The organism is Tunturiibacter gelidiferens, assembly GCF_051013345.1.
Classification (GTDB): domain Bacteria; phylum Acidobacteriota; class Terriglobia; order Terriglobales; family Acidobacteriaceae; genus Edaphobacter; species Edaphobacter gelidiferens_A.
The window spans coordinates 4,408,571-4,523,913 of sequence record NZ_CP132939.1 but is presented as its reverse complement, the minus strand read 5'-3'; the positions used below and the strand labels follow the sequence as shown (position 1 = coordinate 4,523,913).

Annotated in this window: 94 protein-coding genes, 1 tRNA gene and 12 pseudogenes (2 of these 107 running past the window's edge); 37 read left to right on the top strand and 70 right to left on the bottom strand. The window is 55.8% G+C overall.

Annotation, left to right across the window (positions count from 1 at the left end; all coding sequences use genetic code 11):
* Positions 1-27, top strand: partial view of a hypothetical protein gene (locus RBB80_RS22600; RefSeq protein WP_433964601.1) — the 3' portion only. 198 nt of this gene lie to the left of the window's left edge; the window shows 27 of its 225 coding nt (coding positions 199-225); its start codon lies beyond the left edge, outside the window; the stop codon is at positions 25-27.
* Positions 28-673: 646 nt separating this feature from the next.
* Here RBB80_RS22600 and RBB80_RS22595 read toward each other — a convergent pair.
* A complete protein-coding gene (locus tag RBB80_RS22595; protein WP_433964600.1) occupies positions 674-1,198 on the bottom strand; it encodes a hypothetical protein in 525 nt (174 codons plus the stop codon).
* Between the two features lie 373 nt (positions 1,199-1,571).
* Positions 1,572-1,679 (bottom strand): annotated as a pseudogene (locus RBB80_RS22590) (helix-turn-helix domain-containing protein); the annotation flags it as partial.
* A 277-nt stretch (positions 1,680-1,956) separates the two neighbouring features.
* On the opposite strand from RBB80_RS22590, the gene RBB80_RS22585 reads away from it, so the two are divergent.
* Positions 1,957-2,940 carry a transposase gene (locus RBB80_RS22585; protein WP_433964555.1) on the top strand — a complete coding sequence of 328 codons (984 nt, stop codon included), beginning with the start codon at positions 1,957-1,959 and terminating at the stop codon, positions 2,938-2,940.
* Between the two features lie 630 nt (positions 2,941-3,570).
* Here the strand turns inward: RBB80_RS22585 and RBB80_RS22580 are convergent.
* From RBB80_RS22580 to RBB80_RS22570, 3 genes are read right to left on the bottom strand one after another with little or no spacing between them, the layout of a single operon-like run.
* Positions 3,571-5,019, bottom strand: coding sequence for a pyridoxal phosphate-dependent decarboxylase family protein (locus RBB80_RS22580; protein WP_433964599.1), 1,449 nt, complete (start codon positions 5,017-5,019; stop codon positions 3,571-3,573).
* The gene (locus tag RBB80_RS22575) at positions 5,012-5,491 is read right to left on the bottom strand and encodes an N-acetyltransferase family protein (protein WP_433964598.1); all 480 of its coding nucleotides are present in this window, start codon (positions 5,489-5,491) and stop codon (positions 5,012-5,014) included. The genes RBB80_RS22580 and RBB80_RS22575 overlap by 8 nt, the downstream gene beginning before the upstream one ends.
* Positions 5,478-5,942, bottom strand: a complete 465-nt coding sequence (locus tag RBB80_RS22570; RefSeq protein ID WP_433964597.1) for a rhodanese-like domain-containing protein — start codon at positions 5,940-5,942, stop codon at positions 5,478-5,480. Before RBB80_RS22570 ends, RBB80_RS22575 begins: the two co-directional genes overlap by 14 nt.
* Positions 5,943-6,089: 147 nt before the next feature.
* On the opposite strand from RBB80_RS22570, the gene ftrA reads away from it, so the two are divergent.
* Positions 6,090-7,043, top strand: coding sequence for a transcriptional regulator FtrA (gene ftrA, locus RBB80_RS22565; RefSeq protein ID WP_433964596.1), 954 nt, complete (start codon positions 6,090-6,092; stop codon positions 7,041-7,043).
* A 152-nt stretch (positions 7,044-7,195) separates the two neighbouring features.
* On the opposite strand, the gene RBB80_RS22560 is transcribed toward ftrA, so the two are convergent.
* Both RBB80_RS22560 and RBB80_RS22555 read right to left on the bottom strand, forming a co-directional pair.
* Positions 7,196-8,185, bottom strand: coding sequence for a GlxA family transcriptional regulator (locus RBB80_RS22560; protein WP_433964595.1), 990 nt, complete (start codon positions 8,183-8,185; stop codon positions 7,196-7,198).
* A 15-nt stretch (positions 8,186-8,200) separates the two neighbouring features.
* Positions 8,201-8,767, bottom strand: a complete 567-nt coding sequence (locus RBB80_RS22555) for an isochorismatase family protein (RefSeq protein ID WP_433964594.1) — start codon at positions 8,765-8,767, stop codon at positions 8,201-8,203.
* Positions 8,768-9,246: 479 nt separating this feature from the next.
* Here RBB80_RS22555 and ltrA point away from each other — a divergent pair, with 479 nt between their 5' ends.
* Entirely contained in the window at positions 9,247-10,683 is a 1,437-nt protein-coding gene (ltrA, locus tag RBB80_RS22550) for a group II intron reverse transcriptase/maturase (RefSeq protein ID WP_433964593.1), read from the top strand.
* A gap of 467 nt (positions 10,684-11,150) precedes the next feature.
* Here ltrA and fumC read toward each other — a convergent pair whose 3' ends face one another.
* The 10 genes and pseudogenes from fumC to RBB80_RS22500 all read right to left on the bottom strand — a co-directional run bounded on the left by fumC (position 11,151) and on the right by RBB80_RS22500 (position 20,550).
* Complete coding sequence (gene fumC, locus RBB80_RS22545) at positions 11,151-12,569, bottom strand: class II fumarate hydratase (RefSeq protein ID WP_433964592.1); 1,419 nt, start codon at positions 12,567-12,569, stop codon at positions 11,151-11,153.
* Positions 12,570-12,653: 84 nt separating this feature from the next.
* A pseudogene (locus tag RBB80_RS22540) lies at positions 12,654-14,377 on the bottom strand (NAD-dependent malic enzyme).
* 677 nt (positions 14,378-15,054) lie between these two features.
* Complete coding sequence (locus tag RBB80_RS22535; protein ID WP_433969819.1) at positions 15,055-15,582, bottom strand: AAA family ATPase; 528 nt, start codon at positions 15,580-15,582, stop codon at positions 15,055-15,057.
* Between the two features lie 99 nt (positions 15,583-15,681).
* A pseudogene (locus RBB80_RS22530) lies at positions 15,682-15,879 on the bottom strand (TOPRIM nucleotidyl transferase/hydrolase domain-containing protein); the annotation flags it as partial.
* A 92-nt stretch (positions 15,880-15,971) separates the two neighbouring features.
* Entirely contained in the window at positions 15,972-16,403 is a 432-nt protein-coding gene (locus tag RBB80_RS22525; RefSeq protein ID WP_433964591.1) for an AAA family ATPase, read from the bottom strand.
* The gene (locus RBB80_RS22520) at positions 16,384-16,761 is read right to left on the bottom strand and encodes a hypothetical protein (protein WP_433964590.1); all 378 of its coding nucleotides are present in this window, start codon (positions 16,759-16,761) and stop codon (positions 16,384-16,386) included. Before RBB80_RS22520 ends, RBB80_RS22525 begins: the two co-directional genes overlap by 20 nt.
* Positions 16,762-16,978: 217 nt before the next feature.
* Positions 16,979-17,937, bottom strand: a protein-coding gene (locus RBB80_RS22515; protein ID WP_433964472.1) for an IS5 family transposase whose coding sequence is annotated in 2 segments (ribosomal slippage) — positions 16,979-17,382 and positions 17,382-17,937 — 960 coding nt in all. Because the reading frame shifts where the segments join, the coding sequence is not laid out codon by codon here.
* Between the two features lie 181 nt (positions 17,938-18,118).
* Positions 18,119-18,931 (bottom strand): hypothetical protein, encoded by an 813-nt coding sequence (locus tag RBB80_RS22510; RefSeq protein WP_433964589.1) that lies wholly within the window; start codon positions 18,929-18,931, stop codon positions 18,119-18,121.
* 228 nt (positions 18,932-19,159) lie between these two features.
* A complete protein-coding gene (locus RBB80_RS22505; protein WP_433964588.1) occupies positions 19,160-19,780 on the bottom strand; it encodes a 3'-5' exonuclease in 621 nt (206 codons plus the stop codon).
* Positions 19,771-20,550: a UvrD-helicase domain-containing protein gene (locus tag RBB80_RS22500; RefSeq protein WP_433964587.1), complete on the bottom strand. Its 780-nt coding sequence runs from the start codon at positions 20,548-20,550 to the stop codon at positions 19,771-19,773. The genes RBB80_RS22505 and RBB80_RS22500 overlap by 10 nt, the downstream gene beginning before the upstream one ends.
* 429 nt (positions 20,551-20,979) lie before the next feature.
* Between RBB80_RS22500 and RBB80_RS22495 the strand changes: the two genes are divergently transcribed.
* Positions 20,980-21,153: a hypothetical protein gene (locus RBB80_RS22495; protein WP_433964586.1), complete on the top strand. Its 174-nt coding sequence runs from the start codon at positions 20,980-20,982 to the stop codon at positions 21,151-21,153.
* Between the two features lie 73 nt (positions 21,154-21,226).
* Entirely contained in the window at positions 21,227-21,571 is a 345-nt protein-coding gene (locus tag RBB80_RS22490; protein ID WP_433964585.1) for a hypothetical protein, read from the top strand.
* Positions 21,572-22,190: 619 nt separating this feature from the next.
* Here RBB80_RS22490 and RBB80_RS22485 read toward each other — a convergent pair.
* Both RBB80_RS22485 and RBB80_RS22480 read right to left on the bottom strand, forming a co-directional pair.
* Positions 22,191-23,426, bottom strand: a complete 1,236-nt coding sequence (locus tag RBB80_RS22485; RefSeq protein ID WP_433964584.1) for a DUF1624 domain-containing protein — start codon at positions 23,424-23,426, stop codon at positions 22,191-22,193.
* An 80-nt stretch (positions 23,427-23,506) separates the two neighbouring features.
* The gene (locus tag RBB80_RS22480; RefSeq protein WP_433964583.1) at positions 23,507-24,412 is read right to left on the bottom strand and encodes a DMT family transporter; all 906 of its coding nucleotides are present in this window, start codon (positions 24,410-24,412) and stop codon (positions 23,507-23,509) included.
* Between the two features lie 71 nt (positions 24,413-24,483).
* Between RBB80_RS22480 and RBB80_RS22475 the strand changes: the two genes are divergently transcribed.
* A complete protein-coding gene (locus RBB80_RS22475; protein WP_433964582.1) occupies positions 24,484-25,386 on the top strand; it encodes a LysR family transcriptional regulator in 903 nt (300 codons plus the stop codon).
* Between the two features lie 913 nt (positions 25,387-26,299).
* Here the strand turns inward: RBB80_RS22475 and RBB80_RS22470 are convergent.
* The 8 genes from RBB80_RS22470 to RBB80_RS22435 form a co-directional block, all read right to left on the bottom strand.
* Complete coding sequence (locus RBB80_RS22470) at positions 26,300-27,700, bottom strand: efflux transporter outer membrane subunit (protein WP_433964581.1); 1,401 nt, start codon at positions 27,698-27,700, stop codon at positions 26,300-26,302.
* A gap of 40 nt (positions 27,701-27,740) precedes the next feature.
* Complete coding sequence (locus tag RBB80_RS22465; protein ID WP_433964580.1) at positions 27,741-30,944, bottom strand: efflux RND transporter permease subunit; 3,204 nt, start codon at positions 30,942-30,944, stop codon at positions 27,741-27,743.
* 5 nt (positions 30,945-30,949) lie between these two features.
* Positions 30,950-31,315 (bottom strand): efflux RND transporter periplasmic adaptor subunit, encoded by a 366-nt coding sequence (locus RBB80_RS22460; RefSeq protein ID WP_433964579.1) that lies wholly within the window; start codon positions 31,313-31,315, stop codon positions 30,950-30,952.
* On the bottom strand, positions 31,312-32,163 hold the full coding sequence (locus RBB80_RS22455; RefSeq protein WP_433964578.1) for an efflux RND transporter periplasmic adaptor subunit: 852 nt from the start codon (positions 32,161-32,163) through the stop codon (positions 31,312-31,314). The genes RBB80_RS22460 and RBB80_RS22455 overlap by 4 nt, the downstream gene beginning before the upstream one ends.
* A 1,032-nt stretch (positions 32,164-33,195) precedes the next feature.
* Positions 33,196-34,230 carry an FUSC family protein gene (locus tag RBB80_RS22450; protein ID WP_433964577.1) on the bottom strand — a complete coding sequence of 345 codons (1,035 nt, stop codon included), beginning with the start codon at positions 34,228-34,230 and terminating at the stop codon, positions 33,196-33,198.
* The gene (locus RBB80_RS22445; RefSeq protein ID WP_433964576.1) at positions 34,227-34,802 is read right to left on the bottom strand and encodes a cysteine hydrolase family protein; all 576 of its coding nucleotides are present in this window, start codon (positions 34,800-34,802) and stop codon (positions 34,227-34,229) included. The genes RBB80_RS22450 and RBB80_RS22445 overlap by 4 nt, the downstream gene beginning before the upstream one ends.
* 146 nt (positions 34,803-34,948) lie before the next feature.
* Positions 34,949-35,179, bottom strand: a complete 231-nt coding sequence (locus tag RBB80_RS22440; RefSeq protein ID WP_433969818.1) for a nuclear transport factor 2 family protein — start codon at positions 35,177-35,179, stop codon at positions 34,949-34,951.
* Positions 35,131-35,367 carry a hypothetical protein gene (locus RBB80_RS22435; protein WP_433964575.1) on the bottom strand — a complete coding sequence of 79 codons (237 nt, stop codon included), beginning with the start codon at positions 35,365-35,367 and terminating at the stop codon, positions 35,131-35,133. Before RBB80_RS22435 ends, RBB80_RS22440 begins: the two co-directional genes overlap by 49 nt.
* A 156-nt stretch (positions 35,368-35,523) precedes the next feature.
* Between RBB80_RS22435 and RBB80_RS22430 the strand changes: the two genes are divergently transcribed.
* Positions 35,524-36,330 carry a LysR substrate-binding domain-containing protein gene (locus RBB80_RS22430; protein WP_433964574.1) on the top strand — a complete coding sequence of 269 codons (807 nt, stop codon included), beginning with the start codon at positions 35,524-35,526 and terminating at the stop codon, positions 36,328-36,330.
* A gap of 559 nt (positions 36,331-36,889) precedes the next feature.
* Entirely contained in the window at positions 36,890-37,063 is a 174-nt protein-coding gene (locus tag RBB80_RS22425) for a hypothetical protein (protein WP_433964573.1), read from the top strand.
* A gap of 131 nt (positions 37,064-37,194) precedes the next feature.
* Here the strand turns inward: RBB80_RS22425 and RBB80_RS22420 are convergent, their stop codons facing one another.
* From RBB80_RS22420 to RBB80_RS22355, 14 genes and pseudogenes are all read right to left on the bottom strand, one after another.
* Complete coding sequence (locus RBB80_RS22420) at positions 37,195-38,238, bottom strand: PP2C family protein-serine/threonine phosphatase (protein WP_433964572.1); 1,044 nt, start codon at positions 38,236-38,238, stop codon at positions 37,195-37,197.
* Between the two features lie 378 nt (positions 38,239-38,616).
* Complete coding sequence (locus RBB80_RS22415; RefSeq protein WP_433964571.1) at positions 38,617-38,997, bottom strand: hypothetical protein; 381 nt, start codon at positions 38,995-38,997, stop codon at positions 38,617-38,619.
* Positions 38,990-39,298 (bottom strand): nuclear transport factor 2 family protein, encoded by a 309-nt coding sequence (locus tag RBB80_RS22410; RefSeq protein WP_433964570.1) that lies wholly within the window; start codon positions 39,296-39,298, stop codon positions 38,990-38,992. Before RBB80_RS22410 ends, RBB80_RS22415 begins: the two co-directional genes overlap by 8 nt.
* A 234-nt stretch (positions 39,299-39,532) precedes the next feature.
* Positions 39,533-40,954, bottom strand: a complete 1,422-nt coding sequence (locus tag RBB80_RS22405) for an MmgE/PrpD family protein (RefSeq protein ID WP_433964569.1) — start codon at positions 40,952-40,954, stop codon at positions 39,533-39,535.
* 37 nt (positions 40,955-40,991) lie between these two features.
* Positions 40,992-41,981 (bottom strand): AEC family transporter, encoded by a 990-nt coding sequence (locus tag RBB80_RS22400; RefSeq protein ID WP_433964568.1) that lies wholly within the window; start codon positions 41,979-41,981, stop codon positions 40,992-40,994.
* Positions 41,982-42,034: 53 nt separating this feature from the next.
* Positions 42,035-42,631 carry a YbhB/YbcL family Raf kinase inhibitor-like protein gene (locus RBB80_RS22395; protein WP_433964567.1) on the bottom strand — a complete coding sequence of 199 codons (597 nt, stop codon included), beginning with the start codon at positions 42,629-42,631 and terminating at the stop codon, positions 42,035-42,037.
* A complete protein-coding gene (locus RBB80_RS22390) occupies positions 42,628-43,254 on the bottom strand; it encodes an acetyl-CoA hydrolase/transferase C-terminal domain-containing protein (protein ID WP_433964566.1) in 627 nt (208 codons plus the stop codon). Before RBB80_RS22390 ends, RBB80_RS22395 begins: the two co-directional genes overlap by 4 nt.
* A complete protein-coding gene (locus tag RBB80_RS22385; RefSeq protein WP_433964565.1) occupies positions 43,251-43,769 on the bottom strand; it encodes a hypothetical protein in 519 nt (172 codons plus the stop codon). Before RBB80_RS22385 ends, RBB80_RS22390 begins: the two co-directional genes overlap by 4 nt.
* Positions 43,655-44,014, bottom strand: a complete 360-nt coding sequence (locus RBB80_RS22380; protein ID WP_433964564.1) for a hypothetical protein — start codon at positions 44,012-44,014, stop codon at positions 43,655-43,657. Before RBB80_RS22380 ends, RBB80_RS22385 begins: the two co-directional genes overlap by 115 nt.
* 60 nt (positions 44,015-44,074) lie before the next feature.
* The gene (gene ripB, locus RBB80_RS22375; RefSeq protein ID WP_433964563.1) at positions 44,075-44,602 is read right to left on the bottom strand and encodes a (R)-specific enoyl-CoA hydratase RipB/Ich; all 528 of its coding nucleotides are present in this window, start codon (positions 44,600-44,602) and stop codon (positions 44,075-44,077) included.
* Positions 44,603-44,693: 91 nt separating this feature from the next.
* A complete protein-coding gene (gene ripC / locus RBB80_RS22370; protein ID WP_433964562.1) occupies positions 44,694-45,494 on the bottom strand; it encodes an itaconate degradation C-C-lyase RipC in 801 nt (266 codons plus the stop codon).
* A 115-nt stretch (positions 45,495-45,609) separates the two neighbouring features.
* Positions 45,610-45,804: a hypothetical protein gene (locus RBB80_RS22365; protein WP_433964561.1), complete on the bottom strand. Its 195-nt coding sequence runs from the start codon at positions 45,802-45,804 to the stop codon at positions 45,610-45,612.
* A 30-nt stretch (positions 45,805-45,834) separates the two neighbouring features.
* Positions 45,835-47,558: pseudogene (poxB, locus tag RBB80_RS22360) on the bottom strand (ubiquinone-dependent pyruvate dehydrogenase).
* Between the two features lie 1,096 nt (positions 47,559-48,654).
* A complete protein-coding gene (locus RBB80_RS22355) occupies positions 48,655-49,101 on the bottom strand; it encodes a hypothetical protein (protein WP_433964560.1) in 447 nt (148 codons plus the stop codon).
* A 106-nt stretch (positions 49,102-49,207) separates the two neighbouring features.
* Here RBB80_RS22355 and RBB80_RS22350 point away from each other — a divergent pair, with 106 nt between their 5' ends.
* Positions 49,208-50,191: a transposase gene (locus RBB80_RS22350; protein ID WP_433964555.1), complete on the top strand. Its 984-nt coding sequence runs from the start codon at positions 49,208-49,210 to the stop codon at positions 50,189-50,191.
* A gap of 906 nt (positions 50,192-51,097) precedes the next feature.
* Here RBB80_RS22350 and RBB80_RS22345 read toward each other — a convergent pair.
* A complete protein-coding gene (locus tag RBB80_RS22345) occupies positions 51,098-51,670 on the bottom strand; it encodes a TetR/AcrR family transcriptional regulator (RefSeq protein WP_433964559.1) in 573 nt (190 codons plus the stop codon).
* Positions 51,671-51,983: 313 nt separating this feature from the next.
* Between RBB80_RS22345 and RBB80_RS22340 the strand changes: the two genes are divergently transcribed.
* The 4 genes and pseudogenes from RBB80_RS22340 to RBB80_RS22325 all read left to right on the top strand — a co-directional run bounded on the left by RBB80_RS22340 (position 51,984) and on the right by RBB80_RS22325 (position 59,292).
* Complete coding sequence (locus RBB80_RS22340) at positions 51,984-53,129, top strand: efflux RND transporter periplasmic adaptor subunit (protein ID WP_433969817.1); 1,146 nt, start codon at positions 51,984-51,986, stop codon at positions 53,127-53,129.
* A gap of 14 nt (positions 53,130-53,143) precedes the next feature.
* Positions 53,144-56,319, top strand: a pseudogene (locus tag RBB80_RS22335) (efflux RND transporter permease subunit).
* Entirely contained in the window at positions 56,312-57,751 is a 1,440-nt protein-coding gene (locus RBB80_RS22330) for an efflux transporter outer membrane subunit (protein WP_433964558.1), read from the top strand. The pseudogene RBB80_RS22335 and the gene RBB80_RS22330 overlap by 8 nt, the downstream one beginning before the upstream one ends.
* Positions 57,752-57,975: 224 nt before the next feature.
* A complete protein-coding gene (locus RBB80_RS22325; protein ID WP_433964557.1) occupies positions 57,976-59,292 on the top strand; it encodes a zinc-dependent alcohol dehydrogenase family protein in 1,317 nt (438 codons plus the stop codon).
* 333 nt (positions 59,293-59,625) lie between these two features.
* Here the strand turns inward: RBB80_RS22325 and RBB80_RS22320 are convergent.
* A pseudogene (locus RBB80_RS22320) lies at positions 59,626-59,823 on the bottom strand (transposase); the annotation flags it as partial.
* A gap of 153 nt (positions 59,824-59,976) precedes the next feature.
* On the opposite strand from RBB80_RS22320, the gene RBB80_RS22315 reads away from it, so the two are divergent.
* A protein-coding gene (locus RBB80_RS22315) for an IS3 family transposase (RefSeq protein WP_433964538.1) occupies positions 59,977-61,105 on the top strand; the annotation gives its coding sequence in 2 pieces (ribosomal slippage) (positions 59,977-60,224 and positions 60,223-61,105; 1,131 coding nt in all).
* A gap of 529 nt (positions 61,106-61,634) precedes the next feature.
* Positions 61,635-62,729, top strand: coding sequence for a hypothetical protein (locus RBB80_RS22310; RefSeq protein ID WP_433964556.1), 1,095 nt, complete (start codon positions 61,635-61,637; stop codon positions 62,727-62,729).
* 236 nt (positions 62,730-62,965) lie between these two features.
* Here RBB80_RS22310 and RBB80_RS22305 read toward each other — a convergent pair whose 3' ends face one another.
* Entirely contained in the window at positions 62,966-63,949 is a 984-nt protein-coding gene (locus tag RBB80_RS22305; protein WP_433964555.1) for a transposase, read from the bottom strand.
* Between the two features lie 254 nt (positions 63,950-64,203).
* Here RBB80_RS22305 and RBB80_RS22300 point away from each other — a divergent pair, with 254 nt between their 5' ends.
* From RBB80_RS22300 to RBB80_RS22285, 4 genes are all read left to right on the top strand, one after another.
* Complete coding sequence (locus RBB80_RS22300; protein WP_433964554.1) at positions 64,204-64,692, top strand: transposase; 489 nt, start codon at positions 64,204-64,206, stop codon at positions 64,690-64,692.
* Entirely contained in the window at positions 64,625-65,599 is a 975-nt protein-coding gene (locus RBB80_RS22295) for a transposase (protein WP_433964553.1), read from the top strand. The genes RBB80_RS22300 and RBB80_RS22295 overlap by 68 nt, the downstream gene beginning before the upstream one ends.
* 524 nt (positions 65,600-66,123) lie before the next feature.
* A complete protein-coding gene (locus tag RBB80_RS22290) occupies positions 66,124-67,038 on the top strand; it encodes a hypothetical protein (RefSeq protein ID WP_433964552.1) in 915 nt (304 codons plus the stop codon).
* A gap of 281 nt (positions 67,039-67,319) precedes the next feature.
* Positions 67,320-68,840 (top strand): hypothetical protein, encoded by a 1,521-nt coding sequence (locus RBB80_RS22285; protein WP_433964551.1) that lies wholly within the window; start codon positions 67,320-67,322, stop codon positions 68,838-68,840.
* A 130-nt stretch (positions 68,841-68,970) separates the two neighbouring features.
* Here the strand turns inward: RBB80_RS22285 and RBB80_RS22280 are convergent.
* A pseudogene (locus RBB80_RS22280) lies at positions 68,971-69,681 on the bottom strand (IS6 family transposase).
* Between the two features lie 52 nt (positions 69,682-69,733).
* Between RBB80_RS22280 and RBB80_RS22275 the strand changes: the two are divergent.
* Positions 69,734-70,199: pseudogene (locus tag RBB80_RS22275) on the top strand (IS30 family transposase); the annotation flags it as partial.
* On the opposite strand, the gene RBB80_RS22270 reads toward RBB80_RS22275, so the two are convergent.
* Together RBB80_RS22270 and RBB80_RS22265 are read right to left on the bottom strand one after the other, a co-directional pair.
* The gene (locus RBB80_RS22270) at positions 70,165-71,091 is read right to left on the bottom strand and encodes a glycosyl hydrolase (RefSeq protein WP_433969815.1); all 927 of its coding nucleotides are present in this window, start codon (positions 71,089-71,091) and stop codon (positions 70,165-70,167) included. The pseudogene RBB80_RS22275 and the gene RBB80_RS22270 overlap by 35 nt on opposite strands.
* Positions 71,092-72,036: 945 nt before the next feature.
* Positions 72,037-72,192, bottom strand: a pseudogene (locus RBB80_RS22265) (IS110 family transposase); the annotation flags it as partial.
* Positions 72,193-72,208: 16 nt separating this feature from the next.
* Here RBB80_RS22265 and RBB80_RS22260 point away from each other — a divergent pair.
* Entirely contained in the window at positions 72,209-72,424 is a 216-nt protein-coding gene (locus RBB80_RS22260; protein WP_433970088.1) for a hypothetical protein, read from the top strand.
* A gap of 23 nt (positions 72,425-72,447) precedes the next feature.
* Here the strand turns inward: RBB80_RS22260 and RBB80_RS22255 are convergent, their stop codons facing one another.
* The 6 genes and pseudogenes from RBB80_RS22255 to RBB80_RS22230 all read right to left on the bottom strand — a co-directional run bounded on the left by RBB80_RS22255 (position 72,448) and on the right by RBB80_RS22230 (position 79,173).
* A complete protein-coding gene (locus tag RBB80_RS22255; protein ID WP_433964550.1) occupies positions 72,448-73,077 on the bottom strand; it encodes an ERAP1-like C-terminal domain-containing protein in 630 nt (209 codons plus the stop codon).
* Positions 72,984-74,663 (bottom strand): M1 family metallopeptidase, encoded by a 1,680-nt coding sequence (locus RBB80_RS22250; protein WP_433969814.1) that lies wholly within the window; start codon positions 74,661-74,663, stop codon positions 72,984-72,986. Before RBB80_RS22250 ends, RBB80_RS22255 begins: the two co-directional genes overlap by 94 nt.
* A 167-nt stretch (positions 74,664-74,830) precedes the next feature.
* Complete coding sequence (locus tag RBB80_RS22245; RefSeq protein WP_433964549.1) at positions 74,831-76,492, bottom strand: hydantoinase B/oxoprolinase family protein; 1,662 nt, start codon at positions 76,490-76,492, stop codon at positions 74,831-74,833.
* A gap of 3 nt (positions 76,493-76,495) precedes the next feature.
* A pseudogene (locus RBB80_RS22240) lies at positions 76,496-76,933 on the bottom strand (hydantoinase/oxoprolinase family protein); the annotation flags it as partial.
* Positions 76,927-78,462 carry a hydantoinase/oxoprolinase family protein gene (locus RBB80_RS22235; RefSeq protein ID WP_433964548.1) on the bottom strand — a complete coding sequence of 512 codons (1,536 nt, stop codon included), beginning with the start codon at positions 78,460-78,462 and terminating at the stop codon, positions 76,927-76,929. The gene RBB80_RS22235 and the pseudogene RBB80_RS22240, both read right to left, overlap by 7 nt.
* Positions 78,463-78,555: 93 nt before the next feature.
* Positions 78,556-79,173: a GntR family transcriptional regulator gene (locus RBB80_RS22230; protein WP_433964547.1), complete on the bottom strand. Its 618-nt coding sequence runs from the start codon at positions 79,171-79,173 to the stop codon at positions 78,556-78,558.
* Between the two features lie 253 nt (positions 79,174-79,426).
* Between RBB80_RS22230 and RBB80_RS22225 the strand changes: the two genes are divergently transcribed.
* The 6 genes from RBB80_RS22225 to RBB80_RS22200 all read left to right on the top strand — a co-directional run bounded on the left by RBB80_RS22225 (position 79,427) and on the right by RBB80_RS22200 (position 89,300).
* Entirely contained in the window at positions 79,427-80,815 is a 1,389-nt protein-coding gene (locus RBB80_RS22225; RefSeq protein WP_433964546.1) for a carboxypeptidase regulatory-like domain-containing protein, read from the top strand.
* Positions 80,722-82,296, top strand: a complete 1,575-nt coding sequence (locus tag RBB80_RS22220; protein ID WP_433964545.1) for a TonB-dependent receptor domain-containing protein — start codon at positions 80,722-80,724, stop codon at positions 82,294-82,296. Before RBB80_RS22225 ends, RBB80_RS22220 begins: the two co-directional genes overlap by 94 nt.
* A 184-nt stretch (positions 82,297-82,480) precedes the next feature.
* On the top strand, positions 82,481-83,572 hold the full coding sequence (locus tag RBB80_RS22215; RefSeq protein WP_433964544.1) for a DUF2891 family protein: 1,092 nt from the start codon (positions 82,481-82,483) through the stop codon (positions 83,570-83,572).
* A 48-nt stretch (positions 83,573-83,620) separates the two neighbouring features.
* The gene (locus tag RBB80_RS22210) at positions 83,621-85,408 is read left to right on the top strand and encodes a hypothetical protein (protein ID WP_433964543.1); all 1,788 of its coding nucleotides are present in this window, start codon (positions 83,621-83,623) and stop codon (positions 85,406-85,408) included.
* Positions 85,405-88,029: a M14 family metallopeptidase gene (locus tag RBB80_RS22205; RefSeq protein WP_433964542.1), complete on the top strand. Its 2,625-nt coding sequence runs from the start codon at positions 85,405-85,407 to the stop codon at positions 88,027-88,029. Before RBB80_RS22210 ends, RBB80_RS22205 begins: the two co-directional genes overlap by 4 nt.
* Before the next feature lie 23 nt (positions 88,030-88,052).
* Positions 88,053-89,300, top strand: coding sequence for an MFS transporter (locus RBB80_RS22200; RefSeq protein ID WP_433964541.1), 1,248 nt, complete (start codon positions 88,053-88,055; stop codon positions 89,298-89,300).
* A 172-nt stretch (positions 89,301-89,472) separates the two neighbouring features.
* On the opposite strand, the pseudogene RBB80_RS22195 reads toward RBB80_RS22200, so the two are convergent.
* Positions 89,473-89,990 (bottom strand): annotated as a pseudogene (locus RBB80_RS22195) (IS6 family transposase).
* Positions 89,991-90,024: 34 nt separating this feature from the next.
* Here RBB80_RS22195 and RBB80_RS22190 point away from each other — a divergent pair.
* Entirely contained in the window at positions 90,025-90,177 is a 153-nt protein-coding gene (locus RBB80_RS22190; protein ID WP_433969813.1) for a tyrosine-type recombinase/integrase, read from the top strand.
* Positions 90,178-90,988: 811 nt separating this feature from the next.
* Here the strand turns inward: RBB80_RS22190 and RBB80_RS22185 are convergent.
* The 3 genes and pseudogenes from RBB80_RS22185 to RBB80_RS22175 all read right to left on the bottom strand — a co-directional run.
* Positions 90,989-91,354 (bottom strand): hypothetical protein, encoded by a 366-nt coding sequence (locus RBB80_RS22185; RefSeq protein ID WP_433964540.1) that lies wholly within the window; start codon positions 91,352-91,354, stop codon positions 90,989-90,991.
* Between the two features lie 82 nt (positions 91,355-91,436).
* Entirely contained in the window at positions 91,437-91,613 is a 177-nt protein-coding gene (locus RBB80_RS22180; protein ID WP_433964539.1) for a PEP-CTERM sorting domain-containing protein, read from the bottom strand.
* Between the two features lie 196 nt (positions 91,614-91,809).
* Positions 91,810-92,055 (bottom strand): annotated as a pseudogene (locus RBB80_RS22175) (transposase); the annotation flags it as partial.
* A gap of 99 nt (positions 92,056-92,154) precedes the next feature.
* Between RBB80_RS22175 and RBB80_RS22170 the strand changes: the two are divergent.
* Positions 92,155-93,283, top strand: a protein-coding gene (locus RBB80_RS22170; protein WP_433964538.1) for an IS3 family transposase whose coding sequence is annotated in 2 segments (ribosomal slippage) — positions 92,155-92,402 and positions 92,401-93,283 — 1,131 coding nt in all. Because the reading frame shifts where the segments join, the coding sequence is not laid out codon by codon here.
* Positions 93,284-93,631: 348 nt separating this feature from the next.
* On the top strand, positions 93,632-93,823 hold the full coding sequence (locus RBB80_RS22165; protein ID WP_433964537.1) for a hypothetical protein: 192 nt from the start codon (positions 93,632-93,634) through the stop codon (positions 93,821-93,823).
* A gap of 77 nt (positions 93,824-93,900) precedes the next feature.
* On the opposite strand, the gene RBB80_RS22160 is transcribed toward RBB80_RS22165, so the two are convergent.
* Together RBB80_RS22160 and RBB80_RS22155 are read right to left on the bottom strand one after the other, a co-directional pair.
* Positions 93,901-94,200: a class II aldolase/adducin family protein gene (locus RBB80_RS22160; protein WP_433964536.1), complete on the bottom strand. Its 300-nt coding sequence runs from the start codon at positions 94,198-94,200 to the stop codon at positions 93,901-93,903.
* 269 nt (positions 94,201-94,469) lie between these two features.
* On the bottom strand, positions 94,470-95,273 hold the full coding sequence (locus RBB80_RS22155) for a radical SAM protein (protein WP_433964535.1): 804 nt from the start codon (positions 95,271-95,273) through the stop codon (positions 94,470-94,472).
* A gap of 1,154 nt (positions 95,274-96,427) precedes the next feature.
* On the opposite strand from RBB80_RS22155, the gene RBB80_RS22150 reads away from it, so the two are divergent.
* The 4 genes from RBB80_RS22150 to RBB80_RS22135 all read left to right on the top strand — a co-directional run bounded on the left by RBB80_RS22150 (position 96,428) and on the right by RBB80_RS22135 (position 101,404).
* Positions 96,428-97,117 carry a DeoR/GlpR family DNA-binding transcription regulator gene (locus tag RBB80_RS22150; protein ID WP_433964534.1) on the top strand — a complete coding sequence of 230 codons (690 nt, stop codon included), beginning with the start codon at positions 96,428-96,430 and terminating at the stop codon, positions 97,115-97,117.
* A 75-nt stretch (positions 97,118-97,192) separates the two neighbouring features.
* A complete protein-coding gene (locus RBB80_RS22145) occupies positions 97,193-98,329 on the top strand; it encodes an MFS transporter (protein ID WP_433964533.1) in 1,137 nt (378 codons plus the stop codon).
* A complete protein-coding gene (locus tag RBB80_RS22140) occupies positions 98,319-99,050 on the top strand; it encodes an HAD family hydrolase (protein WP_433964532.1) in 732 nt (243 codons plus the stop codon). The genes RBB80_RS22145 and RBB80_RS22140 overlap by 11 nt, the downstream gene beginning before the upstream one ends.
* A 182-nt stretch (positions 99,051-99,232) precedes the next feature.
* Entirely contained in the window at positions 99,233-101,404 is a 2,172-nt protein-coding gene (locus tag RBB80_RS22135; protein WP_433964531.1) for a beta-glucosidase family protein, read from the top strand.
* Positions 101,405-101,559: 155 nt separating this feature from the next.
* Here the strand turns inward: RBB80_RS22135 and RBB80_RS22130 are convergent, their stop codons facing one another.
* The 7 genes from RBB80_RS22130 to RBB80_RS22100 all read right to left on the bottom strand — a co-directional run bounded on the left by RBB80_RS22130 (position 101,560) and on the right by RBB80_RS22100 (position 110,125).
* A complete protein-coding gene (locus RBB80_RS22130; protein WP_433964530.1) occupies positions 101,560-102,450 on the bottom strand; it encodes a PhzF family phenazine biosynthesis protein in 891 nt (296 codons plus the stop codon).
* Between the two features lie 293 nt (positions 102,451-102,743).
* Positions 102,744-105,044 (bottom strand): beta-glucosidase BglX, encoded by a 2,301-nt coding sequence (gene bglX / locus RBB80_RS22125; RefSeq protein ID WP_433964529.1) that lies wholly within the window; start codon positions 105,042-105,044, stop codon positions 102,744-102,746.
* A 59-nt stretch (positions 105,045-105,103) separates the two neighbouring features.
* Positions 105,104-106,252: an acyltransferase family protein gene (locus RBB80_RS22120; RefSeq protein WP_433964528.1), complete on the bottom strand. Its 1,149-nt coding sequence runs from the start codon at positions 106,250-106,252 to the stop codon at positions 105,104-105,106.
* Positions 106,253-106,364: 112 nt separating this feature from the next.
* On the bottom strand, positions 106,365-107,270 hold the full coding sequence (locus RBB80_RS22115; RefSeq protein WP_433964527.1) for a glycoside hydrolase family 3 C-terminal domain-containing protein: 906 nt from the start codon (positions 107,268-107,270) through the stop codon (positions 106,365-106,367).
* Positions 107,198-108,226: a glycoside hydrolase family 3 N-terminal domain-containing protein gene (locus tag RBB80_RS22110; RefSeq protein ID WP_433964526.1), complete on the bottom strand. Its 1,029-nt coding sequence runs from the start codon at positions 108,224-108,226 to the stop codon at positions 107,198-107,200. The genes RBB80_RS22115 and RBB80_RS22110 overlap by 73 nt, the downstream gene beginning before the upstream one ends.
* 62 nt (positions 108,227-108,288) lie before the next feature.
* Positions 108,289-108,576 carry a hypothetical protein gene (locus tag RBB80_RS22105; RefSeq protein ID WP_433964525.1) on the bottom strand — a complete coding sequence of 96 codons (288 nt, stop codon included), beginning with the start codon at positions 108,574-108,576 and terminating at the stop codon, positions 108,289-108,291.
* Positions 108,577-108,874: 298 nt separating this feature from the next.
* Entirely contained in the window at positions 108,875-110,125 is a 1,251-nt protein-coding gene (locus RBB80_RS22100) for a hypothetical protein (RefSeq protein WP_433964524.1), read from the bottom strand.
* A 405-nt stretch (positions 110,126-110,530) separates the two neighbouring features.
* Between RBB80_RS22100 and RBB80_RS22095 the strand changes: the two genes are divergently transcribed.
* The gene (locus RBB80_RS22095) at positions 110,531-110,806 is read left to right on the top strand and encodes a carboxypeptidase-like regulatory domain-containing protein (RefSeq protein ID WP_433964523.1); all 276 of its coding nucleotides are present in this window, start codon (positions 110,531-110,533) and stop codon (positions 110,804-110,806) included.
* Between the two features lie 38 nt (positions 110,807-110,844).
* Entirely contained in the window at positions 110,845-112,584 is a 1,740-nt protein-coding gene (locus RBB80_RS22090) for a TonB-dependent receptor domain-containing protein (RefSeq protein WP_433964522.1), read from the top strand.
* Between the two features lie 92 nt (positions 112,585-112,676).
* On the opposite strand, the gene RBB80_RS22085 is transcribed toward RBB80_RS22090, so the two are convergent.
* The 4 genes from RBB80_RS22085 to RBB80_RS22070 all read right to left on the bottom strand — a co-directional run.
* Positions 112,677-114,083, bottom strand: coding sequence for a tyrosine-type recombinase/integrase (locus tag RBB80_RS22085; RefSeq protein WP_433964521.1), 1,407 nt, complete (start codon positions 114,081-114,083; stop codon positions 112,677-112,679).
* A gap of 133 nt (positions 114,084-114,216) precedes the next feature.
* Positions 114,217-114,304 (bottom strand) — tRNA-Ser (locus RBB80_RS22080).
* Between the two features lie 184 nt (positions 114,305-114,488).
* The gene (locus RBB80_RS22075) at positions 114,489-115,160 is read right to left on the bottom strand and encodes a hypothetical protein (protein WP_433964520.1); all 672 of its coding nucleotides are present in this window, start codon (positions 115,158-115,160) and stop codon (positions 114,489-114,491) included.
* Positions 115,157-115,343 carry the 3' portion of a carboxypeptidase-like regulatory domain-containing protein gene (locus RBB80_RS22070; RefSeq protein WP_433964519.1) on the bottom strand. 506 nt of this gene lie beyond the right edge of the window, so only the last 187 of its 693 coding nucleotides appear in the window; its start codon lies off the right edge, out of view; the stop codon is at positions 115,157-115,159. The genes RBB80_RS22075 and RBB80_RS22070 overlap by 4 nt, the downstream gene beginning before the upstream one ends.

Genomic DNA, 115,343 nt, shown 5'->3' with positions numbered 1-115,343 from the left:
GAATTCGTGGATGGACAGAAGTCTTAGCCCAATCTGACGACGCATCAATCGACTTACCACACCTCCCTGATAGCGGAGGATTCCTTGCTCAATGGCCTGGGAATCCTTCACTTTCACATGCATGTATTTTTTGATTTATCGGTAGGTATGTCGGTGAGATCCGAGAGTTTCGGAGGGGAGTTGAATAACCATAACGATTGGCGGGTCTGATCCTGATCGATGCCTCTCGCGGCAGCCTTATCGCTCGCCTGGATGAAGCTCGGGGTAGTGCATGAGCGCATTTGTGACAAACTCTGGATCAATTTCCGTCGAATAGCTACTCACTCATAAAAGTTGGAGTGGGCCTCTCAACTGAGGCCGAGTCAAGCCGTTGTTGTTAATCGACTACGCAATGAATCCAAGCTGTATTCAAGGACTACAAGGCGGAGCATGCCTAACTTCGAGTTGGGCTGTAGCTCGTCAAAGATTTCCCAAGCTACGGTCGGCAAGCCGTTTGGGTTTGCGCGGAGCAAGAAAATCGGTAATGGTAGTCGGCTTTTCGTCAGGTAGCCCAGTACGTTTTGCTTCGTGGAGTGCGGCCACCTGTCACGAGGGTCGAGGACTGGATCATGCGGCAATTGGTACGCGTCGGCATGCGGCACCGTTTCGTTCCGATTACCATTACAAGAAGCGGCTAAACCTCTCTCGGATCGGCCCAGCGCTTCTTCGCGATGAGCTCCTGCACAATTTCGACCTGATGCCCTTGGGCGGAGAGTGCGTTGGCGACTTCCTGCACGTGCATATCGCCTAAGAGTACGAGCGTGATCCGGTCGGGCGTGGCCGCGGTCTCGATGCGTTGCACGAAGTAGGCTTCGCGAATCGTATCTTCCGGAATGCGGTATTCGATGCTGCAGCTCATGTCGTCCCAATCCGGAGAGCTGGGGCGATTCTGGAGTGCATCGAAGATACCGGCTGCGACTCGTTCTTCTGTGGACATGCAGATGTTGTGCCAAGGGATTCCGCTGGCTTCGGCGAGTGCCTGGGCTATCGACGGCTTGGCCGGGGAACACTCTTCAAAGATAGCGCTCAACGCTCCTTCGCTGAACCGCTGCAAAAGAATGGCTCGTAAACGCGCCTTGGAGGTACGCAGGGCCTCGCTGTCGGTCTCCGCTTCTACATACTGGAGGTAGTGATCGATTGAAATAATGCAGACGGTCATCGTGTGTTTATTGTCCTGGCACAGGTTTCTTCACTTTCCGAATCGGGTTTCCCAAAGTGAAGTAATCGTAGTATTCGTCGTCGGCCTGCGTCATGGCAATTAAGATGCGATGGAAGAGGACACGCAGCAATTTGAGATCGCGAATCCACTCGATATCGACCTCATCATCCTTGCCGTGAGCGGACTCGTGGCGAGCATCGTGTGCCCGCTTCTCTCGGCTACTCAGCACCAACCCCAACTCATCCATCAAATCCTTGCTAGTCGAATGCTGAGAGCGCGAGTTCAGGTTCCTCACCTTGTTCTTAAAAATCTCGAGGGTCTTGGAAGGCAGTTCCAGAGGCGCGAGCGAGGTCTCAAGCGCAGACCTGACCTTTTTGCCAAAGGCGCGCCCAATCTCACGCAACGACTCTCCCGCCTTCCAGCGGCGCCATATCTCGGTCCTCTGCTCCGCGGAAAGCCTAACCCGTCTTCCTTCTGTCATAAACACCACCTATAAAAAGAAATGATTTATCAGATGGTGTTGCATCGACCGGTTGAGCTCGCACGGCTTTCCGGCAAAGTGATTGCCACGGCCTTCTCAATGAGCGCTATCGCGTTAACACGCAATATAAAAGGCGCCCACTTTGCTGTAGGTTGTGGTTATTCGTATCACCACCTACCGAAAGGAGCGGCGTTATGAGCCAAGAGAAATATATCGGCATGGACGTCCACCAAGCAACGATCTCGGCTGCAGTCACAGATTCCCGGGGAAGTTGATCATGGAAAGTATTCTGGAGACGAAAGCGGCCACGATCCTTGAGTTCCTCCAAGGGCTACACGGAAGTTTATCGGTGACCTTCGAAGAAGGAGTCTCTGCGGCCTGGTTACATGACCTGCTGAAACCTCACGTCACCCATCTCGTGGTCTGCGATCCGCGCAAGAACGCCCTGTTGAAAGACGGCAGCAAGAGTGACCGAATCGATGCGCGAAAGCTGGCGGAGCTGCTGCGTGGCAACCAGCTCACGTCGGTTTACCATGGCGAGCACGGGATGCGCACCATAAAAGAATTAGGTCGCAGCTACCTAACCATTACGAAGGATCTCACACGAGTCATGAATCGGATCAAAGCCCTCTACCGAAGCTGGGCCATTCCCTGTAGCGGTACCAGCGTCTATGCACCGCGGCATCGCACAGAATGGTTAGACAAGATCCCGGAACCCGGAGTTCGTCTCCGGGCCGAACGGCTCTATCAGCAACTGGATCTGCTGCAACCAGTGCGTCAGCAAGCGCGACGCGACTTGCTGACCGAGAGCCGCAAGCATCATGCCGTGAAATTGCTTCGCCAGATTCCTTCGATCGGTCCGATTCGTGCAGCCTTGCTGGTTGCGCAGCTGCAGACGCCCCACCGTTTCCGTAGCAAGCGCCAGCTGTGGGCTTACAGTGGTTTCGCGCTGGAGACCCACGACAGCGGCGAGTATCGCTACGTCCGAGGGAAACTGCAACGAAACCGGGAGCGCATGACCGTGCGTGGCCTGAGTAACAACCATAATCCCGATGTGAAGAATCTCTTCAAAGGGGCTGCGATCTCCGCTAGCACTCACCCTGGCCCCCTGTACGATTTCTATGTTGCTCTTCTTGAAAAAGGAATGCGACCGACGATGGCGCGTCTCACCCTGGCACGCAAGATTGCCAGCATCACTCTAACGATTTGGAAGAAAGGAGTGGATTTCGACGCCACACAATTGCATCGGCAAGAAGCTTGAGCGTCTCTGATAAGGAGGCCTTTCCATCTCCGGCCATTCTCTTAGGTGGTGGTCGGTCGGGTTCTCGAGACGCTCGGTTCGAGGTGAGTATCAGTCAATGAGTTCGGCCTTGTGTGCTTCGGCACCGAGTCACTAATGCACGCTATGCCTCCTCGGATAACCAGAAATAGCGATAGGCCACGAGCCTCAAATAGAACCATGGTTGACATTCAAATACCAGGTCCGCTTGCCCAAGTCTAAGACTCGATTGGCGTCGTCACCACCGGAAGATGCAAGCCACGGAATGGCAAACAAGCCAAGACAAACCTCTCGAGCGAATCGAGGGGCACGTTCACAGGCAGTGGGCTGGATCTCGAGACAAAAATCTTCTCGGCGTCCGGTCGAGGGAGAAACTTTTTCTTGACATCCCTTTTATAGAACTCATTGATGATCAAGTCCGACGTTTGAAATTGCATAAAGAGCAAGCCCGTGGTGGTGGCGTCAGTACGCATACAAATTGCATTGGAGCCAAAGGGAGCTTTCGCCCGTATCACTTTGACCGTTCCTTAACGAGCCTCTGTGGCAATCACCGACACCCTCCGACGTGCATGTGCCTCCTTCGTGTAAACGTCCTTCTAGTCGTCAACTGCTTTACCGTTTAGGTCGGCGTACGTGGTTTAGAACATCGAGCAGAGCATCGATGTGATGCGGTTTGGTTTGGTAGTTGGTGATGCAAGCACGAAGTGCGGGTTGCTTCTGTTTACCGAGCTGAATTGTAGAAATCCATGCTTGACCGGACGCAACCACTGCATTAGCAATCCTCTGGCAGGTATTCGTGTCCCACTCGGTCTCTCCATCAGTGAAGCAGACAAGCGGCAGAGGTGTTCGGTTAACAATCTTCCATTTATCTTTGATCAATCTATTACGTAGCAGTTCACCCATCTCCGTCTGGTGCCTGATTGCAGCGGCATAGCCATCCCATCCGGCCACGGCAAGGCTTAAGAAAAGTTTGAGACCGATAAAACGGCGCGACCATTGCAGCGAATGCGCAAACGGATCCGCGACCTGCATCCCTTCGCTTTCTTTGGGCATGTATGCAGTCTGTGTTGCGAAGCAACGGCTGAGGATATCCGGATGCCGCGTCAGAAACATGCCTGCGCCCATCGATACAGAAAGCCATTTATGAGCGTCAAATGTGATGGAATCTGCCAGCTCGATACCATCGAGGACGGAATGGAGTTCGGGAACCAAGGCTGCCGCTCCGCCCCATGCTGCATCGACGTGAAACCATAAGCCATGTTCTCGTGCGAGAGAGGCAAGATTGGGAAGCGGATCGATGGCGCCAGCCCCGGTGGTGCCCGCCGTGGCGACAAGCAGGAATGGCGCGTGCCCGTTAGCGTGGTCTCGGTGTATGGCAGCGCGAAGCGAATCCAGATCAATACACAAATCATCTGTGACCTCGATTTCTCGCAAAGAACTGGCCCCAAGTCCCGCGGCTCGAGCGGCCTTCAGGAACGAATGATGCCCTTCTGCCGAAACATAGAAGACCGGTTCTTCTTTCAAGCCACGTAAACCGCATAAAGTTACCTCCGGCCAGCGCTGTGCGAGGGCTGTCAGCAGGGCAGTCTGATTGGCCTCAGCTCCGCCGCTAGTCAATACACCGTCAACCTGACCGCGGGGCAGGCCAAATTTATCTGCAATCGAGATCACCAGATGCCGTTCCATTTCGGCGGCGAGTGGGCTGTGGCTCCACGCCGCAAGCTGTGGGTTGAGCGTTGCAACCAGTGCATCCGCTGCAATACTCATTGCTGTTGGCGCTGGATTGAAGAGTCCGAAGTACTGAGGGTGAGGCGTGTGAACCTGAGACTGAATGAGTTCTGCGGCGATCAGGCGAAATGCCTCTTCGGGCGCAAACGATTGCTCAAATGTGAACGATTCGGCGAAGCTACGTACCCTGGTGACATCGAGGGTGGGCGAGACGGGCAGCTCGTCGACGGTTCGCAGGTAAGTTTCGATTGTAGCGGCAACGAGCTTCCATAATGAAGCTCGGGTCTCGCTGTCGAGCGCAAGTGAGGTGCTACTATTTTGAGAATCATTCATTGGCTTCGATCCTGTAGAGACACCACTCCATTTTCTCCCTGAATCCGAGGTGTCGATAGAAGGCGCGAGCTCCTGCGTTATCACGAACAACGAAGACGTCGATTCGTTCGCCCTCGTGCCTGGAGAGAAGATGGCGAAGCAGCGCGGATGCTACGCCGTGGCCGCGAAACTTCGGGCAGACCCATAGGTCCCCGATGTGGACCCCGGCCCTGCCCTCCCAGCTCGAATAGTTCTCGAACCAGGAGACGAACCCGGCAGATTGCATGAATCCACTCTCGGCTGCTTGTTCTGCAAGAGCGATATGCAATCGCGGCACAGAACCGAAGACATCTCTTTCTAATGAGGTGACATCCAGGCGCGGATGATGGTCCGCGCCTTCGAAGGATGCCAAATCTGCAAGCATGTCAAGGATCGCAGGGCCATCCATCGGCGTGGCGGCGCGGATGGAAATTCGCTCTCTATGCTCTGTCATTCCTGGACAGGGTGAATCCCTCATCAACCCAGCCGATGATGCCTCCGATCATTTCTTTTACCGGCCGACCCATCTGAGCGAGCCGGATGGCAGCCTTGTTCGCCCCATTGCAGTGCGGGCCTGCGCAGTAGACGACGAATACAGTCTCCTGGACATACTCTTTCATACGGTCTTCCGTGATCGTGAGCAGAGGAATGTTGATCGCACCGCCAATGTGGCCTTTGCTGTAGCCCTGACGTCCGCGAACATCGACGAGAACGAAATCAACCCTGTCGGAAGCGAAGGAGGAATAGACATCCGCGCAATCCGTCTCGAAGGTGAGCCGCTTTGTGAAGTGTTCGAATGCATTTGGCGATGGTGCAGGAGCAACCTCCCGAACTCGGCTGATCTCTTTAAAGACGGGATTAGCTGCCTGAACCAATTCTGGCTGTGCGATATCGATGAAGGACATGGCGATCTACCTTTCGCTTGTGAAGAATAGTTACATCTGCAGCATGAATGCCGAGTCGCATTCTTGCCAGTGGCCCAAATGCCAATTATCGTAAAGAACGTGCCAACACGTTCTAAGACGGCAAGTCGGCCTCTTCCGCTCCACAGAGTGGCAACGCTCGCGTACGAGGGGCTCTGCACCTTCGAGTTTGGGATTGTGGTCGAGCTGTTCGGATTGCCGCGTCCTGAACTTGACCACTGGTATGCCTTCGAGGTCTGCGGGCTGGAAAAGGGCCCATTGCACGCGACCGGAGGCATCAGCGTATTACCGAAAAAGGGACTCGAAGGATTGCTGGATGCCGATACCATCCTCATCCCTGGGTGGCGTGATCCGAATGAGCTACCGCCACAGCGGCTCATCCGCACTCTTATCGCAGCACATCAAAAGGGAGCGCGACTCGTTTCCATCTGCTCGGGTATTTTCGTGCTTGCTGCCACGGGGCTGCTAAATGGGAGGCGTGCGACGACCCACTGGAAATATGTCGATAAGCTTCGCTGCGCTTTTCCTTTGATCCAGCTTCAGCCGGATGTCCTTTACGTCGATGATGGCGACATCCTTACCTCCGCAGGAAGCGCAGCCGGAATCGATCTTTGTCTGCACATCATTCGGAATGATTTTGGCACACTCATCGCCAACAATGTCGCCCGAAGATTAGTAGTCTCTCCGCATCGGGAAGGTGGGCAGGCACAGTTCATCGACAAGCCTATTGGCGATCAGACGAGCCCCTGGCTTGCGTACCTCCTGGAATGGGTCCAGGTCAGGCTGCACAATTCAATTACAGTGGAGCAGCTTGCGAGCCAGGCTCGTATGAGCAAACGCACGTTGAGCCGCCGGTTTGCCGAGACCACTGGTAATAGCCCACTGGACTGGATTACGTCGTTGCGAGTCAGAAGGGCCAAAGATCTACTCGAGACATCAGCACTTTCAGTAGAAGAAGTCGCGGACCGCTGTGGATTTGGATCTGCCCCCACACTGCGCCATCACTTTCGCACACGGGTCAAACTCACCCCAAATAGTTATCGTGCGCGTTTTCAAAGATCTGCAATAGAGCCTGATCATTGAAAGCCATGACTTGTCCCGCCAAACGCGCTTCTTCATCAACCAGACCGAATGACTACTGAGATTCTGGATGAGTGCATTGGCCTGTTCTCGCAACTGAGGTTAAGTGCCCGAGTGGCCCCCCATCCAGCGAGCCCCAACATAAAACCACCCGATCACCCCATCGCATGATTGCGCGCCTCGCTGGGTGCGGTCTCATACAACCGTCCCCAGGCCCGCCTCAATTGCCGCGTCGATCCAAACCCCGCTCGCTGTGCCACCTGCTCCATGTCCAGACACGTCTGAGTAATCAGTTCACGAGCCAACGCCACCCGCAGACCGTTTTTATAGTCCGTAATGCTCATTCCCGCATACTCCTGAAATAGTCGCGTGATATGCCTGCTGCTTGCGCCCCCAATCCTCGCCAGCGCGCGTAATGTCCAGTCCTTGGTTGGGTCGGCCGTAATTGCGTCCTGTACCTGGTGAACCGCCGGGTGAATATGGTTGCGCCCCTCCAGCCACGGCGAAAGCTGCGGATCCGATCCACTGCGGCGCAGATACACCACCATGTACCGTGCAATGAATACTGCCAGCGCGAGATCCGTAAGCTGCGCCACAATATGCAGCATTAGGTCCACTCCTGCCGTCACACCCGCGCTCGAGTAGCGCTCTCTATCCTCCACAAACAGCCGGTTCTCCAGCACTTTTGCCTTCGGAGCGATTGCCGCAAGCTCCGCGCAGGAGCTGTGATGCGTCGTGCAGGTATACCCGTCCAAGAGCCCTGCCTTACCCGCCAACAACGCACCAGAACAAATCGATACCACCTTGTGCCCCGGCCGGACCACCGTCCGCAGCCACTTCACAACGGCTGCATCCCGGTCCCCAACTTGCCTGGGAGCGACCTGAATGCCCGGCATCATCATGTAGTCCACGTCGCCGGAAAGCACTACCATAGCGCCGTCCGGCAGAGTCTTCGGCAAAGGTTCAATCTCCGCGAGAGTGATCCCGATTGAGCTGACTATAGAGGCCTCCGGACCGACGTAGCGCACCTCGAACCGAATCTTTTGTTGCTCCCTGTTCGCCACGCGCAGCACCTCCAACGGACCCGCCGCATCAAGCAGCAGCGTCCGCTGAAGAAGCAGGACATATACGGTAATAGGCTTCATCTTCTTATCTGAACCTCAAGCAGCCAGCTCTCGCTTCGCACCCTCCAGAGCCTCTTCCACCGTAACGATGCGTGCGAATCGATCCTCCAACACCAGTTCCGTGCGTTCCTTGATCTCCTGCGGACTCCACACACGCCCACGCCGGTCCGTCATGGCAAATGTCAAGGTGGCCTCCGTTACATAGTCCACGTTATAACCGATGTCAGAAGCATGCCGTGTCGTCGTCTCGCAACACTGTTCCGTGCGGACACCGGACACAATCAGCCTACGAATGCCATTCTGCACCAGCCATACATCCAGTCCGCTACCAACGAGAGCGCTGTGGCGATGCTTGTAGAAGATTGCGTCGGGTGCAATCGATAGGCCGGTAATGGCCTTGACATGTCCCGAGGACAGGGAGAAGACCCCTTCCTCTTCAACGTGGAAGATCTGAACTACTGGAATTCCTTGAGCCCTTGCGCCGTCGATCAATTGCTGAAGTCGCCCGATCGACCTCTCCGCTTCGTTACTGTCCCAATCGGGCCGGTGACGAAAGGATTCCTGCGCATCAATGACAAGTATTACGGTATTGGAATCAAACATCGAAGCTCCCTTTTTGAGACGATTGTTTCGTCGTCAATGAGTCAATCCTAGACGGCATCCTCATGCACTGAAAGACATCATAAAGCTTAAGACAGGACTAAAAAGGACATCGCTATGCTGATCGGACCATGCAAACAAGCTATCCTCTACACTCGCGCCAGCGGAGATCCTGCACGTTACTCAACTATTGAATAATCGCCAAGTCAGTGCGCCGGGCTAAACCGGCATGAAGCAGGGAATGCAAGAGTCCTACGAGAAAGGAGTAGCGAACCACTCGGCCCCGAGTTTTGCGTTGGGCACCGCGAGGTGTAAGGCGAAGCGTAAACAGGGGTACTGGCGGGCTGGGTATTGAGCTCCGAAAAGATGCAATCAGGACGCCGACGTTTTTGACTTGGTGGAAGGCAACACGGCGGGGGCGATATCGCGAGTCCCTTGTCGGTCCTGCGTAGTCGAAGACCCCAGACACGTCCGGAAGCTTGATGCACGAGAACCGGGAGACCTCGAATGCTCCTGCTGGCAACAGCGGCAGGACGGTGGGTGAAGGCTCAGGCCGCAATGCCCGCGTGTACGCATCCGAGGAGTCGGACAGCGGCGTATTACCGATGAATCATTCGAACAAAGTCGAGCAGTCGATGGCGGAGAGTGAGGAGGGAAGGCCGCTGATCAAGGAGAACACTCATCAGGCCAGCACGCTCCCGACACAGAGCGGGGCACGCGTGTCACAAGGACTGGCGGGTGTGCGGAAAGCAGCAAGGGAACACAAGGAGATGAAGTTCACCGCCCTGCTCCACCATGTCACGGTCGATCTACTCAGGGACAGTTTTGGCTCTCTGAAGCGCAAAGCCGCCCCTGGAGTGGACGGGGTGACATGGCAGGAGTATGAGGCCGGGCTGGAGGATCGAGTCGTTGATCTGCACAGCCGGTTGCATCACGGAGCATACCGTGCGCTGCCATCGAGAAGGGTATTCATCGAGAAAGGCGACGGACGGAAACGTCCGCTCGGGATCGCCGCCCTGGAGGACAAGATCGTCCAGCACGCGGTGAGCACCATCCTCAACCAGATTTATGAGGAGGACTTCCTCGGCTTCTCGTATGGATTTCGCCCGAGGCGCAGCCAGCATCAAGCGCTGGATGCGCTGTCCTATGCGCTCGTGAAGAGAAAGGTGAACTATGTGCTTGATGCCGATATCCAGGGCTTCTTCGATAATCTCGACAAAGCATGGATGATCAAGTTCGTTGAGCATCGCGTCGCCGACCGCCGCATCCTGCGCCTGATCCAGAAATGGCTCAAGGCCGGGGTGATGGAGGAAGGCAAATGGTCGGACACGGAGACGGGTACTCCGCAGGGTTCGGTGATCTCGCCGCTCCTTGCCAACATCTATCTCCACTATGTGTTCGATCTCTGGGTGGATGTCTGGCGCAAGAAGTATGCGCGAGGTGAGGTGATCGTCATCCGGTATGCGGACGATATCGTCCTCGGCTTCCAGTGGGGAACCGACGCAGACCGTTTTCGCAGAAGCGTGGGAGAACGGCTGGGGAAGTTCGGACTGGAACTGCACCCGGACAAGACGCGCCGGATCGAGTTCGGGCGGTATGCCGAGCCGAACCGGAAACGAAGAGGGGAAGGCAAGCCGGAGACCTTCGACTTCCTTGGCTTCACGCATATCAGCGGGAAGAACGGAAACGGGTCTTTTGCTGTGCGGCGCATGACAATCCGCAAGCGGATGCGAAAGAAGCTGCAGGATATCAAGCAGCAACTACGCATACGGATGCGGCCGCCACCGCGCGAGGCACTTATGTTGACTCCGGTGGTTTGCAGATTCGAGCGCAGGTCTTTCCTCACGGATACGAGGGCCGGGGCGAGGCCGAAGAGAAGAGTGACCAGCAGCGAGAGGGTAACGGCGAAGAGAGCGTGAACAACCAAGTGGGTGCCGGCGGCGCTTGTGAGATATCGCTGATCACCCTTCTCGCGGCAGCCGGTGCAAGTCGACCGCCTCCGAGGTCCTCAATTGTCCGCATCGCGGAAGCGACGCGACCCATGGCCACGCCGGTGGGATCGGCCGCTACTGCGGAGATTAGTCTCGAGTCGCTGTCCTGGGCTTCAAGTTGCAGTTCTCCCCAACGCGGCATGATCTTAGCGTGTAGTCCGAGGGTGTGGCCGAAGCTCTCGGCCGAAGCCAAAGTCTGGTCCGTAGACTGACCGTTGACATATAGAACTCGGGCAACGGCGAGGACAAGGTCGGCACGCTCCTCCAAGGTCATATGAGTCCCCTACGGTCCGAATTACATCACGCCTAGATTTTCTCTACAACGTAGATCCCGAGAGCTTTAGTCGGCGGAGACCAAACGTTTAGAATTCTTAGCAAACGATTCTTAAGTTGTTCTACTTTCCGGCGGCAGCGGCTACATACGGCTTGACCATCTTTGTCGGATCGACCACGCGATCGAACTCTTCCTCGGTGACAAAGCCGAGCTTCAGCGCCGCGGCCTTCAGCGTGAGGTCGTTGTCCATCGCATAATGCGCAATTTTGGATGCCTTGTCGTAACCGATGACCGGCGAGAGCGCGGTGACCAGCATCAAGGAGCGGTCCACGTATTCCTTGATCTTCTTCAGGTTGGGCTTTGTGCCTTCGATGAGGAATTTTCGGAAGTTGGTGCAACCATCTGTCAGGATCGTGATTGAATGGGTGATATTGAAGATGATCAGCGGCTTGTAAACGTTCATTTCCAAATAGCCGCCTGCACCACCGAATCCTGCGGCAACGTCATTGGCCATCACCTGTACGGCAATCATCGTGAGCGCTTCAGCCTGTGTTGGGTTCACTTTGCCGGGCATAATCGAGGGGCCGGGTTCGTTTTCCGGGATCAACAGTTCAGCAAAGCCTGCGCGTGGGCCGCAGGACATGAGCCGGATGTCGTTTGCGATCTTGTAGAGCGACACCGCCAGGGTACGTAGACAGCCAGAAAGTTGCACCAGCGCATCATGGGCGCCTTGCACCGCAAACTTGTTCGGCGCGGTGACGAAAGGTAGACCGGTCAGCTGGGCGATTTCCGCCGCAACCGCCTCCGCGAATCCGGGGGCTGAATTGATCCCGGTGCCGACCGCCGTGCCTCCCAGCGCGAGGCGATACACACTCTTCAACGCATCCTCGATCCGTTCGACATTGTCGACGAGCATGCCTGCATAACCCGACCACTCCTGACCGAGCGTCAGTGGTGTGGCATCCTGCATGTGCGTGCGACCAATCTTGATGATATCTTTCCACTCCTCAGCCTTCGCGTTGAGCGCATCGTGCAATTGCTGAATTGCGGGAAGCAGCCGCTGCTTGACATTGACGGCCGCCGCAATGTGCATGGCTGATGGAAACGAATCGTTGGACGATTGCGACATGTTCACGTGGTCGTTGGGATGAACCGGAATCTTGCTCCCCAGCGGCGTGCCCTCCAATTGGCAGCAGCGGTTCGATATAACCTCGTTCACGTTCATATTGAATTGCGTGCCGCTGCCCGTCATCCAAACATGGAGCGGAAACATATCCTGATGTTGGCCGGCAAGAATTTCGTCACACACGCGGACGATCAACGAGTGGCGTTCATTATCCAGGTGCTGGCCGGCATGATTCGCATTGGCCGCGCCTTTTTTCAGGGCGGCGTATGCGGCGATCATCTCCCTTGGAATGAGGTCCGTTCCGATGCTGAAGTGCTCAAGCGAGCGTTGCGTCTGCGCTCCCCAGAGCTTTGTGGCGGGGACTGACACGTCGCCCATGGAGTCCTTCTCTACTCTCATGTCTGCCTTGTTCATAGCCATTCCTCCTTGCCTATTCTGTCGATTTTGGTTTCTCCGTTAACTGGCTACTGTCCCGATGCTCTTCAGACAATCTGTCCGCTAGACGCTCCCTCGATGGGTGTCTTGTTTGAGTTCGTACGGAACGTAAACTGGTTCCCAGATATTCGTATCGAGTTCACGGTCTAGCTCTTCTTCGTTGGCGACCTGTGCTTGTCCATCCTGAATCGCCTGTCTTCCCACGGCATCCCCAATTAGGCGACCGAGCCTCCGCGCATCAGAAATTGGTGGAAGAAGGCTTGCGTGTTTATCCTTCTGGGTAGGGAGTTGGCGAACCAGCTCCTCGGCTGCGGCCTTGACCATCGTGTCGGTCACACGTTTGGCTTTGGAGGCAATGATTCCAAGAGCGAGTCCGGGGAAGATATACGAATTATTGGTCTGGGTAACAGCAATCTTTTTCCGCCAACGTTGACCGGCTGGAATGGACTGCCCGTTCCGACCAATGCTCTTCCTTCCGTCCAATCCATCAAGTCCTGAGCAGTCGCTTCGCTGCGCGAGGTGGGGTTGGAAAGCGGGAAGATGACTGGACGGTCCGAATACTTGGCCATCTCCCGAACTACCTGTTCGGTGAAGGCTCCGGGTTGGCCAGAGACCCCGATGAGGACAGAGGGCTTTGCATGGCGGATAACGTCGAGCAGAGTAATCTCTCCATTCGGTTGCTTCCAGCCTTGCACCTCTTGTTCTTTGCGCGCATAGGGGAGTTGCTCAGGCCGTACATCTTTGCCATTTTCCGTGATTAGACCATAGCGATCGATCGCATAAAAGTGACCGCGCGCTTGCTCTTCCGTGAGACCGCTGTCCTGTATGAACTGCGCCAGCAGATTGGTAATACCGATACCCGCACTTCCGAAGCCGACCATCGCGATCTTTTGTTGCTCGAGTGGCACGCCGGTTACTTTGATTGCAGAGATCAAGGTTGCGGCCGCCACAGCCGCCGTGCCCTGAATGTCATCGTTGAACGTGCATAACTGGTCTCTATAGCGGGCCAGGAGTCGGGCGGCGTTGGAGCCGGCAAAATCCTCCCATTGCAAAAGGACATGCGGCCAGCGCTTCTTCACGCTGTTCACAAAAACATCTACGAAATCGTCATAGTCTTTGCCGCGAACCCGCTTCTGCCGCCATCCGATGTAGAGCGGGTTCTTCAGCCGGTCTTCATTATCCGTTCCAACATCGAGCAGTATTGGAAGACAGTTCTCCGGATGAATTCCGCCGAGTGCAGTGTAAAGAGCCATCTTTCCAATTGGGATGCCCATGCCTCCCGCACCTTGATCGCCGAGTCCCAGGATTCGCTCCCCATCGCTGACAACGATGCATTTCACATCGTCATAGCGTGAATGACTCAGTATCTGATCGATGCGCTCCTTATTCGGATAACTGAGGAACAAGCCGCGCGGCTTTCTCCATATCTCGCTGAAGCGCTGGCAGCCCTCACCCACTGTCGGCGTGTAAACCAGAGGGAGCATCTCCTCGATATTGCGAGCCAGGAGCGAATAAAATACCGTTTCGTTCGTGTCCTGCAAGCCGCGGAGAAAGCTATATTTACTGAAGGAGTTAGGTTGATCTCGCAGAGCTTCGAGCCGGCGTTCGATCTGCTCATCAAGACTTCCTACATGTGGTGGCAATAAGCCGTGCAGGTCAAATACGTCGCGCTCGTGATCGGTGAAGGCCGTTCCCTTATTGAGACGTGGCGAATTGACCAAGTCAAATCCAGAAAGAGAGATCCGAAGGCTCTTTCCGTCAGCTGTCGGTTGCAATTGCTCATTCATTTTCATACCTCCGAGATTCGCTTTGAATTGTCAGCGCATAAGACTCGTTTTGGCAAGATTCGATCGCTTCATCACTGCCTCCGCTCAACACAGCGTGAAGATTACCGCTTCCTAGAAAGAACCTTAGCGCCGGCGACAAATGCAGCCCCTTCACATCTCACGTCTAGGCATTCGATCTATTTAGATTTCCGAATGACTTCGGTTAGCCCACTAGGGAAGTCGCCCGCTACCCGCATATCGTTCCTCCCTGTTCATCACGTTTGCACATAACTCCCGGATGGTCGGCTATACGGAAGTAACGCGGTAATTTCCGGTTTGCCCGTCATCCGACCTCAAACCCACAAACTTGAAGTCTTTCACAACGTTCAATGAGTTCTATAAAAAGGGATGTCAAGAAAAAAGTTTCTCCCTCGACCGGACGCCGAGAAGATTTTTGTCTCGAGATCCAGCCCACTGCCTGTGAGTGTGCCCCTCGATTCACTCGAGAGGGTTCGTCGGGGCTTGTTTGCCATTTCCGCGGCTTTCATCTTCCGGTGGTGACGACGCCAATCGGGTCTTAAAACTTGGCAAGCGGACATGGTATTTGGAATGTCAACCATGGTTCTATTAGAGGCTCGTGGCTGTAGTTTTGAAAGTTATCTGTCGTAGTCGTTCAGAATTATTTGTCGTATTCGGCGTTAGCCAGGGCCGATGACGAGGCTGTCACGGGCGGCTTCAACGACCGCAGTCGAGATGACATGAAGGTCATTCACGCTGAGAACTCGCTCGATCTGGGTGAGGAGTCGCGTCAAGAGCCTGAAGTTTCCTCCGGTCATCCGAAGGAGACTTGCTATTACTTCCGGAACGAGTTGCTCGTTCGGGAGGACAACGCCGGCAGGCGTCCATCGTTTTTCAAGCAATTCTTGGACTTGAGACGCATCGAGCGGGCGGAACTCATGTACGAACCCGATGCGCGAGTAGAACTGCGGAAAACGAGCGACCCGTTTCTCGATGCCCGGCATGCCTATGAACACCATGCCAGCCGTGCCCTCGTCAAAGATGGACCTCATCTGTTCGAGACTGTTCATCTGAAGGCGATCCGCCTCATCCACCAGGATCAGGGTCGTGGGATCCGCCACTGCCCGCTCTTTCGCTCGATATTCCTTGTAGGTATCAAAGTAGGTTGGATCCACTGATGGCCAGTCGCGTGGGGAGAGGAGCCGCATGATCCGTTGGTTTTCGATAGGGTTAGGCTTCTTGTCCAATGCCTTTCTGCATGTTGGGCAATTACCTTGCGTCGGTCCTAGATGCGCGTCACCATCCCAGACGCAGTAAGTTGGCAAATTGAAGGCTTGGAAGATCGCCGCGGAGGTAAATAGTTTAGATTTCGAATCGCACGGTAATACAGCGATTCCCAAGCTATCGAAGTCGTAACCGAGCATTTCTGCCACACCTATCAACGCGGCGCGGTCTGTAGGACCTTCAACTAGCACTACGACGTCGGCGAAGAAGCCTTCGCTCAACCATGGAGTGAGAATCGTAGCCAATCGCGCTTGGACCGATGCAGCGGTGAAATTGCCAGGAGCAGCGCCCTCGATCGTACACAGGACGCCCGCTAGTTATCTGCGAGGCCCTTCGCCGTCCCTTTCGATAGCGATAGAAGCAGCCGCGCCAAATGACGCTGACGGGTCGGGTGCTGATAAAGCTCTGGCTCTTCAATGGCCAAAATAATATTTGGTATTGAGACAGGGCTGTCTCCAGGTGTAGCAGCTTCAGCGTCAGCCCGCTTCCGTTGCGCGACCGCCAAATGTTGTAAGAGCGTCACAACGAAAGCCCGCTGCAGACCGTGGCCCGTGCCGGCGATCGAGAAGGGTTGCCCATCATCACTTAGCTGCACATCCACCTTCGGCATAGGAAACTGAACGGGCGACGTGGGCAGCCACTTCAGATGAACGCCTGCTTCCGGCGCAATCGTCTGTAGTGTGCTCGAAAGCTCTTTGGCCAGTTCGGAAAGATCTTTATCCTGGCTAGGCGCTATGCCACGCATGATGTGCGACTTCTTCAAGGACAATGGGAGAAACTAAAATATGACCGCCTACTTTTAACCATCCTCTCAATAGATCTGAGGAAGTTCTGTGGTCTCTTTCCGCTTTACATAAAAAATCCAGAATGATGTCGGAATCCAGGATGATTCTTTGAGATGTTAGCGATTGGCGGAGAGCTTCTCCCGAAGTGTTTTCCAATCCTAAACTGCAGATGATGATGAACCGTTCTGCAACCCGTGCGAGCCAGTCGAATGCTTTTCCCTCGCGCTCCGTAAAGAGATCAAGAAGCCCGCGGTACACCACGTCTCGTAGGTCGTCCGTCTTGATGATCGATGCAACTTTTCTGAGACCTGTCGTCATGAGTCTTTTTAGGTCAGGAATGTCTTCTGGCGGAGCCTTCTCATTGCAAAGCGTGATTTCTACCGCTTTGATTACATCTAGGGAACCTCTGCGTAGGCGTCTGACTTTCTGGGGTCAGGGAGTGGGCATGGAAGATGCGCGGGTTTTGGTTGGTTTGATGCTGTTGGAGGGCTAATTGGAACGCGCATCCGCCCGTTTTCCGGGGCTTCCAGGCGCACTACTGCCCAAGGACTGCCAGACGTTTGCGGTGCAGGTACAGGTTCACCAGCGCGAAGTTCGCGCACAGGCGGTGATGGTTCTTCGCGATGCCTCTGTATCTCACTTTGTCGAAGCCGAAGATGCGCTTCAGGATCCGGAACGGATGTTCTACCTTGGCCCGCACCCTCGACTTACTCCGGTTCTTCTTTTTCTGTAACTCGTCGACATAGTTTTTGAACTTCGTCCGCTTGCAGGTCATGTCCTGTGCCTTCGGAGCGGCCTCTTGGATGGCGTCGGTCTGGCCCTGATAGCCGCCGTCGCCCCACACCTTACGCTCTTGGCCGTGCAGCAGTTCCGGTAACATGTGGCAGTCCGCCACGCTGGCTGCGCTCGTCGCCACAGAGTGGACGATGCCCTCCTCGCGTCCACGCCGATATGCGCCTTCAGGCCGAAGTACCACTGGTTGCCCTTCCTGGTCTGGTGCATCGCCGGGTCGCGCTCGCCACTCGCGTTCTGGGTCGACGAAGGCGCATGCAGGATGGTCGCATCGACAATCGTGCCCGTCGCGATCCGGATGCCCCTGGCATCCAGATGCACGTTCACCGCATCCAGCATCAACCCGCCCAGCTCGTGCCTCTCCAGCAGATGACGGAACCGCAGGATGGTCGTCTCATCCGGCGCAGGCGCAATCCCAAGGTCCACGCCAACGAACCGCCGCAGCGCCGCAGACTCGTACAACGCCTCTTCCACCCCAGGGTCCGACAGATTGAACCACTGCTGCACAAAGTAAGTCCGCAGCATGATCGCCAACCCTACCGGCTGCCGTCCCTTGCCCGCCTTCGCATAGTGCGGTCGTACCAGGGCTTCCAGCGCAGACCATGGAACCACCTGCTCCATCTCGTCCAGAAACAACTCCCGCCGACTCTTCCGCCCGTACTTCTCAAACACACCCTGACTCGACAGACTCTGCTGCTTCATCGCAATCTCCTCGCAGCTATCAGATTAATCAATCAGGCAAGCGATGCAGAACTTGTGCAGACTCTCCCTAGACCGTTTGCATAGAAGAGCCCACTTAGACAATCAGTCAAGGCTGCCCAAATTGATCCATATTGCTTGTCAGCCAGCTTTGTACCTATTAACACTTCGAGCTGTTCTCGTATTAGCGTTCTTCCTTCAAGTAGGTGGGCGGCTGCTTCCAATGGAAGGGCGTTCTTTTTGTAGAGCCTTGACTCGTTAACCTCCAACCTTTATCGACAAACAGAATGTCGCCCCGCAATTGAGCATCGGAGGTGATGCCGTCAATGAAGGATTGTGGAAGCGATTTTGGGAGACCTAGATCTAAAGAAAAAGACGCAGCTATACTTTCTGAGCCCGCAGATACATTTGAGTCAAGTCGGTCAAGAAGAGTCGCATACAAAACTTCGTGACGAAGATCCGCTCCTTCGTTTGACCCGAAACCTATCAATGCCAACCTAAGACCCTTGCTTGCTGCGCCGGTAGGTTGTTCAGTGAAAACTGTGTTTTTTAGGTCGAGAATCTCTGGATTATAAAATTTCTCTAATACCGGGTAATGTTTTGCACTGAGCGCCGCTAATAGCGTAGCGCCGAGAACCACGATGCTACCGTTTGGAACATGCCGTCGGATAGCTGAACTAATGATATCTATTGCGTGTTCAGATAATTTTTGGGAAGAGCAATAAACAACTCTATCTGGGGTTGCAATCGCTGTGAGACGAAGAAGGTCAGCTTCAACTTTCGCATCTAGCATTTGATTCAACGTAACGCAGAGGATATTTGCGTGCGAACCTCGGGATCTCCCCAGCGTGCGCCCGTCCCGCCCCATGTCCCAACTTTGAGATGTTGGGACATAAGTGACACCTTCTTCCAAACTTAATACGCCTTGACAGAATTGTTCAAATCTAAAGTCGTTCTTTTCGTTCTGAAGAATAAGCTCAGCTATTGCATCGATCATAGGGCTCCTCGAAGCGAGGTTACATCATAAGGACACAGCATTGAGCAATTAAGTGTCACTGCAGAAGCGTGCCTTCTTCGGGTAGGGTTGTGGCTTCTTCTGGGGATGGCGAAAGCGACGGACCCGAACCCCGGAGAAACACTTCCCACACTCATACATACTCCAGGACCCATTGCGCCACGATGCTTCCGGGCTTCGCTCCCAAAGGATGTGCCGCGGTGCGGAACACTAGGTTCGCATGTCTCGCAAGAACTCCGAGGATGTAGTCGCACTCGAAATCAGGAGCCGATCTCTTGCTCTTGTGCAAGCGACGTATAGGATCTGTCGCTCGGAATTATATACGTCCTCTATCTCTGACGTGTCGCCCGCAAGCCGGATCCGCTCCGCGTCAGGCAAGACATCCTCGTCGCAGGCCATCACGGCGACAGCGCGAAATTCCAGACCCTTGGCCAAGTGCATCGTGCACACCGGCAGTAGATCTGGAGTGAGACTCATTTCCTCCGAAAGGCGTATGAAGCCTACATTTGCGGCCTCCGCAGCCTTTTCCCCGCGATCAAGCTGCGCTGGAGACCGCACAAAGATCGCCATCTCCTCGGGCCGCATTCCTTCCGCTCGTCGGGCATTCAGCCATTCGCCCACGAAGCGTTCTTCGTCGAACTCATCGTTCAGTCGGACGATTTCAGGAGCCGGTCCATTGAAAACGGATACGGTTCCCTTGCGATCCTCTATGGAACCATCTCGGTCGGTTACCTCTGTCGCCAGGAGCAGATCGGCAGCCTGCCGAATCTGGTGGGAAGTTCGATAGTTCACCTTCAGGTTGCTCGAACGGCCACGGACATCTACCCCCATAGACTTCCACGAGAAGGGCTGCTGGAAGATGCGTTGCCCAGTGTCGCCAGCAAAGAAGAGCGCGTTCGGTCGTCCGCCCCCAAGCGCGCCAAGACAGCGCAGTTCGGCCATGCCGATGTCTTGCGCCTCGTCCACCACGGCGAAGTCGAACGGGGAGCCGCGCCTTCTACATAATGCCCTGCCACGCGCGTGAACATCGCCGCTGTCGTCATCTCCCGCTTGACGGCGAGCGTCTGAAGCACCTTGGCGAAGACGACCCACAACATTTGTCGTTGCGGCTCGCGCAGTCTCGACCGTCGCCCAAGCCGGTTGTAATCTCGGTAAGCCTCCCAAGTGCGTAATTGCGCTGCATCAACCACTTGAGTCCATTCGGAGACGATGAACCGTTTAGGGAAGGGCATTGCAGTCTCTGTGGCGAGTGCGGCTCGGATGTACGAGAGGATTGAGTCGCTTGTCCCCACCTTCACCTCGCCGTACCGAGCGGCTAGATTGCTCGCGTAAAGACGACGTGCGACTGCTTCAAAGGGGAGAACCTCGATCTGTTCTGCAAGCCGCGGACGATTCGCAATCAGCACGCGCAGCCGGTTCTCCAAGGCATGTGCGAGCACCTCGGAGAACGTCGTCAGCAGGACACGCGCAGATGGATTGCTTTGCGCCAGGTAGACCGCCCGATGCAGCGCCACAATAGTCTTTCCGGTTCCTGCAGAGCCCGTGACGCGAGCCGGCCCGCTGAACTCTCGTTTGACAAGCGCTCTTTGTGCAGGATGCAAGAAGACGGTCCAGCTGTCACGCTGCACTCAAATGCCGGAATAGCCTATACGAGGCTATTTTCCGGCACTTAAATCCCGGAAATCGCCCGCCTGTTTGTACTTAAATCCCGGAACGAGACCGGTGCATATAAAGGGTATAACGGAATATATGCACTTAAATCCCGGACAAACTTCATCAGGAACTTTGTCCGGGTTTTATGTGCTGTAATCCGGGATTTTAGTGCAATGATAATGCACTTAAATCGCGGAAAAAGATTGAAAACAAACAGGCGTCATTCCGGGATTTGAGTGCAGTGCGACACTATGAAGAGACAGATCTGCTCCTACGATATGGTCGCTGTTCCTTCGAGCTCCTACACGGTTACGGATGGGGAAGGAGACATATACCTGTGCAACTCGCGATGTCTATGCATCTGGGCGGTGATGCTCGTGACAAAACATAATTTGCCGGAAAGCGAGCGAGACCGCTCATTTGTGGTGACTAATCCCGTTGGCAAAACGCGCAGCTTCGACAAATTGATGGATCTTGCTCAATGGGCCGCTGCCAACGCATTGGGCAAACCTGAAAGCGAGTGGTTGATGAACGGGCGCGATGTTGAATAACTGGATTTGGTGGGAGTATAGAAGCCGCGGTAAGGGTTTATCTTTATCTAACTAGAGCAAGTGGAGAGTGTGCATGATTCATCCAGGACTCGCGGCTTTAGAAAAGTGGGACACCATCGAATACGCAGCCGGCTATCGGGCACGTCTAGCTGCGATACCGGATTCAGAGGTCGCACATCACTGTTGGCGTTGTGGCTGGGAAGACGCCGATACGGAGGCTCTCGAATTGGATCGGCACAACCGTGTCCTGGCCGATGGCGGGGAAGATGATTACGCAGAGACAGGAGGCCTGCTGTTCGATGCCGGCGGCGATGCACGGGCGAATGGAGTTCCGTTCGATGAGGGCCGTACGCAACCCTGGAAAGAAGGCTGGATCGCCGCGGACATCAACGTTGGGCTGGCAGGCATTGAAGACTAACCCTTCGAAGACCGGAGTACAGCGGGCGCTGCATTGCCGATGCGGACGCGAGAAAATCCTTGCGCTCGGTCTTTGTGCAACCTGCTACACCTTGAAACGGCAGGACGACGAATATTTTGGTGGGCTGCGAGAGCAGGTCCTAGAGCGAGATGGCTATTGCTGCCGTGTTTGCGGAGCTTCGGGGCGACGCAAACGCTCCATCGTTGTTCATCATCGCGTACCAGGAAAATCCTTACTCCATCTTATGATTTCGCTTTGCCCTGGGTGTCATGCCAAAGTGGGTCGCACAAAGATCGTTCTTTCACAGATGCCACCGCTTCTGCTCGAATTGTGGCGCGAACAACACCCGCTCGGTCATGAGCAAACTGCATTAGACTTCAAAGCCAATTTCCCCATAGCTAAGAGCGCGCCTCTGTTCAGAGAAACTGCCCACGGGAACCACTTGTACGAGTAGGCGACTACACGTCCAGGTGGCAATTTTTCCAATTCTCCGCTTGCTAACAAAGTGACGACGTCCGCCGCCTCGCGCCGGACGTCGACTTCATGCTTGTAGATGAAGCGGTAGCCGAGTCTTTTCATCGCGAGTGGCGACCCCTCGATGACGAAGAATGCGAGCAGCCTAAAGGTAGCTTAGCCACCAATCTCGGCGGCGGTCTTTCAAGTGGCTAAACCATGCGCATGCTGGATATAGGACCAGAACCACGGCGATGCATACGACATAGACTATCGGCAGCGAGTAACCCCACCCGGTGAGATGACTCGTGAACACGACATCAGGGGTGATCCAAAAGCGCCAAGGGGCTTTGGTAGCGGCTGCGACGACAAGCGCCAGAGTGTGGATCAGGAAGATGTGCAGGATGTAGAAGAAGAACGGTACACGACCATACACATCAAAAAAGGCTCGAAGGCGAGGCGTCCGGGCATCCTCGGCGGCACGATCGAAAATTGAAAACAGCAGGAACACGATTCCAAGTGTGGCGAGTAGATAGTGGAGCGAGGGCGGATACTTCTGGACAGAGAAAAGGGACATCATGGTGTGAGCGGGCGTGTCTAGATGCTCGAAGTCTGGGCCGGGGTCACCGTAACTGTGGGTGAGACGCAGCAGGGCAAACGCGCCAAGGCTGACTGCACCGAGCAGGGCCGAAATGCGCTGACGTCGCTCTGGAGCTAGTGTGACAACTGCGCCGAAGCAGTAGCCGAGAGCCATAACCCCGATCCATGGGATCACCGGATAGCCATACAACGCGATGGGATGCGCATGGAAGGTGAGCCATCCGCGTTCGTGGAGGATGTACCAGGCGTCCGACCAATTCCCCAGTGCGCTGGCATGGATAGGATCGAGGAGGTTGTGGCCCAAGATCACGATGGCGCCAAAGAGACCGACAGCCGGCATGGGCAGCCATTGCAGCCCGGCCAGGGCGATCATGCAGACGCCGATGACCCAGATAACCTGGAGGATAGGCTTTCCGAAGCCGAACGACCAGCCGAAGCTTACCACGGTGATTTCGAGAAAGATGAGCCACAGTCCGCGAAGAATCAGAGAACGAGTGAGCATGGCTGCGCTTTTGCGCTGACGCTGTAGGTAGACGCTGGCACCAGCCAGCAGAATGAAGCCCGGGGCGCAGATGTGCGTCACCCACCGAGTGATGAAGAGTGCAGGCCAGGAATGGGCTGGATCAGTTGGATCGATCGCCGCACTTGAGAAATAGTCGCGCGCATGATCTAGTGCCATGAGGATCATGAGAAGACCGCGAAGGACATCGACGGATTCGACGCGATAGCTGCGGCCGGAGTATCGCGGCCGTGGTTCTGTCGCCTCTGCTGGCTTGGGATCGCGTTGTATCGCTGTTGTCATCTCAGTCGGCTCCTTTCAAAGACGTATTGTTGCGACTAGACAAAATGGGCCTGCTCTAAGCGCATGCATGATTGGCGACGCTAATCCGCGCACGCTTCTATGAGTTTGGGCGCGGGAGTGACGGACCGGTTCATAAGGACGAGCCCTGCAATAACGATGGCTACGCCAACGTATGCCAGTGGCGCTATCGGTTCATGCGCTACGAGCCCCCAGAAGATTCCCCAGACCGGCAGCAGATAGGTGACCGCAACAACATGTGTGGCGGGGATGTGAGCGAGCAGGCTGTAGTAGAGGAAGTATGCGATGCCGCTGCCTGCGAATCCGAGAACGAGGATCGCCAGAATCGGTGCGAGGTGGAAGGCTGTTGGATGAGGGCCAAGAGCGGCTATCGGCACAAGCATGAGGGCCGCGAGTGTGAGTTGCGTTACCGCGAGGCCTATAGGGTCGAGGCCTTGCAGCTTAGCTTTGGCAATAACAGTGGCGACTGCGTAGCCGAGTGCCGCCAGTACGATCACAATGATGCCGAGAACCGGGTTGCCGCGCTGTGTGGTTTCCCCTGTGGTTGACGCACGACTATAGACAACGATCGCTACGCCAGCAAAGCCGACGATGACGCCGAGGATGGTGTAGAGCGAGGCGCGTGTGCGATGCACTGCCAGCGAGAGAAGTAGTGTCCAGATAGGCGTGGTGGCGTTGAGAACGGCGGCAGTGCTGCTGGGCACGGTCTGTTCTCCCCAGGCGAAGAAGCTGAACGGGATGGCATTGTTGGTAAGCGCCACAAGAAATAACCAAAGAAACAGCTTGCGCGGTGGGAGCTTATATCCACCAATAAGCAGGATTGCCCAGAGGAGCAGTGCACCGAATGAGGCGCGGAGCATCCCGACCCAGATGGGTGGAAATGCCGATGCCGCGACGCGGATCATGAGGAAGGAGATCCCCCATACGGCGGACAACAGGAGAAGCTGCAATGCGTAGCGCGTCTTCATATCTTCCACGATGGCAGCAGACATCCATCGCGTCTAATGAATTGTTATAATAGGATGCATCGGAATATTCGATGGGACAACTTCTGGATTTACGACAAGTACGGACATTTGCCGAGGTCGCGCGGGCGCGCAGTTTTACGAAGGCCGCGGTACAGCTTCACTATGCGCAGTCAAGTGTGACGGCACAGGTGCATGCCCTGGAAACAGACCTCGGACTGCCGCTCTTTAACCGGTTGGGACGGCAGGTGGAGTTGACTGAGGCTGGGCGACAGTTTCTGGTTTATGCCGAAAAAATGATATGCCTAGCGGAAGAGGCGCGACTTTCGATACAGAAGATTGGTGACGTTGCGGGGCCGCTCGTAGTAAGCGCATCGGAGAGTTTGCTTACATACAGACTGCCGGAGTTGCTGCAGATGTTTCAATCGACGTACCCCGATGTGCAGCTGATGCTACACACTGGGGCTAGCGCTTCGACAGCGCCGCTCGAACCGGGCGTTGATCTTGCGATCACGATCGACGAGCCCGTGGAGGTGCCGCAGCTTTTGGTGCAGAAGATCCGCAAAGAACGCATGGTGGCAGTCGCCTCTGCCGAACACGGAATGAGCGAACTGAAGAAAATTTCTGCGGCAGAGATTTCAGAACAGCAGCTTCTGTTGACCGAGGGAACCTGTAGCTATCGCGCGCTGTTTGAACGTACGCTGGTGCAGAACGGTGGTCGCGTAAACAAGCTGCTGGAGTTTGCTAGCGTAGAGGCGCTGAAGCAGTGTGCTGTTGCGCGCATGGGTGTGGCCGTTCTGCCCGAATTTGTGGTGGCAAATGAGTTAAAGCAGGGCACGCTGATTGCCTTACCCTGGCCACAGACGCGAATGCACGTTTATACCCAGCTCATTCGGCACAGAGACAAGTGGTTATCTCCTGCCATGGATGCGTTCTGCACAATGGCGATAAAGCTGTTGCGCGAAACATCGAAGTAAAGTCTTGATCTAAGCTGAAGCTACCGAGTTTACTTCCCAGGAAGGTTCGTAGCTTTAGGTAGGTAATTCAGTTACCCAACGACCCAACACTGACGCAGTTGGCGGTATAACCGGCTATTCGGACAGCCGCACTCGTCTACGGCAAATGGACGAGTAGCCGACTATACAGACAAGTGGCTTTGAAGTGGGTGTTTCCCCCGGGCCGCCTCGATCCGCCGACTGGGTTCTACGGAGTGCCAACTGAGAGTTGCCGAAAACACCGTTTCTAGGGAGCTACCCCCTTGTTAACAACTTAACAACCAGCTTCGTGCAGCCTCACTGCGGACCAGACGACTTGTCCCTATTGAACCTGCCGCTTGCTGTCTACAACCCGGACGATGTTGAACGTTTGGAGTCGTCTCACGTTGAACAAATCAGACGTTCCGGCCGCCTCGGGAGAGGTTGCTGCGTGGGCGGGGTATGTGTGGGGGCGAATCGAGATCAGAGGTGCAGAGCGGCCAGCTTCCTGTGCAGCATCGCAATCCAGTCAGCTTCGGCGCTGGGTTCCATACGCAGTGCAATGGAGGCATTCCGGGAGCGACGGTACAGAAAACTCGCTTAAGGTTCGCGATTGGCCAGGCTGGGCTGTCATTCGGGCGAAGATTTGGCATAGGGAAGAGCCCGTTTGCGGCAAGTTCAAGGTCGAAGTTTCTCATAACCCGTTTTCAGGGAACTTCGGGACTCCACTTGTCCGATAAGCCAACTACTCGGCCAAGTGGACACTTTCGATGGTTCGATGGGTGACTCGGCGATTTGGCATCAACTGAGGTTTGTTGCGCGGTCGGATGGTCGGCCTTTCAGAAGTTGCCACTAGGATGTGTAGTCGGCATTGCCGCTATGAACCGGCTTTTACAGCGGGCGCAATGTTCACGGACTATTGCTGCCAGCCTCCGCCGAGTGCCCTATAAAGTTGCACGAGGTTCTGGTATTCGGTGCCGCGCGCCTGGGCAAGAGTGAGTTCAGCGTCAAAGAGTGACCGTTGCCCGTCCAAGACTTCGAGATAGGTGGTGGTGCCGCCTCGGTAACGCATGATGGAGAGGCGGACCGACTCCGCCAAGTCTCCTACGGTCTGCTCCTGGCGAACTCGCACCTGATGAGATTTCTGATATCCGATCAGGGCATCGGACACATCTCCGAAGGCGTGCTGGATGGCCTCCTTGTAAGCAATCAAAGCCTGTTGGTGCTGCGATTCGGCCAGATGCAGGTTTCCCCGCAGTGCACCCCCTGTGAAAATGGGCTGGCTCACCTGGGCGCCGTAGGACCAAATTCCGAGTTGCGAGCTCATCAGGCCTGAGAATGCGCTGCTCCGTCCGAAGGCGCCGCCGCCGGAACCTGTCAGCGAGATTTGTGGAAAGAACTCAGCCTTGGCGACGCCAATTTCGGCATTCGCAGCAACGAGCGTTTGCTCGGCTTCCCGAATATCGGGTCGTCGCTCGAGCAGCGAGGAAGGCACCCCTGGGGGCACCTCGGGAGGAAGCGCCTGTCCTTCGAGTGGCCGTCCACGCGGCACGCCTTGCGGATAATTGCCGAGGAGTATGCTGATGGCATCTTCCTCCTGGCCAATCTGTCTCTCTATATCCGGGATCGTCGCATTTGCGGTGTCGAGCACTTGTTGGGACTGAAGCACATCTAGCTTTGTGGCGACGCCGTGGTCAAGTCTGAACGAAGTCAGCTTGACGGAATCTTGCTGTGTCGTAACCGTATCTCGCGTGATTTGGAGTTCGAGATCAAGCTGCAGAAGCGTGAAGTAGTCACTCGCCACGTCGCTTACCAGCGTTAATATCACCGTCTGCCGCGCATCCTCTGTTGCAAGGAGTTCGGCGCGTGACGCCTCGGTCGCGCGGCGCAGCTTTCCGAAGAAGTCCAACTGGAACGCTGCGTCGGCCGAGAGAGTCAGAAAATTGTAGTTGGTTTGGAAGGTACCTTCTTTTCCACCAATGAAATTCCCGTTGCCCTGGACCTGCGGGAATAGACTGGAACGCGTGACGGCAAGCTGCGCGCGCGCGGCAATGATACGCTCCGTCGCAAGTTGCAAGTCGTAGTTTTGCTTCAGCGCCGTACGAACGAGCTCTTGCAGTTGCGGATCCTGGAAGACTTGCCACCAGCGAAGATCGGCGTAGGAGGCTGCCTGTGCTTGGGCCTGCGCGTTTTCGCTCAGGTCGCGGTACACAGTGGGGGTTTGGACAACGGGCCTATGGTAGTTCGGGCCGACCATGCACCCGCTGATCAGACTCGATGCCAGCATCACTGTAACTAATACCCGCGACCTTTTCATAAAATCGCTCCGGCGTTCGTTCATGAGTTGGTAGCGCATCTCAGTCTCCCGGCGACGGCTCTGGCGAGGCCGGCACTGGAGCAGGGGCATGCTCCTTGCCAGCACCTGACCATTTCTCGACGAGATAAAAGATCGCTGGGATAAGAAAAATTCCAATCGCGCTCGCAGCGAGCATGCCGCCGATCACAGCAGTCCCCATAATTTGGCGAGCCACCGAACCGGCACCGGTCGCAATCCATAGCGGCACGCAGCCGAGAATAAACGCGAACGAGGTCATTAAGATCGGCCGCAGACGAAGCCGGGCGCCTTCCAGGGCCGCATCCGCCAGAGGCTTACCCTGTTCGTACTGTTCCTTGGCGAACTCGACGATCAGAATCGCGTTCTTGGCGGCCAGACCGATGAGCATCACTAACCCAATTTGCGAGTACACATCGGTCTCGATCTGAACCGTGTAAGTCGGATAGAAGGCGCTGAGCACAACGCGGCGCAGCCACAACACCGCAAAGGCACCGAATACCGCGACCGGCGTACTCAACAACACGCTGAAAGGTAATGACCAGCTTTCATAGAGGGCCGCCAGGATTAGAAACACGAACAACAGCGAGAAGCCGAATATCACCGACGCCGGAACTCCTTGCCGTGCCTTCTGCTCTTGATAAGACATGCCCATATAATCAAAGCCCATTTCGCCAGGCATCGTCTGCTTGAAGACATCCTCCAGGGCCGCTGTCGCCTGATCTGAGCTATAGCCCGGCGCAGCGCCGCCGTTGATTTGCGCTGAGCGATACTCGTTGTAGCGCATTGTGAATTCCGGGCCGGAACGCGACTCAAACTTCGTCAGCGCGGTGAGCGGCACCATTTCCCCTGTATTGTTGCGCACGTAGAACTGGCCTACGTTGGTCAGATCGGACCGGTAAGGAGCTTCCGATTCCACATACACCTGCCAGGTACGGCCGAAATTGTTGTAGTAGTTGATGAACAGCCCGCCCATGAAAGCCTGAATGGTCTGGTAAACATCGGTGAGGGCCACGCCCTGCTTCAGAACCTTGTCCCGATCCACCTGCACGAATTGTTGCGGCGCGCTTGGTATGAACGTCGTGCTGAGCGCGCCAATTTCGGGGCGTTTACGAGCCGCCGCCATGAACTTCTGCAGGTTTTCTGTCAGAAACTGGACGTCCCGTCCGGCACGGTCTTCCAGCACGAACTGAAATCCGCCGGAAGTGCCGACTCCGGGGATGGCTGGCGGGGAGAAGCTGAAAACGGTCCCTTGCGGAAGCTTGCTCAACTGCTGGTTCACGCGCGCCTTGATTTCCTGATACTGTTCCGCTCTGGTTTCGCGATCACTCCATGGCTTCAGAGTGACGAAAAAGAAGGCGTTGTAACTTGTCTGGACAAAGCTCAGCAAGCTGAAGCCAATAACGCTGGTCGTGTATTGGACGCCTGGGGTATTGGCGAGGATCTGCTCAACCTGTCTTCCCGCTTCGCTGGTGCGCTCCAGCGAAGCCGCATCCGGAAGCTGCATGTTGATGTAGAAATAGCCCTGGTCCTCATCGGGCAGGAAGCTGGATGGCAGCCGGCTGCCCAAGAAAAGTCCGGCAAGCCCGAAGGCCGCAAGCAACACCAGCACCACGGCGCTTTTTCGAATAAGCACGCCGGATAGACGGACGTAGCCGTGCGTGACGCGTTCGAAGATGCGATTGAACCCGTCAAAGAACTTTCGCAGCGGCCCATGGCTCTCCTGCTTTGGCCGAAGCATAAGTGAGGCCAGCGCGGGGCTCAGCGTGAGCGCGTTAAACGCCGAGAGGATTACGGAGATCGCGATGGTCACGGCGAACTGCTGGTAGAGCCGCCCCGTGATGCCGGGGATAAAGGCTGTAGGTACGAATACCGCAGACAGCACCAGGGCGATACCGACGACCGGGCCCGAGAGCTCGTCCATCGCTTTTCGCGCTGCATCCTTGGGAGCAAGACCCTCCTCAATGTGGCGTTGTACGCCTTCGACGACGACAATGGCATCGTCCACCACCAGGCCGACGGCCAGCACCAACCCGAACATCGAAAGAGTATTGAGGGAGAAGCCGAAGGCCGGGTAGAGTAAAAAGGTGCCCACCAGCGAGACGGGCACGGCCACCATGGGGATCAGCGTAGCGCGCCAGTCTTGCAGGAACAGGAAGACGACAAGGATGACCAGCGCGATCGCGATTAGAAGAGTTTCGACGATCTCCTTCATGCCTTCTGTAACTGCTTTTGTCTGGTCAAGCGATATGGAGTAATCCATGTCCTGCGGGAAGTGCTGCTTCATCTGGGCCATCAGCTTTTGGACGCCTGCGGCCGTTTCTACCGCATTGGAACCGGGCAACTGGTAAACCGCGAGTACCGCGGCGGGCTTACCATTCAAGCGGCCTTCAAGGTTGTAAGCCTGCGCGCCCAGTTCGATCCGGGCGATGTCTTTCACTCGGACGATTCCGCCATCCGGAGTTTCACGGACGACGACGTTTCCAAATTGTTCCGGCGACGTCAACCGCCCTTGAGCGAGAACGGCGTACGTGAATTGCTGGTTTGCAGGAGCCGGCTCGCCGCCCACCTGACCAGCCGGATTCACCGTGTTCTGCGCCTGGATGGCGTTGACGATGTCCGTGACGGTGATGCCCAGCTTCGCCAATTGGTCCGGCTTTACCCACAGCCTCATGGCATATTGCCCCGCGCCGAAAATCTGCGTCTGGCCGACACCGTACAAGCGTGCGACGGGATCATTGAGGTTGATGTAGGCATAGTTGGCCAGGAACGTCGCATCGTAAGTGCCGTGCGGCGAGGATACGGCGATCAGCATAAGCGGCGCGGTCGTCGACTTTTTGAGGGCGATCCCATAGGCGTTAACTTCGGGCGGAAGCTGACCGGTGGCCAGTTGCTCGCGTGATTGGGTGAGAAGCAGGTCTGAGTTTGGGTCCGTTTTGAGATCAAAATCAACAAATATAGTCGTCTGCGTATTGGCCGTGGCGTTTAGCGAATACATATAGGTCATGTTGTCCACGCCGTTGATCTGCTCCTCGATCGGCGTGTCCACGGCTTGCTCGAGGGCCAGCGCGTCCGCACCCGTGTACGTGGCCTGCAATCGGATCTCCGGCGGGGCGATGTTAGGGAACTGCGCTACGGGCAGGCTCGCAATGGTGACCGCGCCGACTATCACCATAAGAATCGCGATCACAATCGCCACGATCGGACGGTTAATGAAGAATTTTGACATATGTGTTACCTACCCTTCGCCTCGGAGGCCTGATCGACGAACGGCTTGGGATTCACTTTCATATCGGCACGCACATGTTGTATGCCCTCGGCCACGACACGGTCGCCGGGTTTCAGTCCTTTTTGAATGATCCACAGGGAGCCGAAGCGTTCGCCGACTTCCACCGGCTGAATGCTCACTTTGTTCTCGCTGTCGAGGAGGGCTACTTGATAGCTGCCTTGAAGTTCTGTAACCGCACGTTGCGGGATTAGGATGGCGTCTTTTTGGATTCGCGTCTGCGCACGCACTTTGCCGTATCCGCCGGGGCGCAGGATATTCCCCGGGTTAGGAAACAGCCCCGCGATCCGGATCGCGCCGGTGCTCTGATTCACTTCGCGGTCTGCGAAGTAGATTTCCCCGGCTTTGGATAGGTCGTACCGTCAGCCAGGATCAGCGTGAGCGGCATCAGCCTCCTCTGCGCCTCCCGGCTGGCTAGGCTCGGGTATTGCCTGTTGAACGCAAGGTACTCCGGCTCGCTGACGGTAAAAAAGACCTTGATGGGTTCAACCGTCGAGACGGTGGTTACCGGAGGGCTGCTCGCGTCTACCAGGGCGCCGACTTGTAGCTGGGCTTGTCCGGCAATTCCACTTATCGGGGCGATAAGCCGAGTAAAACCGAGGTTAACTTTCGCCGTTTCGACGGCAGCCCCTGCCGTTTTGATTTGAGCCTTGGCAGTCTCCACGGTGGCTATCGCCGCCAAGTTGTTCTGAGTGGCATTGTCGAGATCCTGCTGGCTCGCTGCCTGCTCCTTCGCCAGCGGAGTGTACCGCTCCACATCGAGCCGGGTGCGGACTTGAACAGCTTCGGCATTAGCAAGCTGCGCGGTGGCCTGTGCTAGCTGTCCTTGGGCTTGGTCGAGAGCTGCCTGAAAGGGCCGCGGATCGATCTCGAAGAGGAGTTGACCTTTCTGGACAAACGCGCCTTCTTGGTAGCCTTGCCGAAGCAAGTAACCTGTGACTTGCGCCTTGACGGCGGCGTTCTCGAATCCGTCCAACGTACCGATCCATTCGCTATAAAGGGTCACATCCTTCTGTTCGACCGGCGCCACCATCACATCCGGAGTCGCTCCCGTTCCGGTGCCTAACACATGTTTCGGACGAAGGGCGCCAACGATTAGAGCGATAACGGCCAAGCAAAATGCTCCGCCTATCCAAAGGTAGCGTTTCGCAATTGTGTTCATCGGAATCTCCGTTTTTGCTCCCCATGGCCACAAACTATATACCGATGAGGAGCGTCCGGGTAAGCGATCTACAGGGCCGCGTAATGCGAGTCAGATGCCCCGACGTGAGGAATGGATGCGAGAAAGTGCAGCAGGAATTGGGCGCAGAGTTGAGGCTCTCAACTGTTTTGGGCAGGTACAGAAGTAGAGTTAGCCGTACTAGGCAAAATCGCCTACTGTCGAGATCGATCTGTGTCTTCGGCAGGTTGCTGTAAAACCGGCAATCCAGAAGTAATGCAAGTGGCCGTAAAACCGACTTCTCGGACATCCATGATAAGTAAAGTCAAGGGAAAAGCGAGAATCTTCGTGCCGCGCTCGGAGGGCGCGGGATGGTGTATGTTTTTGCAGTTCCTTTCATAGCGCTTTGTTTTTGGTTCCTGCGGTGGAACGCAGAACCAGACATCCATTTGCTGTCTCAGGCCGGAGCCGTCACAGATGTTTGAGTTGAGGTTCTCTGCCAGTCTCGAAACAAGTCCGGTTGTCAGTAACTACAATTCTCGATTCGTGCTAACAGGCCGAAGCACTCATGGAGCGGGCGTTTCAGGATTTCGAACGGTTGGTCGGCAAATCGCACTTTACTCTCCAGCTCCTGACTCCGACCACGTCCTGGGACCGGGAATCGCCTGAACTGTAGGCGATCATAATTGCCGAAATCGCCGAGGTTGACTCTGCGAGAGTTAGCCGGCAATCCGTAAAGCTCAAGGGGACGGTTTTCTCAAAAATAGTGCTGGGAACCTACATGGATCGTAAGCCATTGCGAATGGCATACTTACGGAAGCTTCCCCAGATCGTCGGCAACGCTTGAGGCTCGACAAACGCACACTGAGCCACGACGGTCGATGGTCGGGGCCTTCTTGAATGACTCGACGATTTCGCGCCATTCGAAAAAGTAGCCGCGATTTTCGCCAAGGTTCCTAATATTCTCCAGCGCAGCGATCGCCTCTAGGTAATGACCTGATTTGCTTTCTTCAAGGGTTGCCGCGACGCACGCGCTTACACCTCAAAACCCCGTGCCGCTCGCCTTATTTGCACTGCCACAACCCGCACTGCGTACATGACAGTAAATCCGACCAGTCCCCCGAGGATGACGTGCGAAGCCCGCTCTGCGGCCATCCCGGAGGAGTGGCCTGCAAACATCAGGGCAAGCGCGACGCACGTACAACGCAGACCGAAGGCGAACACATACGGGCGCACCGCGACCAATGTCAGCACGGCGACCAACAAGGCGAGGTCGTATGCAAAGGTGCTGTGCGGAAGGAAAATCCCTGTCCCAATTCCGGCCGGAACACCCACGAGCGCACCGACCGTCCGGTCCCGCAGCTTTTGGCGTCCGCTGGTGAGGTCGCCGGTAATCACACTCGCGGTTGACCAGATCATCCATTGCCCTTGATCCAGCCGCCACACCATCACCGTGTGCGCGACCAGGCCAACCGCCAGCGCCGTCGCCACCAGCGCCTCGATATACGGTATGGACTCATTCCGCTCAGCCCAGCACAACACCGCTCTGAAATGTCGAAGCCGGCTGACATGCAACGGACGAGTGTTCCGGTGCTCCAATGCTGACATCACCAGAACCGGAAGGATGGCCAACACCATGACGGGAAGAAAGTGAATGCCGCGATGCAGTTGATTGCCCGGCCCTCGCCACTCTTCAGTCTCGCACGCAAGGTAGAGAGCCGGAATAAAGGTGAAATTGCCAAGCGATCGCAACCTCGCATCCCATCCGCTAAAGAGGATGGAGGCCGCCGCAAGCATAGCGCAGCCCGCGACGAACAAGGGCTCGGCGGTCTGCGTTGCCAGCAGCGCCAGATAGGAGACGATGATCGCTGCTCCATGCAGCAGCGTTCCGAGCGGCGCCAGCCCGGAGCGCTCCATGGCGATAAAGGTCGAGATGGTGACCAGAGCCGCGCGCAACCAGATGCCATCCCCCGAGATCATGGCCAGCAGAACGAGTGGCATGAGTACAATCACGGCACGTGTCGCTGCGACGTGATCGAGATCGATCGCGTCACCCCAGGCAGAGATCACGAAATCCCCACCAGATCCTCCACCCGGATCACCCTGGCGATCGAGCCCAGCAACTCCATGGAGGATTGATGCACCGGTTCCGTCGCAGCGGCGCAGGCGTCTTCCAACACATATACCTCGTAATCGCGGTCGTGCGCGTCGCGCACCGTGCTCTGCACCGCCCATGCCGTGCTCACTCCCGCGATAATCAGCCGGTTAACCTTGCGCGCCCGTAGAGCTGCATCCAGTTGTGTGCCGTAAAAGGCGCTGATGCGCGGTTTGACAATCACCAGATCCGCAAGCTCTGCCTTGAGCTCCGGGTGAAAGTCCATACCTGAAGATTCCGCCTCGAGCGCTCCAATCTCGTGGAGACGTCCAAAGAACGGCGATTGCTTTGGCTGATCTGTATAGCCTTTGGCAAAGCCAACTTTCACCAGAATTGTTAACCATCCCTTTTCACGCGCAGTTGCCAGAGCGTGATTCACCTTCTCGATGACGCCACGCTTGGCGGCAAGGTCAGCAGTGTGCGAGATCTTGCCCTCCGGATGAACGATGTCATTGATGAAATCTAGACCAATAAATGCTGTTGCCATCTCTGTTCCTTTCAGATTGTTTGACCACGGACTTTTGGGTCAGATTGTTTGATCGCAAGCTGCGCTTGAAAAACAGGTGACGATCCGGTCAACACAACGTCGTACACAGTGGTACCGGAACGCCGTAGAGCGAAAATTCTCGCCGCTTATGCAATCGGATTCTCCTCGAACAGCCGGGCAACCATGGTCGAATCGAGATAGGCGCGCACGCGAACGATCAATCCATCCTGAAAATAGACCACCCAGCAGTAGCGGTTATCGAATCGCATGCCATTCCTGGCTGTCGCCAGCGAATGAAGCTCGACCACAGCCTGATCGCCTTCGACGATCACATTCTCGGTATGCAGCTGAGCGCCATTGGGAAGAACCTGTCGCAGCTTTGCGAAGGTGCCTTCGATGAAAGCCTTCTTGCTGAGGTAGTGACCGGCCAGGGGTGCGTTCCCATGACCGTCCAGTCGACGTTGTCGGCGACATGTTGGAAGAAAGCAGAGCCATCGCCGTTCTCCAGTCCTTTGAAGAGTTCGCGAACGCTTTCGTGTGTAATTGCCATCTGTGTAATTGCCATCTGAGTTTCTCCTTGGTTTTGGGATTTTCGCTTGCGACCCGAATCCGTTGCGGCAGCCTCAAGCGGAGCTTACAAATAGATAGAGTAGGATTTTGTCCATTCGAAGCACGCTTTGTTTCGAACGCAGCGTTCGCTTTTCTCGATAGGAGTCAGGATATGGAACTGCGGCATCTCCGCTACTTCTGTGCCGTAGCAGACTGGAATGGATTTAATCGCGCCGCCCGCGCGCTCCATACTTCACAATCCTCTATCAGTGCGCAGATTCGTGATCTGGAGCAAGAGATCGGCGTGAAGCTGCTCAATCGCACGCAGTCGCAAGTATCTCTGACGAGCGCGGGTGAGAGGTTTCTGGAGGAATCGCGCAAGGTGGTCGCAGCTGCGGATCGCGCGGTCGACATCGCGCAACGGACGGCACGAGGCGAGATCGGATCGCTCACGATTGGCTTTCTGATTTGGGGAACCGGCGCATTCTTTCCGGGAATCATCCGCGGCTTTCGTCAACTCCACCCGGGTGTGCAGCTCTCGCTGATGGAAATGCTCTCGCGAGCGCAGCCGGAGGCTTTGCTCAACGGTTCGATTGACATCGGCTTCACGCGGCCGCTTGAGCCTCCTTACGATTCCCAGCTCCGCTCCGAACTGTTGTATACGGACCCGGTGGTGGCCGTACTTCCCGCAGATCACCGGTTGGCGGGCGGACCGCTCCGGCTTCATGATCTGGCCAACGAACGCTTCGTGGTATGCGACAGAAACATCGCGCCCACCTTCTTCGATAAGATCACTTCACTCTGTGCACAGGCGGGTTTTTCGCCGAACATTGTTCAAACGTCGAATCTCGTTTCCAGCGTGCTTACCTTGGTGGAGGCAGGCGAAGGCATAACGCTGCTGCCTTCCGGTCTCCAACATAGCCGGTTCAGCGATCTCTCCTTCTGCCCGCTCATCGATCCGGGGGCGGCATCGATTTAGTCATGGCGTGGTCTCCGAATCGCGAAGGAGAAACGCACAAATCCTTTCTTGATTTCATGCGCAGCAAGAAGAAATTCATCCGAAGCTCACTCAAAATCGGATAGTGTGTTCATGGTTCTTGTTCGCCAAACTGCTTGAGACAATATGCAGCATATGCCTGATTTTGTTCTGGCATGAGAATGAAGTAATGGTTGCAGAGTAGACAGGCCAACTGCCTTCAGAAGTAGATCGCAATACATAAAGAGGAAAACACGCCGAAAGTAGCTCCTCCTTACCCAGTGTTGTGGGCCTCCACGGAGTCACGCCGGGCGCCATTCGGTCAGGTGATTTCAATGGAAGCGGCTTAGTACCGCTTCCGTTACTTTTAGATCATCAGCTACCGCCAGCCACGGAACGGTGGTGGGTCAGCGTTGGCTTCGCTGGTTTGTCGGACAAGTTGGATGAAGCGTCTGAGTTCTTGTTCTTTTCGTCAGCTTCGACGTCGTTGATGAGCAACTCGGTATTAGCCTTTATGTGTTGGAGGCCTTCCGCACCGGACCTCGCTACCTGCCGATGAGACTTGCTTTCATCCAACGTCTTCGCGCACGTCGTGATCGCGCCACAGGTGATGGGCGGCGAGCTGACCGCAATGCTGCTTTCCGGCGAGCAGATCACCCCGGAATTCGTGATGCAGCAGGTCTTTCAACAGACCACCACCGAACCTCCCAGTGCCCCTCGCGGTAAAAAGTCTTAAGGCTAGCGCTTTCTTCAAGTGAAGCGCATTCCCACGCCCGCCCCGCAAAAGGAGCTTCACGTGGTAATCGTGATCGAAGTTCTGATCGCCCCGAACTTCGAAGAGCCAGCATTAACCGCTTGGAAATTTCCTCAAGTAGTTGCGGGGTGATGAAAGTCGATAACCATAATTGTGATATCGTCTTCCTGCCGCTCCCGGGTCCCATCGCCCGACCATGCAAGCACTTTTTTTAGCAGGAGATCGACGAATTGCTCGGCCCCCAAGTCCTGCTTTTCCTTAATAAAAGTGGGAAGCGCCGCGTCGCCAAATGACTCTCCAGCGGCATTCTCTGCTTCCAGGAGGCCATCCGTGTAAAGTAACAGCCGGTCTCCAACATCAAAGGTAAACTTGCTGTCGTCATATGCTTCATTCGGTCGCACTCCGAGGAGAAGCCCAACTGCTCCCAGCACTTCCAAGGCTTGCTTGCCGCGTCGCCACAATAGCGGTGGCGGATGTGCTGCAGTCGAATATCGCCCGACTCTATTGACTGCATCCAGGCATAGATACACTGCTGTCGCATACTGCATGCGAGCTTCATTGCAGAGTACGGCGTTTAGTCCAGCGATAATACGTGCCGGCTCGCCATCATTCCCGCGCTGCGTCGATACTGCTACCTTGACCATGGATGCAACAAGGGCTGCCGGCACTCCATGCCCCATGACGTCAGCCACGAACACAGCTATGCAATTTGACGGAGCCGCCGGAAAGTCATACAGATCGCCAGCAACAGCCGTCATGGGTGCGTATCGCACGGCGATCTGGACGTTCTCGAGAGACGGAGGGCTGGAAGGAAGAATAGCCTCTTGAATCTTTGTGGCCGCGCGCATCTCATCGCTCAACGAAACGAGACGTCTTTCATCTGCAATCACTCGTCGGGCAGTGACATACCATAGGCAGATTACGAGTGCCAGAAATCCGTATGGTTCCACCGACTGCCAATCACCGAACTTCGTATGGCGCACGCGATCGACGGCGAATCCACAGAAAAATGCAAGCAACCCGGCAAATAGGGCACGACTGTTCGCCAACGGCGGTGGCCTATATCCCGCGATACGCCCCAGAGTCAGGACAACGGGAACCAGGATAACCAATGTTGTTCCGGGAAACTGCAGCAACTCGAAGGTGCTCTCACTCACCGCACCGCTCATCGCGATTGCGACCAGGGCGCAATAAATCCCGCTTACCCATCGAATTGATGACCGCCATCCGCGACCATAAAATTCCTCAAAAGCAAAAGTCCGGGGACGATCATTGATAGAGTTAAGAACCGCTCAACAGAAAGTCCGACATTCCGCGGTTGTCCGAAGCCTAAACGAAAAGCGGAATTCCTCACGACAAGGGCGATTCCGTAGAGAATTGAGAATAGACCGAACGAGAGCAAGAATCTCTCCCGAACCCTTCGCCGAAAAGCATAGAGGGCGACCGCGGCTAAGCCGAGGGTCGCAATTACAGTGCCGACGATGAGGAGAGTTACAGCACCACGCACAAAGGGCTCCTCGGGATATTCAATGCAACTAATGATCAGCCTTTCCTTCCGTTGAGACGCGATCCACCATGGCGCCGGATTTCCCCACGCAGTTTGTCGGATCGAGCAACCTTGCGAGAGCTTGACGGTCAAAGATCTTGCGGATTTCAGACTCCTCGGTCAACAGGTCGATAAGCCGCCCTTTCCCTTGAGAAACGCAATACAGATCGCTGAGATCTTGTCGTGCGCCTTCTCTCGACCCATCTGTGGCCCTAGAGCCATCATGACGGCCTCCGCATTCAAAAGCCCCATCGGTAAGACGGACGTTCCTCATCATATTGTCAGGATGCACCACCGACCCGCCCAGCATGTATTTCACCGGCGCCAATGCCAAGAGGATCTCGTGGCGCTCGAACAGGCGATCATGCAATCGGATTCTCCTTAAACAATCTGGCGACCATGGCCGAGTCGAGATAGGCACGAACACGTACGATCAATTCATCCCGGAAGTAGACTACCCAGCAGTATCGATTGTCGAAGCGCAGGCCGTTCTTGGCCGTGGCCAAAGAATGAAGCTCGACCACGGCCTGATCGTCCTTGACGATCAGATGCTCCGCATGGAGCTCCGCACCCTGTGGAAGAACCTGCGCGAGCTTGGCAAACGTACCTTCTATGAAGGCCTTTTTGCTAAGGTAGTGACCTGCCAGGGGTGGGTGCCCATCACTGTCCAATCAACGTCGTCGACTACGTGCTCGAAGAAAGCAGCGCCGTCGCCGTTTTCAAGTCCCTTGAAGATTTCGCGAACGCTATCGGGTGTAATAGCCATAGGGTTGTCCCCTCTTGTTTTGCGGTCCATCTCTTGCGGGTAGTCTCCGATAACGCAATCGAACCCACCCTGCAACCTATGCCGCTGCAGTATTTCAAGCGGCTCTTGCCTGCAGGTACCGGCTAGGTTCTTGCCCGGCTTACCTACCCGCAGCATACTCCTCGGTGGACTGATGACGTTGCACGGCCGGCTGTACCTCCACCTTGATCTGGCCAAGCAGTTTCATAAGGTCCTTAACCTGGATGTTTTCGAGCGATCGAACGGCATCCTTAATCTCACGGAACAGTCCATCATCCGCGCAGCCGGTCACGAGGTTGTCAAACTTCTCGACAGACTCCTCCCACGTGAATGGATGGGAGGCAAGGCCAGGGTAGTCATGAACCTCGTGCTCGATCACTTTCCCATCCTTTAGACGGACGGTGATCTTGGCGGGCATTTTCGCGGGGTACTGGTCTGTGTATTCATGGTTTGGCCGAACACACACCTTCTTCAGGAGTTGCTGTACATCGGCTCTCGTGATCCGATCGGGCTTGAATTGGGCCGGCATCACGTTGCCGTCAAGGAGAGCCACCGCAAGAAGATACGGCAGGCTGTGATCCGCTTGTTCCTTGGTCTGGATGACTTTGTCCATGCCGTAGAGGCCTCCACCGGCAAAGTCGTAGGCCAGTTGGAACACCTCCGCCTCAATCGAGATAACGTTATTGGCGTCGATCCTCTGCTTCTTGACAAGCTCAACCATGCAGTGGACCGCGGACTGGGTGTGGATCATAGCGTTGTACTTCTTAATGGTGCTCTCCACGATACCTTCGTACCCCTGCTTGTCCCAGTCAATGTCGATCTTTATCCCAAGGAGGTGGTCAATGCCCAACGGACCCTCGATCACGCGCAGCGGGCCTTCCACGCCGCGGCGGGCGAGGAATAGCGCGTTCATGGAGCCGAGCGCCGACTGGGACGAGGCGAGGCCCTTCCACTGCGACAGCGGTTTGGCCCGAACAACGGCGAAGGACGCATCGCTGACCGCGGCCATCGCGATGGCATGGCCAATCTGCTGCGCGCTTAGGCCCAGAAGCCGGCCGGCGGCGGCGTTGTGCGAGAAGGCGAGTTGCGTCGTGTGGTCTAAGCCGCGGGTCATGAAGTTGGCGTGATCAACGAACCGCGACTGAACCGTGTAGCCCAGTGCGACCCCGAGCATTAGATCGCGGCCGCTACCTCCCACGTAGTCGGCGATGGTCAGCGCGACGCCGAAGTTGTCTGCCGTATGGCAGGTCTCCGTTTGTGCAAGGAAGTTGTCCATGAAATCGACATAGCGCACCAGGGCGGTGTGCCAGAACGCAGCGTAGATTGGGTTCGCCGTTCCGCCGCCGATCAGCGCGTTCGGACCGGTGCCCCCGAATTCTGCGACCTGCTCGCGACAGGCCTGGACAGGGCCGGAACCCAGTGCGGCGATGCTGCAGCCCAGTGAGTCCAGGATGTGGATTGGCAACTGCCTGCGGGATTCGGCCGAGAGGTCGGCAAAGGAAGCGCGGGCGGCATACTTGGCGAGAGCTTCGACTTGGGTCATGGTAGTATCCTCCGTTTTCTATTGAGTGAGTTAATTTCTAGCTTGTCAGGGCGATGAAAATCCCCATCGTGATGACCGAGCCGATCACGCTGAGGAACACAGCGGAGGCAGCTTCGGCCTCTGCGATGCGGTACTGGAGAGCGAACATCACCACAATCGGCATGGTCGGAATAGCCGCTGTCAGCACCGTCTCGCTCACAATTGGGTTGTGATAGCCGAGCCATCGCAGACTAACTAGAAGCAGAGCGGGCTGCACGATGTTTTTCAGGCATACGAAGAACAAGACATACCAGCCGACTTTGATTTTGCGGGATGCAAGCACAATTCCGGAGGCGAACAGGGAGACGCCCCCGGACGCATTTCCGAGCATGGAAAGCGGATGGACGATGAGCTGAGAAATGTGGGCGCCGCTCAGCACGATCGCGAAAGCGAGAATGGGCACCCAAACGATCGGCTCTTTGACCGTCTCTGCGAGTGTTGCCGCGAAAACTGAGCGGCGTGCCCCGGACGACGATATCGAATGCTTGCCATCCTGCACGGCCGGGCTCTTTCCCTGTGAATCTCCTCCGGTCGTATCCAATGTGAGAAGGAGAATAGTGACGGGCACGACTGTGAGGTTGATGACGAGACCGGCGATCGCGATCGGGATGGCGCTACGCGTTCCGAACAGATCCCCGAGAACGGCCGGACCTACAAAAGGTACCGCCGGCGCGGAGGCCACCAGCGCGTTCAGTGCACTGGTGCCCACCTGGAAGTGAAAAACGAAACGGCATAGCAAAAATACCAAGCCGTACAGGCCGATGATGGCGATGCAAAGCGCGATGAACAGCGGGATATCGTGACTGAGCTGGGCGCGCGGCGTGTTAACCGTTCCGACAAAGAGCACCAGCGGCACGGCGTAACGGAGCACCATCCGATTTAGGATCAGGGCGTCCGTTGGCCCAAAATCGTGGTGCCAGGCCGCCACGAAACCAAGCAGGAACGTTACGACCATTGGGAGGAGTGCGCTCAAAATCGTATTCAGCATGGCTCAGTCTCCTCGACCGGCCAGAACGCGATCGACCGCGTTGCCGGCTCTAGTCAGGCCGTAAATGTAGGGCGGATGGCCGCGCGCGCGAGTGTGTGAAACGTGAGGTTGAAGCCGACGATCGCGGGGGTGGCGTCTTCCGTCACGTCGAGCCGCTGGACGTCTAGCGCGTGCACTGCGAAGACGTAGCGGTGCGCACGATCCCCCTTCGGCGGAGCCGCGCCGCCGTACGCTCGCTCACCGAAATCATTTCGGACGTGAAACGCTCCCTCGGGGAGACCGCTGGCGCCGCCGGCGCCGCGCGGCAACTCGGTGATGTTCGGCGGCAACCCGACAACCACCCAGTGCCAGAAGCCACTACCGGTCGGGGCATCCGGGTCGAAGCAGGTGACTGCGAAACTCTTGGTCTCTACCGGGAAGCCCGACCAGTGCAGCTCCGGCGAGATGTCCGGTTCGCCGTGGCGCGAACGGGCGAATTCGGGATTCAAAGGCTCTCCGTCTTTGACGTCGTTGCTCTCGAGGGTAAACGAGGGCACCCTCGGCAGCAGGTCATAAGGGTGTGGGGCGACGGCTCGCTCGAGCGACGTCGCGAAACCTTCGGCGCCCTTCATTCCCTCTTTGGCAGTGATGTTGGTTTTCTCCTCAGTCATGGGTTTGTTCGCTCCTGAGTCACATTTGGGGATGGGTCGTGACTTGGCCCACGGACACGCGGCCTCAGATCAGATGGAGTTCCTTGGCCGCCGCCGTGAGCCCGTCTTGGAACTCGGGGTGCGCCAGGGCGATTAACGCCTTGGCGCGCTCCGTCGATGACTTCCCCTTGAGGTTGGTCCAGCCGAATTCCGTGACAACGATGTGCGTGTCGATGCGCGGCGTGGTCACTGGACCATCCAGGCGGGGGACGATGCGCGACACCCTGCCTTTGGCTGCGGTAGAGTGGCAGGCGATGATCGACTTGCCGCCGCGGGAGGCATAGGCACCCCGCACGAAGTCGAGTTGCCCCCGTGGCGCTGTATTGGTGGCCGAGCATGTGCTCGGCGTTGACGGCACCGGTCAAGTCGATCTGCAAAGCGGCGTTGATGGAGATGACGTTATCGTTCTGGGAGATGATGTATGGGTCGTTGACATAATCCACGGGGTGGCTCTCGACGGACGGGTTGTCGTCGAGGAAGTCGTACATGGCCTTTTGCCCCATTGCGAAAGTGAATACGGTCTTCCCGGGATTGAGCCGCTTGCGCCGGTTGGTCACCACACCGCCTTCGATCAGCTCAATCATCCCGGGACAGAGTGCCTCGGTGTGGATGCCGAGATCCTTCCGGCCGCGGAGATAGGAGCAAACCAGATCAGGCAGCGCACCGACCCCATCTGCAGGCATGCGCCATCCGGCACCATCTCGGCGACTATCTTGCCGATGGCGGCGTCCTCCGGTCCCGAGGCACGGACCGGCAGCTCCAGCAGCGGAACGTTATTCTCGACGATGGTCTCGACTTCTGAGACATGCAGTTGTGCCAGCGAGCCATAGACGCGTGGCATCTGATCGTTCACCTCCACGATCAGGTGTTTGGCCGCCCGAGCCACCTTGCTGGAATAATCGTTGCCGGTGCCCAGAGTGAAATACCCGTGTCGGTCCATGGGCGACACGGTTACAAGGAAGGTGTCGATGCCGATGTGCTCAGTCAGCAGCCGGGGGACTGATGGAAGTTGCTTGGAACATAGGTGAGCACTTTGCGTCCGCCATCCTGCTCTCCCCTCTTGATCAGGGCGCGCTCGACCTCGGTGACGAACATGCAATAGGGGTGAATGCGGTCGGACAGTTCGTAGCGCAGGATCGTCTCGCCGGCGATACGCGTGGATTCAAAATAGTAGACCTTCAGATCGTCGACTTTGCCGGCGGCGGCACGGTCCGCCAGTGACTTGAGCAGCGCCGGGGGCTCGTTCATGGCCATGCCCATCGATAGGGTGGCACCCGAAGCGATGCGAGCGACCGCGTCTGCGGGCGTAGTGAGCTTCGATTGGTAAAGCGATGTGAATTCCATATCATTCCTCTCCGGGTCCCTGCGGGTGTCGACGATGTGTTGGCTCCGAGTTGTGTGAGACTAGTAGTTCGCGACAGCTTCCGGGGATTGGCCTCGTTTGTAAATCAGCATCGTACGTTCGAAGCTCATCACTTCCACGCCATTCTGATTCAAACCCCGAGTGGAGACGGTCACGATCCCCTGTGTGGGGCGGCTCTTTGATTCCCGCTTGAACAAAACCGTCGATTCCGCGTAGAGCGTGTCTCCCGCGAAGACGGGATGCGTCGCTTTCACCTTGTCCCAACCGAGGTTGGCAACAACTTTGGCACTGACAGTGCGGACGCTCATGCCCGTCAGCAGGGCAAGAGTGAATGTGCTGTCCACTAGCATCTTCTTCCACTCTGTTTTCGCAGCGTAGGCGGCGTCAAAGTGGACTTGCTGCACGTTCAACGTGAGCAGCGTCATCCAGATGTTGTCGACATCGGTAATCGTTCGTCCCGGACGATGTTCGAATGTATCACCCGGTTCAAAATCCTCGTAGTAAAGGCCCGATGTTTCCCGATAACGTCGTGGAGCAATTTCTCTGTAAGCAGATAGTGGCGTGTTCATCGTTGTTCTCCTGTTCCATCCCAAATTCGGGTTGAACGTTATATCTCGGCGGAAAGGCCGGCACGCTCAAGAACCATCCTTGCTCTACGTGCTACTGCCTCATCCACCATCTGGTGATCGAGAGAGCCCACCCCTGCTTATTCACGGCGAGAATCTGTCGTGCTTTTGCGATCTCTTCTTCGCCAGGTGTGAGAATCTTGTTGATCTCTGCAACTTGTGCGGGATGAATTGCGCACTTCGCGTGATATCCAAGATGCGCTGCGGCTTCAGTTTCTTGCTTGAGACCATCGACATTGGACAGATCAAAGTAAGGAGAATCGAGGATCGGCAGGCTGGCGAGAGCTGCAGCCTGTGCAATGCGCGACCTAACCCACACCAGCCCTTCCCAACTCGGTTTGGCTCCGAGGTCTGCTGCCATGTCCGCCGCACCGAACAATAATGCTGCCGGCCTAACATCGCTTTTCACGATGTCAGGGAGGGCTTCAACTCCGCTCGCCGATTCAATAAGAGCGATAATCTCTGTCTTCTTTGCAACCTGGTCGAGCAGCGATCGCACCATGCGGACGAATGCCGAGGAATCGCATTTGGGGAGGATGATGTAGTCCGGCGTAGCCGAAGATTCGAGGAGCGAGTGCAAATCATCGATTCCCGTCCGAGTTACGGGGGCATTGATGCGAAGTGCGCACGGCAACCTGTTTCCTATAGGCTGTTCAAGATATTGAAGAGCAGCAGAACGAGCCTTCTGTTTGTCAGAGGGCGCAACAGCATCTTCGAGATCGATGATGAGGGCATCCGCCCCCACTTCCGCGGCACGACCAAAGTGATCCGCTTTGGTTGCAGGAGTGAAGAGCCAGCTCTTCAATGTATGGATCTGTTTGTTTTTGATGTCCATTGTTTCCACCTCCCTGTGCTGTTTAGTCGATATGCTCGATGTATCAACCGTGGTCGTAAGCGCTCGATCTGTGACGCTAACGATGCGGTCGCTCGTGTCTTCAGGAACGAGACCGTTACGAATGTTGATGTTCGGGAAAATGTCCGTTGGAGTGCGAACGATCGCCAGAAGTCCCAGGACCAGTACCAGTATGGCTGCGTTCGCGATTGGAGAAGGCTGTTCCCTTATTCAGACGAGGAGAAAGGTCAAATCCCGCAAGAGAGACCTGAAGGGTTTCTTCGCCGGTTGTTGCTTGCAGTTGCGCGTTCATTTTCATCCATCCTGAATCCGGTTTAGCTCGCTATCGCATAAGGTTGGTCCTGGCGAGGTCGACCACTTCGTCTCCGCGCCCGCTCAATACCGCTCTAATCATGTAAAGGCTGAAGCCCAGAGCCTGTTCAAGACTGATCGTCGGCGGCATAGATAGCTCTTGCCGATTCACGAGCACTTCAATCAAGGCAGGGCCGTCGTGCGCCAGCGCCTCCGTCAGGGCCGGGCGCAGCTCTTCCGGCTTTTCCACGCGAACGCCGAAAATATCAGCCGACTCGGCCAGCTTCGCAAAATTAGGATTGACCAGATCTGTACCGTAGTCGACCAGTCCGGCTGCTTTCATCTCCAGTTCTACAAAGCCGAGAGAGCTGTTATTGAACACCACCAGCTTTACAGGCAGTCTGAGCTGGCGGAGCGTCAGCAGGTCGCCGAGCAGCATCGCCAACCCACCATCGCCGGAAAGAGTGATGACCTGCCTCCTGGATGGCTGGCCTGGACACCGATGGCTTGTGGCAGAGCATTCGCCATCGAGCCGTGAGTAAAGGAGCCGAGCAATCTGCGCTTGCCGTTCATATGGAGGTAGCGCGCGGCCCAGACCGTAGGCGTACCCACGTCGCAGGTAAACACTGCATCTTCTGCCGCGAGCTCGTCCAGAACCTTTGCGACGTATTGCGGATGGATCGGGGTTCGGCCCGGTTCACCCACGGCGAGATCGTCGAGGCTCTTGCGAGCATTTTTGTAGTGGCTGAGGCATGTATCAAGATAGGTGCGGTCGGTCTTGCTCTGGATTAGCGGAGTTAGCCTCTCCAGCGTGTCCCTCACATTCCCAATCAGGCCCAGGTCGACCGGAGTGCGACGTCCGATCTGGTCGCCGAGCCGATCCACCTGAATGATCTTTGCGCTCTTGGGATAGAACTGCTGATAGGGGAAATCCGTTCCCAGCATGAGCAGAGCGTCGCAGTTCATCATGGCGTGGTAGCCGGAAGAAAAACCAAGCAGTCCGGTCATCCCAACGTCAAAAGGGTTGTCGTACTCGATAAATTCCTTGCCACGCAGCGCATGGACAATCGGTGCATTCAACCTTTCGGCTATTGCAATCAGCTCCGTGTGAGCGCCCTCACAGCCTGCGCCGCCAAGAATGGTGACCCTGCGCGCGTTGTTAAGAATGTCAGCGGCATTGCGAAGTTCATTGTCGGATGGAAACAGTAACGAAGCTGAATCCTCGATGCCGAGCGAAAGCGCGGGTGCGGAACATTCGCGCAACGCCACATCACCGGGAATTATGACCACGGCAACGCCCTGCTTCGTAATAGCCGCGCGCATGGCGATGCCCAACACTCGCGGCATCTGTTCCGGTTGGGAAACCAGCTCGCAGTAGTGGCTGCAATCTTTGAACAGGTGGTCTGGATGCGTCTCCTGAAAGTAGCCGCTTCCAATCTCGTGACTTGGAATTTGCGCCGCAACCGCAAGCACCGGCGCGCGATTCCGATGGCAATCGAAGAGGCCATTGATAAGGTGCAGATTGCCCGGGCCGCAACTGCCCGCGCACACGGCAATTTCTCCTGTAAGGTGAGCCTCCGCGCCGGCGGCAAATGCGGCCACCTCTTCATGCCTTACATGCACCCATTCGATCTGTTTACTTTCCCGGATTATCTCGGTCAGGCCATTCAAAGAATCACCAACCACTCCGTAGACCCGCTTTACGCCTGCGTTCACCAGTGTTTCGATGAATATCTCAGCCACTCTCTTTGCCATGTGTTTCCTCACCTCGGTGTAAACCGTATCGACCTTGCCATTCGATAGCTGGCCTGGTTTTCGATTGGCGAGCGCCGAACATTTTTCGGGACGTCGAGAGTGCGGATCAGCAGACGGCCCCCTGGAGCAGGCGCTGCGCAACGATCTTGCGCGAATGGAGTAGTAGGAGCGCAGCCAAACTTGTATTGATGAATGGCCCCCTATACCATACTCCGACGAATGGTAATTTTGGCAAGCCGTCTGACGAATCTGGACCCAGGGCGCGAACGTCATACTGGAGTAAGTCAAATTGTGAGAGCGAGATGGCCACGGTGCGGCGCTGCCACCGGATCAGCACAAGCAGGTCGCCGCAGCACGTGTCGTCGGGCGCTCAGAGTCCGAGTTTCGAGATCCCGCGCCCGATAGCGAGATACTTCGTGTGGTGTGCTCCAGGCGATCGAAGTTGTCGTGGATTTCTTCGGCCGTAAAGGGCCGCTGGATTTCGCTGATAAAAGCCGGCATCGCGGCAGCAAGCGGGGATCGCGCTCGGCCGCCCTCAGGAAAGAGAAGAGCTGCTCGCCGATCAGATAGTCCAGGCCATTCCGTTGACCGAAGCGTTCACCGGATGTCTTCGGTCGCCATGCATTGGTCGATCCAGATTCTGTGGAATTCCGTCGACGAGCTGCTCCTGGTTGAGTCGTTTCTTTGAGGATGCGACGCACCGATGTGCAGGCGGCGAGCGCTTTCGGAGTTGCGAAGGCCGGAGACTCACCACAACATTCCAACGCAAGGAGACGGCGCCTATATTATTGGTATCAAATAGCTTATGGCGTATTTGTGCGGCGAGTCCCGATTTCCTCCCACTGGTGCGCGGATGCGATTCTCGCTTTTGCGTCACCAGTGGACAGACATCTCTGCCTGGTAATTCATACTCAAAGTTGTTTGTCATTTTGCCGAATATTGATTCATGGCGTAGGTACCCGTCTCCCTAAAGGGTATCTGAACGCCTGAAGACTCTATCGGCGCCGCCAGAAAGGCTGGCTACAGGCGGCCGGTGAGCCAGCCTGCAGCCATTAGAAATGCAGTCTATTTTCTTCTGTGTCGGTTCTCATCCAACTTACGGCGTGCACACCGGGCCAGCGTCAGCTAAGAACGTGGCGTTGTTGGAGAACCAGTTGTTAACCCCAACGGAAGGGGCCCCATAAAACCAGGAGAAGAATGCCAGCTCCTGCATATGGTACGTGAACCTGTTTTGAGGATTAAAAATAGGCGGCGCGAACGTGCCGCTCAATGGATCTCCGACCTCCAGGTTATTTTGACAACCTGACACCTGCCCGACGTGACCCCAGGCGGGAACGGGGTTGTTGCCGAACGGATCATTCATCCATTCCGCGACCTCGTGAGACATGGCCGAAACGTCCTGCACCCCACTCCCGAATATTCCGCTGGTATCAAAATCTGCCGTGCCAAAGGTCTGCGCCCCGAACGAGTCATGGAAGCCCAGAATGCAGCACGCAATATAAAAGGCGCCCACTTTGCTGTAGGTTGTGGTTATTCGTATCACCACCTACCGAAAGGAGCGGCGTTATGAGCCAAGAGAAATATATCGGCATGGACGTCCACCAAGCAACGATCTCGGCTGCAGTCACAGATTCCCGGGGAAGTTGATCATGGAAAGTATTCTGGAGACGAAAGCGGCCACGATCCTTGAGTTCCTCCAAGGGCTACACGGAAGTTTATCGGTGACCTTCGAAGAAGGAGTCTCTGCGGCCTGGTTACATGACCTGCTGAAACCTCACGTCACCCATCTCGTGGTCTGCGATCCGCGCAAGAACGCCCTGTTGAAAGACGGCAGCAAGAGTGACCGAATCGATGCGCGAAAGCTGGCGGAGCTGCTGCGTGGCAACCAGCTCACGTCGGTTTACCATGGCGAGCACGGGATGCGCACCATAAAAGAATTAGGTCGCAGCTACCTAACCATTACGAAGGATCTCACACGAGTCATGAATCGGATCAAAGCCCTCTACCGAAGCTGGGCCATTCCCTGTAGCGGTACCAGCGTCTATGCACCGCGGCATCGCACAGAATGGTTAGACAAGATCCCGGAACCCGGAGTTCGTCTCCGGGCCGAACGGCTCTATCAGCAACTGGATCTGCTGCAACCAGTGCGTCAGCAAGCGCGACGCGACTTGCTGACCGAGAGCCGCAAGCATCATGCCGTGAAATTGCTTCGCCAGATTCCTTCGATCGGTCCGATTCGTGCAGCCTTGCTGGTTGCGCAGCTGCAGACGCCCCACCGTTTCCGTAGCAAGCGCCAGCTGTGGGCTTACAGTGGTTTCGCGCTGGAGACCCACGACAGCGGCGAGTATCGCTACGTCCGAGGGAAACTGCAACGAAACCGGGAGCGCATGACCGTGCGTGGCCTGAGTAACAACCATAATCCCGATGTGAAGAATCTCTTCAAAGGGGCTGCGATCTCCGCTAGCACTCACCCTGGCCCCCTGTACGATTTCTATGTTGCTCTTCTTGAAAAAGGAATGCGACCGACGATGGCGCGTCTCACCCTGGCACGCAAGATTGCCAGCATCACTCTAACGATTTGGAAGAAAGGAGTGGATTTCGACGCCACACAATTGCATCGGCAAGAAGCTTGAGCGTCTCTGATAAGGAGGCCTTTCCATCTCCGGCCATTCTCTTAGGTGGTGGTCGGTCGGGTTCTCGAGACGCTCGGTTCGAGGTGAGTATCAGTCAATGAGTTCGGCCTTGTGTGCTTCGGCACCGAGTCACTAATGCACGCTATGCCTCCTCGGATAACCAGAAATAGCGATAGGCCACGAGCCTCAAATAGAACCATGGTTGACATTCAAATACCAGGTCCGCTTGCCCAAGTCTAAGACTCGATTGGCGTCGTCACCACCGGAAGATGCAAGCCACGGAATGGCAAACAAGCCAAGACAAACCTCTCGAGCGAATCGAGGGGCACGTTCACAGGCAGTGGGCTGGATCTCGAGACAAAAATCTTCTCGGCGTCCGGTCGAGGGAGAAACTTTTTCTTGACATCCCTTTTATAGAACTCATCGAGCTGTTTTACCTGATCTCTGCATGAGTCCAAGTGGCCGATAAACGTCAGGACTCTATCGGAGCTGCTCCGCGGGATCAGGCGTGCGCAGTGGATGGAGATAGAGGGAGCAGGTCGGATAGAGTCCTGACGTTATACGGCAACTTGCCGAAGAAACAGATCGATCTGAATAGGTCAATGAGCGTTTCCTGATTCTTGGATAGCCTCAACTGCAAATGTCTCCGCCCAGGCCCGTCGTAACGCTTATGAGAATGGTTCGCGGAGTTACCGACGGCGTTTACAGGCGTTCCCATCCAGACTCCTCCGGAGCTACCCGATGCCGTTGATCACCTCGATCGCGGTCTATTTGGCAAGGTCGTCGTGGAAATCAATTGAGCGGATCACCCGGCCATCCGCATTGCGAATGGCCGATTTTCTAGATCGCGTAGACAGAATTTGCTCAAATTAGGCGCTCATCTCCGCCGGCGTGAAGAACCGGCCCCTAGCGTTTAGGCGGCTTGAGCACAGGCTCCAGGTAGCGCGCCAGCATTTGATTCAAGGCGTCGATCATTCGCGACCGGTCAGATGTCTTGCGACCTGCCAGGGCGGGCAGGAAACCTATCAAGGCGGTGTGGACAATTTCTGCGCTCCACAAAGCGTCCTGCCTATAGAGTTTTGGATTTCTTGTACTTAGCATCTTGGAAACGATGTCGATGAATGTTTGAACAAGGAGGCGCTTTTGTTCGGCGGTGTCCTTCGAAAGAGGAGCCTCTGCATATAAAGTACGAAATGCAGGATGCCTCCGATGAAACTCAATCACGACTCCGGTGACCTGCCGGATGGCCTCTTCCAAAGACGCTGACGCAAGTTTCTGTGTGTCCGCAGCTCGCTCCTCTTTCGCCAGATCCATCGCGTAGCGGGCCACGAGCGCATTGGCGATAGCTTCCTTGTCTGGAAAGAACTGATACAGCGTTGCCGGGGAAACCTTCGCTCCGGCAGCAATGGCGTTCGTGGTTGCCGCGTGGTAGCCAAGCTCTCCGAAAATGCGGCCGGCCACGTCGAGCAGACTTGCCACACGGCGTTCTCCCCGAACGTTTCGCTTCCGATCTGGGACAAAAACTGACATGTATTGATGTTCTCACATTTTCCAACTAAATACTTGCATCCTTTCTTGATTGCAAGTATCTACTTATATGTCTCCGGGGTCGATGCTCCAGAGGAGACAGGCGAGGAGGCAGGCAATGAGCAAGTTGAATGCAAAACAGCAAGGAACCGCGGTCGTGACGGGCATTTCGTCGGGAATTGTCCCCGACACGGCAAGACGACGCCTGGTCGAATCGGGTTTCTTCCCACGTCGAACTCCGTCCAGGCATTTTCTGCTTGTCTGCATGTGTGCGTTGAGTGTGGCGATCTCCCTTGAGGGATGTAAGCAATCTCCCGACAAGAAGTCGTTTTCACCGGCAGCAGTAGAAGTTGCGGCAGTTGTGCCCAAGCCAATTCATCTGTCTGACGAATTCAACGGCCGTGTTGCATCCATCAATTCCGTAGATGTGCGGGCCAGGGTAACAGGCTACGTGGATAACGTTGCCTATCGAGAGGGAGACAGCGTAAAGCGCGGTGACCTGCTCTTCGTCATTGATCCGCGGCCTTACCGCGATGCTCTCGATAGTGCAAAGGCAAGCCTGGAACGAGAGAAGGCAGCGGCGGCATTCGCCAATATTCAGGCGAAAAGGGCGCAAACACTGAATGCTTCCAACGCGATTTCGCAGGAAGAATACCAGAATCGTGACTCTGATCTCTCTCAGAGCACTGCTCGCGTGCATGAAGCAGAAGCTGCCGTTGCAACGGCAGAGCTCAATCTGTCCTTTACGGAAGTACGATCACCGGTTGATGGACGGACCAGCCGAGCCCAGCTCACGCGCGGAAATCTTGCACAAGCCGATCAAACGGTGCTGACCACTGTCGTGTCACAAGACCCTGTCTATGTGTACTTCGATTGCGATGAGCAGAGTTATTTACGCTTTCAGGAGAGGGTTCATCGCGGAAGCGGAGTGAGTTCGGCGAACCCCGTGCGTGTCGCGCTGGCGAATGAGACCGGCTTTCCCCATGTCGGCAGGGTTGATTTTCTCGACAACCAGGTCACTCCATCGACCGGAACAATTCGCGCCCGCGTCGTGCTCCCCAATCCTGACCACCTTCTCGCTCCAGGCCTCTATGCGCGCGTTCAGCTTGAAAGCTCCGGGACCGTGCAGGCGCTTCTGGTGGATGACAGAGCGATTCTTACCGATCAGGACCAGAAGTATGTGTACGTGGTCGGCCCAGGTAATGTGGCGCAGCGCAAAGATGTCGTAACTGGAAGCATGGCGGACGGCCTGCGTTTGATTCGAACCGGTCTTTCCCCAGGAGATAAAGTGATCGTCAGCGGATTGCAGCAAATCTACTTCCCCGGCGCCCCTGTCGCTCCCACAGAAGTCGCAATGGGATCGGTAACTGCCAGCATTACCCCCACACCCGCTCAAGAAGCGCAGAAATAAGGAAGAGGCAGATCATGGATTTCTCAAAATTCTTTATCGACCGCCCGATCTTCGCAATCGTCCTGTCCATCATCATCTTTTCTCTCGGACTCATTGCCATACCGATGCTTCCATCCGGGGAATATCCTGAGGTAATCCCTCCGAGCGTGGTCGTACATGCTACCTATCCCGGCGCCAATCCGAAGGAGATTGCCGAGTCGGTCGCGGAGCCGCTTGAAGAGGCGATCAACGGCGTCGAAGGCATTATGTACATGAAGTCTGTTGCCGGATCCGATGGCAGCCTTCAGGTCGTGGTCACCTTTCGGCCCGGGGTCGATCCCGATACCGCAGCCGTACGCGTGCAAAACAGGGTCAGCGAGGCACTGTCACGGTTGCCCGATGAGGTGCGCCAGTTCGGCGTAACCACACAGAAACGGTCTCCCACGCCGCTCATGTACGTGAGCTTGTATTCTCCCGACAATCGTTACGACTCACTGTACTTGCGCAACTACGCGGTCCTGCATATCAAGGACGAGTTGTCGCGCCTACCCGGTATTGGTGATGTTCAGTTGATAGGTTCTGGCGATTATGCCATGCGTCTCTGGCTCAACCCGAACCAACTTGCCTCGCGCGGTCTTACCGCCGCCGACGTGGTCAACGCTGTGCGCGAGCAGAACGTGCAAGTGTCAGCAGGACAGCTCGGCGCCGAGCCCTCGCCGAAGACCACCGACCTTCTAATCCCGATCAACGTGCGAGGACGCCTCCGCAGCGAAAAAGAGTTTGGCGACATCGTGCTCAAAGATGGCGCGGACGGCCAAATCGTACATCTCTCCGATGTTGCACGGGTGGAACTTGGCGCCAGCGACTACACCATGGATATGTACCACGACAACAAAAAAGGTGTGGCGATCGGGATATTCCTTACCCCCGGAGCCAATGCTTTAGGGGTTGCCGGTTCGGTGTATGCACAGTTGCGCAAGCTGTCTGCAGATTTCCCTGCCGGCATGGTCTACAAACCAAACTGGGACCCAACTGTGTTCGTGCGCGAATCGATCCGCGCGGTTGAGCATACGTTGATCGAGGCCGTCGTGTTGGTGGTGCTGGTAGTGATTCTGTTCTTGCAGACCTGGCGCGCCTCCATCATTCCACTCGTTGCGGTGCCAGTCTCTGTGGTGGGCACATTCGCGTTTCTATATCTGTTGGGGTACTCGATTAACACACTGACCTTGTTCGGCCTGGTACTTGCGATCGGCATCGTCGTCGACGACGCCATTGTTGTGGTCGAGAATGTCGAGCGCAATATCCATGAGGGCTTAAGTCCGCGTGACGCTGCCCACCAGGCGATGAAAGAGGTATCCGGTCCCATCGTTGCGATCGCGCTCGTGCTCTGCGCGGTGTTCGTGCCTATGGCCTTCCTTTCCGGCGTCACCGGCCAGTTCTACAGACAGTTCGCAGTAACCATCGCGATCTCGACCGTGATATCTGCGATCAATTCCCTGACTTTGTCGCCAGCGCTCGCAGCAAAGTTACTCAAAGGGCACGATGCGCCCAAAGATGTGCTGGCGCGAGGCATCGAACGCACGTTCGGCTGGCTGTTTCATCCGTTCAATCGCTTCTTTGAGCGTAATTCGGAGAACTATCACGGTACGGTGGGGCGCACTCTACGTCACCGAGGAGTCGTATTCGCGGTCTATGCGATTCTGCTCGCCGCGACCGCACTGTTGTTCATCAAAGTGCCGGGAGGATTCATCCCAACCCAGGACAAACTCTATCTTTTCGCCGGGGCCAAGCTGCCTGAAGGTGCTTCGCATGCCCGTACCGGCGCGGTGTCACGGAGGCTGATCGACGTGGCGCACAGCGTGGATGGTGTCGATATGGTGGTCGACCTCTCAGGCTTTAATGGCTTGCAGCAAATCAATACGCCCAATAATACAGTTGCCTACGTTATCCTCAAGCCGTTTGATGAGCGCCGTCGCAGTGCAGCGGAGATCAACACAGAACTTAACGCCAAGTTTGCGAACATCAAGGATGGCTACTCCTACGCGCTGATGCCGCCACCCATTCAAGGTCTCGGCAACGGCTCGGGTTACTCGCTTTATTTGGAAGATCGAGCAGGCCTCGGGTATGGTGCTCTGCAGAATGCGTTGAGCGCCTTCCAGGGCGCCGTCGCGCAAACACCAGGAATGACTTTTCCCGTCAGTTCCTACCAGGCCAACATCCCACAACTCGAAGTGAAGGTGGATCGGATTAAGGCTAAGGCGCAGGGGTTGCGTTATCCGATCTATTCGACACCCTGCAGACCTATCTTGGTTCGGTCTATATCAACGACTTCAATGCTTTCGGACGCGTCTACCGGGTCATGGCGCAGGCCGATAGCACCCATCGCCAGCGAGTGGAGGACATCGGCAATCTGCGTGTGCGCAATGCGCGCGGTGAAATGGTGCCTATAGGCTCGATCGTGACGGTAGTACCGAGCTATGGACCTGATCCGGTTATGCGTTATAACGGCTACCCGGCCGCCGATCTTATCGGCGATTCCGATCCCAAAAAGCTCTCCTCTGGACAGGTTGTTACAAAACTGACGGAGATCGCCGACAAGGTGCTGCCCCGTGGCATCGTACTCGAGTGGACAGACTTGAGCTATCAGCAGGTGACACAAAGCCACGCAGCCGCTGTGGTATTTCCACTTGCTGTAATGCTGGCCTTCCTTGTGCTTGCCGCTCTTTATGAGAGCTGGACGCTACCGCTGGCTGTAATTTTGATTGTGCCCGTGTGCATGTGTGCGGCACTTCTTGGCGTATGGCTCACGGGTGGCGACAACAATGTATTCGTGCAGGTGGGCTTAGTGGTTTTGATGGGCTTGGCCTGCAAGAACGCAATCCTCATCGTCGAGTTTGCTCGAGAATTAGAGCTTCAGGGCAAAAGCATCGTGGAAGCTGCGCTCGAAGCCTGTCGCATGCGTCTGCGTCCGATCGTGATGACCTCGATCGCCTTTATCGCCGGTTCGGTTCCATTGCTCCTGGGGCACGGCGCCGGCAGCGAAGTTCGCGCAGCGACTGGCATCACTGTCTTCTCTGGAATGCTCGGTGTAACACTGTTTGGTCTCTTTCTGACTCCAGTGTTCTATGTAGCCCTGCGTACATGGGCGAAGAAAGAGTTTCGCGAAGAATGGGAAGAGGTTAGCGAGGAAACGGAGGAGAGCAATGCTTAATCACAAATCAATTCTGGCGACAGTGCTCTCTCTTGGGCTTACCGCATGTTCCGTAGGACCTCGTTACAAGCAGCCAACGCTCGTACTTCCGCAGCAGTTTACTGCCCCCGATACAGCAACCGTTGACGTTAGTCCCCATGCGGACGCGAGCGATCCAGAGTTCTGGCATAGTTTCAATGACCCAGAACTCAGCTCGCTTGTGCAGCATGCGCTTACCGCGAATAACGATCTGCGCGCCGCGCTGGCCCATTACGACAGCGCCAATGCCTTATTGCGTGAAGCAAAATTCGACCGCTATCCCACAGTAACGATGAGCACGAGCGTGGGTAGGCAGAAATTCAGTGCAGACCAGGCATTTGGCTATCCGCGAAATAATCGCTTTTTCAACCCAGAGATCAATGCAAGTTGGGAACTCGATTTCTTTGGTCGCGTTCGTCACAACATAGAGGCGCAACGCCAGCTTGCTCTTGCTGATGCAAGTAGCCTTGCTGCGATACAGGTTACCGTAGTTGGTGAAGTCGCGAGCACCTATATAGATCTCCGTGGACGGCAGGAACTTCTTCGGATAGCGCGGGAGAATGTTAAGAACGAGCAGAAAACGGTACGGCTAGTTGATGCGGCTTACTCAGCCGGTAGAGGAACAGAGTTCGATACGGCGAGAGCACGCGCTCTTCTCGAGACAACGACCTCGCGTATTCCAGAGCTGCTCTCTACGATCGCGCTCGATGAACATCGCCTTGCTGTATTGTGCGGGCTTCCTCCGGATGCTTTCGTCTCACAGCTTGAAGTGGCAAGGCCGCTACCCGACCTTCCTGATCGTATCGATCCCGGAACACCGGCCGATCTTATACGCCGTCGTCCCGACGTAAGCGCGTCGGAGGAACGCCTGCATGCCGCGACAGAACGAATAGGTATTGCCACCGCTGACCTTTTCCCGCGTGTCAACTACGCTGGGCTTCTTGGATTCAACGAGCTTCATGGGGATACACCGTTTGACGGCGTCAGCGCTGTGAACCTGGCGGCATTGAACATCGACTGGTCCTTCCTCGACCGAGGAAGAGTTCGCGCTCGCATCGCAGCCAGCCAGGCCGACGGCGATGCGCAACTTGCCCAGTATCAGCAGTCGGTTCTCCTGGCTCTCGAGGATGTTGAGAACGCTTTGGTGAGCTATGCGAGGTCGCAGCAACGCGACGTTCAGCTTCAACTCGCCGCCAAGGATGGTAAACGTGCAGCCGATCTCGCCAGCGTTCGTTTTAGGAATGGAGCTACCGGCTTACTGGACCTGCTGGACGCGCAGAGAGTAGAACTGCAGGCCGAAGATGCTTATGCGGAAAGCCATTCCAACAGCGCCCTTTCTGCCGTTCTACTCTACAAATCGCTCGCTGGCGGATGGCCGCAACATCCTCCGGCTCCGAAAGGCGGAAGACCTTGAGGCGTGCGCACTCTTTTCGTGGCAGGCTTCGATCAGTGGCCCGCGAAGGTATCGACACTCCTCCACCACCACGAGGGAGGGATGGATGCTGGATGAACCCGTGTCATGAATACCGTGACAAGATCCTGCGTTACCTGGACGATGATCTCCAGGCGCACGAATTGAATGATTTCGCAACCATCTCAAGGCCTGCCCTGACTCTCGGGCGAGCTTAGAAGCGGAGCATGCGCTATCGAACCTACTGCACCGATCACGGCCCTTATACCCAGTCCCGGTTGCACTTCGCTCCCGCGGGTGTGCGGCCGTTATGCGGCAGCACGAACCCGATCGTGACAAGCCCAATAAGGTTGACTCGCTGCCTGCATTGTCAAAGCTCAGGAAGGCCTGTAGGCGGCCAAGGAGGCTTAGGTGAATTAGAAATACTGGCGTTTATTGCAACCTATAAAACAACCTCCCTCTCTGGGGGCAAAGAGTCGAATAGTGCCCCTGCGATCAAGAACAATTCGAACGATAACTTAATCATCGGAGAACTAAATGAAGAGCTGGCAGTTGAAGAAAAGTGGAAACGAAAACCTTCACCTTATCGAGAGTCCGACGCCCCAGCCGGGGCTGGTCAGATTCTCGTTCGCACCAAGGCCGTATCACTGAACTATCGCGACAAACTCGTTATTGAAGACAAATATCCGCTGCCCATCTCGTACCCTCTGGTGCCTGGATCGGACTTGGCAGGCGAAGTCGTCGCAGTCGGTTCTGGAGTTTCTCGTTTTAAGACTGGCGACCAGGTGATTTCCCACTTCAGGCCGAAGTGGCTCCGTGGAGTGCCTTCGCACGAGGAGCTGCGCGAAAACCTTGGTGGTCCACTTCCGGGCGTGCTCGCCGAATATGTCTTGCTGTCTGAACAAGGCGCGCTCGCCTATCCCGATTATCTGACGCCGGCAGAAGCGTCAACGCTACCGGTGGCTTTGGTTACCGCATGGGTTGCGTTGTTCACGCTCGGCAACCTGAAGCCGGGAGAAACTGTCCTGCTTCAGGGAAGCGGCGGCGTCTCGCTGTTCGCTCTGCAACTGGCGGTGGCGCATGGCGCTCGCGTGCTGGTGACTTCCACAAGTCCAGGCAAGGTTGCGCGCCTGAAGCAATTGGGCGCCGCAGAGGTTATTGATGCGAGTGTGAACCCGGCATGGGATGAGGTCGTACTTCGCCTAACCGACGGACGGGGCGCCGACCATATCCTTGATGTCATCGGAGGAGGCGCTGTACCCCGGTCCATTGAGGCGGCAGCGTGGAGAGGACATATTGCCCTAATCGGGATCATGGATCGTCCTGCTACGACGATTTCAATTCCGAACGTGATGGTCAAGAATCTGCGACTTCAGGGCGTGAGCCATGGCTCGCGAGCCGACATGGAAGAATCGCTGGCATTCGCTGAAAAGCATCGAATTCCACCAGTCATCGATGCCAGATACACTTTCGACGCAGTGCCCGATGCCCTCGATCACCTCGATCGCGGTCCATTTGGCAAGGTCGTCGTAGAAATCAATTGAGCGGTCACCACGGCCATTCGCACTGCGAATGGCCGTGATCTACATAGTTTTACAGTGGTTCTCTGATCACTGAAACGCCACTTCTCATGACAAAAAGAATCTTGCCGCGCTGTCGGCAGACGATGCAGCGGTGCCCAGCCTCTACAAGCGCCGCGTCCCTAATCCTCTTCCAGGCGACCCGACCTTTCAGCATTCGGTGTACACTTCGACCCCAAAGTGGGGCTGGAATAAGTTCAGGAACTATCTTGTGTGCTCTAGCAGGCATGCTTAGAGATGATAGCGCGTAGCTTTAGCTTGACAGTCGTATAAGGGGTCACCACACCAGACGTCAAAAATCAGCTTCTCCAGGCTCAGCTCACTCACCAGACGCTTCAGCTTCGTGTTCTCTTGCTCTAGCTCTTTCAACCGCCGCGCCTGGTCCACCTGCAAGCCACCGTACTCTTTCCGCCATCGGTAATACGTCTGCTCGGTGATGCCATTATCCCGGCATGCGACTGGCGTCGTCTTGCCGTTCGCTACTGCAACCTCGATCTACCGCAGCAAGCTCACAATCTGCTCAGGTGTATGCTTCTTTCCTCGTGCCATTTCCAGGCCCTTCATTGTGATGGGCCCGGCTAGAACTGGACCATATGGAGGGTTAGTCTTTCGGCAAAACCGGCCCTGAAGAGGGTGGAGGATTTTGCCATGAAGAAGAAGTTCTCGGTAGAGCAGATTGTGTCGGTGTTGAAGCAGTCCGAGGTAGGCGTGCCGGTGGCGGAGCTGATTCGGAAGGTCGGGATCAGTGAACAGACGTTCTATCGATGGAAGGCGAAGTACATGGGCCTTGAAGTCGACCAGGTCCGGCAGCTGAAGCAACTGCGGGATGAGAACACGCGGCTGAAGCAGTTGGTGGCGGAACTGACGTTGGATAAGACGATGTTGCAGGATGTGCTCAGAAAAAGTTGTGAAGCCCTCGCGGCGCCGCCCGATGGTGAAGTACTTCGAGCAGAGCTATCGAGTGAGCGAACGGCACGCATGCTGTGTTCTGGAGTTGGCCCGGGCGACGTATCGCTACGAAGGCCACCAGGAGCAGTGGATCGAGTTGCGGATGCGCATCCGGGAAATCGCGCAGACCCGCGTGCGCTACGGGTATCGGATGATCCGCGTGCTGTTGAACCGTGAGGGCTGGAAGGTGGGCAAGGACCTTGTCTATCGGCTGTATAAGGAAGAGGGGCTGGGGCTGCGCAAGCGACCCGTTGGAAGAAGGCGGGCCGTGGTGCATCGACAAGAGCGCTTCCGTCCAACCGGACCGAACCAGGTCTGGGCCATGGATTTTGTTGCCGATCAGCTCTGCGATGGAAGGCGCTTCCGCTCGCTGACCATCGTGGATATTTACACCAGAGAAAGTCTTGCCATCGAAGTTGGGCAGAGCCTGAGAGGAGAAGATGTGGTGCGCGTGTTGAACCGACTAAAGGAGCAGCGTGGTGTGCCGAAGCTGCTGTTTTGTGACAATGGGTCTGAGTTCACCGGTCAGATGCTGGATCTGTGGGCGTATCGGAACAGCGTGAAGATCGACTTCTCGCGGCCCGGTAAGCCAACCGATAACGCGTTCGTGGAGAGCTTCAACGGAACCTTCCGATCAGAGTGTCTCGACACGAACTGGTTCCAGAATCTGACCGAAGCAAAGCAGATCATCGAAGCCTGGCGGCGGGAATACAATGAGAGTCGTCCTCACAGGGCTCTCGCCAACAGGACACCAGAGGAGTTCACCAGCCAGATCGCGGTTAACCGCGATCTGGCTGAAACAAAAACAAGCCGATTCCTAACCCTCTAGTTGGTACAGCTTTTCCAGGCCCTTCAATTGCTCCAGTTTCTCTCACTGAAACTGGTACATAAAAAGCCGGGCATTCCAACCTCCTAGGCGTCCTTCGCGAAAAAGGTGAAGAAATATACGCGCATCTCCGCCACGGAGCGGGCTCGATCCTGGTCTTGGGCCGAGGACGTGGCGTAGCCATTAAAGAAGTACAATCTTTTGACAATTCCGCGACAACGGACCTTTTCGCTAGGCTCTAATGTGGCTTCCGCTGCGAAAGACAAACACCTCTCGCCGCTCTGCACGATCGTCCGCACCGCCACGGGAGGCCAATAGTGACTTGAGCCAGTCTTTCTCCTTTCCGGCGTTCTGCACTGAGCCTGATGGTATTTTCTTTCGCCACCGTGGCCAATGCTCAAACGCAGTCGTAGTCAAGTAGTTAAATTGCTTTCGATAAGCAATCGAGCTGGCAGTCAACTGCTCGCAACAGTGTCCGCAGATTTCCCATACTTTTCCAGTCTTAACAACGGCTTAATGATAGGAGAAATACATGTCTCGAAAACCGAATATGTTGTTGACGTGTGCCGCAATAGCTTTGGGGGTACTTGTTCCCTTCGCGTTTGGGCAGCAAACCGCGAAGTTGCCGAAATTAAACCCGAATATGACGCCAACGAAGGACCCGAATACAGAAGTCGGTGCACGTCTGCAAGCTGCGATCGATAGCGTCAAATCTAAAGCCAATCTGAACGCTGTGAGCGCCAGCAAAACCAACGGTCTGGAGCTTCAAACTTTCACCTACCAAGTCACGTCGACCAGGGATGGAAACGTTTATAGCGGCCAGATCGTAGGAAAGAGTCCGTTCTCTGACCCGCAGGGGAAAACCAGCGTAGCAACACACCTGATTCCGCTTGTGATAGTCACCAATTCCGTCTTCGCCGGCATGGATTCAGCTGGCGCGATTCAGACGGCTCCCGGCGTCACAGTCTTCGATCCCACGATCCCTGACTCGTGCTCATCGGCTCCCAATAACGTTCCGCTCGAGCTGGTGCAGCAGTCGCCGATCCTTCAACCCTTCGATTTCAACTTCGGCGGAACTGACGTGGGAACCGTGCAGACCACCGATGCATTCCAGCGGGGAAACTTTTCCCAGCTGATTTCACATGGTCAAAATGCTAACCGCATTACATACCAGGTGGTTCTTGATCCCGTCACAACCGCCGCGAAGATTGTCGTTAATATTCCGGCAGCAGACGGCGTAGCCTATCCGAGCGCCGCATTCGGCGGTTGCCCGAGCGGCAAATTCGCCATCGTCGACATTGCGGTTTATGAGCCAGCGATCATCAGTCTTTTCACCCAGCTCGAGTCCCAGGGTGTTAACCCGAGCACCTTCCCGCTCTATCTTCTTCACAACGTCGTGCAGTGCGAGGGAAATACACCCGGGTGCGCGACCCATCTCAATGAGTTCTATAAAAGGGATGTCAAGAAAAAGTTTCTCCCTCGACCGGACGCCGAGAAGATTTTTGTCTCGAGATCCAGCCCACTGCCTGTGAACGTGCCCCTCGATTCGCTCGAGAGGTTTGTCTTGGCTTGTTTGCCATTCCGTGGCTTGCATCTTCCGGTGGTGACGACGCCAATCGAGTCTTAGACTTGGGCAAGCGGACCTGGTATTTGAATGTCAACCATGGTTCTATTTGAGGCTCGTGGCCTATCGCTATTTCTGGTTATCCGAGGAGGCATAGCGTGCATTAGTGACTCGGTGCCGAAGCACACAAGGCCGAACTCATTGACTGATACTCACCTCGAACCGAGCGTCTCGAGAACCCGACCGACCACCACCTAAGAGAATGGCCGGAGATGGAAAGGCCTCCTTATCAGAGACGCTCAAGCTTCTTGCCGATGCAATTGTGTGGCGTCGAAATCCACTCCTTTCTTCCAAATCGTTAGAGTGATGCTGGCAATCTTGCGTGCCAGGGTGAGACGCGCCATCGTCGGTCGCATTCCTTTTTCAAGAAGAGCAACATAGAAATCGTACAGGGGGCCAGGGTGAGTGCTAGCGGAGATCGCAGCCCCTTTGAAGAGATTCTTCACATCGGGATTATGGTTGTTACTCAGGCCACGCACGGTCATGCGCTCCCGGTTTCGTTGCAGTTTCCCTCGGACGTAGCGATACTCGCCGCTGTCGTGGGTCTCCAGCGCGAAACCACTGTAAGCCCACAGCTGGCGCTTGCTACGGAAACGGTGGGGCGTCTGCAGCTGCGCAACCAGCAAGGCTGCACGAATCGGACCGATCGAAGGAATCTGGCGAAGCAATTTCACGGCATGATGCTTGCGGCTCTCGGTCAGCAAGTCGCGTCGCGCTTGCTGACGCACTGGTTGCAGCAGATCCAGTTGCTGATAGAGCCGTTCGGCCCGGAGACGAACTCCGGGTTCCGGGATCTTGTCTAACCATTCTGTGCGATGCCGCGGTGCATAGACGCTGGTACCGCTACAGGGAATGGCCCAGCTTCGGTAGAGGGCTTTGATCCGATTCATGACTCGTGTGAGATCCTTCGTAATGGTTAGGTAGCTGCGACCTAATTCTTTTATGGTGCGCATCCCGTGCTCGCCATGGTAAACCGACGTGAGCTGGTTGCCACGCAGCAGCTCCGCCAGCTTTCGCGCATCGATTCGGTCACTCTTGCTGCCGTCTTTCAACAGGGCGTTCTTGCGCGGATCGCAGACCACGAGATGGGTGACGTGAGGTTTCAGCAGGTCATGTAACCAGGCCGCAGAGACTCCTTCTTCGAAGGTCACCGATAAACTTCCGTGTAGCCCTTGGAGGAACTCAAGGATCGTGGCCGCTTTCGTCTCCAGAATACTTTCCATGATCAACTTCCCCGGGAATCTGTGACTGCAGCCGAGATCGTTGCTTGGTGGACGTCCATGCCGATATATTTCTCTTGGCTCATAACGCCGCTCCTTTCGGTAGGTGGTGATACGAATAACCACAACCTACAGCAAAGTGGGCGCCTTTTATATTGCGTGCATTGGCCTGTGGGTGTTGAAAAAGTCGGTACGTATCAGCTGATTTTCATGAGATCTGTGTGGCAATGCGAGATGTTTGGCAGCATAGTTTGACCATGCTATTTGCCATTGCCATTGTCGGAGGTCTAACGCTCATGATGGGTCAGCATAACCGCTCTGAATCGCTGTTCTATTACTTCCGACTGGATGATCAGGTACCAGAGAATCATCTGTTGCGTTTAGTTGATAAGCATATCGACTTCGGCTTCGTGCGTGATCGGCTAAAGGACAGCTATAGCGAAACTGGTCGTCCGTCGATCGACCCGGAGCTGTTGCTGCGGATTCTGCTGATTGGTTATCTGTACGGAATTACCAGCGAGCGCAAGCTGGTTGAGGAACTGCGCATGCATCTTGCCTGGCGCTGGTTCACCGGGCTTGGCTTCGATGAGGACGTTCCGCACCACTCCACATTTTCGAAAGAACCGCCATGGGCGATTCCACGAATCGCAAGTGTTCAAGCAGCTGTTCGAGGAGGTTGTGGCCCAATGCCTCGCAGTTGGGCTGGTGCGCGGAGACAAGCTATCGGTCGATGGAACTTTCGTTGAGGCGAACGCTTCCAAAGAGAGCCGCATTCCGCGAGAGCAACTGATGGGAGCCGCACAGGTCAACCGAACGGTGCGCGAGTACCTGGCTGGGCTTGAAATGCAGAACCCAGTAGAGGAGCCGACGCATAGCCAGGACAAAGTGTCCACCACCGATCCGGACTCCACGTATGCGACAAAAGGTGGCACACCGGCACGCATGGGGTATTACGACAACTACCTAGTTGATAACCACAGCTGTATCGTTGTGGGCGTGCAAGCGACAGGCCCCCGCTTGAGTGAGGAGTCTCGAGCCGCAGAGCACATGATCGCTCGCTTCACCCAATGGCAAGGCAGGAAACCGCAGTCCATCGCTGCCGATGCGAGCTACGGCAATGGTGAGTTTTTGCAGTGGTTGATGGACCGGGAGATCACGCCGTATATGCCCACCAGGGATGCTGTCGGGCGAACGAGGAGTCCCTTCTGTAGTCCGGACTGCTTTACCTACTTACCAGATAGCAACAGCTACATCTGCCCTGCAGGCCAGCAACTGAACTACGGCGGACGCAACGAGGGGAATCGCACGTTCGGCTATATAGGAACGCGCAAGAAGTGCGGTCCGTGCCAACAGAGATCCCAGTGTACGACCGGACCGTTCCGGTATCTTGCAATCCACATGAACGAAGCAGCTCGGCAACGAGCGAGAGATCTCCGGACGACACGGGAGTTCGAACATGCCCAACGACAGCGGAAGAAGGTCGAGGCCCTGTTCGCGGAACTAAAGAGTCACATCGGTCTTCGTCGCCTGCGCCTACGCAGGTTGAAGTTCGTCCGAGAGCAGTTCTTCCTGGCGGCCACTGCCCAGAACATCAAACGTCTGGTACGGTTCCTCAGCCGGCCAGCAACACCACCGGTACCTGCCACTGTTTAGGGAGGGGAAAGGAGGATACCCCCGCTCCCACGCACGCATCAGCCCCAGAACACCAGAAAAGGCACAGACTTTTTCAACACCCACGCCTGATATCGCCAAATGAGGCTCAACTCCATTTTTGCCCGTGATTCAGGAATAATCTGCCCAAATAGCAGCGAGCCTTAGTTATTTGAGCTTCGAGTATTCAGTCTGTGCTATGTGGCCTCACATCTCCAGTTGAAAAACACGCTCGAAAACGCAAAGGCCGAGATGGAAGCCGCAGCCAAGACAGCCGCCCAGGCCGAGGCCCGCGCCAAGTCGAAGACCTCGGGCAAGCGAGAGCCCGCTGCGGGTGCCCAGCCCAACGCGAAGGCTGGCGAAACCGCCGACCCTGTCGAGACACCGAAGCCCTCCGTTCTCAAGAGCCCGAGTCTCTTCGATATGAGTCCTACCCCCGCACCGGCGGTCCCGGTCACTCCGGTTATCTCCAGCCAGAGTGAATCCTCCGCAGAGTCAGAAGACCTATTACCCCCTCCACCGTGCCGGTGCACGATGTCTTCGGTGGCCAGCCAACCTTCGACCCAAAATCGCGCTTTGCACGCCAGAACGCCCCAGCCAGCAAAGACGCCGCCCACATCTACCTCAATGGCAACTACACGGCGGGCGTGGGAACCGCACCCGCCTGGACGCTCAACTCTAAGTACAGTCCCATTCTGCTGCTCTACCGCCGCTTCACGGTCGGCCCCCTGGTGACCACCGATATCGGGAACAATACGATCAAGGGCCAAACCTACGCCAACACCATCGATCTGGGAGCGACAGCCCAAGCCGTTTATCGGCCGGGAGGGGCGCTCGGGGTATCGGTTTTGACGCCGGGCGTGACCTACGAGACGGATCGGCAGTTTGATCGCGATAATCTTCTCGCCACGGTGGACATCCAGGAGTTCTTCGCTCATCTCTACGACACGCAGCAACAAAAGTCCCTTCGACTCTTTGGCGACTTGCGACGAAAGAACAGCTCGGCAAAACTGACCGATGTGAAGACACCGATGTTAGGCCATGACCTCGATTTTCACGCGGGTGTAGAAACGGGGAGTGCGCTGATCGACACAACTGTCAAAGCCTCGAAAGGTTCTGCGAGCGCCACACTTCCGCGGTATGGGATCTTTCGGGTTGTGCCGCAGGTTCACGGCCTTCTGCAAGTGTCGAGATTCAGTATCGACGAGTTATTCGTCGGGCGGTACGTCGCCCTGACCGAGAACACCATTGTCGAAACGGCGGACCACGCGCTCTATCTCAAGAAGATCGAAGGATGGAAGGCGCTCAGCACCCTGACGAACACGTTTGCTCTGGACACGCAGGGAAACTTCAACCTAACGGTGACGTACAAGAGCGGGTTCGCGCCACCGAACTACAAGCGTGTGAACGCAGTTCAGGCGGGTCTGACAATCAAATACTAGTGAGGTGAGGGAGTGCGATGAATCTTGCGTCAGGGCAACCGATCTCGATCTCTTTGCGCCGCCTTTTGATTGGCGCATGCGCACTGTCCTTTTGCATCTTCGCGGAAAACTCCGCGATGGCTGCCGCCAAGTCACCAGCCTGCTCGGTCGAGCCAGTGGACGCCAGGGGAGGCACTTTCACCTTTTCGTGGGAGCAGGTCCTTCAAGGAGACGCATTCATTTCCCTCCGTAACAACGGTGGGAAGAGTCAATCTGTCACGGTTGGCCTGGCAGGAGTTCCGATGTCAAAGCTGGGGCCTCCTCTCGCGGCCCTGTCGATCGAGCCGGATGCTGGCGTTACGAAGGACAAGCACGGAAAGTTTTCGGTCCCGCAGTACGGAGCCCTCCTGTTCAACCTCAAGGAAGCTGGAACTGCACCTTCCTTCGTCCCGCCTTCGGGAAGCTATGCGACCCAGCTTGTGCTCGGTTCGCCTTGTGACGCACCTCCATCCAAGCCGACCTCAATCATGATTACAGTCGGTAAGGTCCAACCCGCCATCGCAAAGCTCGCACTGATGGTTTCGCGCCCCAATCCGTGGACGAAATCCTGGACGACGAATGTGGATGCGCCCGTAAAGCCCAGAACTGCTCTGCCAGATCTGTCGAGTGGGAGCCGTGCGGTGGGAATATTGCAACGAGATTCCGGCGGTCTGGCCACCGTAACCTGGACCGCGACAAAGGACGATGGGAATCAAAAATATCCAGAGGCTACGCTTTCCGTCGCCGATCTTTCCGGCGCAGGAAGCTACTCCGGTACGATCGTTCTCGCCGACGAAAAACAGGGGTACGATGGCAAACCCAGCGCACCGCTTGATCTGACCATTCTGGTCAAAGACGATTGGTGGTGGCCTGCCGGAATGATATTCGTCAGCGTCTTGATTGCATTCCTCGTGAAACGCTACCTCGGAGTTCAGCGGCTCGTCTGGAATATGGGACTTGAAGAAGCATCGCTGGGCAAGGAGTATCAGGAGGCACAGCGTAAGTTCATAGCGGCGACGACCGGTCAGCCATACGGAGAGTACTCCATTCTCGAGGATTTCGGGAAACAGCGACAAAAAGTCCTTGACCTGATTGCCAAGGTTGAACAGGCATGGGGAATCACTAGCATTGACGACAACCAGGACTATAAGAATGCGTCAGCACTTCTCCTTGCACTGCACCATCAGCTGACGGCATGGGGAGACCTCGGTGACGAACTCTCCAGGCTCGCTGAGGCGCTGCATGCAGTGCAGGACGGCGGCCAGCATGGGAATGCCCCTGAGATTGACGCGGCGGAAGCACTGCTCACTGGGCAGACGATCAATTTGGAACGCATCGACGCCCTGTCGACTGAAGTTCTCCAAGCGACCCAGAACTTGAACGGCCTGATGCTGGCGCAGACAGATGCTGTCGGCCGAAACCTTGTGAAGACCATCTTCGGCTTGGGATTTAGGACCGCCCGCCCACACTCGAAGAGGTCACCCAAGGTTAGCGACGAGGGACGTGTCGCATTTTTCTCGAGGGCGATTCGCGAAGGTGATATCGCCATTGCGGTCTTCGCTCTTCTCATCGCCGAGTTAATTGGTTTCAACACGAAATACCTCGGATTCAAAGCCTTCGGCACGGTAAAGGACTACGTCGATCTCTTTGTGTGGGGAGCTGGAACCAAGGCGACCATCGATATCGTCACCGTGTGCTCGATAAAGTCTCCTCATCTTTCTATCGACAGCAGCCGCGCGCTTGAGTTGTTGTGCCTTTACCAACACTCGCGGCGATTGGGCTAACCCCTCTCAACCCTTCCAAACCTCAAAATCGTACGATAACGCTGAGCCCAACGCCCGTGGTTGTTTCCGGAGGTAGTGTTGCAAGTTTCAAATGCAGACAAGTTTGTCGCCGAGCGTCTGTCGTGCGTTCTTAGGCTGCCAAGTCGAAAAGGCTGTCGATGAACTGAATCTGACGAAGAAGATCATCTCCTGCCACCCATCGAACTTGCCCCTTGCGGATCATGTGGACTGCTTCGTAGCCTTGAATCGTTCGCCGAGCCGCCTGGAATTCTCGGAAGCCCTGCTTGGCGTTCACGCGACGTTTGATGGCTCGATGATCCTGTTCGAGAATGTTGTTCAAGTACTGCACCGGTCGGTGTCGACAGCGCTTGCGCAGCGTCCCTACCTTCTTACTGTCGGGGATCGCGGAGCTGTAAATCGGCGCCAGGTCAGTGTTGATCACTCGAGGTTGAGGATGGGATCGATCGCCGAGCGCCTTGCGAAAGAGCCGCTTGGCAGCATCGGCGTCACGGAACGTTGACAGCAAGAAATCGATGGTGCACCCTTGGAATCGATGGCCCGATACAAGTAGCACCAGCGTCCCTTCACGCGAAGGTAGGTTTCGTGCACCCGCCACGACTTGTTTGTCGGCTTGAGATGCTGTCGCAATCGCTGCTCCAACTGAGGGCCGTAATCCTGCACCCAGCGCCAGACCGTTGTGTGATCGACATGGAGACCGCGCTCTTCCAGCAGTTCCTCAACATCGCGCAGCGAGAGAGTAGCGAAGATACCACCGTACCGCACAAACTATGAGGCCGGGTTCGGTCTGACGCCATTTGAAGATCGCGGATCGGGTTGTCATTTCGCGATTCTTTCACGTCACCAGCCAGCAGCCCTGAAAGTTGCAACACATCCTTCCGGGACATTGGGAAGGTGATCTGCTGAGCGGCGCAAAGAACAGTTACATCGCGACTTTAGTCGAGCGTCCTTCACGCTTTGCCATGCTGGTCAAGGTGCCGGGCAAAGACACCGAAGCGGTCGTTCAAGCCTTGAGCCGGCATGTTGGTAAACTCCCGGCGACCCTGCGGCGTTCGCTGACCTGGGATCGCGGCTTGGAGATGGCCAGGCACAAGGAGTTTACAGTGGCCACCAAGGTCAAAGTGTACTTCTGCGATCCGCAGAGTCCCTGGCAGCGCGGCACCAACGAAAACACCAATCTACTCTTGCGACAATACTTCCCCCGAGGAACCGACCTTGCCCCTATCTCGCAAGCGCAGCTCGACCAGCGTCGCGCTGCGATTGAATCAACGTCCCAGAAAGACCTTGGGCTTCCAAACTCCGGCAGCTAGACTGCAAGCAAGTGTTGCGTCGACCGTCTGAGCCGGCACCGTTTTTCGTGCAGTTCGCCGTGGCCTATAGTGCGGGTGAAGGATGCCGCTGACTCTTCCGTGTCCGCTAGTTTACTAATGGGTCCACGTTCAGTCTCCATCAGGATCGGAGCGTTCTGCACCTGCACCGTTCCGCCGACGATAGGATGCACGCCTCCGCTAAGATCGCGGTACTCTATCATTTGTGCTGGTGCGCTAAAGCTGAGACTGCTGACTGAAATGGAATTCCAGACTACCAGTGCCCTGTAACCTCCTGGTCTTGTGATAGAGCATGTCCACGTTCCATTCTGGTCTTGCGCACAGGGCTGTGTCAGGGTCGCGCCGACGATCCACTTGTACGTCTCTCCATAAGCCACTCCATCTGGCAAGAGATTGTTTGCAGAGTCGATGAGACGTCCCCATTTCCGGTCACCATCGTAGGCATACCACAGCACGCGATCTACATTCTTGGACCACTGCAGGAAGAAGTACTTGGATAGAAAGGCAGCGCGATGAGTATCGTCGCCAATATTACTTTCTCCCCAGCTACATTCGGTGTCCCACAACGGCGTTGCGCTTAGATGGTGGTGACTCATGACTAACCGATAGGCGTCAACGATCGCGACAATGCGTTCTGCCTGGGCTCCTTCATACCCGTGGAACGCGACGATGTCGAAGGTGCGGAGGCCACCGGCCTTGACAAAGGAGTCCAGCCACTTTGCCCCTGTACTTCCGGTGGCCGCAGGAGAGAGAACCATAGCTGATGGATCGATGCTCTTGATGATTCGATAAGCGTGCTGAGCCATGGTAACCATAGTGGCAAGATCGCCGCAGTAAGAACTTGACTGGTCTGGTTCGTTCCAGAGTTCCCAATACTTGATGCGCCCTGCAGCATTTGTGACTATTGCGGCGACGTATTGATCCCATGCCGAGATAACTGGCGGAGCGCATTGTCCGGGACCATAAGGCCCTACTGCATCAGGGGCTGTGGAGGCCCAACGTGGCGTTCTACCAAAGGTGTAGAGGATCTGCCTTCCCCGCTCGTGTTTGTGGCGATGTATGAGTTCAAGCGAGTGAAGTTGTACTGACCCGATGCTGGGTTTGCTTCAGCCCAATCCAGGGCTGGATGGGCGTCCCAAGTTCTCGTCGTTCCAAAGGACAGTAGCGGATTCGTGTTCTTGTAATCGAGAACCGTCAGGCCAAAGAATGCTGAAGACGCGATCGGCTGGACGGTAGTGAGTTGAGTTGTACCAGGGGTGGGGCCTAAGGGCGTCAAGGTGTGCAGCGGCCAGCCAAGTATGTTCCCGGCTCGATCGCCCAACCATGGCACAAGGTTAGACAGCGATATCGCTTCGCTGCCTGAAAGCACGTAAAGCGCACAGTATAGGAAGCTGAAGCGAAAGAGCACGAGTAACCAAATCGGCGAGAATGAGAGCGTTTCTGGCTTTACTCCCTCTATCGAAAGTGTTTTTTCAGTCAATGCCTAAACTATATCGTGGTGAGCGATGGCAGACGGGACCGTACTCGATTTCCCGAGAATGTATGGTCCGCCGCGCGACTGCAAGAGAAAGTTTGGGCGAGGAGACAAGTCTGCGGCAATGTATTCGGTCTTTGAGTGGAGATCAGCTCTCCTGACCATGATGAGTTCCGCTGCGTGCCTCTCCTTACAAGTCGGTCGGTCGTTGGAGACCATTTTCGGGATCAGGTTTGAGGCACGCCGTTGTGACTGTTCTTTCGTCCTTGCTGTTCCTGTGCAGACTTTGTGGGGAAATTTTAGAATCCGTCGTCGTAGTGCGGGAAAGTGGGAGCGTGCTAACGCTTCCAAGCCGCAGGCGCCTTAGCCGCGCTACTCATGCTGCGACCAGGCGATCTGGCTTGTAGTCTTCTCCGCTCGACAGGACAGCCCAGGCAATCCGTGCCAACTTGTTGGCCATGGCAACCACGACGACGTTCTTGGGAGCTCTCAGGTCGAGTGCATCGAGCCAGGCTCCGATGGGTACTCGATCAACGCGGCGTTCAAGGTTGAAGATATCGTGTGCGAATGGTGACCGTTCGATCCAGTTCATCTCCAACTTCGAGTATCTTAAGCCGAAGGTCTCGGTCTATCGCAGAGCTTTTCAGGTAGTCGTGGACCTGCGTCTGGGCGTCGCCGGCTACCTGCTCTTCGATAAAGTTATTAAGCCAGCCGACCAGAAAGAAGATTTTGCGCTGACGTTTAATCTGGTCGAGCGCGGATAGAGCGGAATGAAGGTAGGGCTCGGTCAGCGTCGTCTGGTTCCAGTAATTGAAGTCTCCGAGGCTGCCTTCAATCCAATCCTCCGGACGTTCAGCGTTGTGCAAGTAGTCGTCGAAGTACAACTTCTTGGTGGAAGCGTCAGGACGAGCGGCCTGCGCGATGTAAGCAAACTTTTTCCGTCGCCAGATGGGTCACGGCGCTCTTCTTCGGCGAGATAGATATTTGCCTCCGGATCACCATAAGCGATAAGGGCTGTCACCAGACGCCACCGATCTTGTTGGCGAAGCTGTACCCCCGGCACCGTGAGTTGCCCGCGGAGGAGTGCCTTTACGTTTACGCGGCCGGATTGGTCCTGGGCGAAGGTGGCGACTTGGCGGAACCAGACGATGCGCATGTCCTGTTTCTCATCGTGAACCATACGGTCTGCAGCAAGTTTGGCAAAGCTGTCGGTCAACTCTGCCTGGACAGACGGGGAGACATAGCGGTGGAGCGCTACCGTTACATGTTGCAAGATGCTGGTGGCGAGGGCCTCATCGTGTTCCGTCGGCAGGCTCTGCAATGCTAATTGCAGATAGTCGATAGGAGGGAGCTTGGCGAGGCGCACCGATGCCCAGAGCGAACCCCAGAGCAAGGATCGGTCGAAGACGTTCCGCATCGTCGAGATATTCTGCATGACGTAAGCGCGGCTGGTATCGTCCAGCAAAAAAGACCATAGCCTTGGTCTCGAGCGTTGGCAAAGACGTAGGCCGGGCATGGTTGTCCTACTGCCGCCGCAACATCCGCGTTGGCGCTGTTCAAACGAATTGCGACCGTGGTCGAGGTTCCGTCGGCATAGCCGAGCATCGCTTCTGAGCTGACAGGCCACAGATAGCCCTGCCCCAGCACGTCATGCTGCGTGACATGGAAACTGTCGATGCGGTCTTTGGCGCAACTCCAGGCGACCTCGATCTGAGGCATGCCGCGATGACGAATCCACATGTCTGCCCACTGTTTGAGTGACTGGCCGGAGACGGCCTCGAAGGCGTAAGTGAGATCGCTCCACTGCGCATTGCTGTATTGGTGTTGATGCAGGTAGAGCTGTAGTCCCTTGCGGAAGTTGTCCTCGCCAAGTACGAAGGCGAGCTGTTTGATGATGCCTGGCGCTTTCGAGTAGACGATGGCGCCATAAGCGGACTTCGCATCTTTAAGATTGGGGATGTCCTGGTAGATAGGGGTCGTACCCTGCGTCTCGTCGATGCCGTAGGCTGCAGGCTTGATGGATTCGTAAAAGCGCTTCCAGACGTTGTCGTTGGGGTGCATTGTGGCGAGAGTCTGATAGGCCATGTACTGTGCAAAGCCTTCTTTGAGCCACAGATCATCGAACCACTTCATAGTGGTGGAGTCGCCGAACCATTGATGTGTGAGTTCGTGCAGGATGATGATGTCGCGGTTGACGATGTTTGTCTGAGTTGGTGCAGTGCGAAAGAGGACAGACTCTTCTCTCAGGAAGGTCGCTCCGGCATGCTCCATACCGCCAAAAGCGAAACCGGGGATGAGAACCATGTCGTACTTCGGAAAGGGAAATGGCTGCGCGAAGTAGGTCGACAGGTGACGCATGCCGTCTGCTGCGATTTGTTGGACGGCAAGGGCTTCGCTCTCTGCAGCTTTGGCTTTGGATTTGCGCACGTAAAGACCGGGAAGTCCATCGACGGGGTGAACCTTGTGAAATGGGCCTGCCGCATACGCGAAGAGATAGGTGCTGATTGGTTCGGTCTCCCCGAAGCTGGTCCTGGTCTGCGCTTCAGGTAGCTTATCGCTTGATACGGGGTTCGTGTTCGAGACGACGGTCCATGCCTCCGGAGCAGTAATCTCAAGGTGGAAGCGGCCCTTGAGGTCGGGTTGATCGAAGCAAGGAAATGCCATGCTCGCATCCATTGGAACGAAGAGGGTATAGATATACTCTGACCCATCGTCGTGATCGTCGAAGCGCGTAATCGCCTTTTCAGCGGCGGCGATATTGGCGCTGAAGTGAACCTCGATATTGTTGAGTCCCACGAGGAGCATCGAAGGCGGCAGAAGAATGTGGCCGTTGCTTTCGGTGACTGGTGTCGAATGTTCGTTGATGGAGAGCGACACGACCTGCCCATCGCGGAAGTCGAGCAGTAGCGGTGAGGCATTATCCTTCAACTGAAAACGTAGGTGCTCGGTTGCCGCGGTAGTCGGAGCGTGTGGTGCCAGCGTATAGGCGAGATCATAGTGCAGATCAGAGACGCGGGCAGCGCGCTCAAGTGCGAGTTCGCGCGGAATGCCGGTGGGCGCAGTGGTGGCAGCAGGGAGGGGGCGGATGCTGCGCCAAGCATAAGGAGGGCGGCGAGAATCATGGGTGCTCCTGAATTCTGTTACTGGGACTGCGGTTGTTTGGAGTGTCGTTAATTCTGTTTCGATGTCTCCGGCGAGGATGTTGCAGGGGCCGCGCCCCAGCCGCCGCCGCCGGGCGTCTCGATACGGATGACATCACCGGCCTTTGCCTCGAGACTGCACTTGCCCGGCAGCTCCCGTGACTCTGTGCCGGAGAGCAAAATCGAACGGCCTGCGGCTCCCGCTTCTCCGCCCACGAGACCATAGGGCCGAAAGATGCGACGGTCGGTGAGCAGAGTGATGCGCGCTGGAGTTGTGACCTCGATCTCGCGGACGATGCCGTCGCCGCCGCGATATTTCCCTGCACCGCCTGAACCGACGCGGTAGGTGTAGGAGCGCACGCGGAAGGGGTAAGCATACTCAAGCGCCTCGATGGGCGTGTTCGAGGAGTTGGTCATGTGCGTGTGAATGCCGGAGACACCATCTGCGGTTGGCCTCGCTCCCATGCCACCCGCGATGGTCTCGTAGTAGGCGAAGGAACGCCCGGTCCGGGGATCGATGCCGCCAATGGTGAGGTTGTTCATGGTGCCGGAGCTTGCCGCTGGGATGCGCTCTGGCAACGCCTGGGAGAGTGCGCGCAGCAGTACGTCGACGATGCGCTGCGAGGTCTCGACATTGCCGCCTGCAACCGGCGCAGGAAGCATTGCATTGACGATGGACCCTGAGGGCGCAACGACAGTGATGGGCCGCATCAAGCCGGCTGTCGCGGGAGCATCCTCCGGCAGCAGGCAGCGGAAGACGTAGTAGACGGCCGAATAGGTGATGGCGAAGACGGCATTAATACTGCTCTCGACCTGTGCGCTCGAGCCGGCGAAGTCGATCTTGACGCTGCGGTCGGGGGCGCTGAACGTGATCGTGGCCTTGATACGAATGGGATCGTTAGCGAAACCGTCGTTGTCGAGAAAGTCTTCTGCACTCACGATTCCGGTTGGCACCTTGGCGAGCTCAGCGCGCATCAGACGTTCGGAATAGTCGAGGAGCTCTACCGAGAGTCTGCGAATGAGAGGCGCACCATACTTCTCGATCAGCTCCTGCAGGCGAGCCTCGCCAACGCGGCAGGCGCCGATCTGACTCATCAGGTCCCCTTCGCGCTCGCCTGGGGTGCGGACGTTATGCAGAATAAGCTGCATTATGGGGCGGTTGAGCTCACCTGCCTGCACAATCTTAACCGGCGGGATACGCAGGCCCTCCTGATAAATCTCGCGGCAGAGGCCCATCGAGCCTGGGTAGAAACCGCCGACATCTGCATGGTGGGCGCGCGCAGCGACATACAGCAACGGAGAAGTCTCGCCTGGAGCAAAGACGGGGAGGACCATCGTAATATCGGGCAGGTGCGTTCCGCCGGTGTAAGGGTCGTTGAGTATAGCGATATCAGCAGCGCCCAGCTCCAGTGCATTGATGGCTGCGCGAACCGACATCGGCATAGAGCCCAGGTGCACAGGCATGTGATCGCCCATCGCAATAACATGTCCCTGACCGTCGAAGACCGCGCAGGAGTAGTCGCGGCGCTCCTTGATATTCGGAGAGAAAGATGTGCGGCGCAGTGCAGCACCGATCTCCTCGGCGACTGAATGGGTTGCGCTTTTGAATATCGCGAGTTCGATCGGGTCGACGTTCGGTGTCCCCAACTCCGCTTCGCCAGGGGCGGCCGTCTCTCCAATAATTAACGACATGGTTCAGTTCACCTCGATTACAAGATTGGCGTACTCATCGACGTGGGCGCGACAGTCAGGCGGAAGCACAGTGGTCGAGCTGTATTCGGTGATGAGTGCGGGTCCGGCAAAGGTATCTCCGGGAGTGAGTAGTTCGCGCTGGTACACCTTACTCTGCCGCCACTCGCCGCTGAAGTGGATGTCGCGCACCTTGAGCACGGCTTGCGAGCCATCTCCTTCGCGTGGTTCCTGGCGAGGCAGCTTTATCTGGCCTGTCTTCGCGGTGAGGCGTACGCGGACATTCACCGCCTCGACTGCCATCGCTGTGTCCGAGTAGCCGTAGCGCTTCCTGTGAGCGTGGTGGAAGTAGTCAAAGATGTTCGCTCCGGCGGGCACATTCAACTCATAGCCCTGGCCGACGTAACGTAGATCGGCGGATCGTACGCCCTCTCCAGTTAGCCCTTCGCTCGCAAGATCTTGTGCGCCACGCTCTTCGAGTTCGGCGAAGTATGGCTCGAGCCGCTGCGGATCGGGGGCATCATAACGGTCCGCGAGTAATCACGAACGACATCGGCCATCAGGATTCCCAGCGCAGAGAGTGCTCCTGGCATACACGGCACAAGCACCCGGGGAATACGCAGCGACTTCGCCAGTGAACAGGCATGAAGCGGACCTGCGCCTCCGAAGCAAACGAGAGTAAACTCCCTTGGATCATAGCCTCGTTCGATGGAGATGACACGGATGGCCTTCTCCATGGCTGTCTCGGCAAGCATCACGATGCCGGTGGCATAGTGCTCCACGCTGGCGAGACTACCGCGCGTACGGTCCATGATTTCGCGTGTTCGTGCGTCGTCAAGGCGTACATTGCCTCCAAGGAACAGGTCGGGATCAAGACGCCCCAAGATGAGGTTGGCGTCGGTCACAGTAGCGTGGTGGCCATGGCCATAGCAGATGGGCCCCGGCACTGAGCCTGCGGACTGGGGACCGACGTGCAGCACTCCGCCTTCGTCGAAGCGTGCGAGCGAACCTCCGCCCGCTCCCACGGTGTGGATGTCGAGCATCGGCACGCTAACTGGAAGCTCGGAGACGACAGATTCGTTGGTTGTCTTTGGTCCTCCCTCGGCGGCGTCCATCAGAGATACGTCGGTCGAGGTCCCCCCCATATCAAAGCCGATAAGCTTTGTGAAGCCTGCGACGCAGGCGATGTGGTAGGCGCCTATGACCCCGCCAGCAGGGCCGGAGAGCACCGTGCGCACAGGCTCACGCGCCGCGAGCGAAGCAGAGACGATGCCGCCCGACGACTGCATGACCTGCACAATGCTTGCAGGGAAGCGGTCGGTAAGCGAACTCTCTAGATCGCGAATATAGCTACTGACCTTCGGAGCCAGATAGGCATTGGTGACCACAGTCGAGCCGCGTTCGTACTCGCGAAATTCAGGCAGAATCTTGTGCGAGATGGAGATGGGAAGTCCAAGCGGTTCTAGCGCTTTAGCGACCAGCTCCTCGTTGTGCGGGTTAACGAAGGAAAAGAGTAGCGATAAGGCGATTGATTCCGCGCCGCTCTCGCGAATCCTTTCGCGTAACTTGCTGAGATGCTCGATGGATGGTGAGCGCAGGATCTCGCCCTCGGCGTTGGTTCGTTCCTCGACGCCGAAACGCAGCGAGGGCGGAACGACACAAGGCATGGGCGAACGGAACCAATCGTATAGGCTGGGCCGCGCCTGCCGGCCTATGGCGATGACATCTTCAAAGCCGATAGTTGTGACGTAGGCGACGCGCGCCCCGCGCCGCTCGAGCATAGCGTTTGTCCCGACCGTTGTACCGTGGCGGATCTCCGGCCTCGCATCCTTGGGCGTCACCTTAAGGACCGCGTCCAAAACCGCTTGACCGGGTTGTTGCGGCGTGGAGAAAAGCTTCAGCACCTTCAACTGCCCCTCTTCGAGATAGACACAGTCAGTGAAGGTGCCGCCGCTGTCAATTGCGATACGCATGCGAAAAACTCCCATCTCCCTATGAAACTCTGGTGAAAGATCTCTGTAACGTTTCAACACAGAGACCGCGAATTTTTATCTCCTCCGGCTGACTTAACCTGGAATATCGATCTTCGACGTCCTTTCGATCGTTCGAAGCACATGGTCGGCCGCGCGTGCTTTGGCTAGCTCCGGCTTGCGTGCACGAATGGCCTTGACGATCTCGTCGTGTTCGTCGACGAGCTCTTGACCGTAGCTCGCCATGGAAATAACGAGATAGAAGTATCGGATAAGCCGTGTTTGCAAATTGGAGGTGACATCGGAGATCAACTCGTTGCCGCTGGCCGCTGCGATCTCCACGTGAAGGTTGCGATTCCACTCGAGAAAGGTCTCGTAGCTTTTCTTCTGCCCTGGGTGGTAAACATAGCCGGCCCACTTTTCAATGCTTTTGATCTGAGCGTCGGTTGCCCTCTCAGCGGCGAGCGCGGCCGCTGAAGGATCGACGATAAGCTGCATTTCATTCAGATTGCGATACTCCTCAATGGTGAGCGGCGCGATGAAATAGCCGCGGAAGGGCACGATCTGTAGCAGCGCCTCTTCCTGAAGCCGATGGCAGGCCTCGCGGACTGGCGTACGGCTGGCCTTATAGCGCGTACACATATCTGACTCTGACACCGAGGCACCCGGCTGCAGATCGCAAGCGATAATGTCGTTTCTCAGTGCGAGATACACACGAACAGCCTCCGTCATAAACCTCCTTAGATCACCGAGAGCTGTATACAGCTTGATCATCCGTCGTCTCGTCAATCTGGTCAAGCAAAAAAAACGCAAAATCTGGTAAATCATTGGCATTTTTGCACTTCAATCACTGTCAAATATTTCTTGACATATTGCATAGGTAAAGTTATAAACGTGCAACCACCGGTGTAAAAATCTAAATAATTCAACGGCTCGGCTGTTCGTTCAGCGGGGATCCGGAGGTGAGATGCGCTCATTTCTGCAAGGCAGGATCTGGTCAATAGTTCTTCTGTCCCTCTTCACAGCCTCGTTCGGTTTACTTTCGCGAGCATACGCCCAGGGTGCGGATGCTGACGTCTCCGGACATGTGATGGACAACTCGGGTGCCGCCATTGTCGCAGCGCACGTGGTCCTGACGAACATGGACACCGGCGTAAGCCGCGAGATCGACTCAACCGATGGAGCGTATCATTTTCAGCCGGTTCTGCCCGGTCACTACAGCCTTATCGTGACCGCAAATGGTTTTTCTCGTAAGGCTGTGACCGACCTCATAGTGACGCTTGGTGGGCACCTGGGCCAAGACATCAGTCTTTCGATTGGCGGCACGTCCGACACCGTCACGGTCGAAGGCTTTTCACCTCAGGTGAATACAGAAAGCAACGAGGTGGGCGGTGGTGTTAGCAACGACCAGATCAACAAACTACCCGTCAACACGCGTCAATACCTCAATCTCGCGTTGCTGATCCCGGGTACCACCCAGGATGCCTCACGGACCTTCTACAACAACGTTCAGATTGGCGGCGGTTCGGCCTTTTATTCGAACGGATTCCAGGTCGACGGCGTCATCAACACCTGGGCCGAAGAGGGCGAGCCACGGCAGAACTTTCCGCAGGGTGCGGTGCAGGAGTTCAACGTCCTCGTCTCGCAATATCCGGCGGAGTATGGGCTTTCGGTCGGCGGCGTCATCACGGTTGCTACCAAAAGCGGCACAAACAAGTTTCATGGAGAAGCTTTTGAGCTCTTCCGGCAAAAGGCTTTGAACCGCCCTACCCCGTTTCAGAGCACGAATCCAAGTTTCCTCCGCAACCAGTTCGGCGCAGATATCGGCGGTCCGATCATTCATGACCGCACTCATTTCTATGCTGCCTATGAACGTACTCAAACTAAGCAGGTGTACACAGTCGCGACGGGACACCCTGAGTTTTACTCCGTAAATGAAGGCAACTTCGATCAGCCCAGCTACGACCAGATGCTTACCGGCCGCATCGACCACCAGATAAATAACCGGCAATTGCTATTCGTTCGCTACGCACAGGAGTGGAACAAGTACACCTTTCAGGGTTGCGGCGGCAATTCGGTCTACGACTGCTACAACGGCCTCATTCCCCGCATCTCGATCGTGGGCGGACACACGTGGACTCTGAATCCAAACTTCGTCAACGAGTTTCACTTCCAGTATGCGAGAGCAGCGTATGAGCTCGGGCCCCCTAGCGCTGCGATCCCGACCAATCCGACATCCTACTCCCGCAGGTACTGGCAGCATTGCAGACCGGCTACCTCTTTCCAAGCTTTAAGTACGGCTTCGCCTACGCAGAGACCGGGGTCGAGTCCCGCTACGAGGTCAATGATGTCCTAAGCTACATCTGGCACAATCACAACTTCCGTACTGGATTCGAGACCAGCTACATCCCCTTCACCGATGGCGGCGCATCGAACTATAACGGTACGTGGACGTTCGGAACCGATCAGAAGTTCGACCCCACCAACCCCGCTACTATTGCTGCGTTGACGAAGCCAACATCTTACTCTCAGACCATTCCGTTTCTCTCCACATATACTCCGACTACTCCGATCGGCGTCTTTGTCGAGGACGAGTGGAAGGTGATCCCCACCCTTACTGCCAACATCGGCATCCGTTGGGAGCGCCAGTTCGGTTCATTTGATGAGCGACTTACCCTGACTCCGGCACAGGCACTTATCCCGTTCCTGGGCAATCCGCACACGCGCGGCGACGACGATAACGTTGCACCGCGCATTGGCCTGGTGTGGGATCCGACCAAGAAGGCGCGCGATGTGATCCGTGCCGGCTACGGCATTTATTACAACAACATTCAGACCCTGCAGAATGTCGGTGAACCGCGCAACCTTCTTAGCTGCAACATCACCATCAACTCGCCCAATTATCCCGATCCATTCAACGGTAAGACGGCGTTGCAGTTCTGCTCGGTGAACAATCCAAATGTAACTATTCTTCCCCAGAACTTCCAGAACCCCTACGCGCAGCAGTTCTCCGTCGGCTACTCGCGGCAGCTCAGCCCAAATCTCGCGCTGCAGGTGGACGGGCTCTACACACACGGATCTCGCGACTATCGCGTCTTCGACCTGAATTACCCGCAGAACTATCCGGTCAGTTCCGTTCGTCCTCAAGCTACTTGGGCGCAGATCAACTCCCACCTGCCGATTGCTTCCAGCAAGTACAAGGCGCTCTTTGTTCATATGGATAAGCGTCTTGCCAACCACTATCTCTATAGTGCCTCCTACACACTGTCTTCGGCGAAGGATAACAATCCGCAGAATATCGTCAGTAATCCGCTCAATCCCGGTCTTGACTGGGGCCCCGGCAGCACGGATCGCCGTCACGCCTTTGTGGGCAGTGTTGCCTATCAGGCGCCATACGGCATTATGCTGAGTGCCATCTACACAGTGCGTTCATCGTTGCCTCTCAGCGCACTGGCATTTACCACCGCGGCAACCTCGCTTACTCCGAATGCCGACTCCACTTCTCAGTACGTACCTGGAACGACACGCAACCAGTTGAATCGCAATATCAGCTTTGCCGCTATCAATGCCTACCGTGCTACGCAGGGGCTTGGTGCCATCTCGGTCAGTCAGTTGCAAAATAGCAACTACCAGAGCTTCGATCTGCGTGTGCTGCGTGACTTCAAGATCCGTGAAACGATGCGGCTCGAGGTTTACGGGCAAGCCTTCAACCTCTTCGGCCACGTCAATTATGTGAACTCGAGTATCACGAACAGCGCGACCTCAAGCACTTTCGGTAGGGCCACCAACGCCACCAATCTGCAACAGGCGGAGCTCGCAGCTCGCTTCGTCTTCTAACCTCAGCCTGGAAGCTCCATGGAGAGCCGAAATTCGGCTCTCTACACTTTTGTCCTTCTTCCTTGAGGGTGTCATGAGGCCAGTATTACGGCGTACCGCGACCACAGGCTTGAGCGTGCTGCTTGCGGCTACGCCGGTAATCTGTAGAGCTCAAGAACCAGACCGGCTGCGCATCGAGAGCTACTTGAAATCGCTGACACCCGTGAACAGCCCTGTCTTCACCGCTGAGCAGGCTAACACACTAGCAGCGTGGCCACTCTCTTGTATGGACCATCCGCAGCCGCCACCGGAGGGCGACCAGTATCTTTGGGACTATGCTTCTAAGCCTCGGCTTGATTCGGACTACGACAAAACGCATGCGTTCTATAGCTGTTACGACTGGCACTCCGCCGTAAACTCTTCCTGGGCGATGGTCGCTTTGCTCAAAGATTTTCCTAATCTTCCATTGGCATCGCTTTTGCATGAGAAGCTGACCGACCACTTAGGACAAAAGAACATCGCTGGCGAAGTAGAGTTCTTTAAAGAGGCCAAGGGATTCGAAAAACCTTACGGTTATGCGTGGCTGCTGAAGCTCTATGCGGAGATCAAGACCTGGAATGATCCTGCCGCCGCGAAGCTCGCTTCGAATCTGCAGCCGCTTGCGGAGCTCTTCTCCGCCAAGTTGATAGAGTTCTTCGATCATCTGCCGTATGCCACGAGGGTTGGCGTACACCCTAACACGGCTCTGTCGATGACACTGGTGCTCGACTATGCCAACACAACTTCCGATACGAAGCTGAAGGATGCGGTGTTGCGTAATGCATCGCGACTCTTCGGCAAAGATGAGCATTGCCCGACGTGGTTTGAGCCAGGTGGTACAGAGTTTCTTTCGCCCTGCCTCGCTGAAGCGCAGCTGATGGCTCATACCATGGATCGTACAGCTTATGCGCACTGGCTCAGCAAATTCCTGCCGCCGTTGTACTCGCCGGAGTTCCAGCCCCTTGTGCAACCGGTAGACATCAGCAGGTTGCAAAATCCGGAGGAGCTCGCCGGAAAGTCTCATCTGATCGGTCTCGCGTTTCACCGGGCCTTTGCCATAGCGGCTATCGCGGATGCGCTGCCTCCGAGCGATCCCCGCGCTGCTGCTCTACGTACGTTGTCCAAGCGAGATGCATCCTCCGGTTTCGCCGCGTTATCCGAGGCGGGCTATATGGGATCTCACTGGCTTGGGACCTACGCCCTTCTTTATCTCCGTGCCAGCCATCATGATCCTCCGACCTACCCGCAGTCGCGATGAAAAGTAAGTCACAGCCGAAGTGAACAGCAAACCATTAGGAGCGCAAGCATGACCGAGTTTCTGCAACGCCGAGCAAGACAGCTCAATCTTCAGCCCCTGCTTTGTGTATTCCTCTTACTGGTAACTCCTGCTCTTTTATCTCAGCTTCCTGCACCCCAAGTGCCTGCTGTGGCAACGTCGCCGGAGAAAACGAGCCTGCTCGAAGACCCATTCCGTCTCGGCGTCATCCTTCAGGACACTAACAGCGACCAGATCGCCGATATTGTCTGTGGACACGTGATCGTGTCTGCATCGCCCTCTGCCGCCGATAATGCAGCTGCTGCCAACCTCGCAGCGCGTCTCGGATATGAGAGCTCCGCGTTCACGCTTCCCCTCGTAATTCAGGGTGGTCCGCGTCCTGTCGCCGGATGTCCCTCGCCGGGCGCAAACTTCTGGGTCGGTCAGACTGCCCTTTCTGCGGAACAGCTCAAGAAGGTCGAGCCTGTGCTTCGCTCCCTAGGTTTGGGCGAGGGTGCTGTGGTCAGCGTCGACGGCGGTCTTGCCTTCATCGCACCGGACCCCGTCGGCCTTCTTGCCGCAGCGAATGGATACGCTGCACGTGCCCCGTTCCTCTGGTCGGTGCCGGGAGACAAGCTTAGCCTGCTTGCGAAGAACGCCAACGCGGCATTTGCCAAGATATTGCCGAAGATCACCATAGAGACGATTGCACTGATCTTCGGAGAAGGAGCTGGCGTGCGACGCGTCATACTCGACGTCGCCGGGACCACCGACGTCGAAGCGGTGCGAAAGACGCTGCATCCTGATGAGGGAACGCCGGTGGCGTTCGGCTCGGTGAAGGAGATTGAGTTGATGATAGGTGAAACGCCGCTGACCATTGCAAACTCCGCTGCACAGAACCGTGCAAGCTCTCTACCATCCTCACCCGAGTTGGCCGACGGAGACAGCCGCTCGCTTGATCTCGCAACGCTATACACGACAAAGGGTCTGCTGACCGGCAGTGCAAAGAAGCCAATTCCGGCAGGCGTCGCGGCAAAGCTCTATCTCCCGGCAGGCTCTCGCGGGGTCGCGCTTGCCAACCTTGCTGCGCGGATGGGGCTTGAGACGACAGGCCTCAGCCTGCCGCTTGCGTTCCCCGATCCAGGTCTGACTTCCTCGCAGATAAAGAGTGAGGCTGTTCTCGTAGAAGGTTCCCCAGCCGCAGACCACCTGAAAGACTTGCTTGCCGCAAAGCCTGGTGTCGATCTCGACAAACTTGTCCCTGGTAGCTTTAAGGCTGCAACCAATGCTGCGCAACTGCCAACTCTCTCAGCGGACGAAGGGGAACTGCGCGTCGTCGAGCATGGCTTTGGCAAGTCCGATGCAATTCTGGTTCGAGGTGACGACTCCGGTGCGGCTGCTGCGCTGAACTATACCTCCAACAATGCTCCGTTTCTGTGGGAGCCTGGCAAACGATTCACTCCGCTTGAAGAGCTACGCGACGATGTCCGGCGATTCTTCTCCGAGCGTTCCTCGATCGGCCAGACGACGGCGGCACTCTACCATCTCGACCAATGGAGCAAGGAATTGGCCAAAACACACCCTGGCAAGTTGGCCAGCGTCTCTGCCGAAATCGATGTGGACGAAGCTGATCCCGGGTTGAAGGCTTATGTCAAAAAGTTCTTGAGTCAGCGACTCCACGCCGACAAAGTCGATGTCGTCACAGGCAATCTTCACGCCGGAATCAAGTGCTGCGCCGACGAGCCCGCACAATATCTTCAGTCCGATCTTATTCCTTTTCATCAAGCGGAGCCTACTTTTGCCGAGGACATTGCTCTGCCGTGGAGGGCACGCGCTTGATCGATGCAGTTACGAAAGCTGCGGCGTCTCTACCCAAAGGGCAGCCGATCGTCGTGCAGGCCGGCGTCAGCGAAAGTCCCGAGCAGCGGCTGAAGCTAACCGCCGACATCAAGACTGTACTCGCCAAGGCTGGGATCGTTGATGTGCAGGTAGAAGTTCTTTGCGCATATAAACAGGGTTACAGTTGGCTGATGGATGATGTCGCGGTCGCGCTCGCGGGTAAGCCGGTGCAGCGCCTGAAGATCGAATTTGCGCCCTACAAAGACCCTACGCAGTCTTCCGCGATGCGGACCGAGGCCCGCTGGGTGCAGGAGCTCTACCCGGTCGATGAGATGTTGGCGAAGAAACTCGATATTCCCCTTGCCAGCGTTGAGCTTTCAAAGATGCCGACTGACGAAGGGCCAACCTATCGCGTGCATGCTTTTACCGCCGATGGCCACGAGATCCTCACGCGTGATTTCAGCATTCACATCGCGCCGCGTCCGTATAGCAAAGAGTTCGCTAACTATGAGCAGGTTCATGTCGAGACCGGATGGCTCGACATCTCTGTAAGTGGCAAACCCATGACGAGCGAGCGCATCGCGACCGACACCGAACTCTTCTGGGACCACTACCAGAACGAAACACTTCCGCGTGTCTTCGCGATCGTCCGCAAACAGAACGAGGGTAAACCCAAGGTGGAGTTCCAGCCTCTCTTCGATACGTTGCGGATCGACATGCACCTCAGCGAGCCTGACTACAGCATCGGCCTCGACCAGGAACGTATCTCATCGCTCGAGTCACTACAGGAAGATGTCCTCTTTGCAACGCAGAACTCGTTCTACATGTTCGGCGACCTCATCTCGACCGCTGCAATGGACTACATGGGCCGCATCCTGCCCGTGGCGCATCTCTCCGAAGAGGGCAAGGATGGGCATGTACGCGTGGAGTTTTACGCGAAGGATGCCTCGCGCCCCCAGGTGCGTCTGGCTTGGCGCGAAAAACAGGACGATCCCGAGCAAGAGCGCGCTCGTGACCTGCCTCTAATCGTCAATATCAGCCCAAGGCTTGTCGGGCTACGCCTGCATGCCGGACATGACTCGCTCGACTCGCTTACTTGGCAGCTTCCGGTTGCGAGCAATGAGGATAAATTTACGGAGTGGCGCAAGCTGGTCACCGAAGATCAACTCGAACGTACTGTCCTATCCGCCCAACAGGGAAGTGCGCAGCTCGATTGGCTTGAGAAGCTGCACGCCGCCGGACTCTACCGCGACTCTCTGTCCTATCTGCATCTGAAGCAGATGAAGGTGGAGTTTTTGCTACCCCTGGAGCTGCACCCGCCCGAACATACCCTGCGCGAGGCGGTCGTTGCGCAGGCAGCTATCGTGCCTCCTGCGCACAGCCGGCCGCAGATCACTGAGGTCACGCCTACGCCGTTGAAGGATGACAAAACCTACGTCCAGTGGGAGCAACCCATTGACGACCACGAAAACGAGCATCTGCTCGCCCGCCTGGCGACCTATCCCGGTGTCGATGTGTATTGGATGGGCCGAAGTTACCTGGGCAACAACATCTGGGCAGGTGACATCATGCTTCCTACACCGTCGCAGCTACGTTCCACAGCAAAGGAGACGACCCTCAAGGCTACGATCGTCTACTCCGGACGCCAGCATGCAAACGAGGTGTCGAGTACCAGCCATATCCAACGTCTCGCCGAAGAGCTTGTAACAAACCCATCCACGCGCGAAGCGCTCAAGAAAGTGAATGTCGTCGTCCATCCCATCACCAATCCTGACGGTGCAGAGCTTGCGATTGACCTCGCCAAAATTACGCCGGACAATATGCTGCACGCCGGTTATCACGCATCGCTGACCGCCGATGTCGTCACCGCCCAGTGGGACGAAGACCCGATCTACCCCGAGTCGCAAACACGCCGGCAACTTTGGAAGGCGTGGCTTCCGGATGCATTTCTAAATCCACACGGTTATCCGTCGCATGAGTGGGTGCAGCCTTTCTCTGAGTACTCCGGCTGGGTCATCCAACGCGATCAGGCTGAGCTGGGCCGTGCATGGTGGATACCCCGCGGCTGGTTCACCAGCCTCAACTACCTTGGCGATGATGAACATGCCGAGAGCAAGACCGTCACTTACGCACTCCGCGATTACATCACCGATTCGGTAGCCAAAGCTCCTGGCGTCCTCGACCTTAGCACTCGCATGAACGCCCGCTACTTCCGCTATGGGCAGCAATGGGACGAGCGCGCCTTCCAGCAGCCAATTTATAAAGGCATCCGCGTTTATATGGCCATGGCGGGAGCGACGCCCACCGCGAAGTCGCCGTCCTTCGAGAGCCGCTTTCCCGATGTGACCTACGACGACGGCTACACCGAAGCACCCGACGAGACCGCGCGTGGACCCTACCTTCATCTCGTCGCGGGTGCTGGTCTGGCGTACGATCATGCTCACCTGAAATATCTGGTCGATGGAAAATTCAAGATCAAACACACGCAACGCGAGTTCTTCGACAACGTCCAATGGACAGTAACCCGCGACCGCCCTGTGCTGATCGATGCTCCTGCCACCCCCGCCGCGCCCGCGTCTCCTGATCCGGCACAATCACCGGCACCATCCACGCTTCACTAAACGCAGCGCGAATGAAGGAGCTTATGTCCTCTGCCGAGATCCTGAATACGGAGTCAAGCACCTTCTGGCAGCTGGCTGCTCAGCCCGCGCGCCGGAACGCCCTCCTGGCTGCATCGCTCGGTTGGATGCTCGACAGTATGGACGTCATGCTGTACTCCATGGTGATCCCCGCTGCACAGAAAGACCTGCATATGTCTTCCGCCATCGCTGGAGGCATCATGTCGCTCACGCTGATCGCCGCAGCCATCGGCGGTATCTTCTTCGGCTTCGTCGCCGACCGCCTCGGACGTACTCGCGCTCTTTCCATAAGCATTCTTATCTACTGCGTCTGTACGGGACTATGCGCATTTGTCCATACCGTTCCTGAACTCGCTATCTGTCGCATGTTGCTAGGCCTGGGAATGGGTGGCGAATGGGCCGCTGGTGCAGCTCTAGTCGCTGAGACGTGGCCCGATGAACATCGCGGCAAAGCGCTTGGTATCGTGCAGAGCTCCTGGGCGATCGGCTATGCGCTGGCCGCATTGGTCGTCGCGCTTGTGATGCCTCACTTTGGCTGGCGTGCCGTATTTCTGATCGGTATGCTCCCTGCTCTTATCACGGTGTGGATCCGTCGCAAAGTCAAGGAACCTGAAGTCTGGAGCAGCGAACCGCAGAACGATAGCTCATTCGGCCAGCTGTTCCGTGGCTCTCTCGGCCGAAGCACTCTCATCATTACGGCGATGAATGCAGCCAGCCTCTTCGCCTGGTGGGGACTCTTCTCCTGGGTACCTGCGTTCCTCTCGTTGCCCATCGCGCAGGGCGGCCACGGCCTGGATATCGTTCACACCGCACGCTGGACGATTCTCATGCAGGCCGGAACCTTCCTCGGCTACACCAGCTTCGGATATCTCGCCGATCGCTTTGGGCGCAAGCGGACGTACATTACATATCTGATCGTTGCGGCCTGTGTGGTCCCCATCTATGCGCTCGTGGGAAGCGGCACAGCGCTCCTCTTATTAGGACCGGTCATTGGCTTCTGGGGATCTGGCTACTTCAGCGGCTTCAGTGTTATCGCCAGCGAGGCGTTTCCCACTGCGCTGCGCGGCAGAGCCATGGGCTTCGCCTATAACCTTGGACGGGTCGTCAGCGCGGCTGCTCCCTACACTATTGGCAGGCTATCCGAGACGCATGGAATGGGATCGGCTCTTGCGTTTACCTCGGCAGGCTTCCTCCTCGCGGCGATCACCGCTTCTGGTTTACGTGAAACGCGTGGGCTGGTGCAAATTTCGTGACGGAGGTGACCCCGACTCCATCGTCTGGGAACCTGTTCTAATTAGTGATTGCGTGAAATCCATATAGTCATTCTTGCGAGAGTGCCATCATCTGTATCAGCTTAATATCAAACTGAAGGGCAGTGTTGCAACCTTCGAACGCAGGCAGATTATTGCATGTGCGCACATATGTTCAGGCTGCCAAATCGAAGAGGTTCTCGATGAACTCAATCTGCCGAAGCAGATCATGTCCTGCCACCCATCGAATCTGCCCTTTCCGTATCATGTGGATTGCCTCGTAGCCTTGAATGGTTTGCCGAGCCGACTGGAATTCTCGAAAGCCCTGTTTGGCGTTCACTCGACGTTTGATGGCTCGATGATCCTGTTCGAGGATGTTATTCAAGTACTGCACAGGTCGGTGTCGACAACGATCGCGCAGCGTCCCTTCTTTCTTACTGTCGGAGATCGCGGAGCTGTAGATTGGTGCCTGGTCGGTGTTGATAACTCGAGGTTGTGGATGGGATGAATCGCGGAGCGCCTGCGAAACAGGCGCTTGGCAGCATCTGCGTCACGGAATGCTGACAACAGGAAATCGATGGTGGCACCCGTGGAATCGATGGCTCGGTACAGGTAACACCAGCGACCCTTCACCCGAACGTAGGTTTCATCCACCCGCCAAGACTTGTTTGTAGACTTAAGATGCCGTCGCATTCGCTGCTCCAGCTCAGGGCCGTAACACTGCAATCTGCTTCTAAAGACGGGTTTGAGGATGAGCGAGGCCATGCATCTCGATTGGCAGCATGTTGATTTCGATTCCAAGATCCTCAAGGTTCGCGAGGAAAGGAAATCGGGTAAGAAGATCGGGCTGAACGATCTGTACCCATCCCCAACGATTTGATCAAGCTGTTGAAGGCTTGGAGAGCTAAACACCCATCAAAGAAACTGGTAATCGGCACCGAGAACGACACGCCAAATAAGAAGCTCTTGCGTACCCTCAAACGGGTGACGACTGCTGCCAAGCTGAATTGTGGTCAATGCGACGGCTGTAAAGGTAAGAGCAAAGAGTGTGGCCTTTGGTATCTTCACAAGTTCCGCGCCACATACACAACCACCCTGCTCCGTAACGGTGTCGATATCAGAACGGTAATGGAAACACAGGCCATTCAGATATGACAACCACTATGCGTTACCTCAGACCGGCAGAGTCTGAGGCGATGCAATCGAAGATCAGCTCTATTTCATGGCTCTAGCCGGACGATCCCCTCATAGTCCGGCTAGTCCGCCTCCTACTACGATGATTCTGGGTGTTGCTGCCATGGGCTACGCTTTCAAAGCGTTACTTTTTGTACTGATGGGCGACGAGTGCTATTGCTCCGACGACCCACGCAGTCATAGCCATTGCTTCCAGCGACCGTACCCGGTTACGCAAGGGACCGTCTGGCAACTCGCGTCGGACATTTTGGAGTAACAAGCCTTGCGCGATCCCGTTAGGTATCGGTCCAATATTTCGCGCCCGGCCCAGTAAAGCTAAATGTCTGAGTAGCACACAAATGAAGAAAACAAGGATTGACCCGATCAGGACAAAAAACAGAGTACCGCTTGTCATCGGACCTCGCCTGGCTGGGACGGATTTGTTGAGTTTGGTGGTGGGACTGTTGGTGCTGGTAGGGTGATGCCCCACTTGGCGGGGCTTTCTGTTGTTGTAGTCATCACGCGGTAGGTGTTGACGCTTTGACTGGTGTTGCCTTTGCAGCCTTCTTTGCAGCTGCTTTCTTTACCGGCTTTGCACCGAGAGCCTTTGCTACTGATTTCACGGCTGATGTATGAGCTGTTTTCTTATCGAGTCTCTTTGACTTGGCCCAACGCTTCCTCTGAGCCTCAGCAATGCTGGCCCTAGCCTCAGCACTCAACACACGCTTTGCAGGTTCGACACTGAGAATCCTTGCAACTGTAGTGCTCTTCTTAGGACGACCAACCGTACGCTTTACACCTGCATTCCCTAAGAGGAGAGTCTTAGCTTGTTGCAACTTAGAAATCTCTTCGTCTATCTGAGCGATTATCTCTTCTGTGTTCAAGTAGCCTCCGTGCTAACAATCCTAAACGATGAAAGGCCATACCGATTAGGGAATGGCCTTCTCTAACAGAGGTCGGAGCCTACTAAGAGCAGACAGTTTTACGTCGGATTACCTCAAAACCACCTAAGAGACCGATGCCCAATAGGACCAGCGTCGAAGCTTCAGGCACAGGTGACGGAGATCCATCGATTACGAGAGTGCCGGGACCATTAGGTTCGAAAGCGCTGTTACCCAATTGATAGGTTCCCGGGGTGAACACTGGAGATGTTTCGCTGCCGGAATAAAGTTGAATTCCTTCGTAGTAAACGACTCCGGTTTTGCTCGGAATGTCAATATCATAATCAATTGCGAAGTCAATCGGCCCAGCGCCCTCTGCTGCCAGGGATGCCGGATTATAGAAAATGATTTCGTCAGTATGATTGCCAATGACTACCGGACCGAAAGCTATCCCATAGCTTGTCCAGGCTTAGTTCAGCGACCAGACGCTTCAGCTTCGCATTCTCCTGCTCAAGCTCCCTCAGCCGTCGCGCCTGATCCACCTGCAGACCGCCATACTCCTTGCGCCAACGGAAATACGTCTGCTCCACGATCTCCGCTTCCTTGCAGGCTTGTGCCGTCGTCTTCCCGTTCGCCACCGCCACTTCAATCTGTCGCAGCAGGTTCACCACCTGCTCCGGTTGATACCTCTTCCCTCGTCCCATACAAAGCTCCTCTCAGGTGATGGGCCCGGCTAGAACTGGACCATATGGAGGGTTAGTCTTTCGGCAAAACCGGCCCTGAAGAGGGTGGAGGATTTTGCCATGAAGAAGAAGTTCTCGGTAGAGCAGATTGTGTCGGTGTTGAAGCAGTCCGAGGTAGGCGTGCCGGTGGCGGAGCTGATTCGGAAGGTCGGGATCAGTGAACAGACGTTCTATCGATGGAAGGCGAAGTACATGGGCCTTGAAGTCGACCAGGTCCGGCAGCTGAAGCAACTGCGGGATGAGAACACGCGGCTGAAGCAGTTGGTGGCGGAACTGACGTTGGATAAGACGATGTTGCAGGATGTGCTCAGAAAAAGTTGTGAAGCCCTCGCGGCGCCGCCCGATGGTGAAGTACTTCGAGCAGAGCTATCGAGTGAGCGAACGGCACGCATGCTGTGTTCTGGAGTTGGCCCGGGCGACGTATCGCTACGAAGGCCACCAGGAGCAGTGGATCGAGTTGCGGATGCGCATCCGGGAAATCGCGCAGACCCGCGTGCGCTACGGGTATCGGATGATCCGCGTGCTGTTGAACCGTGAGGGCTGGAAGGTGGGCAAGGACCTTGTCTATCGGCTGTATAAGGAAGAGGGGCTGGGGCTGCGCAAGCGACCCGTTGGAAGAAGGCGGGCCGTGGTGCATCGACAAGAGCGCTTCCGTCCAACCGGACCGAACCAGGTCTGGGCCATGGATTTTGTTGCCGATCAGCTCTGCGATGGAAGGCGCTTCCGCTCGCTGACCATCGTGGATATTTACACCAGAGAAAGTCTTGCCATCGAAGTTGGGCAGAGCCTGAGAGGAGAAGATGTGGTGCGCGTGTTGAACCGACTAAAGGAGCAGCGTGGTGTGCCGAAGCTGCTGTTTTGTGACAATGGGTCTGAGTTCACCGGTCAGATGCTGGATCTGTGGGCGTATCGGAACAGCGTGAAGATCGACTTCTCGCGGCCCGGTAAGCCAACCGATAACGCGTTCGTGGAGAGCTTCAACGGAACCTTCCGATCAGAGTGTCTCGACACGAACTGGTTCCAGAATCTGACCGAAGCAAAGCAGATCATCGAAGCCTGGCGGCGGGAATACAATGAGAGTCGTCCTCACAGGGCTCTCGCCAACAGGACACCAGAGGAGTTCACCAGCCAGATCGCGGTTAACCGCGATCTGGCTGAAACAAAAACAAGCCGATTCCTAACCCTCTAGTTGGTACAGCTTTTCCAGGCCCTTCACAGGCCAGTTTCGTATGGTTCTCACTGGCACAAAATTTGCCGGGCACTCCAATTCATGAAAGCTGTCGCTGACCAATTGGAGGAAAATCTCAAACGGTGGGGTCTGGAAGAGGGTGACCAAGGGAGGGACAATACACCGATTGACCTGCACAGGGCGAGCGCAGCTGAACATCTTGCTCTTTCCAAACAATTTAAGGAAAAGGCAGAAGTAGAACCCAAATAGCAAAAGCCCCATCCTTTGCCCACTCTGCATTGGATGGGGCTTGTACAAAATATGCAACTAATATGCAAATTTCTGCATCTCAGCAGCGGAGGTGGGATAATGTCCACTCAAATCGACCTTTTGAGACAGAAATGCGAGTCTGACAAAATTGATGCCAATGCGGCGCATGTCCAAATTGCTGATGCTGGCAAATCGAAGTTGCCTAAAGACGCTTGGGTTTCCCTCAGTATTGAGCGAATGTTTCTAGAGGACATCGACTTGCTGGAAAACGACATCAAGAATTTACAGTAATCAGTAACGAGAACATTCAGTCGGAAGGCTGCGTGATACGCTTTCCTTGGCTCTCCCCCAAACACAAAATGCTCCCATTACCCTCTGATGTTTAGAGAAGTAATGGGATGGTAGACGGCAAGATGCATGCTGACTTCGCTTGTGACCTTCCTCGATCCCTCCAACTGTCTCCCTTGGTGATCGGCGATGACCATGTCGGCTGACCTCAACAGAAACTTGCTGACGCCGGTGGGAGTAACTAACAGACGCTGGTCATCCAGTCGAACGGAAAGATTGCCCGACGTCCCCGGCATAAACCCCAGACGATGGAGCATTCCGCTGAATCGGACTAGATCTCGCCTCAACTCGACTTCGGTCCGGCATTCGATTTCTACCAATGTTGGATCCTTTCTGTTGCGCGGCAATATCCATTTGCCTGTTCGAGGTTAAAGTATCTTGAAGGGTGTCGGTCCGGCAGCAAGGACTGGCTTTGGCGATAAGGCGTTTTGGAGTTTGCGCCAGCCTTTTCCGAAACGGTCAGAGGCCATGAAGATTCGGCCAGCGGTAAGGGGTCCCAATATCTTGTAATGACCGACGGCCGCCAGACCCATCGAAGCAATGCAGCCGCACTGATGACAATCAGGCGCTCCCCCAAACTGACAGGGTGTTATCTGCGTGGTGAGGTCGGCAGAGATGGTCTTCGTGGTCCTGGCAAAGATACATTCGGCGGGATTTTTGGAGGAGAAGCGATCTCCTTGATCACGGAGTCAGGCATGTCCAGCATGGGATACTTCAGACGCAATCGTCTCAGTTCTGCGATAGTCGAAGCTCTCTGTGAGGGCGTAAGAATCTCCGGGTCGGTGGCACCGATCTGTGGCGTGAAGAGGCTGAACCACACCTTTGCGATCTCCGGGCGGCGGCCCCAGAAGTGAAGGAACTCATCAAGGTAGCCGGGGCGTTCTGCGATTTGCGACGTAATGGTGCAATGGACCGTTACCCTTGCGCCCGCGATGTTCTTGAGAATGCGTTCGTACGTGGCGGGTTTGCGTCTTTCGTCATGTTCCGGTTGAAGTCCATCGATCGACACCACGACATTAAGCTTCTTGAACTTTTTCCAAGCGGCGGGGACGGCCCGGAAGGCGCTCGTAACGACCTGGGTATGCACTCCACGGCGTTCGATCTGTGGCAAAAGCAGTTCAAGCTCGCGGTAGCGCACGAGCGGATCGCCTCCCACGAGGGAGACATGAAGCGGCCGGTGCTCCTCGATGACAGCGAGCACTCTCTTTACCAATTCGTCTCCCTTGAAGTCGGAGAGTTGGCGAAGCTGGGTCGCGCCTCCTAGATGGGCCGCGTCGAACGCATAACAACCAGGGCAGCTCAGAGGGCACTCTTTGGTGATTTCGATGGAAAGGGAAGGTGCGGAACCGGCAAGGATTCTGGCCCATGCGTGGAAGACTTCGGACTTTTTCATGATCTCTCCAAAAAACGAATCGCAAATGCGACTGGTTTTGCATTAGCGGACGCGAGGGACTCGGAACGAGCCATCCTCCGTGCTTGGCAGGCGGAGAGAGATCAGACTTGAATGGGCAGGTTATATCGGCATAGTGCGCTGCTGGACTGGGGCCCGGCGTCGGAGCGCGCGATCAAACTCCATGCGATCGCCACTGCCCGTGGATTTGGGTCTTCAAAGGCAGGCGATAGCCATCTCCGAACAGCAAGAAGGAGAGTGACATTCTGCCGACGCTGGTTTAGGAGAACGAGGACGAGCGAAAAAATTGTTAGAAGCGCGAGAAGACCAAGCTCGCAATCCTGGCCGCCACGGAGAAATCTATCGAGTTGGCAGAAATACTCGGTCCACGGCATAACGAAGATCAGGATAGCCGTGAATAGAATGAGTAGGCGGCCTACCAGGGCATAGCCCTGAGAGATGCCATCGATAGGCGCCATTATCGTGGAGGTATGCTTCAATCTGCCTCTCGATCTGATCGATCATGCACCATCATCATCGGTACTGAGTAAAGTTGGATGCAAACCGGAAGGGGCAAGCTTCTCTCCCAAGTGGTGCGGTTTTAGTCTCAAATAAAAGAGTTAGCCTAAAGAGCTAGCCCGATTTTGCCCTCTGCCGATGCAGAAGCTACAAAACTAGGAAAATTCCACACTGCAGGGAGCCTATGCGTAGCCTCGCAGTTTGTGGACAATCTGGTGGTCAAGAAACTCAGCATGGACCCGGTTCTCAGAGAAGACCAATGAGACCGGGGAAGTGGTTGCCCTGGCCTTGCGCCTAGTACGACTGCGGCGCCACCGCTTTCGCTACTCGAAGACTTATCGAAAGTTCTTGAACTCTTCAGATGGTTTGTCTGGTTACCGACATAGCCGACCCTCACAGATCAACGAAAGATTACCTGCCGCAGATCCCGCCCATGCTGTATGAGGCAAAGAACAGATAGTCGGTCTCCCTGGAACCGAGCTTTAAATTCGAATTGGCCCTGCCGACTCGCCTGAAGGCCGGCGCTCTAGATTCGGTGAACTTTCTCCTGATCGTGCAAACACATACTTGAATTGCATGTTTATTCATGATATTTCTTGTTTGTGCATGATTTATTACTGCCTATATCCAGAAGAGAAGTGATCGCGGAAAGACTCGATGCGGGACTCTCTGTTATTGCTTCCGAGTTGGCGGGAGAGTTCCAGATTTCCGAGGATGCGATACGGCGTGATCTGCGCACACTCGCCGCAGAAGGGCGTTGCAAGCGGGTGTATGGGGGCGCCCTTCCTGTGTCGTCTGCCTCTGGATCGCTGGCAGAACGCATTCCGGTTCAATCCAGTGAAAAGATTCTGCTCGCGCGGACCGGTGCGCGCCTGATTCAACCGCGAGGGTTGATCTTCTTGGACGGGGGCAGCACGAATCTGGCACTGGTAGCAGAGTTGCCCGAGAACAAGTTCCTGACCGTTGCGACGAATTCAGTTCCGGTGGCGAATGCTGTTCTGAGCCGGAAGGGGCTCAGACTCCTTATGGTCGGCGGCGCAATAGAAGCGGAACTAGCCGCGTGCGTCGATGCCGAGGCTGTTCTCGCAGTGCAGAAGATGAATTTTGATCACTGCTTTCTTGGCGCCTGCGCAGTTTCTTCGCAATTAGGCCTTGGAGGATTCAACCCTGCAGATGCGCTCTTCAAACGGGTCCTGCTATCCCGCAGCCAGAGAGTCACTGTGCTGGCGACGCTCGACAAGCTTGAGACGCGAGCACCGCACGTCATCGGCTCGCTGGAGTTCCTCCATGAGTTGGTTGTTCCACACGATACCCCTCCCATCTTTTAGCGATACTCGGAAAGGCCGGTACTACCGTTCTGACTGCCGACGAGCCACCTCAACCCGTCGCGACGGGAGTATGACGTGTCATCCATCGCTGATCATTCAAAATCACGTCTAGCCACGCGGCTCTGTTTTGCCGCGGCTGGCTTCGCGGTGGCCTGTTGGGCTCCTCTTGTTCCTTTCGCCAAGACCCGACTCGGGATTGGAGATGGCACCCTGGGATTTCTGCTTCTATGCCTTGGGGCCGGCTCGGTTGCCGCAATGCCAGTTACTGGAATCCTCGCGACCAAATTTGGCAGCAAGCCCATCATCCTTGCTGGCGGCTATGGTGTATCGCTCTTTCTTCCGCTTCTGGTGCTTGTGGATCGTCCAGTTTCTCTCGGGGCGGCACTTATGCTGTTCGGCGCGTCCCTAGGTTCATTGGATGTCGCCATGAATCTCCATGCAGTGGAAGTGGAACGAGCGTTATCGCGCCCGCTGATGTCGGGCTTCCATGCTCTGTTCAGTATCGGAGGATTCGCAGGGTCGGGATTTATGACACTCATGCTGTCCAACCATATCTCTCCGTTCCACAGCTGCGTCATCGGTTCCATCGTCGTCGTATCCGCAATCAGTGCGGCGGCTCCGCACTTGCTGCGAACGGGCGATGGAACCCCAGGTCCCTTGTTTGTCCTGCCCCGCGGTATTGTTCTGGTGATTTCCCTGCTTGCGTTTGTGTCATTTCTGGTCGAGGGAGCACTGCTCGATTGGAGTGCTCTACTGCTGGTAAGCACCAAGGTGGTTGCGGCTGCCAGAGGCGGAGTCGGCTACATGCTGTTTTCGATAGCCATGACAACAGGACGTCTTACGGGGGATCGCGCGATAACGCGGCTGGGCGATCGCAAGGTATTTCTATTAAGTGGACTGACGGCGGTCTGTGGCTTTGCGGTCCTGCTTGCTTCGCAATACGCTCCGCTCGCTCTGACCGGGTTCGTCCTTATCGGCCTTGGAGCGGCTAACATAGTGCCGATTCTGTTTCGTGGAGCGGGAAATCAGCGGGAGATGCCTGCCCCGCTTGCTCTTGCTGCCGCGACATGTGCGGGATATGCAGGCCTGCTTGCAGGGCCGGCGTTGGTGGGCTTCATCGCCCATTCCGTTGGGTTGCGGGGAGCGTTTCTCTCTCTTGCACTTCTAATGTGCCTCGTCCCAGCCCTGAACAAGAGTGTGAATGGATCATAGAGGCGACTTTGCGCGCCAGAGTGGAGACAGCATGGGGATTTATTGGCCATCACGCCGCACACCAACGAATAATCCGAAAGCGCTAGTCTTCGATATGGATGGAGTTCTGATCGACTCGGAGGCTCTCCACAAATCTACGAAGCGGCAAGCCCTGCGTTCAGCGGGCATCGAGGTTGATGACACCGTCTTCTCGCGATACATCGGTCGAAGCGATCGAGTAATGATAACGGACGTTGCCAAGATCCATGGTCATTCCGAGGACGGAATCGAAGCAATTCTGGCAGAGAAAGACCGTCTCTTTGCCTTAGGTCAACGCGACTTGAAGCCGGTCCCTGGCGCCATCGATTTTGCGTACTGGGCCTACCGGAAATATCGGTTGGCTGTTGCCACCTCTGCAACCGCACAAAATCGCAAATGCGCCCTTGCGTCTCTGGGAATGACCTCATTCTTCGAAGTTGCCATCGACAGCAGTTCCATTGTGCACCCTAAACCGTCTCCGGAAGTCTTTGAGAAGGCGATCGCGCAGATGGAAATGGCACCGTCCGACTGTTGGATCATAGAAGACGCCCTCAATGGTGTTGCGGCAGCGAGAAAAGTCCCGTGCTTCACCGTCGCCTTGACCACGAGTTTCGGAGAGGCCGACCTGCTTCGCGCCGGAGCCGATGTTGTCGTCGATCAGTTTAGCGAAATTCAAACCCTACTCCGGGAGGCCTGTGCATAAGAGCCGTGAGAGTGGGGAGAGAACACGACTAGCAACCAGGAAGAGCTCGATACAAGCATTGGATTGGATCCTCTTCGGCTTCACGACATAGCAACGATCGCTGCGGTCGAAGGGACCGCAGCTTTGAATATGAGGGAAAGTTCATTGAGAATACTAAGAAATGATATGCAGCCTAATCGCGTATGGATCGCAGTGGTTCTGGTTATTTTTTTGCCGTTTCCCTCGCGATAACGGCGGAGGCCCAAGACAGCGGGGCGCCAAATGACGCTGCGTGGCGGCGCGCAGATGAGCTACTGAAGAAGTTGACTCTCGACGAAAAGCTTCAGTTGATTCTCTCCAAGTATCCCTCCAATGCCTCACCAGGTGGCGGAGGCGGATATATCGAGGGTGTAACGAGGCTCCATATTCCCGACATCAATATGTCCGATTCGAGCACGGGTTCAGGAAGCACAACCCAGCCAAGCTCTACTTTCCCTGCGACTATTGCTCTTGCTGCCAGTTGGGACAGGCAGTTGTCTTATGACTACGGGAGTGAAATAGCGATCCAGTTGCGCGCCCAAGGATTCGCAATGGGTCTTGGCGGAGGTGCAAATCTCACAAGAGAGCCCAGAGGAGGCAGAGCATTCGAGTACTTAGGCGAAGATCCACTCCTCGCAGGGGAACTGTTGGCGCAGCGCACGAAAGGAACTCAAAGCCAGAAGGTGATGGCGTCGATCAAACACTTTGCGGGAAATGAACAGGAGACAAACCGCATGGGTGGAGACAGCCACATCGATGATCGCACCCTGCGAGAGCTTTATTTATTACCTTTTGAAATCGCCGTTGAACAGGGTCATCCCGCAAGCGTTATGTGCAGCTATAACCGGCTGAATGGCGACTATGCCTGCGAGAATTCAGTGCTTCTTACTGATATTCTGAAGACGCAATGGCACTTTACGGGGCAGGTACAGTCGGACTGGGGAGCGACTCACACGACGGCAAAGGCGATCAACGCCGGCCTTGATGAAGAAGAAGGAAGCGATGCGGGCCCTTCTTACTTCGGGCGTGTCCCAGTTATATTCGCGTTGGCAAACCATGACATCACTCAAGAGCGGGTCGACGATATGGTGCGCCGCAAACTCTATTCAATGATTGCTTCCGGCGTTATGGATAATCCTCCCCACGGTGGAGAAAAGATTGATTTCGATGCGGCGCGGACCTTTGCACAATCCGTAGAGGAACAGTCCATCGTATTGCTCAAGAACGATCGTCGGCAGCTTCCGCTATCAGCCTCAAATCTGAAGCGTATTGCGGTGATCGGCTCCCATGCAGACGTAGGTGTGATGTCTGGTGGCGGTTCTGCAGATACGATGCATCCGGTGACGGGCTCGTTCACAGGGTGTGAAGGTCTTGAATTCGTCGACCATAATGGCTGCGGATGGTGGCGCAATCCGTGGCTGAAGATTCCTGTTCCCCTGACGAAAGCCATTCGCGAATTATCGCCAGCCAGCGAAGTCGAATTTTCTGGGGTCCAGGACGAGCAAGCCCCCTTCCGCGCATATAGTCCAGGCGAAATTGTCGACGCGGTCGCGCTGGCACGTCGGTCAGACATCGCGATTGTCGTAGTCGCGCAGCCCGCTGGGGAAGATTTCGGAGATTTGAGGACTCTCAGTTTGCAGAACCCCTCGAACCAGAATGAACTGGTAGATGCTGTTGCAAGCGCCAACCCTCATACGATCGTTGTGATCGAGAGTGGTAATCCGGTTCTGATGCCGTGGAAAGATAAGGTCGCGGCGATCATCGAAGCCTGGTATCCAGGCGAAGCGGGAGGCAGAGCGATCGCCAATGTCTTGTTTGGCAAGGTGGATCCTTCCGGCAAGCTGCCGTTTACGTTTCCTGCCCGGGACGAGGATACTCCCACCTGGGGCGCTACCGGCGCCATTTTTAAAGATCCTGTCTATTCCGAAAAACTCAATATAGGCTATCGCTGGTACGATGCGAAGAAACTTGCACCGCTTTTTGAGTTCGGTTACGGGCTGTCGTATACCCACTTTACATACTCGGACCTCTCCCTAAAACGCGATCCAGATCACACTCTCCATGTGTCGTTCACGGTCAAGAATGACGGCACTGTTGAAGGTGCAGAAGTTCCGCAGGTCTACCTGGGAGTTGATTACGCCGGGGAACCTCCTCTGCGATTGGGTGGCTGGAGCAAGATTCGTTTGAAACCTGAAGAAAGCCAACAGGTCCATATCACGGTCTCGCCCAGGACCCAAAGCGTTTGGGACACGTCCGCTGCTGATTGGCGGTATATTCCGGACGCCGTTGTCTACGTGGGCTCCTCATCGCGAGACATACGCTTGAAAAAGCGATGATCTGCGACGGAGAACAGCATCGGGCAATACTGGATTCCACCCGAGTCACGAACGAGATCCCGTTCAATGCCGCGGGATTACCTGTTGGGACGGCAAATGACGAACTGCTCCATGAGCGTGCAAAGAACCTTCCATGCCGCTCTGCGTGGATCGAACTAGATGCGAAGCATACCCTCCATTAGAGTGATAGCTCGACCTGCCAGTCGCAGTACATCGTTTTCGACCTCAATCTCTAGTACGCATGGGCGCTTCATCTCATACCTTTGTTCAATGAAAAGGGATTTCCTGTTCCCGGCGATTCCGTATCTCAGCAATAGGCAGGCCAGAGGCACAGCAGCAGTTGCAGTAGCAGCCTCCTCGACGACTCCTTGTGCTGGATTGAAAAATCTCGCATGGGCAATTGAAGACGGTAACTCCGAGTCATCCAGACAATACAGGTAACAGCCCTCTCCATCTGCTGCTTGAAGTATGCGTCTGAGTCGTTGTGAGTCTGGTTGAGCCTTTGCAACGATCTCCCGATCTATTACTGGGACGAGCAGATGTGCTATTCCCGTCGAAACTACCTGTGCCGGCAAAGACAACATTATGTCCTCATCCTCTACTCCAAGTGCATCGGCAAGCTTCGGAAGATCTTCGCAAACGGCTCCGTATACAGGAGACATATGAGTGAGGGCAACCGCGACAGGTTGGCTGTACTGGCAGCGAACTTCCACAGGCAAAAGCTCCCCTCCAATCTCCTGCGTGAAGTGATTGCGGCCTTCAACCAGCATAAGATTTCCGGACTCAGCCAGCCACCACCACGCGCCGAGGGAATTGTGTCCTGCGCCGAAGACCTCGTGGCCCGCTGTAGTGAAAGATCTCAAGCTCCAATCCGCGAAATCATTTTTGGGCGGAAGAATGAATGTCGTGGCGACCTGATTGAGCTCTCCCGCGATTCGCCGCATGGTCGGTTCGTCCAGCGTCTCGGCATGAGGGACAATAGCGACGGGGTTCCCTGCCAGCGGGCGTTCTGTAAAGGCGTCGACAAAGGCATACCGGATTTGCATAGTGTCCTCTTTAGAACTGGACGTTCCTCTTTTGAAGGCTGTAACGACCGAGCTTGGTGCGGATCGGTCATAGAAAACTTCACAGCAACCTACCCGAAAAAGATCACGAACCGTGCAAGTATCAAAGCAATGTGATTTCTTGTTCCCTGCGGAATGTCTCGTCTCAACCCAATTCGCATAGATAGACATGAATCGGTAGTGCGCAATGTAAAGCGGGTAAGAGAGACTGCCGCCGACTTTGCAAAGCCCCATCAACCCCGTGCCAGCATGCGAATGCACACCGGCGATGACGTTCATTGCGTGGTCTTAAATTCCGCGTGAAGACTTGCTGTTGAATCTCCTCCGGCCCAGACGTCGAATTCCGAAGGTTCCACAACCCAAGCTTTCGACTGCGGACTCCAAAGATGCAGTTGTTCAGCTCCAAGAGGAAACTTGAGAGTTTTGGTTTCTCCCGCTTGGAGGAGAACCCTCTCAAATCCCTTGAGTTCGCGGACGGGGCGAGATGCCGAACCATAGCGTTGATGGATATAAATCTGTGTGACAGCATCCCCCGCGATAGAACCCGTATTCGTTACGTCGACGCTTACCTCGTTGCTATCGCTCACGCTCATGCTGTTCTTGCTGAGATGGAGGTTGGAGAATTTGAACGCCGTGTAGCTGAGACCGTACCCGAAAGGGTAAAGCGGTTTGGAGGCGACATCCCAATAGCGTGACGTGAAGCCAGGGCGATCTTCGGGATCATGTGTCAAAGTGTGGTTGTAGTAGAGTGGCTCTACGCCCGACGCGCTCGGCCAACTTACCGGCAGCTTCCCGCCAGGATTTACATCTCCGAATAGTACGTCGGCCACGGCATTGCCCCCTTGTGTGCCTGGGTACCAGGCCTCGAGTATTGCCGGGACGTGTTCAGAGGCCCAGTGAATATCGAGTGGTCGGCCATTTTCAAGCACGAGCACCACCGGCTTGCCAACACCAACAGCAGCTTCTAACATCTGCTCCTGGATTCCTGGCAGATCCAGGCTGGCTCGCGAAGCCGCTTCGCCGCTCATATTCGCCGTTTCACCCATGACGGCCACGACGAGGTCAGCGTCGGCGGCCGCTGCCTTGGCCTTGGCAATCCATTCGGCGGTTTCTTGAGGAGTAGGTGGAGGTGAAGGCTTCGTACCTGTAAACTGCTCCAACATACCGGTATAGACCTTCGATGGCTGAGGCCCGGCGACAACCGTGATTTGCGCATCGGCACCCAGCCTATTCCTGATACCGGCAAGCACAGTAACCGGATGACTCTTGGATCCCTTTCCGAATAGGCCCTCCACCGTCCATCCGCCCTCGATGTCATGGGAAGCATCTGCGAGAGGGCCGATGACGGCAATCTTTTTCAGCTCCTTCGACAGAGGAAGAGTACGGTTCTCATTGCGAAGCAGCACCATGGAACGCCCTGCCAGTTTTCGCTCGAGCGCGATACCCTCGGGCCGGTTTAGGACAGTATCGACGCTCGCTTCGTCGACGTAGGGATGGTCGAAGAGTCCTAGATCAAACTTCGCCTCCAGAACCGGCAACACCATCTGATCGATGTAGGCTTGACTGACTTTGCCCTCTGTCACTACCTTCGCAAGATTGTGGGAGTAGGTGAGACTCGCCATATCCATGTTTAGGCCCGCAGTGATCGCCTTATAAGCCGCGTCTTCGTCATCGCTTGCGTATCCATGGGTAACGAGGTTTCCGACTGCAAATGCATCCGAAAGCACAATGCCTTGGAACCCCCAATCCTTCCGGAGAACGTCGGTCAGGAGCCAATGGTTGCCACTCGCCGGCACGTCGTTCAAGTCCATATAGGCACTCATAATTCCACCAGCCCCAGCCTGAACCGCTGCATGAAAAGGAACCAGGTAAAGATTGCGAAGCAATTCCTCCGGCACATAGGAAGAGTCATAGTCACGGCCGCCGTCGGCTGCACCGTAACCAGCAAAATGTTTTACGGTCACCAGTACGCTGTCCTGTCCAAGCTTCGTGCCTTGAAATCCGCGGACCTGTGCTTGCGCCATTGCGGAACCAAGAACGGGGTCCTCTCCGGCACCTTCAACAATGCGGCCCCACCGAGCGTCTCGCGCAATATCGACCATCGGCGTAAAAGTCCAATCAATCCCGGCAGCGCGTGCATCCTGTGCCGCCAGATGTTGTGCCTGCTCCTCGACAGATGGATCCCACGAAGACGCCATCGCCAGAGGCACTGGAAAAACGGTCCGATATCCATGAATCACGTCAAACCCAAAGATGATCGGAATATGAAGACGAGATTTTTCGATGGCGATGTGCTGAAGGCGATTGATCTCCTTGACGTCCATCTGCCAAAGGATCGAGCCCACCCCGCCTTTGGCAATGAGATCATCTGGTTTCTCTTTAGCGATGCCAGGCATCACCAGACCGGACGACTCATTGAGTTGGCCGACCTTCTCGTCGAGAGTCATTTGCTTCAGGAGAGACTCCGCCTTCTGCTTGGCCTCAGCGCTGAACGGACTGGTCTGAGCCCCGGCCGCAACGACACCAGAGAATACGACCCCAAAAAGAGCGATTGCAGAATACCTCTTCAACATCATGATTTTCGTCCTCCGTTTTTGGAAATAGATCGGCTTCCCTGCTGCGATGATGTCGGGCATTATGCTGCTGTCCGCTTCATGCCGTAGCGGCGGGTCAGCCACGCACGAACAGGCTCATCGAAATACTTAAGAACTAGCCATGCCAAGCCGATCACGAATGGCAGAAGCAGGAAGATCCAAGTCAACAGCACGGACTTGGCTGGATGTTTCGTATGGGCGAAGTTCGCAATGATGTATACGAATGGGATATGCGTGATGTAGAGGGGATATGAGAGTCTGCCGCTGAACTTGCAGAGCCTCATCATGCCTGCACCAGCATCAGAGTGCGCGCCACAGAGAATGATCAGCGGAAATAAGAACAGCACGCTCGCAGCATCATAAAGACCATTGAAAGAAAGCCCGCCTGCGTTGGGGAACTTCGGCGCCTGAAAGATGACCACTAGAAAAATCGAAAGAACCAGGAGTCCAATTTTGGGACGGCGGATGCGACCCTGAATACGATACAGCCAAAGGCCCATCACAAAAGAGACGGTCAACCGCAGAGGTGCCATCCAGATATCCGGGTATCCCCAGCCTCCATCCATCGAACCTTTTACATTAGCGACCCATATGAGCAGCAGCCCGGAAACTCCAAAGATGATTCCAAGCGTGAGCGCACGCAGCCGGCGAAGAATCAGAGCGTACGCGATATTTCCGAGATATTCCTGCATGAGGGACCACGCCGGCCCATTCAGTGCCTGGCTTTCGTCCTGTCGGCCCCCTACTGGTGGAGAAGGCAACAGGAGAAGTGAAGTCACGTAGGCCAACAGTAGCATCGGCGTTGAAGTATGGTTTATGCCCTTGCCGAAGGGATCCAGAAGATAACCGAGAAGGCCCAAGGTCGCTCCCACCAGCACCAGCGGATGAAGCCGAATGAGCCGGATGCGAAAGAATTGGAGGGTAGACATTCGTGTCCATCGGTCATCGTAGGCATAGGCCACGACAAAGCCGGAGAGCCCGAAGAAGAAATCGACTGCCAGGTAGGCGTGGTGCATCAGGCTCAGAGGAGTATCCCAGCCGAATGAGTAATTGAAGACGTGAAAGATAACAATCAGGATGGCCGCACTCCCTCTCAATCCATCCAGCACTTCAAAGTGTTCTTTCCCGGTGCTTGTCCGGTCAGCTTGAACTGCGCTGCCCGTCTGCCCCAGAGTTGATACGTCATTCATTTGAGAGGTCTCCTTATCTTTCGGACTTCAACTTGACATATGAACCGTTACCGCAGGTACGCTGCGGTTCTAATAGGTCCATCGCGGAGTGGGTTTCGGCGAGTGATATATCTCAGTGGATCCGAAGGCTCGCCCTCAAAGGGGTGCTCTCTGAAGATGGTCCAACCAGGACGCCGTATTCGCCATTAGTCAGTTTCCATGTGTCTTTCGATTCGTCGAAGGTCTGCAGTTCCTGTGGATCGATTGCAACGGTGACATCCTGTGACTCGCCAGGCGCAAGAGTGACACGCTTCCAACCGACCAGGCGTTTGAACGATTCATCAGCTTCTTTGGGAAGTGTGGCGTAGACTTCCGCGATCTCAGTCCCTGTCTTTTTGCCCGTGTTTTTGACTGTAAAGCGGACTGTTTTCGCGGATGAATCGACGCTTAGGCCGGAATACGCGTATGACGTATACGAAAGGCCAAAACCGAACGGAAACAGAGGTTGCTTATGCTGGGCTTCGTACCACTTGTAGCCGACCTCTGAACCTTCGTCGTAGTGGACGGCATAGCTGGAGACGCGCGTTTCGGAGTTTACAGCAAAATGTCCTTGTCCTTCGTCATTCGGAGGAAGGGGCGCGATTAAAGGGCGAGGAAGATCCGCCTCTCCCTTTGGGAAGGTCATCGGCAGCTTGCCAGACGGATTGACATCCCCGAGAAGGATGTTTGCTAACGCCTTGTGCCCGGCGCTGCCTGCATACCAAACCTCAACAACCCCGGCCACCTTGTCGAGCCAGGGCATAGTAACGGCAGTCCCTGTCTCAAGAACAACGATAGTATGCGGATTGGCTGCCGCTATCTGCTCGATCAGCGCATCTTGGCTGTCCGGAAGCGAAAGATTCGGCAGGTCCATACCTTCGGACTCCCACTGATAGGCGAAGACAATCGCCACATCCGCGGTCTTGGCTAAAGATGCCGCCGACTGCAGATCCGTTCCCGGATTAAATTCAATCGATGTGTTCGGCAACTTCGCTCGCACAGCCTGTAAGGGGGAAGTCGGAAACCAGATATGGTCCTGCCAATGCGTTCCGCCTTTACCGGGGGCATAATGGCATTGCCGCCAGGCGGGTCAACTTGTGCAGAACCACCACCGGAGATCATTCCTACATCCGCGTGGCCGCCGATGATTGCAATGCTGTGGATCTTGGACGGAATGATTGGGAGCACGGCCTGGTTGTTCTTTAGGAGAACTATGCTCTTTTCTTCGATACGCTGCGCAACCTCAAGCCCTTTTTCTACGTTGACCACACCCTTATGCGGAGGATCATCGACGATTCCAGCTAAAAACTCTGCGTACAAGACCTTGCGAGCATGGTCATCGATCTCGGACAGAGGTACTCTCCCTGCGTCCACCGCCTCCTTTAACTTCAGCCCGAAATAGTCGGCCATAGGCTGTTCTTGATCGAGTCCGGCAGAGGAAGCCTTCTCCGTACTGTGCGTGCCGCCCCAATCCGAGATCACGAAGCCTTTGAATCCCCAATCCTTCTTGAGAACATCCTGCAGCGTGTAGGAATCTTCACAACCGAAGTCTCCATTGATTCGGTTATACGAGCACATCACGGCGCCGGGATTGGCGATAGAGATCGCAATGTGAAAGGCCAATAGATCGGACTCCTGCATCGCGCGTTTCGAGATGACAGAATTCACAACGAACCGTCCAGTCTCCTGGTCGTTGACTGCGTAGTGCTTGATATCGCCGATGACGTGTTGATCCTGCTCGCACTTCATCATGTTTCCAACGACAGTGCCGGCTAGAAGCGGATCTTCGCCCGCGTACTCGAAGGTCCGCCCGTTTCGGGGTTCGCGGGTGAGATTCACGCCGCCTCCCAGAGTCACATCGAAACCTTGAGCCCGAAGTTCGCCGCCGATCACTTCGCCGAATTGGCAAGCGGACTCTGGATCCCAGCTCGAAGCTGCACCCAGGTTGGAAGGCATCGCCGTCGAATATCTTCCACTCGCGCCGCTGGCTCTCACGCCGTAGCCGGCATCCGAGATGATCAGGGAGGAATACCCAGGCGCTCGACACCTTGGGTGTAACCAGCGCCGCCATTGGTGAGAGGTGTTAGAGGCATCCGCCACTGCGACTCGCCTGACATACCGTTGCCATGCACCAGCTCCAACTTTTCATCAAGAGTAAGTTGTTTCAGGACCAGCTCTGAGCGTTCGCCTGGAGACAGGTGTGAATCCATCCAAGGCCGGCTAGTTTTCTGAGCCGACGCGATGCCGACTCCAATGATGGCTGCTGTAACGACTAAAAGAGGAAATTGCGACTTCCATTTCTGCATCTGTCTCCAGGTCGCCCCGGCAATGCTGCGATGGCGAGAATCAAGGCCAGAAGAAATCGCGGCAGTGCGAAAACGGCGACTACGATTGCAGAATCTAATATGAATAAGGTGATGTAAAAGCTCCAACGGGTAGGAGCATGGCGCTTTTCCAATAACTGTCTATTTTGCTTGAAGTTGCCATCGGAGCGGTCGGCCGTCTTTGGGCGTGTATCATACGGCTAAATCACTGGGACCCGCCCCAAAGGATCGACTGCAGCCAACATGGAGGCATAGCGTTATCGATGAACAGGTAGGACACCTACCGCCAGGTCTCGACAGCGAGCACCGTGGGAGGGCCAGCGTGGCCTTCGATGACATTCGTTTCGATTACCGCTTCCAGATTGAGTTGGTCCCAGTTCTTAGGCGCCTTCTTCAACATCTCATCGAGATACGCAGGCTTAAAGACGACCTCGCTGGCAGCTTCGGTACCTTCCCCTAGAATTCCTGCAATGATAATGACTGGTTGGCCCGTTACGCTGTCATGAATCCTGGCGATGATGGCATAGTCCTTTGCCAACTTTGTGTAAGGCACCTGCCATTGGAGGGTCCAAAACCTCTTCTCGGGACTCTTGCGGTCTACGAGCCTTCGCACCTGCGTATCGTACTCGAATCCGAAGGGTAGATCCTGGGTAATCCGCATGGTCCAAACGTTATCGAAGGCACCAATGAGCACGACGGGGCCTTCGCGTAGCTGCGTATAGCCGATTTCTGAATCGGAAACAACGCGAAAATCGCCGCCCTTCGGGACGAGAGGAACAATGGATCGCGCCAACGTGATCACGTCCGAGACATCGAGCCGGCCATAGAGGGGCATTCCGTTTGGCGTTGTGCGCTCTCGATCGACCGCATCTATCGGTTGCCCTAGGCAGTATGTAACCTTGCCTGAAGCCGCTGTCACGGGTTCCCAAAAGCGTTCCAGGTTCGACGGCTTCCGAGGGATTTGGATACGGCCCATTCCGAATCCTGCGATAAGGGCCAACAACAATAATGTTGCGATAGATATCCATCGATGCCTGGTCAGCACTGGAGGAGGTAAGGCTGCCTCGGCAGATTTAGCCTCGGTTGTGGGAGAGTCCTGAGGTCTCACCCCGTTCTTCTGGGAGACCAGCGACCCGGATTCGAGGTTCGCGGAGACCGTTGGATCCCGGAAGGAGGGAACGTATGAGCCTGCCGAGAGTTCGACTATCAGCTCTCCGAAATGATCTGTGTTGTAGTAGTACTGGATCAACCTCTTACGGACTTCGGCCGCTGTCGTACGGACTACTGGATCAAGGTTTACGTCGTAGTTTGGCTCGCGTCCAAAGGCCTCCACACCTATCGTCCGTTCCTTTAATTCTCCCGCATTGCCAAGCAGCGTTTGCTCGACCGTATAAGCCAGAAACACGGGATAGCGCTTGCTGTTCGCGAATAACGGGTGTGCAAGAACCCGCTTCAGCTGATCTCGGACAGCACTGGCATCTGGCGCGAGACTGTGTCCAGCGTCTTTTTCGGATTGTGGCAACGATGGCATTGTGGGTTCTGCTGATTCTCTTCCTGCTTTTCCCGGTTTGACGACCGCCGCTGCGTCCACCTCGACGCGTTGCCGCGCAAAAGCAAGGACGGAGAACCATCGACGACGGCATAGAGCCGGGGAGCAACGTCAACCCCCCATTATTCCATATTGACAACTAGATTCCGGGGTATCATACATTCCTTTTTGATCAGTCAGTTACCAACGGTAAGTCTCTCAAATGGATGTATTTATCGAACTAGAGATTGGTTCGGACCCGATAGCTCTTATGACGGTGTTCCCTAATGGATAGAGTCATCCTTTCTGATTCCGCACGGAACGAAAGTGGTCACGATAGTCTCCATGTCAGCCAACAGCAACTCATCCAAAATCGGCACTCTTCTTTTGCTTTATGTCGTTTTAAGCATGCTTTTTCCTTTTGATAACGCTCTCTCGTCTGTCGTTTGGGCGCAGGCGCCGACCTCAAACTGGAACGGTGTGCTTCGCACGAACGGGTTCCTGCCCGCAAAGGAGGGAACGGTGCTGCTCGACTCGGGCACGAATCACTATTCCGCAGTTGTGAATACAGAAGGGGCTTTTTCGTTCCAAAACCTAAATGTCGGCCTCTACTCAGTGACTGTTCGTGCCGCTGGGAACTTCTACCGCAGCGCGACCAAGTCTCTATCCCATCAGCGTCTATAGGCGTAACGCTCAAGCTGGGCCGCGACGGCTCGGTGGAGATGGCCAGTACGGAGATTGGAAGAGTAGTTGACACCGATCAACTCACGAATAAGGGAGTGAGTGAAATCCCGCTCAACAAGAGGGACTTTAGCCAAATTCTGCTACTAGCTGCGGGAACGTCTAGCGACACCAATGGAGCCTCAAACTTCACCCAGCAGTTCGCGATCAACGGCCAGCGAGGTGTGGAGGCAACTTTCTCGCTGGATGGGGCGGACATCAGTGACCCCGAAATGGGTGGCGGGACATTCACTAATTTCAACGTAGACGCAATCCTTGACCTCAAATCGTCGTCCGGCGTCATGTCGGCTGAAATAGGTCGTGGCGCATCCGGCTATACAGACATCCTGACTCGATCCGGAACAAGCGACCTGCACGGATCGTTTTTCGAATTTCTGAGAAACTCCGCGCTCGATGCCCGCAATTACTTCGATCATCCCTCCCCGGTAAGCCCGGGGCGCATTCCACCTTTCAGAAGGAATGAGTTTGGATTTACAAATGGAGGTCCTGTTCCGATTTCTCGTTGGCTCGGCAACGGTAAGCAGTTCTTCTATTCCATCGAGTACCAAGGCTTCCGCCAAGTCCTGGGAACGACCCAGGTTCTTTCTGTTCCAACCGCAGAACAGCGATCGGGGATGGATACAACGGCATTTCCAGGAGATACGCTCTTTGTTCCGGTGAACTCCTCGATCAGCCAGATACTGGCGCGATATCCGGTGCCTAATTATCCAGCCGGAACATTTGGCGCGAACACATACGCAACTTCATCCAAAGTGAATACGGATGCAGATCAGTTTTCCGGCAGGCTTGATTTTCAGAACGGCGCCAAGGACCACTGGATGGCGCGATTCTCTCTCGATAATCTCAGCGGCCCAACGACAAATCCAGATCAAACGGTTATAGATTCGAGCTTCGGTGTGGAATATGTCGATCACCAGCGCAATGGAGTGTTGACATGGATACACACTGCATCGCCAAGTCTCATCTTCGAATCATCGCTGAGTGCTATTCGAACGACACCCTCTTTCCCAACTTCGAATACAACTGATCCAGCCGTCAAATTCAACGACGCCCTCTTCGAGCCGTTCAATGCCCCAGGCGGTTCCGTTTCGAGAGACTACGGAAACTTATTCCAGGCTCGAGAGAATGTAACGTTCTCGCGCCACGCTCATATGGTCAAGCTTGGTGCGGAGATCCGACTGAACCGTGACTCCGGCTATTTCGGATCCAGCCCAAACGGGGAATATGACTTTGGTGGAGGAACGGCGTACTCCGGAGTTAAAATCACATCGGCAAGCGGTTCTCACACTATCAATGTTGGAGATCCTTTGCCTGATACCCTGTCCGGGTTCCTTACCGGTAGCGCGTTTGCGTATACACGAGCTGTTGCACCTACTTATTTCTCGAATGGCCAAAATATAGGCCCCACTGCGATAAACCGAACTGCGATCGCAGCCTACGCGCAAGATACCTGGAAAGCCACAAGCCGCCTCACGATCGGCTATGGAATGCGCTTCGAACTCTACACGCCGATATCGGACCGGGCCAATCGTACTTCCGGATTTTACCCATCTGCTGGCGGAGGCCAGGTTTTCTTGATTAATCCTGAACCCAGGTACCGTACGCGAATGAATAATTGGGCGCCACGTCTGCAAGCTGACTATCGCTTACGCCCGACCCTAGTGCTCCATGCCGGCGCAGCTTTGACCACGATTCCCCCAATATCTGGCAGGACAACATGATAACGGGCAATCTGCCGTTCGTGTTCTACCCACGTGTAACGGCTGGACCGACGGCATTTGTCCCCTACGGATTTCAGTTCACTCCAGCGCAGTTACCCCGCGTCTACACCCCCGACGGTACAGACATCTTTGCCAATCGACGGACCAACGATGTCCCCGCCAACACGGAAGTTGATATCGATCGTATGGAACAAGGAATTGCAGATGCTTCCGAAGGAGAAACAACTCCACTCAACGTAGGGGCGATCAGCAGGAACTTTGGCAACGCGGGACTCGGCACGTGGTCCCTTGGACTGGAGCAGTCCATAGGACAAGTGACGCTCTCTGCAGCTTATGTCGGCACAACCGCTTATAGGCTTCCCCGCGTCGCATTTCCCAACGCCTACGCCAGCCTCGTGGTGCATGGTGGCAAAAGTTTTCCTGAACCGATGCAACTCGAACCGCTTGCACACCGGCTTGGTCGCGCAGCACTGACCGACCTTGTTGTAGCAATGCCCGCAGTTCATGCCGGTGCGAAAGGCGAGACGCTTCAGGCCGCGAAGAAAGTGGCCATTGGGCTTGCCGTGGGTTGTCGGGAAGATCAATCGTGTCCCCGGATATCGCTTGCGCCGGTTCTGCAGCGCCTCCACCAAAGAATCGGGAATCGGGATCGACCCCTCTTCGGAGTCCTTCGGGGACCACTGCAGATCGAGCTTTTCGGAAACGGTGAAGGTCTTGGCCGAGAAGTCCACATCCCGCCACGTGGCGTACTGCACCTCCTGGTCACGACTCCCAGTGAACAGGAAGAACTGGAAGATCTCCGATTCCTCCTGGTCGGCTGCTGCCAGCAGTTTGGTGATTTCTTCGGGTTGGTAGGAGGAGACAATCTTCTCTGTGTACTTGATCCGATCTGTCTTTTCGAGCGGCCACGAAATTTTCTTGTGGTTAAAGAAGATGTGGAGGAAATCAACTCTGTTCGCGACCGTCCGGGGTACGTTGCCAGACCGCCTAAGATGGGCAATGTAGTTGAGGAGATCCCGCCGGTCGATCTGTTCGAGATACTGCTTTGGACAAACGGCGGCGAAGGTCTTCAGGGTGCGAGTGTAGGCGTACAGGGTCTTCCTGGACTTACCAGCGGCAGTGTCGGCCAGGTATTCCGCGATGGACTCGCGGAGGTTCGTTTTGGCTGCAGGGAAGAGAACTGGTTCGGGAGTAGCCAGCTCCGGAAGAATCAGCTCGGGAACGGCTAGACCCAGGTTCACTGCCTGCAACTCCACCGTCTTCCGCTGGAGAGCTACCTGTGCCAAGGGAGCGTCACTGCCGATCGGCTGCCAGATGCGTTTGCCATTCAGGCTGTATCGGAGGTGGTAGACGCCTTCGTCGCGATAGACCGGCTTACCATCGATAAGAGCGTGGAGTGGCCGGATGCGGCCGTTGGATGCGGTTACAGATCGAGCGTAGAGCCAACCGCCTTCAGGTGATCGGACGCGCAGATAGAGAGAGACAGGTGACGATCTCATGGATTAACCCTCGGGGGCTAATACCCAAGCGCTCTCGGCGATTACGACTATGTCTGGAAAGATTGGTAGCACGGCTGGTAGCACCGAATTTTATCTACCGTAATCCATTGATTCTGAATGCTTTACATGAGTATGGCGGAGAGACAGGGATTCGAACCCTGGATACCTTGCGGTATACACGCTTTCCAAGCGTGCGCCTTCAGCCACTCGGCCATCTCTCCGCAGTATTGCGGGCCTTTTTGAATCTAACACAACTTGAAGGCTTCCGATGACCCTTCCCATTCCCAACTCTCATGGAGTCTGGGCAACTACATTCTGCTTCACGGTTGCATTCGGTTTCAGTTCCATCGGCACACCTTTTGTCAGATAGCGCCGCAGCGTCAATGAATCTCCCCAGTTGATCTGTCATCCGCGATCGATGGAGATCAAAATGTATTGGCCCGAAATTACATCTTCGATATCGAAACTCCCATCTGTATTGCTCTGGTCCTGCCGCAAAAAACGAATGGAGTAAGGCTCTTCAATCGTAGTAGGAACCAGCAGGACCTTGGCCCCCATCACAGGTTTTCCTTCAGACGTTCTTATTCCGCTACCGTTCATACGGCCTTTCGCAATCTGTGCCGTAAGTGCCGTCTCGCCTGCGGGTGCCGTCACATACCGTCCCGAGGCGTCGGCTCCCTTGGCAGATAGTTCAACCAGGTAGACGTTCCGTCCTCCCTGCAAAGCAACTTCGTACCGCCCCGGAGGAACCTCAATGGTACGGTCTGTGGTTGGTTTTCTCGAGATGCGTCGGCCTGCAAACCGGTCTTCATCTTCCGTGGAAGAGAACGTCCCGCGTTGCGTATTAGTATCGATCAGGTTGACGCGAAACCCACCGCCGCGTCTGTCGCCTAACTCTTCGGCGGGAGCACCGGTAAATCCATCGATGTGGATCGTGATTCTCGCGATATCATGCGCCGGAGCACCGAGATCGAGTGTTCGAACAGAGTTGGCCGTCACGTCGACCATCGCGGAATGCCCCTCCTCGCCTGGCAGCAAAAGCCTGACCTGGTACAGCCCCGGAGTCAGTCCACTCACATCAAATTCTCCTTGTGCGTCTCGACGGGTCCTAACCGAAATTGCGCGCGGGCCGTTTGAACCCGGATGGTCGAGTTCGGTGAGGAGTACTGCGTTGGCACTCTGTATTCGCCAGTTGGGATAGGAATTCGGAAACGTCCATGTGAGTCTGTCTGGCGCTGATCAACGGGCATCCAACGACGC

Excerpts from the sequence above, each read along its gene's own strand:
- RBB80_RS22140 (WP_433964532.1), top strand. The coding sequence starts at position 98,319 with ATGGATCATAGAGGCGACTTTGCGCGCCAGAGTGGAGACAGCATGGGG.
- RBB80_RS22155 (WP_433964535.1), bottom strand. The coding sequence starts at position 95,273 with ATGAAAAAGTCCGAAGTCTTCCACGCATGGGCCAGAATCCTTGCCGGT.
- RBB80_RS22095 (WP_433964523.1), top strand. The coding sequence starts at position 110,531 with ATGCTTTTTCCTTTTGATAACGCTCTCTCGTCTGTCGTTTGGGCGCAG.
- RBB80_RS22555 (WP_433964594.1), bottom strand. The coding sequence starts at position 8,767 with ATGTTTGATTCCAATACCGTAATACTTGTCATTGATGCGCAGGAATCC.
- RBB80_RS22085 (WP_433964521.1), bottom strand. The coding sequence starts at position 114,083 with ATGAGATCGTCACCTGTCTCTCTCTATCTGCGCGTCCGATCACCTGAA.
- RBB80_RS22100 (WP_433964524.1), bottom strand. The coding sequence starts at position 110,125 with ATGCCATCGTTGCCACAATCCGAAAAAGACGCTGGACACAGTCTCGCG.
- RBB80_RS22225 (WP_433964546.1), top strand. The coding sequence starts at position 79,427 with ATGCGCTCATTTCTGCAAGGCAGGATCTGGTCAATAGTTCTTCTGTCC.
- RBB80_RS22575 (WP_433964598.1), bottom strand. The coding sequence starts at position 5,491 with ATGACAGAGCATAGAGAGCGAATTTCCATCCGCGCCGCCACGCCGATG.
- RBB80_RS22300 (WP_433964554.1), top strand. The coding sequence starts at position 64,204 with ATGCTATTTGCCATTGCCATTGTCGGAGGTCTAACGCTCATGATGGGT.
- RBB80_RS22350 (WP_433964555.1), top strand. The coding sequence starts at position 49,208 with ATGGAAAGTATTCTGGAGACGAAAGCGGCCACGATCCTTGAGTTCCTC.
- RBB80_RS22400 (WP_433964568.1), bottom strand. The coding sequence starts at position 41,981 with ATGCTGAATACGATTTTGAGCGCACTCCTCCCAATGGTCGTAACGTTC.
- ripC (WP_433964562.1), bottom strand. The coding sequence starts at position 45,494 with ATGGACATCAAAAACAAACAGATCCATACATTGAAGAGCTGGCTCTTC.
- RBB80_RS22485 (WP_433964584.1), bottom strand. The coding sequence starts at position 23,426 with ATGACAACAGCGATACAACGCGATCCCAAGCCAGCAGAGGCGACAGAA.
- RBB80_RS22090 (WP_433964522.1), top strand. The coding sequence starts at position 110,845 with ATGGCCAGTACGGAGATTGGAAGAGTAGTTGACACCGATCAACTCACG.
- RBB80_RS22340 (WP_433969817.1), top strand. The coding sequence starts at position 51,984 with ATGTGTGCGTTGAGTGTGGCGATCTCCCTTGAGGGATGTAAGCAATCT.
- RBB80_RS22595 (WP_433964600.1), bottom strand. The coding sequence starts at position 1,198 with ATGACCGTCTGCATTATTTCAATCGATCACTACCTCCAGTATGTAGAA.
- RBB80_RS22330 (WP_433964558.1), top strand. The coding sequence starts at position 56,312 with ATGCTTAATCACAAATCAATTCTGGCGACAGTGCTCTCTCTTGGGCTT.
- RBB80_RS22405 (WP_433964569.1), bottom strand. The coding sequence starts at position 40,954 with ATGACCCAAGTCGAAGCTCTCGCCAAGTATGCCGCCCGCGCTTCCTTT.
- RBB80_RS22435 (WP_433964575.1), bottom strand. The coding sequence starts at position 35,367 with ATGGCAATTACACAGATGGCAATTACACACGAAAGCGTTCGCGAACTC.
- bglX (WP_433964529.1), bottom strand. The coding sequence starts at position 105,044 with ATGATGTTGAAGAGGTATTCTGCAATCGCTCTTTTTGGGGTCGTATTC.
- RBB80_RS22560 (WP_433964595.1), bottom strand. The coding sequence starts at position 8,185 with ATGAAGCCTATTACCGTATATGTCCTGCTTCTTCAGCGGACGCTGCTG.
- RBB80_RS22455 (WP_433964578.1), bottom strand. The coding sequence starts at position 32,163 with ATGAACACAATTGCGAAACGCTACCTTTGGATAGGCGGAGCATTTTGC.
- RBB80_RS22580 (WP_433964599.1), bottom strand. The coding sequence starts at position 5,019 with ATGAATGATTCTCAAAATAGTAGCACCTCACTTGCGCTCGACAGCGAG.
- RBB80_RS22310 (WP_433964556.1), top strand. The coding sequence starts at position 61,635 with ATGTCTCGAAAACCGAATATGTTGTTGACGTGTGCCGCAATAGCTTTG.
- fumC (WP_433964592.1), bottom strand. The coding sequence starts at position 12,569 with ATGAACAAGGCAGACATGAGAGTAGAGAAGGACTCCATGGGCGACGTG.
- RBB80_RS22525 (WP_433964591.1), bottom strand. The coding sequence starts at position 16,403 with ATGCGTGGCATAGCGCCTAGCCAGGATAAAGATCTTTCCGAACTGGCC.
- RBB80_RS22430 (WP_433964574.1), top strand. The coding sequence starts at position 35,524 with ATGGAACTGCGGCATCTCCGCTACTTCTGTGCCGTAGCAGACTGGAAT.
- RBB80_RS22390 (WP_433964566.1), bottom strand. The coding sequence starts at position 43,254 with ATGATTGAGCTGATCGAAGGCGGTGTGGTGACCAACCGGCGCAAGCGG.
- RBB80_RS22470 (WP_433964581.1), bottom strand. The coding sequence starts at position 27,700 with ATGAAAAGGTCGCGGGTATTAGTTACAGTGATGCTGGCATCGAGTCTG.
- RBB80_RS22480 (WP_433964583.1), bottom strand. The coding sequence starts at position 24,412 with ATGAAGACGCGCTACGCATTGCAGCTTCTCCTGTTGTCCGCCGTATGG.
- RBB80_RS22210 (WP_433964543.1), top strand. The coding sequence starts at position 83,621 with ATGACCGAGTTTCTGCAACGCCGAGCAAGACAGCTCAATCTTCAGCCC.
- RBB80_RS22325 (WP_433964557.1), top strand. The coding sequence starts at position 57,976 with ATGCGCTATCGAACCTACTGCACCGATCACGGCCCTTATACCCAGTCC.
- ripB (WP_433964563.1), bottom strand. The coding sequence starts at position 44,602 with ATGAACACGCCACTATCTGCTTACAGAGAAATTGCTCCACGACGTTAT.
- RBB80_RS22505 (WP_433964588.1), bottom strand. The coding sequence starts at position 19,780 with ATGGGGGTAGATGTCCGTGGCCGTTCGAGCAACCTGAAGGTGAACTAT.
- RBB80_RS22285 (WP_433964551.1), top strand. The coding sequence starts at position 67,320 with ATGTCAAAGCTGGGGCCTCCTCTCGCGGCCCTGTCGATCGAGCCGGAT.
- RBB80_RS22570 (WP_433964597.1), bottom strand. The coding sequence starts at position 5,942 with ATGTCCTTCATCGATATCGCACAGCCAGAATTGGTTCAGGCAGCTAAT.
- RBB80_RS22305 (WP_433964555.1), bottom strand. The coding sequence starts at position 63,949 with ATGGAAAGTATTCTGGAGACGAAAGCGGCCACGATCCTTGAGTTCCTC.
- RBB80_RS22395 (WP_433964567.1), bottom strand. The coding sequence starts at position 42,631 with ATGACTGAGGAGAAAACCAACATCACTGCCAAAGAGGGAATGAAGGGC.
- RBB80_RS22535 (WP_433969819.1), bottom strand. The coding sequence starts at position 15,582 with ATGCGGCTCCTCTCCCCACGCGACTGGCCATCAGTGGATCCAACCTAC.
- RBB80_RS22105 (WP_433964525.1), bottom strand. The coding sequence starts at position 108,576 with ATGCAGAAATGGAAGTCGCAATTTCCTCTTTTAGTCGTTACAGCAGCC.
- RBB80_RS22235 (WP_433964548.1), bottom strand. The coding sequence starts at position 78,462 with ATGCGTATCGCAATTGACAGCGGCGGCACCTTCACTGACTGTGTCTAT.
- RBB80_RS22120 (WP_433964528.1), bottom strand. The coding sequence starts at position 106,252 with ATGAATGACGTATCAACTCTGGGGCAGACGGGCAGCGCAGTTCAAGCT.
- RBB80_RS22255 (WP_433964550.1), bottom strand. The coding sequence starts at position 73,077 with ATGCGGAACGTCTTCGACCGATCCTTGCTCTGGGGTTCGCTCTGGGCA.
- RBB80_RS22110 (WP_433964526.1), bottom strand. The coding sequence starts at position 108,226 with ATGCCTTCCAACCTGGGTGCAGCTTCGAGCTGGGATCCAGAGTCCGCT.
- RBB80_RS22585 (WP_433964555.1), top strand. The coding sequence starts at position 1,957 with ATGGAAAGTATTCTGGAGACGAAAGCGGCCACGATCCTTGAGTTCCTC.
- RBB80_RS22245 (WP_433964549.1), bottom strand. The coding sequence starts at position 76,492 with ATGTCGTTAATTATTGGAGAGACGGCCGCCCCTGGCGAAGCGGAGTTG.
- RBB80_RS22165 (WP_433964537.1), top strand. The coding sequence starts at position 93,632 with ATGTCCACTCAAATCGACCTTTTGAGACAGAAATGCGAGTCTGACAAA.
- RBB80_RS22200 (WP_433964541.1), top strand. The coding sequence starts at position 88,053 with ATGTCCTCTGCCGAGATCCTGAATACGGAGTCAAGCACCTTCTGGCAG.
- RBB80_RS22135 (WP_433964531.1), top strand. The coding sequence starts at position 99,233 with ATGGATCGCAGTGGTTCTGGTTATTTTTTTGCCGTTTCCCTCGCGATA.
- RBB80_RS22490 (WP_433964585.1), top strand. The coding sequence starts at position 21,227 with ATGATTCATCCAGGACTCGCGGCTTTAGAAAAGTGGGACACCATCGAA.
- RBB80_RS22380 (WP_433964564.1), bottom strand. The coding sequence starts at position 44,014 with ATGGAATTCACATCGCTTTACCAATCGAAGCTCACTACGCCCGCAGAC.
- RBB80_RS22510 (WP_433964589.1), bottom strand. The coding sequence starts at position 18,931 with ATGATCGATGCAATAGCTGAGCTTATTCTTCAGAACGAAAAGAACGAC.
- RBB80_RS22365 (WP_433964561.1), bottom strand. The coding sequence starts at position 45,804 with ATGAACGCGCAACTGCAAGCAACAACCGGCGAAGAAACCCTTCAGGTC.
- RBB80_RS22130 (WP_433964530.1), bottom strand. The coding sequence starts at position 102,450 with ATGCAAATCCGGTATGCCTTTGTCGACGCCTTTACAGAACGCCCGCTG.
- RBB80_RS22520 (WP_433964590.1), bottom strand. The coding sequence starts at position 16,761 with ATGACGACAGGTCTCAGAAAAGTTGCATCGATCATCAAGACGGACGAC.
- RBB80_RS22445 (WP_433964576.1), bottom strand. The coding sequence starts at position 34,802 with ATGGCAACAGCATTTATTGGTCTAGATTTCATCAATGACATCGTTCAT.
- ltrA (WP_433964593.1), top strand. The coding sequence starts at position 9,247 with ATGCACGAGAACCGGGAGACCTCGAATGCTCCTGCTGGCAACAGCGGC.
- RBB80_RS22465 (WP_433964580.1), bottom strand. The coding sequence starts at position 30,944 with ATGTCAAAATTCTTCATTAACCGTCCGATCGTGGCGATTGTGATCGCG.
- RBB80_RS22475 (WP_433964582.1), top strand. The coding sequence starts at position 24,484 with ATGGGACAACTTCTGGATTTACGACAAGTACGGACATTTGCCGAGGTC.